Origin of the sequence: Methylobacterium sp. NEAU K, from assembly GCF_030700285.1 — a bacterium.
In the GTDB taxonomy this organism is placed as follows: Bacteria; Pseudomonadota; Alphaproteobacteria; order Rhizobiales; family Beijerinckiaceae; genus Methylobacterium.
In genome coordinates, this window is sequence record NZ_JAUYZJ010000007.1 from 113,176 (window position 1) to 202,500 (window position 89,325).

89 protein-coding genes (1 of these 89 only partly in view) are annotated in these 89,325 nt (G+C 69.9%); 32 read left to right on the plus strand and 57 right to left on the minus strand.

The annotated features are described in order from the left end of the window. Positions 1–46 precede the first annotated feature (46 nt). A complete protein-coding gene (locus tag Q8W67_RS07895; protein WP_305543296.1) occupies positions 47–985 on the minus strand; it encodes an ROK family protein in 939 nt (312 codons plus the stop codon). Next, positions 985–2,358 (minus strand): dicarboxylate/amino acid:cation symporter, encoded by a 1,374-nt coding sequence (locus tag Q8W67_RS07900; protein ID WP_305543299.1) that lies wholly within the window; start codon positions 2,356–2,358, stop codon positions 985–987. Before Q8W67_RS07900 ends, Q8W67_RS07895 begins: the two co-directional genes overlap by 1 nt. 246 nt (positions 2,359–2,604) lie before the next feature. Here Q8W67_RS07900 and Q8W67_RS07905 point away from each other — a divergent pair, with 246 nt between their 5' ends. After that, positions 2,605–3,033: a L,D-transpeptidase gene (locus tag Q8W67_RS07905; RefSeq protein ID WP_305543302.1), complete on the plus strand. Its 429-nt coding sequence runs from the start codon at positions 2,605–2,607 to the stop codon at positions 3,031–3,033. A gap of 63 nt (positions 3,034–3,096) precedes the next feature. Here Q8W67_RS07905 and Q8W67_RS07910 read toward each other — a convergent pair whose 3' ends face one another. The 3 genes from Q8W67_RS07910 to Q8W67_RS07920 all read right to left on the minus strand — a co-directional run bounded on the left by Q8W67_RS07910 (position 3,097) and on the right by Q8W67_RS07920 (position 6,088). Then, a complete protein-coding gene (locus Q8W67_RS07910) occupies positions 3,097–4,080 on the minus strand; it encodes a hypothetical protein (protein ID WP_305543305.1) in 984 nt (327 codons plus the stop codon). Positions 4,081–4,400: 320 nt separating this feature from the next. Further along, positions 4,401–4,811 (minus strand): peptide-methionine (R)-S-oxide reductase MsrB, encoded by a 411-nt coding sequence (gene msrB / locus Q8W67_RS07915; RefSeq protein ID WP_305543308.1) that lies wholly within the window; start codon positions 4,809–4,811, stop codon positions 4,401–4,403. A gap of 86 nt (positions 4,812–4,897) precedes the next feature. Next, the gene (locus tag Q8W67_RS07920) at positions 4,898–6,088 is read right to left on the minus strand and encodes a YihY/virulence factor BrkB family protein (RefSeq protein WP_305543310.1); all 1,191 of its coding nucleotides are present in this window, start codon (positions 6,086–6,088) and stop codon (positions 4,898–4,900) included. A 118-nt stretch (positions 6,089–6,206) separates the two neighbouring features. Here Q8W67_RS07920 and Q8W67_RS07925 point away from each other — a divergent pair, with 118 nt between their 5' ends. The 3 genes from Q8W67_RS07925 (at position 6,207) to Q8W67_RS07935 (ending at position 8,480) form a co-directional block, all read left to right on the plus strand. Continuing rightward, a complete protein-coding gene (locus tag Q8W67_RS07925; RefSeq protein ID WP_305543312.1) occupies positions 6,207–7,280 on the plus strand; it encodes a UV damage endonuclease UvsE in 1,074 nt (357 codons plus the stop codon). A gap of 45 nt (positions 7,281–7,325) precedes the next feature. Further along, positions 7,326–7,877 (plus strand): alpha/beta hydrolase, encoded by a 552-nt coding sequence (locus tag Q8W67_RS07930; protein ID WP_305543314.1) that lies wholly within the window; start codon positions 7,326–7,328, stop codon positions 7,875–7,877. Between the two features lie 375 nt (positions 7,878–8,252). Further along, complete coding sequence (locus Q8W67_RS07935) at positions 8,253–8,480, plus strand: hypothetical protein (RefSeq protein WP_305543316.1); 228 nt, start codon at positions 8,253–8,255, stop codon at positions 8,478–8,480. A gap of 35 nt (positions 8,481–8,515) precedes the next feature. Here Q8W67_RS07935 and Q8W67_RS07940 read toward each other — a convergent pair whose 3' ends face one another. The 8 genes from Q8W67_RS07940 to Q8W67_RS07975 form a co-directional block, all read right to left on the minus strand. Continuing rightward, positions 8,516–9,544 carry a YcjF family protein gene (locus Q8W67_RS07940; protein WP_305543318.1) on the minus strand — a complete coding sequence of 343 codons (1,029 nt, stop codon included), beginning with the start codon at positions 9,542–9,544 and terminating at the stop codon, positions 8,516–8,518. 273 nt (positions 9,545–9,817) lie between these two features. Then, a complete protein-coding gene (locus Q8W67_RS07945) occupies positions 9,818–11,263 on the minus strand; it encodes a YcjX family protein (RefSeq protein ID WP_305543321.1) in 1,446 nt (481 codons plus the stop codon). Positions 11,264–11,335: 72 nt separating this feature from the next. Further along, positions 11,336–12,484, minus strand: a complete 1,149-nt coding sequence (locus Q8W67_RS07950) for a hypothetical protein (RefSeq protein WP_305543324.1) — start codon at positions 12,482–12,484, stop codon at positions 11,336–11,338. Between the two features lie 232 nt (positions 12,485–12,716). After that, entirely contained in the window at positions 12,717–13,505 is a 789-nt protein-coding gene (gene hisN, locus Q8W67_RS07955; RefSeq protein WP_305543327.1) for a histidinol-phosphatase, read from the minus strand. Positions 13,506–13,588: 83 nt separating this feature from the next. Beyond that, complete coding sequence (locus tag Q8W67_RS07960) at positions 13,589–15,628, minus strand: AI-2E family transporter (protein ID WP_305543330.1); 2,040 nt, start codon at positions 15,626–15,628, stop codon at positions 13,589–13,591. A 138-nt stretch (positions 15,629–15,766) separates the two neighbouring features. Beyond that, on the minus strand, positions 15,767–17,221 hold the full coding sequence (locus Q8W67_RS07965; RefSeq protein ID WP_305543333.1) for an MmgE/PrpD family protein: 1,455 nt from the start codon (positions 17,219–17,221) through the stop codon (positions 15,767–15,769). A 380-nt stretch (positions 17,222–17,601) separates the two neighbouring features. After that, positions 17,602–18,894 carry a nicotinate phosphoribosyltransferase gene (locus tag Q8W67_RS07970; RefSeq protein ID WP_305543336.1) on the minus strand — a complete coding sequence of 431 codons (1,293 nt, stop codon included), beginning with the start codon at positions 18,892–18,894 and terminating at the stop codon, positions 17,602–17,604. 130 nt (positions 18,895–19,024) lie between these two features. After that, positions 19,025–19,528: a pyridoxamine 5'-phosphate oxidase family protein gene (locus Q8W67_RS07975; protein WP_305543339.1), complete on the minus strand. Its 504-nt coding sequence runs from the start codon at positions 19,526–19,528 to the stop codon at positions 19,025–19,027. A 242-nt stretch (positions 19,529–19,770) separates the two neighbouring features. Between Q8W67_RS07975 and apbC the strand changes: the two genes are divergently transcribed. Further along, positions 19,771–20,919, plus strand: a complete 1,149-nt coding sequence (gene apbC / locus Q8W67_RS07980) for an iron-sulfur cluster carrier protein ApbC (RefSeq protein WP_305543342.1) — start codon at positions 19,771–19,773, stop codon at positions 20,917–20,919. A 4-nt stretch (positions 20,920–20,923) separates the two neighbouring features. Continuing rightward, the gene (mobA, locus tag Q8W67_RS07985; RefSeq protein WP_305543346.1) at positions 20,924–21,562 is read left to right on the plus strand and encodes a molybdenum cofactor guanylyltransferase MobA; all 639 of its coding nucleotides are present in this window, start codon (positions 20,924–20,926) and stop codon (positions 21,560–21,562) included. 48 nt (positions 21,563–21,610) lie between these two features. Here mobA and Q8W67_RS07990 read toward each other — a convergent pair whose 3' ends face one another. The 6 genes from Q8W67_RS07990 to Q8W67_RS08015 all read right to left on the minus strand — a co-directional run bounded on the left by Q8W67_RS07990 (position 21,611) and on the right by Q8W67_RS08015 (position 26,959). Next, positions 21,611–22,069, minus strand: a complete 459-nt coding sequence (locus Q8W67_RS07990) for a peptidylprolyl isomerase (RefSeq protein ID WP_305543357.1) — start codon at positions 22,067–22,069, stop codon at positions 21,611–21,613. Positions 22,070–22,137: 68 nt separating this feature from the next. After that, positions 22,138–22,641: a hypothetical protein gene (locus tag Q8W67_RS07995; protein ID WP_305543567.1), complete on the minus strand. Its 504-nt coding sequence runs from the start codon at positions 22,639–22,641 to the stop codon at positions 22,138–22,140. Positions 22,642–22,650: 9 nt separating this feature from the next. Continuing rightward, the gene (locus Q8W67_RS08000; protein ID WP_305543360.1) at positions 22,651–23,199 is read right to left on the minus strand and encodes a peptidylprolyl isomerase; all 549 of its coding nucleotides are present in this window, start codon (positions 23,197–23,199) and stop codon (positions 22,651–22,653) included. A 16-nt stretch (positions 23,200–23,215) separates the two neighbouring features. Continuing rightward, positions 23,216–23,719 carry a pantetheine-phosphate adenylyltransferase gene (gene coaD / locus Q8W67_RS08005; RefSeq protein ID WP_305543363.1) on the minus strand — a complete coding sequence of 168 codons (504 nt, stop codon included), beginning with the start codon at positions 23,717–23,719 and terminating at the stop codon, positions 23,216–23,218. 61 nt (positions 23,720–23,780) lie between these two features. Further along, on the minus strand, positions 23,781–26,495 hold the full coding sequence (gene gyrA, locus Q8W67_RS08010; RefSeq protein WP_305543365.1) for a DNA gyrase subunit A: 2,715 nt from the start codon (positions 26,493–26,495) through the stop codon (positions 23,781–23,783). A gap of 176 nt (positions 26,496–26,671) precedes the next feature. Then, entirely contained in the window at positions 26,672–26,959 is a 288-nt protein-coding gene (locus tag Q8W67_RS08015) for a hypothetical protein (RefSeq protein WP_305543368.1), read from the minus strand. A 329-nt stretch (positions 26,960–27,288) separates the two neighbouring features. On the opposite strand from Q8W67_RS08015, the gene Q8W67_RS08020 reads away from it, so the two are divergent. Beyond that, a complete protein-coding gene (locus tag Q8W67_RS08020) occupies positions 27,289–28,155 on the plus strand; it encodes a S49 family peptidase (protein ID WP_305543371.1) in 867 nt (288 codons plus the stop codon). A gap of 13 nt (positions 28,156–28,168) precedes the next feature. Here the strand turns inward: Q8W67_RS08020 and Q8W67_RS08025 are convergent, their stop codons facing one another. Further along, positions 28,169–29,038, minus strand: a complete 870-nt coding sequence (locus tag Q8W67_RS08025; protein ID WP_305543374.1) for an NAD(P)-dependent oxidoreductase — start codon at positions 29,036–29,038, stop codon at positions 28,169–28,171. A 111-nt stretch (positions 29,039–29,149) separates the two neighbouring features. Between Q8W67_RS08025 and Q8W67_RS08030 the strand changes: the two genes are divergently transcribed. Next, positions 29,150–30,175, plus strand: coding sequence for a P1 family peptidase (locus Q8W67_RS08030; protein ID WP_305543376.1), 1,026 nt, complete (start codon positions 29,150–29,152; stop codon positions 30,173–30,175). A 381-nt stretch (positions 30,176–30,556) separates the two neighbouring features. Here Q8W67_RS08030 and Q8W67_RS08035 read toward each other — a convergent pair whose 3' ends face one another. The 9 genes from Q8W67_RS08035 to metC all read right to left on the minus strand — a co-directional run bounded on the left by Q8W67_RS08035 (position 30,557) and on the right by metC (position 41,078). Beyond that, complete coding sequence (locus tag Q8W67_RS08035; RefSeq protein ID WP_305543379.1) at positions 30,557–30,838, minus strand: hypothetical protein; 282 nt, start codon at positions 30,836–30,838, stop codon at positions 30,557–30,559. Then, a complete protein-coding gene (locus Q8W67_RS08040; protein WP_305543382.1) occupies positions 30,835–33,225 on the minus strand; it encodes a response regulator in 2,391 nt (796 codons plus the stop codon). The genes Q8W67_RS08035 and Q8W67_RS08040 overlap by 4 nt, the downstream gene beginning before the upstream one ends. Positions 33,226–33,275: 50 nt before the next feature. Continuing rightward, complete coding sequence (gene rarD / locus Q8W67_RS08045) at positions 33,276–34,175, minus strand: EamA family transporter RarD (protein WP_305543385.1); 900 nt, start codon at positions 34,173–34,175, stop codon at positions 33,276–33,278. A gap of 113 nt (positions 34,176–34,288) precedes the next feature. Then, entirely contained in the window at positions 34,289–35,980 is a 1,692-nt protein-coding gene (locus Q8W67_RS08050) for a methyl-accepting chemotaxis protein (RefSeq protein WP_305543388.1), read from the minus strand. 327 nt (positions 35,981–36,307) lie between these two features. Then, positions 36,308–36,907, minus strand: a complete 600-nt coding sequence (locus Q8W67_RS08055; RefSeq protein ID WP_305543390.1) for a pyridoxamine 5'-phosphate oxidase family protein — start codon at positions 36,905–36,907, stop codon at positions 36,308–36,310. Continuing rightward, the gene (locus tag Q8W67_RS08060; protein ID WP_305543394.1) at positions 36,904–37,239 is read right to left on the minus strand and encodes a lipid-A-disaccharide synthase N-terminal domain-containing protein; all 336 of its coding nucleotides are present in this window, start codon (positions 37,237–37,239) and stop codon (positions 36,904–36,906) included. The genes Q8W67_RS08055 and Q8W67_RS08060 overlap by 4 nt, the downstream gene beginning before the upstream one ends. Further along, complete coding sequence (locus Q8W67_RS08065) at positions 37,233–38,000, minus strand: glycosyltransferase family 2 protein (protein WP_305543397.1); 768 nt, start codon at positions 37,998–38,000, stop codon at positions 37,233–37,235. The genes Q8W67_RS08060 and Q8W67_RS08065 overlap by 7 nt, the downstream gene beginning before the upstream one ends. After that, positions 37,997–39,781 carry a glycosyltransferase family 39 protein gene (locus Q8W67_RS08070; RefSeq protein ID WP_305543400.1) on the minus strand — a complete coding sequence of 595 codons (1,785 nt, stop codon included), beginning with the start codon at positions 39,779–39,781 and terminating at the stop codon, positions 37,997–37,999. The genes Q8W67_RS08065 and Q8W67_RS08070 overlap by 4 nt, the downstream gene beginning before the upstream one ends. Positions 39,782–39,893: 112 nt before the next feature. Then, positions 39,894–41,078, minus strand: a complete 1,185-nt coding sequence (metC, locus tag Q8W67_RS08075; RefSeq protein ID WP_305543403.1) for a cystathionine beta-lyase — start codon at positions 41,076–41,078, stop codon at positions 39,894–39,896. A 370-nt stretch (positions 41,079–41,448) separates the two neighbouring features. Between metC and Q8W67_RS08080 the strand changes: the two genes are divergently transcribed. Beyond that, positions 41,449–41,718 (plus strand): hypothetical protein, encoded by a 270-nt coding sequence (locus tag Q8W67_RS08080; protein WP_305543406.1) that lies wholly within the window; start codon positions 41,449–41,451, stop codon positions 41,716–41,718. Positions 41,719–41,763: 45 nt separating this feature from the next. On the opposite strand, the gene ntrC is transcribed toward Q8W67_RS08080, so the two are convergent. Genes ntrC through dusB form a run of 3 tightly spaced genes read right to left on the minus strand, consistent with a single transcriptional unit; the run spans position 41,764 to position 45,442 of the window. Then, entirely contained in the window at positions 41,764–43,230 is a 1,467-nt protein-coding gene (ntrC, locus tag Q8W67_RS08085; protein ID WP_305543409.1) for a nitrogen regulation protein NR(I), read from the minus strand. Between the two features lie 47 nt (positions 43,231–43,277). Beyond that, positions 43,278–44,420, minus strand: a complete 1,143-nt coding sequence (locus Q8W67_RS08090; RefSeq protein ID WP_305543412.1) for a nitrogen regulation protein NR(II) — start codon at positions 44,418–44,420, stop codon at positions 43,278–43,280. After that, positions 44,417–45,442: a tRNA dihydrouridine synthase DusB gene (gene dusB, locus Q8W67_RS08095; RefSeq protein ID WP_305543415.1), complete on the minus strand. Its 1,026-nt coding sequence runs from the start codon at positions 45,440–45,442 to the stop codon at positions 44,417–44,419. Before dusB ends, Q8W67_RS08090 begins: the two co-directional genes overlap by 4 nt. A 167-nt stretch (positions 45,443–45,609) precedes the next feature. On the opposite strand from dusB, the gene Q8W67_RS08100 reads away from it, so the two are divergent. Further along, positions 45,610–46,941: a bifunctional 2-C-methyl-D-erythritol 4-phosphate cytidylyltransferase/2-C-methyl-D-erythritol 2,4-cyclodiphosphate synthase gene (locus Q8W67_RS08100; protein ID WP_305543418.1), complete on the plus strand. Its 1,332-nt coding sequence runs from the start codon at positions 45,610–45,612 to the stop codon at positions 46,939–46,941. Between the two features lie 169 nt (positions 46,942–47,110). Here Q8W67_RS08100 and Q8W67_RS08105 read toward each other — a convergent pair whose 3' ends face one another. The 5 genes from Q8W67_RS08105 to Q8W67_RS08125 all read right to left on the minus strand — a co-directional run bounded on the left by Q8W67_RS08105 (position 47,111) and on the right by Q8W67_RS08125 (position 51,693). Next, complete coding sequence (locus Q8W67_RS08105; RefSeq protein WP_305543421.1) at positions 47,111–48,601, minus strand: carboxypeptidase M32; 1,491 nt, start codon at positions 48,599–48,601, stop codon at positions 47,111–47,113. Positions 48,602–48,703: 102 nt separating this feature from the next. Beyond that, positions 48,704–50,509, minus strand: a complete 1,806-nt coding sequence (locus tag Q8W67_RS08110) for an ATP-binding cassette domain-containing protein (RefSeq protein WP_305543423.1) — start codon at positions 50,507–50,509, stop codon at positions 48,704–48,706. A gap of 71 nt (positions 50,510–50,580) precedes the next feature. Beyond that, complete coding sequence (locus tag Q8W67_RS08115) at positions 50,581–50,826, minus strand: hypothetical protein (protein WP_305543426.1); 246 nt, start codon at positions 50,824–50,826, stop codon at positions 50,581–50,583. Between the two features lie 80 nt (positions 50,827–50,906). After that, on the minus strand, positions 50,907–51,221 hold the full coding sequence (locus tag Q8W67_RS08120; protein WP_305543429.1) for a polyhydroxyalkanoic acid system family protein: 315 nt from the start codon (positions 51,219–51,221) through the stop codon (positions 50,907–50,909). A 121-nt stretch (positions 51,222–51,342) separates the two neighbouring features. Beyond that, positions 51,343–51,693 carry a septal ring lytic transglycosylase RlpA family protein gene (locus Q8W67_RS08125; RefSeq protein ID WP_305543432.1) on the minus strand — a complete coding sequence of 117 codons (351 nt, stop codon included), beginning with the start codon at positions 51,691–51,693 and terminating at the stop codon, positions 51,343–51,345. Between the two features lie 572 nt (positions 51,694–52,265). On the opposite strand from Q8W67_RS08125, the gene Q8W67_RS08130 reads away from it, so the two are divergent. Then, positions 52,266–53,456 (plus strand): site-specific DNA-methyltransferase, encoded by a 1,191-nt coding sequence (locus Q8W67_RS08130; protein ID WP_305543434.1) that lies wholly within the window; start codon positions 52,266–52,268, stop codon positions 53,454–53,456. Between the two features lie 151 nt (positions 53,457–53,607). Here the strand turns inward: Q8W67_RS08130 and mutY are convergent, their stop codons facing one another. Further along, a complete protein-coding gene (gene mutY, locus Q8W67_RS08135) occupies positions 53,608–54,945 on the minus strand; it encodes an A/G-specific adenine glycosylase (protein ID WP_305543436.1) in 1,338 nt (445 codons plus the stop codon). A gap of 170 nt (positions 54,946–55,115) precedes the next feature. On the opposite strand from mutY, the gene Q8W67_RS08140 reads away from it, so the two are divergent. From Q8W67_RS08140 to Q8W67_RS08180, 9 genes are all read left to right on the plus strand, one after another. Then, on the plus strand, positions 55,116–55,598 hold the full coding sequence (locus Q8W67_RS08140) for a DUF721 domain-containing protein (protein ID WP_305543439.1): 483 nt from the start codon (positions 55,116–55,118) through the stop codon (positions 55,596–55,598). A 104-nt stretch (positions 55,599–55,702) separates the two neighbouring features. Beyond that, complete coding sequence (locus Q8W67_RS08145; RefSeq protein ID WP_305543441.1) at positions 55,703–56,347, plus strand: DsbA family protein; 645 nt, start codon at positions 55,703–55,705, stop codon at positions 56,345–56,347. A gap of 177 nt (positions 56,348–56,524) precedes the next feature. Then, entirely contained in the window at positions 56,525–56,899 is a 375-nt protein-coding gene (locus Q8W67_RS08150) for an AtpZ/AtpI family protein (RefSeq protein ID WP_305543444.1), read from the plus strand. 74 nt (positions 56,900–56,973) lie between these two features. Beyond that, positions 56,974–57,729: a F0F1 ATP synthase subunit A gene (locus Q8W67_RS08155; RefSeq protein ID WP_305543448.1), complete on the plus strand. Its 756-nt coding sequence runs from the start codon at positions 56,974–56,976 to the stop codon at positions 57,727–57,729. 68 nt (positions 57,730–57,797) lie between these two features. Next, entirely contained in the window at positions 57,798–58,025 is a 228-nt protein-coding gene (locus Q8W67_RS08160; protein WP_007566773.1) for a F0F1 ATP synthase subunit C, read from the plus strand. Positions 58,026–58,171: 146 nt separating this feature from the next. Beyond that, entirely contained in the window at positions 58,172–58,750 is a 579-nt protein-coding gene (locus tag Q8W67_RS08165; protein ID WP_305543450.1) for a F0F1 ATP synthase subunit B', read from the plus strand. 118 nt (positions 58,751–58,868) lie between these two features. Next, entirely contained in the window at positions 58,869–59,354 is a 486-nt protein-coding gene (locus Q8W67_RS08170; RefSeq protein ID WP_305543570.1) for an ATP F0F1 synthase subunit B, read from the plus strand. Positions 59,355–60,214: 860 nt separating this feature from the next. Further along, the gene (locus tag Q8W67_RS08175) at positions 60,215–60,598 is read left to right on the plus strand and encodes a hypothetical protein (protein ID WP_305543453.1); all 384 of its coding nucleotides are present in this window, start codon (positions 60,215–60,217) and stop codon (positions 60,596–60,598) included. Between the two features lie 9 nt (positions 60,599–60,607). Further along, entirely contained in the window at positions 60,608–60,736 is a 129-nt protein-coding gene (locus tag Q8W67_RS08180; protein ID WP_305543455.1) for a hypothetical protein, read from the plus strand. Positions 60,737–60,975: 239 nt separating this feature from the next. Here Q8W67_RS08180 and Q8W67_RS08185 read toward each other — a convergent pair whose 3' ends face one another. Together Q8W67_RS08185 and Q8W67_RS08190 are read right to left on the minus strand one after the other, a co-directional pair. Beyond that, entirely contained in the window at positions 60,976–61,293 is a 318-nt protein-coding gene (locus Q8W67_RS08185) for a hypothetical protein (protein WP_305543458.1), read from the minus strand. Between the two features lie 14 nt (positions 61,294–61,307). After that, the gene (locus Q8W67_RS08190; protein WP_305543460.1) at positions 61,308–63,119 is read right to left on the minus strand and encodes a Hint domain-containing protein; all 1,812 of its coding nucleotides are present in this window, start codon (positions 63,117–63,119) and stop codon (positions 61,308–61,310) included. 256 nt (positions 63,120–63,375) lie between these two features. Between Q8W67_RS08190 and Q8W67_RS08195 the strand changes: the two genes are divergently transcribed. Continuing rightward, complete coding sequence (locus Q8W67_RS08195; RefSeq protein ID WP_305543463.1) at positions 63,376–64,656, plus strand: NAD(P)/FAD-dependent oxidoreductase; 1,281 nt, start codon at positions 63,376–63,378, stop codon at positions 64,654–64,656. Between the two features lie 144 nt (positions 64,657–64,800). Here the strand turns inward: Q8W67_RS08195 and Q8W67_RS08200 are convergent, their stop codons facing one another. Both Q8W67_RS08200 and Q8W67_RS08205 read right to left on the minus strand, forming a co-directional pair. Next, complete coding sequence (locus Q8W67_RS08200) at positions 64,801–65,670, minus strand: formate/nitrite transporter family protein (RefSeq protein WP_305543466.1); 870 nt, start codon at positions 65,668–65,670, stop codon at positions 64,801–64,803. Between the two features lie 41 nt (positions 65,671–65,711). Continuing rightward, positions 65,712–66,452 (minus strand): molybdopterin-binding protein, encoded by a 741-nt coding sequence (locus Q8W67_RS08205; RefSeq protein WP_305543468.1) that lies wholly within the window; start codon positions 66,450–66,452, stop codon positions 65,712–65,714. Between the two features lie 169 nt (positions 66,453–66,621). Here Q8W67_RS08205 and sfsA point away from each other — a divergent pair, with 169 nt between their 5' ends. After that, a complete protein-coding gene (gene sfsA, locus Q8W67_RS08210; RefSeq protein ID WP_305543471.1) occupies positions 66,622–67,335 on the plus strand; it encodes a DNA/RNA nuclease SfsA in 714 nt (237 codons plus the stop codon). On the opposite strand, the gene Q8W67_RS08215 is transcribed toward sfsA, so the two are convergent. After that, complete coding sequence (locus tag Q8W67_RS08215) at positions 67,322–68,167, minus strand: FkbM family methyltransferase (protein WP_305543474.1); 846 nt, start codon at positions 68,165–68,167, stop codon at positions 67,322–67,324. The two genes, sfsA and Q8W67_RS08215, sit on opposite strands and share 14 nt — an antisense overlap. Before the next feature lie 207 nt (positions 68,168–68,374). On the opposite strand from Q8W67_RS08215, the gene Q8W67_RS08220 reads away from it, so the two are divergent. Further along, positions 68,375–69,139: an alpha/beta fold hydrolase gene (locus Q8W67_RS08220; protein WP_305543477.1), complete on the plus strand. Its 765-nt coding sequence runs from the start codon at positions 68,375–68,377 to the stop codon at positions 69,137–69,139. A 3-nt stretch (positions 69,140–69,142) separates the two neighbouring features. Here Q8W67_RS08220 and Q8W67_RS08225 read toward each other — a convergent pair whose 3' ends face one another. From Q8W67_RS08225 to Q8W67_RS08275, 11 genes are all read right to left on the minus strand, one after another. Continuing rightward, the gene (locus tag Q8W67_RS08225) at positions 69,143–69,904 is read right to left on the minus strand and encodes an ABC transporter permease (protein WP_305543573.1); all 762 of its coding nucleotides are present in this window, start codon (positions 69,902–69,904) and stop codon (positions 69,143–69,145) included. Positions 69,905–69,918: 14 nt separating this feature from the next. Continuing rightward, complete coding sequence (locus Q8W67_RS08230) at positions 69,919–70,854, minus strand: ABC transporter ATP-binding protein (protein WP_305543576.1); 936 nt, start codon at positions 70,852–70,854, stop codon at positions 69,919–69,921. Between the two features lie 261 nt (positions 70,855–71,115). Then, complete coding sequence (locus tag Q8W67_RS08235; protein ID WP_305543488.1) at positions 71,116–71,370, minus strand: hypothetical protein; 255 nt, start codon at positions 71,368–71,370, stop codon at positions 71,116–71,118. A 287-nt stretch (positions 71,371–71,657) separates the two neighbouring features. After that, positions 71,658–71,969: a hypothetical protein gene (locus Q8W67_RS08240; RefSeq protein ID WP_305543490.1), complete on the minus strand. Its 312-nt coding sequence runs from the start codon at positions 71,967–71,969 to the stop codon at positions 71,658–71,660. Between the two features lie 313 nt (positions 71,970–72,282). Then, complete coding sequence (locus Q8W67_RS08245) at positions 72,283–72,621, minus strand: hypothetical protein (RefSeq protein WP_305543493.1); 339 nt, start codon at positions 72,619–72,621, stop codon at positions 72,283–72,285. Between the two features lie 96 nt (positions 72,622–72,717). Further along, positions 72,718–73,101: an SUF system Fe-S cluster assembly protein gene (locus Q8W67_RS08250; RefSeq protein WP_305543496.1), complete on the minus strand. Its 384-nt coding sequence runs from the start codon at positions 73,099–73,101 to the stop codon at positions 72,718–72,720. A gap of 54 nt (positions 73,102–73,155) precedes the next feature. After that, complete coding sequence (locus Q8W67_RS08255) at positions 73,156–74,400, minus strand: cysteine desulfurase (RefSeq protein WP_305543501.1); 1,245 nt, start codon at positions 74,398–74,400, stop codon at positions 73,156–73,158. Between the two features lie 202 nt (positions 74,401–74,602). Next, entirely contained in the window at positions 74,603–75,925 is a 1,323-nt protein-coding gene (gene sufD, locus Q8W67_RS08260) for a Fe-S cluster assembly protein SufD (RefSeq protein WP_305543503.1), read from the minus strand. Between the two features lie 4 nt (positions 75,926–75,929). Then, a complete protein-coding gene (gene sufC / locus Q8W67_RS08265; RefSeq protein ID WP_305543507.1) occupies positions 75,930–76,682 on the minus strand; it encodes a Fe-S cluster assembly ATPase SufC in 753 nt (250 codons plus the stop codon). A 198-nt stretch (positions 76,683–76,880) separates the two neighbouring features. Continuing rightward, positions 76,881–78,350, minus strand: coding sequence for a Fe-S cluster assembly protein SufB (sufB, locus tag Q8W67_RS08270; RefSeq protein WP_305543511.1), 1,470 nt, complete (start codon positions 78,348–78,350; stop codon positions 76,881–76,883). A gap of 69 nt (positions 78,351–78,419) precedes the next feature. Further along, complete coding sequence (locus Q8W67_RS08275; protein WP_305543513.1) at positions 78,420–79,589, minus strand: cysteine desulfurase family protein; 1,170 nt, start codon at positions 79,587–79,589, stop codon at positions 78,420–78,422. A gap of 271 nt (positions 79,590–79,860) precedes the next feature. On the opposite strand from Q8W67_RS08275, the gene Q8W67_RS08280 reads away from it, so the two are divergent. The 3 genes from Q8W67_RS08280 to Q8W67_RS08290 all read left to right on the plus strand — a co-directional run bounded on the left by Q8W67_RS08280 (position 79,861) and on the right by Q8W67_RS08290 (position 82,341). Then, entirely contained in the window at positions 79,861–80,517 is a 657-nt protein-coding gene (locus Q8W67_RS08280) for an alpha/beta hydrolase (protein WP_305543516.1), read from the plus strand. 86 nt (positions 80,518–80,603) lie between these two features. Beyond that, complete coding sequence (locus tag Q8W67_RS08285) at positions 80,604–80,990, plus strand: response regulator (protein WP_305543519.1); 387 nt, start codon at positions 80,604–80,606, stop codon at positions 80,988–80,990. Between the two features lie 58 nt (positions 80,991–81,048). Continuing rightward, positions 81,049–82,341 (plus strand): O-acetylhomoserine aminocarboxypropyltransferase/cysteine synthase family protein, encoded by a 1,293-nt coding sequence (locus Q8W67_RS08290; protein ID WP_305543522.1) that lies wholly within the window; start codon positions 81,049–81,051, stop codon positions 82,339–82,341. A 163-nt stretch (positions 82,342–82,504) separates the two neighbouring features. On the opposite strand, the gene Q8W67_RS08295 is transcribed toward Q8W67_RS08290, so the two are convergent. From Q8W67_RS08295 to Q8W67_RS08305, 3 genes are all read right to left on the minus strand, one after another. Continuing rightward, the gene (locus tag Q8W67_RS08295; protein ID WP_305543525.1) at positions 82,505–83,674 is read right to left on the minus strand and encodes an acetyl-CoA acetyltransferase; all 1,170 of its coding nucleotides are present in this window, start codon (positions 83,672–83,674) and stop codon (positions 82,505–82,507) included. Positions 83,675–83,749: 75 nt separating this feature from the next. Further along, positions 83,750–85,468, minus strand: a complete 1,719-nt coding sequence (locus Q8W67_RS08300; protein ID WP_305543527.1) for an IlvD/Edd family dehydratase — start codon at positions 85,466–85,468, stop codon at positions 83,750–83,752. A gap of 114 nt (positions 85,469–85,582) precedes the next feature. Continuing rightward, positions 85,583–86,152, minus strand: coding sequence for an NUDIX domain-containing protein (locus tag Q8W67_RS08305; RefSeq protein WP_305543530.1), 570 nt, complete (start codon positions 86,150–86,152; stop codon positions 85,583–85,585). Positions 86,153–86,431: 279 nt separating this feature from the next. On the opposite strand from Q8W67_RS08305, the gene Q8W67_RS08310 reads away from it, so the two are divergent. The 6 genes in view from Q8W67_RS08310 to Q8W67_RS08335 are tightly spaced (each overlapping or abutting the next) and all read left to right on the plus strand, a layout consistent with a single transcriptional unit that may run on beyond the window. Next, positions 86,432–86,797 (plus strand): hypothetical protein, encoded by a 366-nt coding sequence (locus Q8W67_RS08310; RefSeq protein WP_305543533.1) that lies wholly within the window; start codon positions 86,432–86,434, stop codon positions 86,795–86,797. Then, positions 86,794–87,045 (plus strand): monovalent cation/H+ antiporter complex subunit F, encoded by a 252-nt coding sequence (locus Q8W67_RS08315; RefSeq protein ID WP_305543536.1) that lies wholly within the window; start codon positions 86,794–86,796, stop codon positions 87,043–87,045. The genes Q8W67_RS08310 and Q8W67_RS08315 overlap by 4 nt, the downstream gene beginning before the upstream one ends. Continuing rightward, positions 87,042–87,305, plus strand: a complete 264-nt coding sequence (locus Q8W67_RS08320; RefSeq protein WP_305543539.1) for a monovalent cation/H(+) antiporter subunit G — start codon at positions 87,042–87,044, stop codon at positions 87,303–87,305. Before Q8W67_RS08315 ends, Q8W67_RS08320 begins: the two co-directional genes overlap by 4 nt. After that, entirely contained in the window at positions 87,302–88,078 is a 777-nt protein-coding gene (locus Q8W67_RS08325; protein ID WP_305543543.1) for an MnhB domain-containing protein, read from the plus strand. Before Q8W67_RS08320 ends, Q8W67_RS08325 begins: the two co-directional genes overlap by 4 nt. After that, positions 88,075–88,488: a sodium:proton antiporter gene (locus Q8W67_RS08330; protein ID WP_305543545.1), complete on the plus strand. Its 414-nt coding sequence runs from the start codon at positions 88,075–88,077 to the stop codon at positions 88,486–88,488. The genes Q8W67_RS08325 and Q8W67_RS08330 overlap by 4 nt, the downstream gene beginning before the upstream one ends. Continuing rightward, positions 88,485–89,325, plus strand: partial view of a complex I subunit 5 family protein gene (locus Q8W67_RS08335; protein ID WP_305543548.1) — the 5' portion only. It continues 914 nt past the right edge of the window; only the first 841 of its 1,755 coding nucleotides appear in the window; the start codon lies at positions 88,485–88,487; the stop codon falls past the right edge of the window. The genes Q8W67_RS08330 and Q8W67_RS08335 overlap by 4 nt, the downstream gene beginning before the upstream one ends.

The following is an 89,325-nucleotide window of genomic DNA, read 5'->3' on the forward strand; positions in this document are numbered from 1 at the left end:
CCTGCTCCCCCGGCTGCGGCAAGAGCGGCGTCCGTGAGGCGATCCCTCAGTCGGCCCGAGCCTCCCACAGCCACGCCGCGCCGCGCACCCCCGAGGCATCCCCGTGCAGGCTCGCCCGCACCGGCGTATCGAAGGCGTCGGAGAAGACGTGGGGGGCGATCATCGCGGGCAGCCCGGCGATCAGCTCCGGGATCCGCGACAGGCCGCCGCCGATCACGATCACGTCGGGGTCCAGGAGATTGACCACCTGCGCGGCCGCGCGCCCGAGCCGGTCGAGATGCACGGCGAGCGTCTCGCGCGCGCCCGCGTCCCCGTCGCGGGCGGCCGCGACGACCGCCTCGGCGGTGAGGTTCGCGCCGTGCCGCCGGGCGTGGTCTGCGGCGAGGCCGGGACCGGACAGCCAGGTCTCGATGCAGCCCCGACGGCCGCAATAGCAATCCGGGCCGGGCTGCTCGTCGGCACCGGGTGCCGGCAGTGGGCCGTGGCCCCATTCGCCCGCGATGGCATTGCGGCCCGTGAGCACGCGGCCGTCGACGGCGATGCCCGACCCGACGCCGGTCCCCAGGATCACCGCCCAGACCACCCGCGCGCCCGCGCCTGCGCCGTCCACCGCCTCCGAGACCGCTAGGCAATTGGCGTCGTTCTCGATCCGAACCGGCCGCTCCAGCCGATGCGCGAGATCGATCCCGAACGGGCGGCCGTTGAGCCAGTGGGAGTTGGCGTTGCGCACCGAGCCGGTCGCCGGCGACAAGCTGCCCGGCATGCCGATGCCGACACTGCAGGGGGCACCGGCCTCCGCCTCGAGCCGCGCCACCAGGGCGGCCACCGCCTCGAGCGTCGCCCGGTAGTCGCCGCGCGGCGCGGGCATCCGGGCCTCGGCCAGGGTCGCACCGTCCGGATCGAGCACGATCCCGGCGATCTTGGTGCCGCCGAGATCGATCCCGAGGCGCGCCCGCGCGGGTGCCGGTCCCGGCTGTTGGCCCATCACTCCGCCGCGGCGACCTTGCGCTCGGTCCCCATCGGCTGCGGCGCCTCGTCGGTGATGTGGGTGCCGATGGCGAGGGGGTGGGCCATGACCTCGTTGAGCTTGGCCATGTCGAGCTCACCCTCCCAGCGGCTGACCACCACGCAGGCGACGCCGTTGCCCACGAGGTTGGTGAGCGCGCGGCACTCCGACATGAACTTGTCGATCCCGAGCACAAGGGTCATGGCGGCGACTGGCACCGGGCTGTTCGGGATCGCAGAAAGCGTGGCCGCCAGGGTGATGAAGCCCGCGCCGGTGACGCCCGAGGCGCCCTTCGAGGTCAGCATCGCCACGAGGATGATCGTCGCGTACTGCGTGAAGCTCAGGTCGGCGCCCACCGCCTGCGCCAGGAACAGCGTAGCCAGCGTCATGTAGATGTTGGTGCCGTCGAGGTTGAACGAGTAGCCGGTCGGAACCACCAAGCCGACCACGGAGTCCGAGGCGCCGAGCCGACGCATCTTGGTCATGAGCTGCGGCAGCACCGTCTCGGACGAGGAGGTGCCGACGACGATCAGCAACTCGTCCTTGATGTAGGCGAGAAATCGCAGGATCGAGAAGCCGGCGATCTTGGCGATGGTCCCGAGCACCACCAGGATGAACAGGATCGCCGTGACGTAGAAGGTGCCGACCAACCACGCGAGGTCGTAGACCTTCTGGATCCCGTACTCGCCGATCGTGAAGGCCATCGCCCCGAACGCGCCGACGGGCGCGAGCTTCACGACGATGCCGATGATCCTGAAGAAGATCTGCCCGGCGGTGTCGATCACGTGGTTCACGGCCGCCGCCCGCTCGCCCAGGCCGGTCACCACCACGCCGGTGAGGATCGAGATCAGCAGCACCTGAAGCAGGTCGCCGGTGGCGAAGGGATCGAAGAAGCTCTTGGGGATGATCGCCAGGATGTGGGCGACGGTGGAATCGGCGGCCGCCTTGCTGGCGTAGCTCGCGACCTTGCTGGCATCGAGCTTCGACGGGTCGGCGTTGAAGCCGGCGCCGGGCCTGATCACCTCGCCGACCAGCACGCCGAACAGCAGCGCCACGGTGGAGACCACCTCGAAGTAGACGAGCGCCTTCAGGCCGACCCGGCCGACCTTCTTGAGGTCACCGATCGACGCGATGCCGTGCACGATGGTGCAGAAGATGATCGGCGCGATCATCATCTTGATCAGGCCGATGAAGGCGTCGCCGAGCCATTTCATGGCCTTGCCGGTGGCCGGATCGTACCACCCGAGCAGCACGCCCAGCGCGATGGCGATCAGCACCTGGATGTAGAGCACCTTGTACCAGGGCTCGCGGGTGGCTCCGGCCGGAACCGTCGCGTGGGTTGCGTGTGCCATGTCCATCCCGTGCACGCGTTTCGCGCACCCTCCCAGTGTGCCGGCACGCTAACGATAATCGTCCCTCGCCTCAACGGCGCCTCGGTAGTCCACGGCGAAGCGAGCGTGACAAAAACCTGTCGATCCCGGGCGGAGAGACTTCTCTTGGCGGATATTTGCCCGCATTCCGATAAACACGGCTCTTCCGGGCATCCGCCGGAATTCGCCGTCCGCCGATCGGCGGTCAGGGCAGTTCAGGAGGCCGGCGTGACCTCATTCAACCCTGTCGGTACTGTAATCCTGGGCGGGCTTTTAGCCTGCGCGCCCGCCGTCCCGGCCGCCGCCGGCGTCGTCGCGCAGATCGACCAGTCCCGTCAGCGCATGCGGGTCTTCGTCGATGGATATCACGCCTACGACTGGCCGGTCTCTACCGCCCGCCGCGGATACGTCACACCGAGGGGCAGATTCCGGGTGGGGCTGATGGCGCCGATGTGGCGCTCGCGAAAGTATCACGGCGCGCCGATGCCGCACGCGATGTTCTTCCGCGGCGGCTACGCGATCCACGGCACCTACGCGACCGGGACTCTCGGGCGCCGTGCGAGCCATGGCTGCGTTCGCCTCTCCCCGGCCCACGCCGCCGCCTTGTTCGGCCTGGCCCGCAGCCGCGGGGGCGCCACGGTGGTCATCCGCGACTGAAAGCCCGACAAAAAAGGCCGCGGCGGCACCCTGCCCCCGCGGCCTCTTCTGTGACTGGATCGATCAGTTCTGCTGCTGCGTCCGGCGCGGGCGCACGGTCCAGCGCTCGAACATGCTCGACGGGTCGTCGCCCTTGGCGTCCTTGGCCTCGGAGGCGGGCTCCGGCTGCTGATGGATCGCCGCGCCGAGTGCCTGGGACAGGCTCTCGATCACGTCGTCGATGCGGGCGTCGCCATGCGCGGTCTCGCCCGCTCCGGCCTGTGCGGTGCCGGCTTCGTACGCCGTCGGAGCCGCGTGGTGAACGGGCTCCGGAGCAGCTGGCTCCGGCTCGGCGTGAAGCTCCGGCGCGGGCTCCGCGGGGGCCTCGGCGACCGGCGCGGCCTGGGGCGGCTCGACGGGCTCCGGCGCGGGAGGCGGCGCTGCAACCGGGGCCGCGGGGGGCGTCACGATGCGGCGCATGGCGTTCACCGCGCCGTCATCCGGCTCGCTCGTCCGCGCGCTGCTGCCGTAGCGGCCGAAGCCGAACCGGGGTTCGATCAGGTCGAGGACCGCGTCGAGCGCCGCGTTGCTCAGCGACACCTCTTCGGCGGCCGGCACGCCCTGGATGGCGAGGAGGTGCCGCTCGTAGGCCGGCTCGCCGCTGACCTCACGCCCGAACCAGGTCGGAGCGTGGAAGGCGGCCGCGTCACCGTCGCTATCGAAGAGGATGCTGATCAGGTCGAGGCTGCCGGGCGTGACGTAGCGGTCGATTGCGACTTCGCGGCCGCCGACGTTCAGGGTGGTCCGGTCGTAGGCGGCCTTGCCCGGGCAGACATCCAGCAGCGCGTCGCCGTGGGCGCGCGGCACGTCGGTGCGCTCCTCGGCCGGGATGCCGTCGGGCCCCTTGTTCACCAGCACGAGCTGGCAGACCTGGCCGTCGACGCGCACGTAGGAGGCGCGACCGCCCTGCGGGGCGAAATGCCCCTCGGTGATCCGGGCGCCGCCCCGCTCCTTGCGGATCAGGCGAACCAGGGAAGGGGCGACCAGAAATCGGCGAATGGTGCTCATGAACTCAAAACCCCTCCCGCTTTGTCGGCGGTGCGCCGATCCGGCGGACAGCCCTCAGAGCCGCCGGCCCGATGGATCGGGCAGGTCGAGCCGGCGACGACGGCGTATTAACTGGACCGCAACGCCGTATTGGCTCGCACATCACCGGATCCACCGCCAATACCGGACGGCGACAACATGAGACGGTTAAGCGCTAAGCAAAAACTCGACGAAATCAAGACCGGAATGGGGTTGTAATTCGTCAGAAACCCCTCCTGTCCCCGATATCCCGCCTTTGGGCACGATTTTCGCAATCCAGGTTAAACCTGGACGGTGCCGCCTCACTCCGCCGGTTCGAAGTTCATCGCGGCGCCGTTCATGCAATATCGCAGGCCCGTCGGAGCCGGACCGTCGTCGAAGACGTGGCCGAGATGGCCCTTGCAGCGGGCGCAATGCACCTCGGTCCGGACCATCCAATGGCTACGATCCACCGTGGTCTCGACGGCGCCTTCGATCGGCTCGAAGAAGCTCGGCCAGCCGGTGCCGGACTCGAACTTGGTGCCCTGCTCGAACAACGGCTGTCCGCAGCCGGCGCAGGTGAAGGTGCCGGCCCGCTTCTCGGCGAGCAGGCAGCTCGTTCCGGCGCGTTCGGTGCCGTGCTCACGCAGAACCCGATACTGCTCCGGCGTGAGCGCCGCGCGCCACTCGGCCTCGCTGCGGGCCTCGGGGCTGGTTGTCGCGCTATCGGCCATGAGGATCTCCCTTTTCGCGGGGGGATATAGGCATCGCACCCGTTCGACGGCAGTCCCGGGGCTTCGAAAACGCCGGCATCCGGGCACTAGGCCGCCGCGCCCACCGTGTCGGCCATCCGCGCCTGGCGATGTCCCATCGGCAGCGGGGCGCCGGTGGTGGTATCGCGGGCCGTCTGGTGCTCAAGCTCCGCGTTGATCTCGCCGCCGAGCAGCACGATCGTCGAGGAGATCCAGATCCAGGTCATGAATCCGATCACCGCGCCGAGCGAGCCGTAGGTCTCGTTGTAGGTGCCGAAATTGGAGACGTACCAGGAGAACAGCAGCGACGCGATCAGCCAGAGCAGGCCCGCGATCACGCTGCCGACGCCGACCCAGCGCCAGCGGGCATGCTCCCGGCTCGGGCCGAAGCGGTAGAGCACCGAGAGGCCCGCGAGCAGAACTAGCAGCACCGCAGGCCAGCGCAGGGCCGCCAGCAGCCACGCGCCCGAGCCGAGGCCGAGGAAATTCAGCACCACCGGCACCACCACGATCGCGTTGAGCGCGATGATGATGAACACCAGGGCGCCCACCGTGAAGGTGAGCGAGCGGAGGTTCAGCCAGAGGAAGTTGCGCTTCTCCTCCTCCTCGTAGACGACGTTCAGCGCATCGAACATCGCCTTCATGGCGGCGTTGGCGCTCCAGAGCGAGAGCAGCAGGCTGGTGAAGAACGTGAGGCTGAGCGACCCGCTGCCTTTGGCCGCGATGCGCTTGACTTGGTCGCCGATCAGCTCGACCGCCCCCGAGGGCAGCACGGCGTGCAGCTGCGCGAGGTGATCGTTGATGACGTTGACGTCCGCGAACAGGCCGTAGCAGCTCACGAGCGCTGCGATGGCCGGGAACAGCGACAGCAGGGTGTAGAAGGTCACACCGGCGGCCACCGCCAGAACCCGGTCCTTGTTGAATTCCAGATAGACCCGGACCGCGATGTCCTTCCAGCCGGCCTGCGTCATCTCGGCGGGGCTGTCGGCGGCGCGTCCGCGCTCGGGCTGCGTCGCCGCCGTGAGCTGGGCGGCCCGGCCGGTGATCGAGCGCGCGCCGGCGTTGACGGCTTGGCGCGCCGGCTCCGCGGCGGTGGTCGGTTCTGGATCGACCGGCGGGCCGTTTCGCGCAGGCAGGGCCGGTAAACCCCGTCGCCCGGGCGCGACCGCGAGCGCCACCAGCGCCGAGCCGAGCATCAGGATCCACAGGGTCGAGCCGCTGCCCGGCTGTCCGCTCGGATTGGTGGGCGACGCAGGCATGTCTTCGAAGAGGCCGTCCGCGCGGAACTGCCGCGCTCGAAGCTCAAACGTCGGCGAACCGCGGCCGTTCCGCGTCCTGACGCAGGCACGTGCGGCGCCGACGCGCGTTCTGCATCCCATGCGCGATCAGCCCCGCCTCGGATTCTGCTGCAAGTTCGTCCTCGACGAGCCCCCCGGCGGCTATGCCACCCTGAAGGCGGCGCGCGATGCGACGCTCCACCTGAATCTGACCAGCGTGACGATGGCCCATCTCGCCAAGCTGGATCCCGGCGCCCGGCGGGCGAAGCTCTCCGCCATCGTCGCCCACAACCTCCACGCGCTGGCCCGCCAGATCGCCTGGGTCGGCGCGCGGCCTCCGATCGAGCGCATGCTGCGCATGGCGAGCAATGTCCTGCCCGGCTACACCCACCCGATCGCGAAGGGCCTCTATGCCGAGCCCGAAATGGCTGCCCTAGTCGAGCGCGGGCTGGCGGAGGCGGGGGCGCTGGCGCGCCGGCTCGGCGTGCGCCTGAGCTTCCACCCGGGCCCGTTCTGCCTCCTGGCGAGCCGCAATCCGGCGGCCATCGAGAACGGCCTGGCGGAGCTCGATTACCACGCCGAGATCTTCGACCGCATGGGCTATGGCGGCGGCTGGCACCCGCTCGGCGCCCACATAAACATCCATGTCGGGGCGGGCGACCCCGGGGTCGACGGCTTCCGCGAGGCCCTGCCCCGTGCGAGCCGCGTGGCGCGCGATCTCGTCACCGTGGAGAACGACGAGAACGCCTTCGGCCTCGAGGCGGTGCTCCGGCTCGCCGACCTCGTGCCGGTGGTGCTCGATCTGCACCACCACTGGGTCCAGAGCGGTGGTGTCTATATCGAGCCGGACGATTCCCGCATCGCCCGGGTGCGGGAGTCCTGGCGCGGGGTGCGGCCGGTGGCCCATATCAGCGTCTCGCGCGAGGCCGTCTCCTCCGACTGCGACCCCGATGTGCTGCCCGACTTCCCGGCCCTGCGTGCCGCCGGCCACGCGGTCCGGGACCTTGCCGCGCATTCCGACAGGATGTGGAACCGGGCGGTGAACGACCTCGTGGCCCGCCACCTCGCCTGGGCCGATTTCGAGATCGAGGCGAAGGCGAAGAACCACGCCTCGACGCAGATCGCCGATTACATCACGGCCCTCGAGCGGGCGCCCCCGATCGCCGCGGCGTGACGAGACGGTCTCGACGCCTCCCGCGCGCGGCGCTAGTCAGCCGGCATGAAGACGGCCGATTGCGACATCCTCATCGTCCCGGGGCTCGGGGGCTCCGAGGAGGACCACTGGCAGGCCCGCTGGGCGGGACGCCTCGCCACGGCCCGGGTGGTCGTGCAGGACGAATGGCATGCGCCGAGCCCGGAGGCCTGGTGCGGGCGGATCGCCGAGGCGGTGGCGGCGGCGACCCGGCCGGTGATCCTGATTGCCCACAGCCTGGGCGTCGTGGCCTGCGTCGAGGCGGTGCCGCGCCTGCCCGCCGGTGTTGTCCGCGGCGCCCTGTTCGTGGCTTTCCCGGACGTCGAACAGGCCCCCGGGCTCCCGGACGCGGTGCGTGCCTTCGCGCCGGTGCCGCGGGAACCTCTGCCCTTCCCATCGCTCCTGGTCGCAAGCCGCACCGATCCCTATTGCCGCTACGATCGCGCGGACGACTTCGCCCATAGCTGGGGTGCCCTGACGGTCGATGCCGGCGAATCGGGCCACATCAACGTGGCGAGCGGGCACGGGCCGTGGCCGGAGGGGCTGATGCGGCTCGCCGGGTTCATGAAGGGGCTGTAGGGCGCCGCGCAGGCCGGATTCGTCGCCTCTCGTCCGCACTTGTGCGGCCGTCATGGCCGCAGAGAATCGCGACGCGTCCGCTTTTTCGCCGCTCGACCCGCGTGGTCGGGCCCCTCTCTACGCGCGTCGACGCGCCGGCGACCGGCCTACGTGCTCGCCGACGCCGTGGATGCCTCCCGCGACTTGGACGCCCGGCAGCGTGCCGGGATCGCGGCTGCCCTGCGGGATGCCGGCGCCGGCGGCGTCGCCGGTGAGGACGCGGCGGCGGCGTTCAGCCCTGGGACTCGGCCACTCCGTTAACGCGCCGTTTACCCTCGCGCCTTCCAGTGGCGTCTCGGGCGGTCCTTCGCCCTGAAGGCGCCCCTGGAGAGCACCGTGACGCGTAAAGAGCTTCTGGAACGACTCGACGCGGTCCAGGCCGCCCTCGGGCCCCGGGCCCACATCAACTTCAACAGCTCGTTGTTCAACGACGCCGCGCTCCTGAAGCGCATCGAGGCGTTCGAGGCGAAGGTCGGTGAGCCCGAGAAGCCGAAGGTCGCCGACTACACCGGCAACATGTTCTCGCGCATCGCCAACCGCCGCACGGCCACCGCCGCCAAGTAGCGGCACTCCTGTAGCCGCAACGGCGTAGCACCGCCCTATTTCGACTCGGGTTCCGCTGAGCGCAGCAACTCGCCCGCCACGTCGGCAAGCCGGGGCGGCGCCTCGCGCACGAAAGGCAGCGGGCGGCAGACATTGAGGGCGGCCAGCCCGAATCGGGCTGTCATCAGTCCGTTGAGCACGCCTTCCCCCAGCTTGGCCGAGACGCGGGCGGCGATCCCGAGCCCCAGAACCTGCTGCATCACGCTCTCGCCCACCGCCATCCCGCCGGTGACGGTGAGATGCGCCACGGCCGAGCGCGCCAGCCGCAGGAAGCCGAGCAAGCCGGGGCGTCCTCCGTAGATCGCGGCGATCCGGCGCAGCAGCCGGACGGCAGCGAAGACCACGAAGGCGACATCCACGATCGCGCGCGGGCTGAGCGCCGTCACCGCCGAGACCTGCTTGGCCGTCGTCGCGATGGCGTTGCGCGCCTGGCGGTCGAGGCCCGCCAGCAACTCGCGCTCGGCGAGCCCCATCCGGTCGTCCACGTCGAGGATCGCGTCGGCGGCGGCGTCGATCCGGGCGCGGCCCGGTGCCAGGGATTCCCGGTCCGCGTAGAAGGCCGACAGCGCCTGCACCACCGCCTGTGCGCCGGTGTGATCGCGGCTGCTCAAGGCATCCACCGCGGATTGGCGCAGCCGCTCGATCTTCCGCTCACACCGCAGGCCGGCCAGCTCGCGGGCGACGATCGCCAGGAGCGCCAGCGCGGCGATGCCCAGCAGGGCGAGCGCGATCCAGCCGAGCCACGGCGCGGCCTGGAACAGGTCGGCGATCATCCGCTCGATCGAGAGCCCGATCCCGAGGGAAACCAGTCCGCCGGCGGCCGACAGGAACAGCGGCCCCCACGGCGAGCGCCGTCGCGGCGCCACCGGCACCGCGACGCCATCGGCCGCATCGACGATCTCGAAGGGGTCTTCCACGATCCGGGCTTGCGGCGGCCGGGCGGCGAGCGGCGTGGTGGTCACGCTCGCGGCCGGCGGCGGCTCGGGCGTGATGCGGAAGGCGCGGGGCTTCTGACCTGAGGACATGGCTCACCGTTCCTCGTGAACGCGACCGCATCATCTCGCCCCCCTCTGCGGGGTGGGACGGCGTGCGAAAGGGGGTGACAGGGGTGGGGGTGGAGCTGGAGGCACCACGGAGCGTGATCCGGCAACAGGCCCCCCTCCCGTTCCTTCCCGGCAGGGGGAGAGCGCGTTGAGGTCCGCGATAGGGGACTGAACGAGCCCGCAGAAGAGGGAGGGAGAACCGGTGCCCGTCAGGGCGCCCGATCACGGGAGCGTCTTCGGAACCCACGACACCCATCACGCCAGCCTGTCGCCGATCAAAAACTGCATCGCCCGGTCGAGACGGATCTGCGGCAGGTGCCCGGGGCGCCCGAGGCCGTCCGGCCGGATCAGCGGCGGGCGGAAGCGGGGGAAGCGCAGCGAGCCCGGCGCGACTGCGCCCTCCAGGACCGCCTCAGCTCGGGCCGGCAATTCGCCCGGGAACACCGCGGCCTCGCTGTTGCCATCGAAGATCTCGTCGCCCACCGTTTCTCCCGGTTCCGGCGTGCCGGCCACCGCGCGCAGGATCTCGTCGCCGTCGTGGACCGTGGTCTCGCGGGTGGCGCGCACGGAGGCCAGCGCGACGGTTCCTACCCGGGCGCCCGCGGCCTCGGTCCGCCGCATGGCGCGGGACACCAAGAGGCGCAGCAACGCGTCCAGCCGGTCATGGCTGGTCTGGTGGAGATGGTCGGCCTTGGTGGCGGCGAACAGGACCCGGTCGGCCCGGGGCGCGAACAGCCGCGACAGGACCGTGTTGCGCCCGATGTTGAGGCTGAGCAGCACCGCGTCCAGCGCCTCCTCCAGCTCCGCCAGGGCCGTGGCGCCGGCATCGACGGCGGCGAGTACGTCCACCAGCACGATCTGCCGGTCGACCCGCTGGAAATGGTCCCGGAAGAACGGCGTCACGACCTTGGCCTTGTAGGCCTCGAAGCGCCGCTCCATCAGCCCGGCGAGGCTGTCGGGCGCGATGGGTCCGGTCAGCCCGTCGAGGGGTGCGAAAGTGAGCGCGGGCGAGCCCGCGAGGTCGCCCGGCATGAGGAAGCGGCCCGGGGGCGTCGTGGCGACCGATTCCGGGCCGGCGCGCAGGCCCGCCAGATACGCCTTGAACGCGTCGCTGGCGCGTTCGGCGGCAACCTCGTCCAGGGGGCCGTTGGGGTCGAAGCCCTTGAGCGCCTCGAGCCACGGCGCCGCCACGGCGGCGCGTCCGGGCCGGCGGGTGCCGTTGATCGTGGCCCGCGACCAGGCGGTGTAGCCGGTCTCGATCAGCGCGAGGTCGAGCAGCCACTCGCCGGGATAGTCGACCACGTCGAGCATCAGGGTCGCGGGGCCGGTTCGCCACCCGGCGGCGCGCTCGTAGGCGATCTCCAGGCGGAACTGGCTGATCCGGTCGGTGGAGCGCGGCCAGCGGCGCGCCTCGGTGAGGGTCGCGAAATGCTCCTCGAAGGGAAACCGTGGCACGTCGTCGTCCGGCTGCGGCACGAGGCGGGCGCGGCGCAGGCGGCCCTCCTGCGCGGGCGCGAAGGCCGGCAGGGCGTGCGTCTCCACGAGGTGGTGGATCAGCGCCGTGGTGAATACGGTCTTGCCCGAACGCGCGAGCCCGGTGACGCCGAGCCGGAGGGTCGGCTGGATCAGCAGGTCGTGCGAGGCTTCGGCGAAGGCTTTGACGGCCGAGCCGGCGCGTGCGGCAAGGTCGGTCAGGGGCACGGGCGGGCTCGTCGTGAGGAAAAGAGGCCGCGCACAGGTGGCGCGGGCGGGGCGGAACCGCAAGGCTTGCCGTTAATGCGGGGCCTCCCCGGCGGTGGGGGTGACCGGCTTGAGGCGGGTGATCGCCCCGGCCACGAGCTCCGGGCCGGCCCGGAGCGTGCCGAGTTCCACCGCCGACATCGCCAGCATCACCGGCGCGAGATTCGGGCGTGGCGCCCCGTCCGGCCCGAACAGGTCGAGGTCGTCGCCGGGCTTCAGCCCGACGCTGGCGCTGATCCGGGCGGCATAGGCCTGGATCCGTCCCTCGTCGCCGGCGCAGAGCGGGGCCGGCAGGCGCAGGTCGAGCAGGGGCAGCCCGACCGCGATGGACGGCAGCAGCGCGGATTCGGCGACAAGACGATCGGGGCTCGGCACCTTGCGGTCGAGGAGCGCCATCGGGTCGGCGAGGCCACGGGCTGCCCGTTTCGGGACGTGCCGCGCCGTCTCCCCGGATGGCGCGATCCCGGTGGCGATATCGGGAACCGGCTCGAGCGACGCCACGCGCGGCACGCGGATCTGGCCCAGGCGGGCGCCGGGCCGGGCCGCCATCCGGGCGAGCGGTGACCACGGCTGCACCCGCAGGGCGCCGACCCGGCCCCGCGGCGCGCCGCCGGGTCGGTGGGAGGCCAGGAATCGGGCGCGCAACGTCCGGCCGATACCCCGCGGTGCCAGGGTGGCCGAGACGGCGGCCGTCGCGACCGACCGTCCCGCGCGGACCGGCGCAGCCGCGATCCGGCACTCGGCCGGGGCCCAGCGGCGCACGATGGCGAGGGCGGTGCGCCGGCCATAATCCCGGACATAGCGGCGCAGCAGGCTCGCCGCAGCGTCCGCTCCGTCGGCCATCGTGGCGAAGGCGGTATGGCCCTCGGCATCGGCGCCGATCTCTCCGGGCCAGCGGGCCGATTTGATGCACCAGCCGTTGTTGAGCCGGACGCAGCGGGCGACATAGGGCGCGTCGTCGGCCAGCCGGGCCGTCAGTGCCAGGGTCCGCGGCAGCAGGTTCTCGCCGGCCTGTTCGTGCCAGTTGGAGACCGAGCGGGTGGCGGGGTCGAAGCGCGGGGACGCCGCTTCGGCCGGCGCGACCGCCTCGGTCGCCGCAGGCGCAGGACGCAGGAGAGCGACCGCGCCGTCCTCGGCGCGCGGCACCAGGCTTGCCAGCAGCATGAGCGCGGTCAGCAGCACGCAGGCGAGCCCTTGCCACCGCCTGATGCGCGCGTTCCCTCTTCCCTCCGCGCCGGAGAGTACCCTGCGATGCTGTGGGGGACAGGGTGGCGCCGCGTCCGGAATGGCGGCGACGCTTGAAGGCGACTGAATCGTCGCGCCGCCCCCCTTTCGGGACTCCGTCCCGTCCCGGCCCCTGCCGACGCGGCGGCCCCCCTTCGCCGCTGAACGGAGAGGGTTTTACGCCCGGCCCTCACGGGTTCAGCACCCTGAGCGCCGCCTCGTGCAGGCGGGGATCGCCCGCCGCCACGATGCGCCCGCCCCCAGCGGCCGGACCGCCGTCCCATGCCGTGACCCGGCCGCCCGCGCCCTCGATGATCGGGATCAGCGCGACGATGTCGTAGGGCTTCAGGCCCGCCTCGACCACGAGGTCGATCTGCCCCGCCGCCAGCATGCAGTAGGCGTAGCAATCGGCGCCGTAGCGGGACATGCGCACCTGACCCTCCAGGGCCCGGAAGCGCTCTGCCTCCTCGCCGGCCGCGAACAGCCGCGGGTCGGTCGAGGCTAGGATCGCCTGGGCCAGATCCGCGCAGCGGCGGCCGCGCAGGGTGCGGGTCCCCGCGGGCCCCCGCAGGCGGGCGCTGCGCCCGTCGCCGGTGAAGCGCTCGCCGAGATAGGGTTGATGCATCAGGCCGCGCACCGGCACGCCGTTACGGGTCAGCCCGATCAGCGTGCCCCAGGTCGGCAGGCCCGCGATGAAGGCGCGCGTGCCGTCGATCGGGTCGAGCACCCAGACGCACTCGGCGTCGACCCGCTCGGAGCCAAACTCCTCGCCCAGGAGCCCGTGGCTCGGGAATGTCTGGCCGATCATCGCGCGGAGCACGATCTCGGCCGCCCGGTCGGCCTCGGTGACCGGGTCGAACGGCGCGCCTCCGCCAGCCTTGTCGTCGAGGCCGAACTGGGCGCGAAAGAACGGCAGGATCGCCTTGCCGGACGCGTCCGCGAGGTCATCCATGAACCGTCCGAGTTCGACGACGCTCATCGGCTCACTTCCCTGATCGCCCGGATCCCCTCCGGTGCGCGACGAAACCGGGGCCGCCCCCCACCCGTCAAGCCCCCCTCGGCTCATGCCTCCGCCCGCTCCGGCTCGCGGGCTGCCCCCTGGGCAACCGGGACACGGCCCGGTGCGACCTCCGCCTGCGCGGCGGCCAGCACCGCCTCGACGGCCTCGCGCAGCGAGCCGACCTGCCCGTCGGCCTCCATGGCGCCCCCCGCCGTGCGGGCGGCCCGATCGGGCCTGTCGTCCTGTGTCAGCCAAAGGCCGAGGACGACGGGCACGCCGGGCATCCGCCCCTTCAGCCGCCGGATGAGCCGACGCAGGTGTGTCGGCTCGCCGCCGAGTGCCAGGGAGACGAGGCAGGCCATCCGCGCCGGGCCCGGCTCGAACCGACCGATCCGCGCCGAGGCCGCCTCGGAGAACGGGACCGTGCGGACGCCGATGCCGCGCTTCTCCAGGATCTGCGCCAGGATCGCCGCGGCGGCCTCGTCGAGGAAGCCGCGCCCGGACACGCACAGCACCGCGCCCTGGCGCGTCCAGCCCTCCGGCAGGGCGTCCGGGGGCGGGCCCATCGGCGGGGGGCTGCAGGCGCCCTCGCCGCCCTCCCCCACGGCCTCCGTAACGGCGTCGCTCCGGTCGGAGAGGTCGGCGATCAGCTCGCCCAGGACGGTGCGCATCGCGCCCTTCTGGCGGGCTGTGAGCACACCCCGGTCGGCGTCGCGGGCGGCGAGTTCGAGGGCCTTGAGGACGACCTCGTCGTAGTAGGACGAGAGCGAGCAATGCTGCAGGATCAGCTCGGCGTGGCCCATCACCTCCTCGGCGTCGCCCGCCAGGATGCGCTGGTAGAAGTTCTGCACCGGCGTGAGGGCGGGCCGGTCGCCGAACAGCACGTCGAGGAATTCCAGGTGCTCCATGTGGCGTCCCAGCACCACGAGGCAGACGGTGAGCGGCGTCGACAGCAGCAGGCCGACGGGTCCCCACAGCCAGGTCCAGAACAGCGCCGAGACCAGCACCGCGAAGGGCGAGAGCCCGGTGGACTGGCCGTAGACGATCGGCTCGAACACCTGGCCGGTGAGCGGCTCCAGAACGATGAACAGGATCGCCACCGCGATCATCATGTTCCAGCCGGGATCGACCGCTGCGGCGAGCGCCATCGGCAGGATCGCCGAGAGGAACGCGCCGAGATAGGGCACGAACCGCATCAGCGCCGAGAAGATCGCCCAGAGCACCGGGTTGGGCACGCCAATGACGTAGAGGCCGATGCCGATCACGATGCCGAAGGCGGTGTTGAGGGCGAGCTGAACCACGAAGTAGCGGCTCAGCCGGCGTGCCGCGTCGTCGATCGCCACGGTGGTGCGGTGCAGGTCGCTCGAGCCCGCGAGCCGGATCATGCGGTCGCGCAGGTCCTCGCGCTGCATCAGCACGAACAGCAGCACCACGAAGACGATGCCCACCGTGGCCAGAGGCTGAAGGACCGGCCACAGAACGGTGCCGAGCGTCTCCAGCGGCCCCGGCGGGGTCGACGCCACCTCGACCACGATGGGTCTCTGCGCGGGCTTGTCCGGCTCGAGCCCCGGCGCCGGCCCGGGCGGTTGCGGCGAGGGCGGCGTCGTCCGCGCCTCGCCCTGTTCCGGCTCCTTGCCGCCGGCATGGAGCGCCCGGCCGATATTGGCCACGTAGTCGGTGACGTGGCCCACCGGAGATTCGCGCAGGCCCTCGATCTTGCGCTCGACGGTGGCGCGATAGCGCGGGATATCGCCCGCGAGATCGGCCGCCTGGATGCCGATCAGGGTCGCCATGGCGGCGACGATCCCGAGGGTCATCAGGACGCTCACGCCCACCGCGACCAGCCGCGGCAGGCGCAGCCGGCGCAGGCGGTTCACCAGCGGCGTCAGCACGAAGGTCAGGAGCAGCGCGATCGCGATCGGGATGAAGATCTCGCGGCCGAAGTAGAGAACCGCGATGATGGTGGCGCCGACCACGATCGGCGACGCCATCGCGGCGCGCGGGGTCTCGGCCGCAACCACGCGCGTCGCACGCGGCGAAACCGGCGGCCTAGCAGACTGTGCCGCCGCCGGTTGTCCCCCGACCGGGGTGTTCGTGCCCATTCCGTGATCCGCGCCCCGAACGCCACGCGCGGGCGCCGCCGGGGGTCGCGGAGGGCCTCGCGGACGGGGAACGGCACGGGGCCGGAAAACGATCCCGCAGACCCGGCCGCCGAAGCGTCCGGGAAGCGCGGGGACGCGTCAGGCCCCCTGCACGCCGGCCCGTGCTACTTCGCCCGCGTCCTTCAGCTCGGGCAGTGACCAGCACATCTGCAGCACGCGGCGGGCCTGCGCGTCCGGAAGCACGCCCGCGGCGAGATCGGAGAATTTCGCCTCCAGCTGCCTGTCGGACATCGGCGTCTCGACGCTGCCGATCGCGTGCGCGATGAAGCGGTGGAAGGTCCGCCCGTCATTCAGGGTCACGGTCATGTCGACTTGCGCGGCGTCGATGCCGGGGGTGACCACCGGCACCACTTTCTGGCGAAGGGCCACCACGCGCGGATCGTTCACCGCCCGGTCGCTGAACTGCTTCTCGCCGCCCGCCCCCTCGACGAAGGCCACCGCGGCGGCGTGATAGATGCTGAACTTGCCCTCCAGGCCGGTCTTCGGCGCGGTCTTGCCGGTCAGTTCCAGCACCAGAGGGTGAACCTTGAGGTCGACCCGGGCGATGTCCTCCGGCCTGACCTGGTCCTGGTCGCGGATCTGCACGCCCGCGTCGATCGTCGGATGCATGACGATGCCGCAGGCGAAGGGCTTGTAGGTGTTGAGCAGGGCCTCGTAGCGGCTGCCGAGGCCGTCGGTGATCTCGGACCAGTCCTGCTTGGTCGAGATGGTGTTGGCCCAGCCGCGCTTGGCTTCGATCATGCCGTCCGACGAAGTGTAGCCCTTGCCCGCCAGGATCGCGGCGAACAGGCCGTTCGCCGCCGCCCGGCCCGGGTTGAAGCTCTTGTTCATCGAGCCGAAGGATTCGCGCAGGCCGACCGGCTGCGAGGCCGCGAGACCGAACGCGTAGACCATCTGCTGCTCGGTGAGCCCCATCAGCTTGCCGGCCGCAGCGGCGGCGCCAAACGGCCCGCAGGTGCCGGTGATGTGCCAGCCGGCATCGTAGTGGTTCGGATAGACCGCATTGCCGATCCGGCACTCGGTCTCGATCCCGACCACCAGGGCATCGAGGAAGTCCTTTCCGGAGACCGGCTTCATCTCGGCATAGGCCAGGATCGCCGAGGCGACGGGGCCGGCCGGGTGGATGATCGTCTTCAGATGAGTGTCGTCGAAATCGAAGATGTGGCTCGATACGCCGTTCAGGAAGGCGGCGTTCATGATGTCGAACCGCTCGGCCCGGCCGAACAGCCCGGCTTGCGGCGGACCCGAGAAGGGCTGCAGCGCCGAGACCGCGACGTCCACGGTCTCGTGGTGCGATCCGCCGATGGCCACCCCCACCCAGTTGAGCAGGCTGCGCACGCCCTCGCGGCGGACGTTCTCGGGCAGGGTGTCGTAGGACGAGGCCAGGATCCACTCCGCCAGGATCCGCGTCGCCGGCGGTGGCGGCGCTTTCGCGGCGGGCTTGGGCGCGTCGGCGGAATGCGCACCGTCCAGGGCGGGAGCCGCCAGGGCTAGGCCCGCGGCGCCGATGAGCGCACGGCGGTTCAGGGTCATGGCGTCCTCTCGTCTGGGCCTCCGCGCAAAGCGGAGTATTCTGGTCGACACCATACCCGCTGTGGTCGCTGTGCGTCAGCCGCCGGGTTTCACACCATGCGGGCTGAAACCCGCACGCACCAGGACTTGGGCCTTCGGGCCTGGCTCCCTTCGGCCCGGCGCGCCCGTCTCCCTAGCGGAAAGGAGAGCGTGCCTCGTTCACCGAGGTGCGAACATCGCAGTCCGTTCGGGAGTGGGTTGGGGTGAGGGACAGGATTCCAGCGGTGAGGTCATCCCCTTCGTCCGTCCGGACCGGATAAGGAACCCGCGGCCGGATCCGAAACCGCGTCTGTCCCGGTCCCTGGGGCATCCGTCCGCAAGATGGAGCCGGTGTGCCGATATCAAACCAGCACGGGCACCATCTCCTGCTCATCCACACCGAACACCCGCCGATAGCGGGCGATCTCGTCCGCCGGTCCCTGAGCCTTGGTGGGGTTGTCGGAGAGTTTGACGGTGGGGCGCCCGTTCGCCTCCGTCACCTTGCAGACGATCGAGACCGGATCCAGCTTGCCATCGGGCAGAAGGCCGCGGAAATCGTTGGTGAGCAGGGTGCCCCAGCCGTAGCCGATGCGCATGCGCCCGTGGAACCGTGCGTGGATGCGCTCGATCGCCTCGATGTCCAGCCCGTCGGAGAAGATCGCGAGCTTCTCCCGCGGATCGTGTCCGCGATCCTGCCAGAAGCGGATCGCCTCCTCGCCGCCCTCGATCGGGTCCTTCGAGTCAATGCGGATCCCGGTCCAGTCGCTCACCCAGTCGGGGGCGTTCGCCAGGAAGCCGGTCGTGCCGTAGGTGTCGGGCAGGATCACCCGGAGGTTGCCGCCGTAATCCTCCTGCCAGTCGGCCAGCACCGCGTAGGGGGCGGCGGCGAGCGCGGCGTCGTTCTCGGCGAGCGCCGCGTAGACCATCGGCAGCTCGTGGGCGTTCGTGCCCACGGGTTCGACCTCCTGCCGGGCGGCGATCAGGCAGTTCGAGGTGCCCAGAAACGCGCTCCCCAGCCCCTCCGCCATCGCCTGGACGCACCAGTCCTGCCAGAGGAAGCCGTGGCGCCGGCGCGTGCCGAAATCCGCCACCGACAGGTCCGGCAGCTTCTGCAGCCGCTGGATCTTTTCCCAGACCCGGGTCATCGCCCGGGCGTACAGCACCTGCAGGTCCAGCTTGCCGAGGCCGCGCAGCACGGCGCGGGCCCGCAGCTCGTTGAGGATCGCCAGCGCCGGGACCTCCCACATCGTGGTCTCGACCCAGGGACCGTGGAAGGTCAGCTCGTACTGCCCGTCATGGACATCGAGTTCGTATTCGGGGAGCTGGAAGCCTTCGAACCAGGCGACGAATTCGGGGCCCAGGATCCGTCCCTGCCCGCGGAACACGTTGCCGCGCAGCCACGTCACCTCGCCCTTGCTCAGCCGGAGGCTGCGGGCATGGTCGAGCTGCTCGCGTAGGAGTCCCGCATCGACCTCGTCGGCGATGCGGATACGGCGGGTGCGGTTGGTGATCCCGAAGGTGGCGCGGATCTCCGGATGCCGGCGCAGGATCGTCTGCGCCATCAGCAGCTTGTAGAAATCCGTGTCGAGCAGCGACCGTGTGATCGGGTCGATGCGGAAGCTGTGATCGTAGACCCGCTTCGCCAGATCGAGCATCTTCTTGCAACTCTACCGCGCGTTCCGCCGGCGCAGAGCGCATGCCGATCGGTCCTGCGTCAAGACAAAGGGCGGCCCGCCGATCCGGCGCGCCGCCCTCGCTCCCTTCGCGGACAGGTTCCGACGAGGATCAGGCGAGATCGACCTTCTTGGTGTCGGTCTTGGGGCTCTCGCCGGTGAGAGAGGCCTTCACGTAGCCGTAGAGGTGCAGCATCGTGCTGTTGGGGCTGTCCCAGTACTCGCCCTTCTCCGGATGAACGCGGATCAGCGCGACCTCTGGATCGTTCTTGCCATTGGGGAACCAGGTCTTGAGGCTCTCGTTCCACTTGGCGTCGATCTTGGACTGGTCACGCACGATCTCGGCCTTGCCTGCCACCGAGACGTAGGTCTGGCTCGACGTGTCGGAATAGGCCAAGTTGACCTGATTGTCCTTGCTGATCTCGGCGGTCTTGGGCGAGTGCAGCTTGGTGAAGAACCACAGGTCGCCGTTCTCGTCGGCATCGTTGTTCCACATCGGGCGGCTGTTGAGCGTGCCGTCGGAATCGACGGTGGTCATCATGGCGATCTTCACGTCCTTGATCAGCTCGAACAGCTTCTTCGCGCCCTCGTGGTCGCGGTGGTTGCCCTGATGCATCGTCGAAGATCTCCTGGCTTTTCATTCGCGGGCGGCGCGCCTGCCTGGCGTGCCCGACCCGAAAGAGTCTCGACACAACGGACGAGGGCTGCGTTGGTTCAGCCCCGGACGGTCACGCCCGCCGGTCAGACTGGCGTTTGCCGTGCGCGGGGCTACAAGGGGCTCAAATCTCGGGGCTGCGACCGTCGGCGAATACGGCCGGATATGCCTGTCCCGGGTCGCCCCATCAGGAGTCGAGAACCGTGGCCATCACTCGCGACGACGTGCTGAAGGCGTTGGCAAGCGTCACCGTCGACGCCGCCGGCACCACCCTGCCCGGCTCGGGCCGGCTCTCCCAGGTCGTGGTCGATCCCAACAACCGGGTGATGTTCTCGATCCTGGTCGATCCCAGCGAAGCCGAGCGGTTCGAGCCGGTCCGGCGTCAGGCGGAGGGCCGGGTCCTACAGATGGCGGGCGTCTCGGGTGTGTTCGCGAGCCTCACCTCGGAGCGCGGCCCCGGCATGCCGGCCCAGAGCGATGCCGCGCCCCGCCCCGTGACGCCGCCGCCGGTGGCCCCGCCACGGCCCGGTGCGCCCCCGAACCAGGGCCCGCAGATCGCGGGCGTGCGCCACATCGTGGCGGTCGCCTCCGGCAAGGGCGGCGTCGGCAAGTCTACCACCGCCTGCAACCTCGCCCTTGCCCTCCAGGCGCAGGGCCTGAAGGTCGGCCTGCTCGATGCCGACATCTACGGGCCGTCCGTGCCGAAGCTGTTCGGCCTGTCGGGCAAGCCGAATGTGGTCGACAACAAGGCCATGGAGCCGATGGTCGGCTACGGCCTGAAGGTCATGTCGATCGGCTTCCTGATCGAGCCCGAGACGGCGATGATCTGGCGCGGGCCGATGGTGCAGTCGGCCATCACCCAGATGCTGCGCGACGTGATCTGGGGCGAACTCGACGTGCTCGTGGTCGACATGCCGCCCGGCACCGGCGACGCGCAACTGACCATGGCGCAGGCGACGCCGCTGTCGGGCGCCGTCATCGTCTCGACACCCCAGGACCTCGCGCTGATCGATGCCCGCCGGGGCGTGACCATGTTCAAGAAGGTCGCGGTCCCGATCCTCGGGGTGATCGAGAACATGGCGACCTTCGTCTGCCCGAATTGCGGCCACGCCTCGCACATCTTCGGGCATGGCGGCGCCCGGATCGAGGCGCAGCGCCTCGGCGTGCCGTTCCTCGGCGAGGTGCCGCTCGACATGACCATCCGGGAGACCTCGGATTCCGGTCGGCCCGTGGTGGCGACCGATCCCGATGGGCCGCACGCCCGGATCTATCGCGAGATCGCCGCCAAGCTCTGGGCGAACCTGTCCGGCGCGCCGGCCGGACGCACCGCGCCGAAGATCGTCATCGAGTGAGGCCATGCCGTCGCCGGCCACGCCCCCACGGGTTCTGGGCCTGATCCTGGCCGGCGGCTTGGCGCGGCGGATGGGCGGGGGCGACAAGCCCCTGCTCAGGCTCGGCGGACGTACGCTGCTCGATCGGATCGCAGAGAGGCTCGCGCCGCAATGCGGCGCGGGCTTGGTCCTCAGCGCCAACGGCGACCCCGCGCGGTTCGCGGATTTCCCGGGGCCTGTCCTGCCGGATCCCGTGCCGGGCCTTCCGGGGCCGCTCGCGGGGATCCTCGCGGGGCTCGATTTCGCCGCCGGGCACCGTCCGGACGTCACCCACGTGTTGAGCGTGTCGGGGGACGCCCCGTTCCTGCCGGGCGATCTCGCCGTTCGGCTCGTCCGGACGCTCGACGGCGCCACGGTCGCCGTGGCTGCCTCGGGTGGGCGCGAGCACTATACGGTGGCGCTCTGGCCGGTCGTGTTGAGGACGGACCTTCGCAGCACCCTGGTGGAGCGGGGCGAGCGGCGCGTCGGCGCCTTCATGGCGCGCCACGGGACCCGCGCGGTGGCGTGGCCGACCGACCCCATCGACCCGTTCCTGAACGTCAACACGCCCGAGGATCTGGCGGTGGCGGAAGCCGCGACCAGGGCCGCTTGGACCGGCGCTTGAGGGCCGGCCGCCCGCGCTTGGCGAGCGGCCGGCCCCCTGCGAAAGGCCTCAGGCCGCGCCGACCGTCGCCTTCACGATCTTGTCCGGGGAGCGCGGCGGCTCGCCCTTGTTGATCGTGTCGACCACGTCCATGCCCTCCACGACCTTGCCCCAGACCGTGTATTGCTTGTCGAGGAAGCGCGCGTCGTCGAAGCAGATGAAGAACTGCGAGTTCGCCGAGTGCGGGAAGTTGGTCCGCGCCATCGAGCAGGTGCCGCGCACGTGCGGCTCGGCGTTGAACTCGGCCTTCAGGTCGGGCAGCTCCGAGCCACCCGAACCGGTGCCGGTCGGGTCTCCGGTCTGTGCCATGAAGCCGTCGATCACTCGGTGGAACGGCACGCCGTCGTAGAAGCCCTGGGATGCCAGCGTCTTGATGCGCTCGACATGGCCCGGGGCGAGGTCGGGGCGCAGCGCGATCACCACGCGTCCCTTGGTGGTCTCCAGTACGATGGTCTCGTTGTCGGCCATGTGTTCGTCCTTCCTGTTGATGGAACTGTAGCGGCCCGCGCCGCGTCCGGCGAGCGCCCGTGTGGGAATCAGGCCGGCGGGCGGTAGACCAGGCGCAGGGCCACGGGTCGGCCGGCGATCGCCCGGCCGAGGCCCGGGGTGATGCGGGCCGGGGTGCAGTCGGCCAGCGCGTCGAGGGTCGCGTTCACCAGGCTCCGGCGCTGCCCCTGTGCGAACCCGGCCGTGTAGGTGATCCGCGGCGTCCCGATCAGGCTGCCGTCGCGCCGGAGCGACAGCCGCACAGTGATCTCGACGTCGTCGGAGCCGGCGCGCGGCCGGCCGAGACCGGTGGGCGGATGCCAGCAGGCCGCCAGCACCGGATAGAGTTCGGCGAGGGTGTCGGCGGGCGTCGTCGGGGCCTGCGTCACCGGCACCGCGACGGTCCCCCGCAGGGTCTGCGGCAAGCTCAGCGGGTAGCCGGGACCGCCCCCGTACCCATAGTCGTAGCCGCCGTAGAAGTGGCCGCCGTCATAGGCGCCCGCCGCCGCCGGGGCGAGGGCGAGCACCACAAAGGCGGCCTGCCGGCCCCACATCGGCAAGCGTTACTTTGCCTTCTCGGCCAGCGTCATGCGGACGATCTTGTCGGGATCCTGTACCGCGCCGCCGGGGGCGCCGGGGGCGGCCTTCTTGATCTTGTCGAGGGCGTCCAGCCCGTCGGTGACGACGCCCACGATGGTGTACTGGCCGTTCAGGAACGGTGCGTCGCCGAGGCAGATGAAGAACTGCGAATTGGCCGAGTTCGGATCCGACGAGCGCGCCATCCCCACCGTGCCGCGGCGGAACTCGGCCGATCGCGAGAACTCCGCCGGGATGTTCGGCATGCTGGAACCGCCCGTGCCGTTGCCCTTCGGATCCCCGGTCTGAGCCATGAAGCCGTCGATCACCCGGTGGAACTTCAGGCCGTCGTAGAAGCCCTGGCTCACCAGCGTCTTGATCTGCTTGACATGCTTCGGGGCGAGATCCGGCCGCAGCTCGATGGTGATGCGCCCGTCCTTCGTCTCCAGATAGACGGTGTTGGCGTCGGCGGCCCGGGCCGCGGTGACGGATCCGAACGTGAGGGCGAGCGCGAGGAGGGCGTGGCGTCGGTTCATCGGTGTCCTTCCAGTATCAGGCTGTGGCGGCGAAGCGCTGCCGGAGGCGGGCGGCCACCGCCGCGGGCACGAAGGGCGAAACATCCCCGCCCATGCCCGCGATCTGGCGCACCAGCGTCGCGGTGATCGGCCGCGCCTGCGTCGAGGCGGGCAGAAACACGGTCTGCACCTCGGGCGCCATGGCGCCGTTCATTCCGGCGAGCTGCATCTCGTAGTCGAGATCCGTACCGTCGCGCAGACCGCGGATGAAGATCGAGGCGCCGCAGCGCCGGGCCGCCGAGACCGCGAGGTCGTCGAAGGTGGCGATCGCCAAGGTCGCCCCCTCGGACCGGGCCACCGGCCCGCAGGTCTCGGTGAGCAGAGCGGCGCGCTCCTCGGCGGAGAACAGCGGCGCCTTGCCGGGATGTACGCCGATGGCGATCACGAGGTGGTCCACCAGCCGGCAGGCTTGGCGGACCACGTCGAGATGGCCGTTCGTGACCGGATCGAACGAGCCGGCGTAGAGGGCGGTGCGGGTCATCGAGGCCCGCCCTAGAGCATTTTCACGCCGGACGGAACCTCGCGGCCTGATGGACCGGGCGTCACACCTCCTCGGCGCCGCCCTCCTCCTCACCCTCGATGTGCTCCACCGAGACGACCTTCTCGTCCTTGGCGGTGTTGAACACGGTGACACCCTGAGAGGCGCGGCCGACGATCCGGATGTCGTCCACCGGCACGCGGATCAGCTGGCCGCCGTCTGTGACCAGCATGATCTGGTCCGACGCCTCAACGGGGAAGGAGGCGACGAGGCTGCCGTTGCGGGCGTTCACCCGCATGGCCGTGATGCCCTTTCCGCCGCGGCCCGAAGTCCGGTACTCGAACGACGAGGAGCGCTTGCCGAAGCCCCGCTCCGACAGGGTGAGCACGTATTGCTCGGCCGCACCCATCTCGGTGTAGCGCTCGGTCGAGATCGACGCGGCCTCGGCCCCGTCCTCGGCCTCCGCCTCGGCGCCCTCCTCGGCCTCGCCGGTCACGGCGCGGCGCATCTTCAGGTAGCCGGCCCGCTCCTCCGCGGTGGCGTCGAACGCGTTGAGGATCGTCATCGAGATGACGCGGTCGTCCTTGCCCAGCAGGATGCCGCGCACGCCGGTTGAGTCCCGGCCCTTGAACACCCGGACGTCCTCCACGGGGAATCGGATGCACTGGCCCATCGCGGTGGTCAGCAGCACGTTCTGGTCCGGCCGGCAGATCTCGACATGGACGATGTGGTCGCCCGGATCGAGCTTCATGGCGATCTTGCCGTTGCGGTTCACCTGGACGAAGTCCGACAGCTTGTTGCGCCGGACATTGCCGCTCGCGGTGGCGAACATCACGTCCAGCGTCTCCCAGGACGCCTCGTCCTCGGGCAGCGGCATGATCGTGGTGATGCGCTCGGAGGTGTCCTGCAGCTGCAGGATGTTCACCAGCGCCTTTCCGCGGGCGTTCGGGGCGGCCATCGGCAGGCGCCAGACCTTCTCCTTGTAGGCCTGGCCCTGGCTGGAGAAGAACAGAACCGGCGTATGGGTGTTGGCCACGAACAGCCGCGTCACGAAATCCTCGTCGCGGGTCGACATGCCGGAGCGTCCTTTCCCACCCCGGCGCTGGGCCCGGTAGGTCGAGAGCGGCACGCGCTTGACGTAGCCGGCGTGCGACACGGTCACCACCATGTCCTCGCGGGCGATCAGGTCCTCGTCGTCGACGCTCGAATCGTAATCGACGATCTCGGTCCGGCGCGGGGTGGCGAATTGCTGCCGGACCTCGATCAGCTCGTCCTTGACGATCGTCTGGATCCGGGCGCGCGAGCGCAGGATGTCGAGGTAGTCGGCGATCTCGTCGGCCAGCGTCTTCAGCTCGTCGCCGACCTCGTCGCGGCCCAGAGCCGTGAGGCGCTGCAGGCGCAGGTCGAGGATGGCGCGGGCCTGGGTCTCGGACAGGCGATAGGTGCCGTCCTCGGCGACCCGGTGGCGCGGGTCGTCGACGAGCGCGATCAGCGGCGCGATGTCGTGGGCCGGCCAGTCGCGGCCCATCAGGGCCTCGCGGGCCGAGTTCGGGTCCGGCGAGGTGCGGATCAGCCGGATCACCTCGTCGATGTTGGCGACCGCGATGGCCAGCCCGCACAACACGTGCGCGCGCTCCCGGGCCTTGCCCAGCAGGAACTTGGTGCGCCGGGAGACGACCTCCTCGCGGAAGTCCACGAAGGCCTGGAGCAGGTCCTTCAGGTTCATCAGCTCCGGCCGGCCGCCGTTGAGGGCGACCATGTTGCAGCCGAAGGAGGATTGCAGCGGCGTGAACCGGTAGAGCTGGTTGAGCACCACCTCGGCCATGGCGTCGCGCTTGATCTCGACCACGATGCGCATGCCGCTGCGGTCGGATTCGTCGCGCAGGTCCGAGATGCCCTCGACCCGCTTCTCCTTCACCAGCTCGGCGATCTTCTCGACCAGCGTCGCCTTGTTCACCTGATACGGGATCTCGGTGAAGATCAGCGCCTCGCGCTCCTTGCGCAACTCCTCGACATGCGACTTGGCGCGCATGATCACCGAGCCGCGCCCCGTCGCGTAGGCCTGCCGGGTGCCGGCGCGGCCGAGGATCATGCCGCCGGTGGGGAAGTCCGGGCCTGGGACGATCTCGGTGAGCTGCTCGATGGTCAGCCCGGGTTCGTCGATCAGCGCCACGCAGGCGTCGATCAGCTCGCCCAGATTGTGCGGCGGGATGTTGGTCGCCATGCCGACCGCGATGCCGCCGGCGCCGTTGACCAGCAGGTTCGGGAACCGGGCCGGGAGGACTTTGGGCTCCTCCCGCGATTCATCGTAGTTCGGCTGGAAGTCGACGGTGTTCTTGTCGATGTCGGAGAGCAGCGCGGTCGCGGGCTTGGCCAAGCGCGATTCGGTGTAGCGCATAGCCGCCGGCGGATCGCCGTCGACCGAGCCGAAATTGCCCTGCCCGTCGATGAGCATCAGGCGCATGGAGAAGTCCTGCGCCATCCGCACCAAGGCGTCATAGATCGATTGGTCGCCGTGCGGGTGGTAGAGACCGATCACGTCGCCGACGATGCGCGCCGACTTGACGTATTTGCGTTCCGGCAGGTGGCCGGATTCGAAGGCCGAGTACAGGATTCGGCGGTGGACCGGCTTCAGGCCGTCGCGCGCGTCGGGAAGCGCCCGGCTCACGATCACGCTCATCGCGTAATCGAGGTAGGAGCGGCGCATCTCGTCGGTGATGGAGACGGGGCGAATGTCGCTGGCGGGCGGGGCGGCGCCAGTCGGATCGGTCTCGGCCAAGGGGTTATCCGTGATCAGGCCCGGAGGGCGGTGCTGGCGGCTGCCCGGGTGGCGCGCGATGCGCCGAAGCAGCCTCGCGGAACAGCAGTGATATCAGGTGGTTAAATAAGGTTTTCCGCGCCCGCACGCAAGGCCGCGCCCCGAGCCGATGCGGCCGGGACGCGGGTTGGTCTCGATCAGTAGAACGTGACGTGCCGGTGGCCGAGAGGCCGGCGATTCCAGACATGGTGACGGTGCCAATGGTGACGGCGATGCCAGAAATGGCGACGGTGATGCCAATGGCGCCGCCAATGGTGGTGCCGGTGCCAGTGGCGACGGTAGTGCCAGCGGGCCAGCTGCACCGTCGGGGCGGGCGCTGCCGCTTCTGCGGCGGCCGGGACCGGCAGGGGCGCCGCCTGCGCGGGGGCGCTCGCAAATCCCCCGATCAGCGCGGCAAGCAGGACCAGGATAGGCCAGGGTCGCATCGTTTCTCTCCCATGCACGCGCCCGGACGGATCCCGCCGATCCGGGCCGGCGCGACCGTCGCGCCGTCGGCAGGAACCGCCAAGGTCGGCAATCGGTTCGATCCGTCCTGGTACTGTTCCGGTCGAATCGCGCGGCCGATCGTCCTGCATTCGCAAAGATGGTGAATGCCGCTGCCGGCCATTCCGTCGAAACCGTATGACGCCGCAGGCGGCTGCGTCCGCCGGGACCTGCTGTCCCAGATCTCTTGCGTGCGCCTCCGGAAAGCCCAGTTTCGGGGGAGCACCACTCGCCTTCCCTGTCCTTCCGAAGAATCCCCGCACGAGTCACCATGCCGTTCGCGCTTCCCGATACCCTCCGGGCCATCCTGCCGCGCCGCTTCCGCGACCGCCGCCCGCGCGTCGCCGTCGTCCGGCTTTCCGGCACCATCGGGGCGGTCTCGCCGATCCGCCCGGGCCTCTCGATCGGCGGGGTCGCGGGCAGCCTGGAGCGGGCGTTCGCGATGCCCGGGATCAAGGCGGTGGCGATAGTCATCAACTCGCCGGGCGGCTCACCGGCGCAATCGCACCTGATCCACCGCCGCATCCGGGCGCTGGCCGAGGAGAAGCACCTGCCCGTGGTCGCCTTCGTGGAGGATGTGGCGGCATCCGGTGGCTACATGATCGCCTGCGCGGCCGACGAGATCGTCGCCGACCCGACCTCGATCGTCGGATCGATCGGGGTGGTCTCGGCCGGCTTCGGCTTTCACGGATTGCTGGAGAAGCTCGGCGTCGAGCGCCGTGTGCACACCCAGGGCGAGGCGAAATCGATGCTCGACCCGTTCCGGCCCGAGGATCCAGCCGACGTGGAGCGCCTGAAGCGCCTGCAGGCCGACGTCCAGGACCTGTTCACGGACCTCGTCACCACCCGCCGCCCGACCCTGTCCCAGGCGGAGGACCTGTTCACCGGTGCGGTCTGGACGGGGCGGCAGGCGCTCGCGCTCGGCTTGGTCGACGCGCTCGGCGACGTCCGCACGACGATGCGCGCGCGCTTCGGCGAGCAGGTCGACCTGCGGCTCATCGCCGAGGCGCGGGGCGGGCTTCTGTCCCGCCTGCTGCGCCGCGGCGCCCCGGGCGGCATCGCGGCCGGGATCGGGCTGGCCGAGGGCGCGATGGCGGCCATCGAGGAGCGCGCGGCCTTCGCCCGCTACGGACTCTGACGCGCGCCCCGTCTCACTCCCGACCGGCGCGGCGCGCCGAGACCCGGGCCAGGGCGGCGAGATCCTTCTCGCCGTCACCGTGGCTGATCGCCTCGATCAGGCCGTCGCGCAGGACGCTCGCGAACGGCATCGGCACACCCGCGCCCTCCGCCGCCTGGAGCGCAAGCCGCACGTCCTTGGCGCCGAGCTTGAGGCCGAAGCCCGGCGGCTCGTAGCGGTTCTGGGCGATCGAGGCGCCGTAGCCCTTGTAGACCGGCGAGGCGAACAGCGTGTTGGTCATCAGGTCGAGAAAGTCGGCGCCCGCGACCCCGTGGCCCTCCGTGAGGGCGCAGGCCTCGCCCATGGCTTCGATCGCCGAGATCAGCATGAAGTTGCCGGCGAGCTTGACCGCGTTGGCGCGCTCCGGCTCTCGCCCGAAGCGCCACGTCTTGGCTCCCATCGAATCGAACAGCGGCGCCGCGCGGTCGAGCAGGGCGGGCTCGCCGGCCGCCACGATGTTGAGCTTGCCCGCCTCGGCGACGTCCGGCCGCCCGAAGACCGGGGCGGAGACGTAAGGAACGCCCGCCTGGCCGTGCAATGCGGCGAGTTGCTTGGCGAGCGCCACCGAGATCGTGCTCATGCCGATATGCAGGCCGGGGTGCTCGGCCCGGTCGAGCAGGCCGCCCGAGACGATCACCGCCTCCAGGGCCGCGTCGTCGGCCAGCATGGTGATCACCGCCTCACCGGCAAACGCCTCCGCGGCGCTCGCCACCGGGGTCACGCCATCGATGCCCCGAGCACCCTCCGGCGAGCGGTTCCAGGCCCTGACCCGGTGCCCCGCCCGCGCGAGGCTGGCGGCCATGCCCCGGCCCATTCGCCCCATCCCGATGAATCCGACGTCCATGCCGTGCTCCTCGACGCGCTGTGTCGCCGGTCCAAACTGGCCGCGCCCGGCCAAGCGTCAACGGTGACCGCCCTGATTTGCGCCGAGCGCCAAGCGTGGCAAGCTCGACCCATGCTGCGAAACCGCATCACCGACATTCCCGGCCTTCGGGTCGGCCACGCGCGCGATTTGAAGATCGCCAGCGGCGTCACCGCGATCCTGTTCGATGCACCCGTGGTCGCCTCCGTCGACGTGCGCGGCGGCGGCCCGGGCACCCGCGAGACCGACCTGCTCGATCCTGAGCGCACGGTGGAGCGGATCGACGCGCTCGTGCTTTCGGGCGGCTCGGCCTTCGGGCTCGACGCGGCAGCGGGGGTGACGGCCTGGCTCGCCGAGGCCGGGCGCGGCTTTCTCGTGGGTACCATGCGGGTGCCGATCGTGCCCGGGGCGATCCTGTTCGATCTCCTCAACGGCGGCGACAAGGCGTGGGGCCGCTACCCGCCCTATCGCGAGCTGGGTTTCGAGGCCGCCGCCGCCGCGGCCGAAGAGTTCGACCTGGGTTCCGTGGGTGCGGGCACGGGTGCGCGCACCGGAACCCTGAAGGGCGGGATCGGCTCGGCCGCGGCCGCCGTGCCGGGCACCGGCTTCCGGGTCGGGGCGCTCGCGGCCGTCAACGCCTTCGGCTGCGCCACAATCGGCGGCGGCCCGCATTTCTGGGCCGCGCCCTTCGAGGAGGGCGCCGAGTTCGGCGGGCTGGGTTCACCGGGCCGGGTGTCCGCCGACGCCCTCGCGTTCCCGGCCCGGGCTTTGCCGGGCGCGGCCACGACCCTGGCGGTGGTGGCGACCGATGCCGCGCTCACCAAGGCGCAGTGCCGGCGCCTCGCGGTCGCGGCGCAGGACGGTCTGGCCCGCGCCCTCGTGCCGGCACACACGCCCCTCGACGGTGACCTCGTCTTCGCGGTGGCGACCGGCGCCGTGCCCCTGGCCGACTCGGTGACGGACCTCGCGCGCCTCGGCGACACCGCCGCACGGGTGCTGGCGCGGAGCGTGGCGATCGGGGTTTTCTCCGCCGCCAGCCTGCCGGGTTTGCCGCCGTCGCAGCCGCTCTCCGTGATGGGCCTGCCGCCGTCCTGGCGCGATCGCTTTGGAGGGGGCTGAGATCGGCGCCGGCTTTCGAGGAACCGCCCTGGAGGGCACCGTCAGGCTGGCCGTAGGCGAAAGGATCGTCCCAAGAAGGCCAGTGATTTCTCAGAGCCATTCCGCCATCCGTGATGCGGATGGCGCCTGTGTAGACCGCCGCGCCTTTCCGGGGCGCCGCAGGCGAGCCCGAAATCCAGAGCCGCCGACGGTGCAAGGCGTCGATATGTCGGCGTATCTAGATCCCTGGCTCCGCTTGGCGGCCCCGGGATGACGGGGTGGATGAGCGGGCATCCAGGGCAACACGCAGTCGCCGTACGGGGCGTGCCCCCGGAGCGCGTCCCTGCGCTCGCGATGACGACGCGCGGGACGACAGGCCGAGCTAGTGAGCCTGAAACCGTATCACACCTCTCCGCGGGCATCCTCGATCAGCTGCGCCAGCCCGGCATCGACCTCATCGGCGAGCATCTTGCGCTCGGCTTCCGTGAGGTCCTTGGCCCAGAGGCCGCCGCCAAAACCCTCGGTGCAGCGCGCCCGCTCGGAGGCGATGTAGGCCTCGGTCTCGGCCGGGCGGGTGCGCATGGCGTGGACGAGCCCGAACCACGCTGCCCGTTCGACCACCGCCAAGCGGGCGCGCAGGCGAATCGCCACGGCCTTGTCCGGATCGATCCCATCGTCGCTCATGGTCTGTCTCCCACGTCGTTCTCGGCAAGCCGTTCGATCAAGCCCTGCAGCCGTCCCGGGACCGGCTCGGCGGCCGAGCGGGCGTAGAGCACGCGCAGCTGCCGCCCGATCTCGGCCAGGCTCATGGATCCCTTGGCGATCACCCGGTCCGCCTGCGCGCCGAGGCTCGCCTTCTCGGCGGTGGTGATCTCCTTCGCGGTAAGTACCACCACCGGCACATCGCCGTCCGGCCGGGCGCGCAGCGCCCGCAGGAAGCCGAACCCATCCATCTCCGGCATCATCAGGTCGAGCAGAATCAGGCTCGGCCGCGCCAGACTGATGCGCTCCAGGGCGATGCGGCCGTTCTCCGCCTCGTCGACGGTCCAGCCCTCGCGGCCGAGCGAGCGGCGCAGGCGCTCGCGCGCGTCCGGATCGTCGTCGACCACCAGAACGCGAGCCTCCCCGGGGTCCTCCGGGCGGTAGCGCTCCATCAGGCCCTTGAGCCGGTCCCAGTCGATCGGCTTGACGAAGTAGTCGGTGGCGCCGAGCGCCTGGCCGAGACCCTGCTCGGCCACCACCGAGGTCATGATCACCGGCGTCCCGGCCAGATCGGGATCGTTGCGCACGGCGTGCAGCACCGCCCAGCCGTCCATGCGCGGCATCTCGACGTCGAGCAGGATCGCCCGCGGCCTGAGGGCCCGGGCCAGGGTGAGCCCGGCGCGTCCGTCATTGGCGGTGCGGACATGAAAACCCTCGCGCTCGAGGAAGCGCTGGAGCAGCTCGCGGGCGGCCGGATCGTCATCCACGAGCAGCACGGTCTCGTGCTGCTCGTGCGGCTCGACCGACGCCGCGGCCTCGGGGGCCTCCGGCTGCTCGTCCTCGGGCTTGAGCATCGCGGGCAGGCGGATCGTGAAGGTCGCGCCCTCCCCCTGGGTGCTGGCGACGGTGATGTCGCCGCCCATGGTCCGGCAGAAGGCGCGCGTGATGGCAAGCCCGAGGCCGGTGCCGCCGAACTGGCGCGTGGTCGAATCGTCCGCCTGCACGAACCGCTCGAACAGGCGCCCGATCTGCTCCTCGGTGAGGCCGATGCCGGTATCGCTCACGGCGAAGGACAGCCAGTCCGCCTCCGCCTCCCGGTGGCGGCGGACCGTCAGGGTGATCGTGCCGGTCTCGGTGAACTTCGCGGCATTGCCGATCAGGTTGACGAGGCACTGGCGGATCTTGGTCTGGTCCTGGTGCATGGACCCCAGTTCGGCGCCTTCTGCCTCCCCGGCGTCGATGACGAAGCGGTTGCCCTTTTTCTCCACCAGGGAACCGGTCGCGTCGCCGACATCTCGGAGCAGGTCCGAGACCGAGAAGGTCTCGGCCGAGGCGGTCATGCGCCCGGCCTCGATCTTCGAGATGTCGAGCACGTCGTTGATCAGCGACAGCAGGTGCCGGGCCGCCGCCTCGATCTTGCGCAGGTCCGGCAGCAGGGCGGCTTGGCCGATATCCTCGAGCTCCTCGCCGAGCATCTCCGAATAGCCGATCACCGCCGAGAGCGGCGTGCGCAGCTCGTGGCTCATGTTGGCGATGAACTGGCTCTTGGCCCGGTTGGCCGCCTCCGCCGCCTGCCGGGCGCGCTCCACCGCTTCCTCGGCCTCCTTGCGCTCGGTGACGTCGACGCAGGTGCCGACCCATTCACGCAGCGTCCCGTCCTCGGCGAGCACGGGCACGCCGCGCACCTCCATGGCCCGCCACGCCCCGTCGTACCGGCGCAGGCGGTACTCGACCTCGTAGGGTTTGCGCTCCTCGACGCAGGCCGCCCAGGCATCGGCCGCATGGGCCCGGTCGTCGGGATGGACCGCGTCGACCCAGCCCCAGCCCTGGTAGGCTTCCTCGCTCTGGCCGGTATAGGTGCTCCAGCGGATCTGCGGCGGCATCAGCTCGCCGGCCGCATTGGTGTTCCAGATCACCGCCGCGGAGGCGTCGACCAGCGCCCGGAAGCGCTGCTCGGAATGGCGCAGGCGCTCCTCGATGCCGCGGCGGCGCGAGACGTCGGTGTTGGTGCCGTACCAGCGCAGGATCCGCCCCGAGGCATCCCGGTGCGGCATCGCCTTCGATAGGAACCAGCGATAGATGCCGTCCCGGCCACGCAGCGGGAACGTGTCCTCCCAGGATTGCCCCAATGCGATCGCCGCCCGGAAGCGCTCGGTCGCCGCCTCCACGTGATCAGGGTGGTGGACCTTGCGCCAACCCCAGCCGTGCATCTCCTCCAAGGTGGTGCCGGTGTAATCGTACCAGCGCCGGTTGTACCAGACGATGGTCCCGTCGGCCTCGGCGATCCAGGCGAGCTGCGGCAGCGTCTCGGCGAGGTTCCTGTAGTCGGCGTCGGTGACGACGTCCTTGCCGCCCTCGGTTTCGCTCATCGGCCAGCCGGTGCCCCGTCGCCCGCCTCCCGGCGGCGCATCGGGATGCCTTATACACGCATCGCGCCCGTATCCGACCGCACCTCAACCACAGGCTCGGCCGGCCGCCGGCCGCGCAGGGCATCGACGGTGTAGAGGGCGAGCGCCACCCAGATCATGGCGAACATCGCGGCCCGGTGCGGCTCCACGCGCTCGCCGTAGGCCAGCACGCTCAGGCCGAGCAGGCAGGTCGGGGCGACGTATTGCAGCAAGCCGAGGGTGGTGAGCCGCAGGCGTACGGCGGCGGCGGCGAACCAGATCAGCGGAAGCGCCGTGGTGACGCCCGTGAGCATCAGGAGGGCGAGGTTCGCGGGCCCGGCCGGCAGGAACGGCTCGGGCGAGAGGACGAGCCACCCGATCGCCGCCGGCAGGAGCAGCAGCGTCTCGGCCAGGAAGCCCACAAGGGCGTCGACCCCGGCGATCTTCCGCGCGAGCCCGTAGAGCGCGAAGCTCACCGCGAGGGACAGCGACATGACCGGCAACTCGCCCGCCCAGGCCACCGCGACCGCGACGCCCGCCGCGGCGATTCCGACCGCCACGGCCTGCATCGGCCGCAGCCGCTCGCCGAGCACCACCCGCCCGAGCGCCACGCTGACCAGAGGATTGATGTAGTAGCCGAGGCTCGCGTCGAGCAGATGCCCGCGGTTCACGGCGTTGAGGTAGAGCAGCCAGTTCACGCCGATCATCGCGGCCGAGAGGACCAGCAGGGCATGGCGCCGGTGCAGGGGCAGCGGCAGGCGCAGGCGCTTGCGCCAGGCCAGCCCCAGGGCGAGCACGGCCGCGAACAGGCTCGACCAGACGATCCGCTCGGCCAGGATGTGGTTCGGGCTGAAGGCGGCGAGCATCCGGAAATGCACCGGGACCAGCAGGCCCCAGCTCAGGTAGGCGGCGAGCGCGTAGACGAGGCCCACGATGTCCTCCCGGTCGACCCGGATGGGCGGACCGGGCGGGGTCCTTTAGGACGGGTGGCGCGCGCCCGTCAGGGGGGACGGCGCAGGGCTGCCATCCCGGATGGCCCCGGTGGTCATGCGGCCCGGATCGTCGCGAGGAAGCGGTCGACCTCGCCGCTGAGCTGCTCGGACTGGCGCGCCAGCTCGGTCGCCGATTCCAGGACCTGGCCCGCGGCCGCGCCGGTCTCCTCGGCGGCCGTCGCCACTCCGACGATGTTGGCGGTGACCTCGCTCGTGCCGGTGGAGGCCTGGGCGACGTTGCGCACAATCTCCTGGGTGGCCGCGCCCTGCTCCTCGACCGCCGCGGCGATCGTGGTCGCGACGGATTCGATCTCGCGGATGCGCGCGGTGATCGCGCCGATCACCGCGACGGCCTGACCGGTTGAGGCCTGGATCTGGCCGATCTGATCCGCAACCTCATCGGTCGCCCGGGCGGTCTGGTTGGCCAGCTCCTTGACCTCGGCGGCCACGACCGCGAAGCCGCGGCCAGCTTCGCCGGCGCGTGCCGCCTCGATGGTGGCGTTGAGCGCCAACAGGTTGGTCTGGGCGGCGATGTTGGTGATCAGGCCGACCACGTCGCCGACCTTGGCGGCGGCGGCGCTGAGGTCCTGCACGAGGGCCGCGGTCCGGTCGGCCTCCGAGACGGCGCTCTGCGCGAGCCGGGCCGACCCGTCGACCTGCCGGCCGATCTCGCGGACGGAGGAGCCGAGTTCCTCGGCGGCGCTCGCCACGGTGTTGACGTTGGAGGCGGCCTCCTCGGCGGCGGCCGCCACGGTGGTGGACTGGCTGGCGGTCTGGGTCGCGGTGGCGGTCATGGTCTGGGCCGTCGCCTGCAGCTCCGTGGCGGAGGAGGAGACCACCCCGATGATGCGGCCGACGGTGCCCTGGAAGCGGTCGGCGAGTTCCAGCATGGTCCGGCGGCGCGACTGCGCGGCCGCCCCGTCGGCGAGCCGCTGGACCTCGGCCTGCTCGGCGGCCTTCTGGGCGACCATCGCCTTGATGCCTTCCACGGCCTTGCCGATCGTGCCGATCTCGTCGCCGCGCCGGGCCTCGGCGATGTCGGCATCGATCTCCCCGGCTGCCATGCGCCTCAGCACGTCCGCCAGCCGGCGGATCGGCCGCGTGACGCCGAAAACCACGACCAGGATGCCGCCGAGGATGCCCGCGGCGATGCCGGCGAGCGACGTGGTCAGCAGCATGGTGCGTGTCTCATTGGTCTCGACGGTCATCGCGTCGGACCGCTTCTGGACCGCAGCATCGATGTCGTCCACGAGCGCACGGACGCTCGCGCTAAGGTCATTCTGAAGGGGGTCTGCCGTCAGGTGTGCCAGCGACAGGGCCTCGGCACCCAAGCCCTTGTCGGCGAGGTCACGCATGTCGCCGACGATCCTGACATAGGCGTCGAGTTGCGCCGCGACTCGGTCGATGCGCTCACGAAAGGCTGGCGACTCCCGGCGAGCGCCGTCGAGCAGCTTCGCGGCCTCCGGCACAAATGTGTCGAGGGTGCTTCCGACGCGCCTCCCGTCGGCCGTGCCGGCTTCGGCCAGGGCGCGGAAGGCGACGTAGCCGAGCTGGCTGACGACACGGTTCAGGCGCGCCATCTTCACGACCGCCCGGGCCTCCTGCTCAAGCAGGACCGTATACGAAGCGTCAATGTCCGAGATTTTATTGGATGTGTATAAAGCGCAACCAACGAATATTGTGCTGATGAGAGCAATGACCGTTACAAGCTTCGATGGAATACTCGCATGAGAGATGAATTTCATGGCCGCACCTGCGTATCGCGATAGACGTCGCGTCCGCATAGCCTATGTTAATTTATCATCGCGCCTGCAAGAGGTAAAATTGTGCGGTTTATGAGTCAATAAAATCTATCGATAAAGTAAGTTTATTGATATATTAGCGCAAAATCATGTAAAAAATTCAAGTTTGCCGTGTATCGGCGGACATTGATCTATTAGAAGTGGTTTGTTGACGATATTCACGTTTTCTGTGCGCCTGTCCGCAATCGGGGCACGACCGCGGCCGACGGCGGACCTCCATGACCGAGCATCGCGCGGCGGATCCGGTCCGCGATGCTGTACCCGATCGGGTCAGGGCGCGATCCAGCCTCCGGACCAGCCGGCCTCCGCGCGCCGCCATGCGGCCCGGCGGTGGCCGCGGCGATCGAGATAGAGGAGGTCGAGCCGCTCGGCCCGAACCATCACGGCGGCGAAGTGCGGGCGGCCCAGGGTGGCGGCCGAGGTCTCGTCCGGCAGCATGTAGGCGCCCCCAGCGGGAAGCGCCGTACCGGGGGCGGGCTCGGCCGCGTAGCAGACCCGGCTCATCGGACGAGAGCCGGTCCAGGCGGCCTCGGCCACGGCATCGTCGGTATGAAGCGTGGCGCGTCCCTCGACGCGGATCTGGACCTTTGCGGCTTCGTCGTAGGCGGCAAGGGCGCAGGCCGGGTTCGCGTGGAGATCCGCCGCTTTGCCCGAGCGGCGGTCGCAGTGGAAGCGGAGTGTGCCGGCGGCGCGGTCGGCGGCGCGCAGCACCACGGTGCGCAGCCGGGGTCCGTCCGGGCCGACCGTCGCCAGCGCCGGCAGATGGAACCCGCTTCGGCCGTGTCCGGCGCCGTCCGCCAGGAGACGCCACAGCTCGGCGAACGTGCCGTCGAGGTCGTCGTAGAAGGCCGGCAGCGGCGCGCGGCTCATGGGGTGCCGCTCCGCCGACGCCGGTGCTCGCGGAAGATCAGCGCGAGGTTGCGCAGGTAGATGCCGGTGGAGAGGCCCTGGCCGATGATGATCACCGGCTCGCGGCGCACGAACCCGTAGACCAGGGTCATCAGCCCGCCCAGGATCGACAGGAACCAGAACGAGAGCGGCATCACGCTCCGGCCCGCCCGCTCGCTGGCGATCCATTGCAGGATGAAGCGCGAGCCGAACACCACCTGGGCGACGATGCCGAACACCAACCAGAAGTCGAGCCGGGTGACGAACACGTCGTAGAAATAGGCCGGCAGGTCGTGGGCGAGCTGGATCAGCATCCGACATCCTGGTCTGCCGGCGCCGCGGTTCGCGCCGCGATTTCCGCGGGCTGTGGGTCGGCGCGCTTGCGCCGGATCAGCCACCAGACGCCGGCCAGGTCGAGGAGGCCGACCCAGAGGCGGTCGAACAGGCCGTAATTCGAGACGCCCGTGAGCCGCGGCCGGTCGATCACGTCGCGATGGACCACCGCGAAGCCTTCACGGACCACGAGGGCCGGCATGAACCGGTGCAGGGCGTCGAAATAGGGCAGCCGGAGGTAGACCGCGCGGCGGAATACCTTGAGGCCGCAGCCGGTGTCGCGGGTGGCGTCCTTGAGGATGCGCCCCCGCACGCCGTTCGCGATCCGCGACTGGAGCATCTTGAAGCGCCCGTCCTTGCGCCCGCGCCGCTGCCCCTGGGCGAGGCCGGCCCGCTCGCCGGCCGCCTCCAGGGCGGTCAGCAGGGCCGGTATGAAGGCCGGATCGTTCTGACCGTCGCCGTCCAGCGTCGCGATGACCGGCCCGCGGGCCGCCAGAACGCCGCTGCGCACCGCCGCCGACTGGCCGCCGCTCCGGGCGTGTCGCAGCACCCGCAGCCAGGGGCGGCCGGACCGGGCCGCCGCCAGGGCGGCTTGCGTTCCATCCGTGGAGCCGTCGTCGACGTAGATCAACTCGAAGTCGAGCCCCGCGCAGGCGGACGCGATCTCGGCCACCAGGGGCGCGATGTTGCCGGCCTCGTTCTTCACCGGCACGACGACGCTGAGATGCGGGGTGCCGGTCACGGGATCACCGCATAGGCCGTGACGAAGACGCGCCGGCCGGTATTGAGGTTGAAGCCCTCGACCTCAGCCAGGGGCGCGGGCGCTGGGCGCCCCACCGGCCAGGCCGCGTTGAAGGCGTCGCGGTCGCGGGCTTCGACGAAGAGCAGCCGGCAGCCGCCGCCCGCCAGGAAGTCCCGGGCGGCGGGGCCGTCCGCCGGCAGCGCGAGGCCGGTGCCGATCAGGAAGACGAGGCTCGGCTCGCGGTAGCCCAGGCTCGCGACCTGCGGGTCCGGACAGGCCATGCGGTCACGCAGGGCGGCGAGCCGCGGCGAGACCTTGAGGGCCGGCAGCGACAGCTGCGCCACGCCGAGCACCGCCGGCCCGAGCAGGGCGGAGGCGAGCACGCCGAGCACCAGCGAACGCTCGGCTCTCCCCTGAGCGAACGCCATCCAGGCGAGCGCCGAGACCCCGCAGGCGGCCGCGAGCAGGGGCAGCGCGGCCCAGGGAATTGTGTGGTTGTCGAGGCGCCAGCCGGCGAGGCAGAGGCCGAGGGTGAGTGCCACCGGGATCGCCGGCACCAGCAGAGCCGTCAGGCGCGCCCCTCGCCGCCGCGGATCCAGCGCCCCGCGCGACAGCGCCAGGGCGGTGAGGATCGCGAGCCACGGCATCAGTGGCAACACGTAGTGCGGCAGCTTGGTGGGCACCGCCTCGAAGATCAACCAAGCCGGCAGCACCGCAGCGATCAGGAAGGCCATGGCGGCGCTGCGCCGCTCCCGCCACGCGAGCGGCAGGCTCATCGCGGCGAACGCCGCCCCCGGCCAGAAGATGGCGAAGAAGGCGAGCGCGTAGGCCCCGGGCGGCCCCCAGTGCCGCTCGGCCGCGCCGCCGACCTTCCCCAGCATGTCGTGTCCGACCGCCTCCGCGTAGAAGGCGCCCCCGCTCTTCCAGGCGATCGCCGCGAACCACGGCGCCACGAGCAGGAGCGTCAGGGCGAGGCCGGCCCAGGGCTTCAGGGCGAGCAGCCAGCGGCCGGACCGCGCCACCACGGACAGGATCAGCGCCGGCAGCACGACGAACAGCGGTACCATCGGCCCCTTGACCAGGATTCCCAGCGCAATCCCGAGCCAGAAGGCGAGGAAGGCGGATCGGCCGGGGGCGGAGGGTACCCCCAGCACCCCGCCAAGCGGGGAGAGGGGATGCGCCGGCAGCCCTTCGCGCGCATGGGAATTCGGCCGCCACAGCCACGCGCGGGCGAGCGCCCCCAGGCTCGCGGTGGCGCAGGCGGCGAGCAGCGCGTCGGTCTTGGCGAGATGCGCCTCGGCCGAGAGCATCAGGCAGGCGCCGTAGAGTGCGGCGGCGAGCAGCGCGAATCGTTGGGGCAGGAACGCCAGCGCGGCCCAATAGGCGAGCAGTACCGAGGCGGTGGCCCCGACCAGCGAGGGGATGCGGTAGAGGCCGATCCGCGTGCGCGCGCCCGGCACGCCGAGCGCCTCGCCGGCTGCCACCGCGGCGGCCTGCGCCCAGTAGATGCCGACCGGCTTCTTGTGCCGCGCCTCACCCTGGAAGCGGATGTCCACGAGGTCGCCGCTCTCCAGCATCTGCTTCGAGGACTGGGCGAAGCGCGGCTCGTCCCGGTCCATCGGCTGCAGCGAGACCTGGCCCGGCAGGAACAGGAGCAGGCAGAGCGCCAGCAGGGCCGCCGCGACGCGCGCGTGGCTGAGGCTCAGCACGTCGAGCCCGCGGCCGATCCGGTCGATGGTGGCGAGGCGCGGGACGCCGCCGGCGGAGAGGCTCGTGCTCATGCCCGGCCGGTCAATCAGGATCGGGCCGGAAGGTCAAATACGTGGCTCGATCGACGACAAACGGTCGGCGTCGGCTCCGCACCCGTCTTCGCTAGTGTTCGGCCGTGCGCCCTCAGCACGCCGCCCGCAGGCGCGCAAACCCGGCGTCCAGATCGGCCTTGAGATCGGCGGCATCTTCCAGACCGATGTGGAAGCGCAGGGCCGGGCCGCCCGGCGACCATTTCGTGGCGGTCCTGTACCCGGCGCAGTCGAACGGGATCACGAGGCTCTCGAAGCCGCCCCAGGAAAAGCCCATCCCGAACAGCTCGAGCCCGTCCAGCATGGCGGCGACAGCGGCCTCGGGCACGGGCTTGAGGATCACCCCGAACAACCCGGAGGCGCCGGCGAAGTCGCGCTTCCAGATCGCGTGGCCCGGATCCTCCGGCAGGCCGGGATGGAGCACCCGCAGCACCTCCGGCCGCGCCTGGAGCCAGCGGGCCATCTCGAGTCCGGCCCGGCCGTGCTCGCGCAGGCGCAGGTTCATGGTGCGCATCCCCCGCAGGGCCAGAAAGATGTCCTCCGCACCCGCGCACATGGCGAAATGGTCGAAGGTGCGCCGCAAAGCCGGGAAGTGCTCGGCATTGGCGGAGGTCAGGCCGATCAGCAGGTCCGAACCGCCGCTCAGGTACTTGGTCCCGGCCTCGACGGCGATGTCGACCCCGCGCTCGTGGGGCGGGAACAGCAACGGCGTCGCCCAGGTGTTGTCCATGATCACGGTGCCGCCGCGCGCGTGGACGACCTCCGCGATGGCCGGAACGTCCTGCATTTCAAAACTTTGCGAGCCTGGCGCCTCGACCAGCACCGCGCGGGTGTTCGGTCGCATCAGCGCGGCGATGCCGGCCCCGACGATCGGATCGTAATACGTGACCTCGACGCCGAAGCGGGCCAGCACGCCGTCGCAGAACTGGCGGGTGGGGCGGTAGGCGGAATCGGTGACGAGGAGGTGGTCGCCCGCCGAGACCGCGGACATCAGGGCGACGGTGAGCGCTGCCAGGCCCGAGGGCGTCACCACCGTGCCGGCGGCACCGGCGAGCTCCGTCCAGGCCTCTGTCAGCGCGTCCATCGTGGGTGTCGCCGAGGTCCCGTAATTGTAGCGCCCGCGCCGATGCTTGATCGCGTCGTAGGTCGGGTAGAGCACGGTCGAGCCGCGATAGATCGGCGTGTTGACGAAGCCGTGCTGTGCGCCCGGATCGCGGCCCGCATGGACCAGGCGCGTCGCGGGCGCGAAAGTCTTCTTGGATTCGGGCGGCAGGGACATCGGGGCTCGGAGATCGCGTTGCGCTGCGGCGCACGAAAGCTCCCCCCGCCCGGCGAAATCAAGCCGGATGTTCCGCGCCGGGGATCCGCGACGGATCATTGCCCGGGATCAGGACTTCCCCGGTGGAATGGAGGCGGCGGCCGCGGCGTAGGCCTGCTTCCAGGCGGCGCGGTCCTCGCAGCCCTCGGAACAGGGACATTCGCTCGCGGGCTCACCATACAGGCGCGCGTTTCGGCCCTGGATGGACCGGCTGTCGCGCGCGGTGGCCTCGGCGATGGTCAATATCGCCCCCCGAAAACTTGGGGTGGGGCTTCGTTAACGGGGCGTGCCGTAATCTGTTGCCGTCTCAAGTCGCGTTCCGGGTCGTCGCGTGCGTATCCTGTGTTCTATCCTCGGCGGCGTCATCGTGCTGGTTTCGACGGCGATCGTCGTCTTCGTCAGCGCCGACCGTCTCGCGCATCTGGCGCCGGCACCTGTGGTGCGCGCCGCGCAGGTCGAGCCCTCCGCCACCGGGTCGCTTCCGGCACCGGTCAAGGCCGCGCCGGCGCCGAAGCCGGCTGCGCCGAGCATCCCGAACGGCTTCGACACGGAGCGGCTCCACGCGCTGATGCGCGGCGACCCGATCCTGTCCGGCCGCTGAGCCCCGCAAGCGAGCGAGGCTTTCCGAGGGACCGGCCGCCCGGCTCTACCGGGCGGTGCGGAACACCTGGAGATCCAGGTCGCGGACCTTCTTGCGCAGCGTGTTGCGGTTGACCCCGAGGAGTTCCGCCGCGCGGATCTGGTTGCCCCGGGTGGCGGCCAGAGCCGCGCCGATGAGCGGGCCTTCGATCTCCCGCAGGATCCGGTGGTAGAGCCCGGGCGGCGGCAGCGTGTCCCGGTAGCCGGAGAAATAATCCGAGAGGTGGCGCTCCACCGCGCTGGAGAGCGTCTCGGATTCCCCCCCGCCCTTGCGGGCGGCGCCGTTGCCCGCGCTGGAGGCCGGGGCGGCCAGCGGCAAGGTGTCGAGTTCGGCCTCGATCACCGGGCCGGTGATCGTCTCCTGCGGGTAGAGCGCCGCGAGCCGCCGGACCAGGTTCTCCAGCTCGCGCACGTTGCCGGGCCAGCGGTAGCGCTTCATCCGCTCCATGGCGTCGCCGTCGAGCATCTTTCGCGTGAGACCCTCGCGCTCGACCTGCACGAAGAAGTGGCGGACGAGGTCCGGCACGTCCTCGGACCGTTCCCGGAGCGCCGGCAGCCGCAGGGGCACCACGTTCAGCCGGAAGAACAGGTCTTCGCGAAAGATTCCCTGCTGGATCGAGATGCGCAGGTCCTTGTTGGTCGCCGCGATGATGCGGACGTTGGTCTTGATCGGGACCCGGCCGCCCACCGTGGTGTACTCGCCCTGCTGGAGGACGCGCAGCAGCCGGGTCTGGGCCTCCATCGGCATGTCGCCGATCTCGTCGAGGAACAGCGTGCCGCCTTCAGCCTGCTCGAACCGGCCGGCCGAGCGCTGGAGCGCCCCCGTGAAGGCGCCCTTCTCGTGGCCGAACAGCTCGGACTCGATCAGGTCCCTCGGGATCGCCGCCATGTTCACCGGCACGAACGGGCCGGTGCGGCGGCGGCCGTAATCGTGCAGCGCCCGGGCGACCAGCTCCTTGCCGGTGCCGGACTCGCCGGTGATCATCACGGTCAGGTCGGTGGGCATCAGCCGGGCGAGCGCCCGGTAGATCTCCTGCATGGCGGGCGAGCGCCCGACCAGCGGTATGTCCTCGTTCTCGGGCGGGCCGCCGGGCGCGGGCGCGCCGCGCGGACGTGACAGCGCGCGGCCCACGATGGCGATGAGCTCCTTCAGGTCGAAGGGCTTGGGCAGGTACTCGTAGGCGCCCCGCTCCGAGGCGCGGATCGCCGTCATGAATGTGTTCTGCGCGCTCATGACGATGATCGGCAGCTCCGGCCGCACCCGCTTGATGCGCGGCAGGAGGTCGAACACGTTCTCGTCGGGCATCACCACGTCGGTGATGACGAGGTCGCCCTCCCCTTGGGCGACCCAGCGCCAGAGGGTGGCGCAATTGCCCGTCGAGCGGACCTCGTAACCCGCCCGGGACAGTGCCTGGTTCAGCACGGTGCGGATGGCGGCGTCGTCGTCGGCGACTATGATGTGGCCGTTCGGCATGACTCTCTACTCAGACCTCCGACGGGGGGCCGACTCGCGGATCGACATCACGGGTCGACCGCCGATTCGCGCCCGTCGCGGGCACTCGACATCGGCAGAAGGATGCGGAACGCCGTGCGGCGGGGGGCGGGATCGCACTCGACGATGCCTCCGTGGTCGCCGACGATCTTGGCCACCAATGCAAGTCCGAGGCCGGATCCCTGCGCCTTGGTGGTCACGAACGGATCGAACAGGTCGGGCAGCAGGTCGGCCGAGATGCCCGGCCCGTTGTCGCGCACCGCCACCTCGATCGGCAGGCTGACCCGCTCGCGCGAGCCCGGCACCTGGAGGCGCAGGCCGGTGCGGAAGGCTGTGGACAGCGTGATCTCGCCCTCGACGGCATCCGGGCCGATCGCCTCGGCGGCGTTCTTCACGAGGTTCAGGATCACCTGGATCAGCTGGTCGCGGTTGCCGAGGACCGGCGGCAGCGACGGGTCGTAGGTCTCGATGAAGCGGATGTGCCGGGCGAAGCCCGACTGCGCCGAGCGCTTCACCTGGTCGAGCACGCCGTGGACGTTGACGGCACCGCGATCGGACGGGCGCTCGTCACCGAACAGCTCCATGCGCTCGACGATGCGCACGATCCGGTCGGATTCGTCGCAGATCAGGCGGGTGAGCATCCGGTCCTCCTCGGCGCCGGTGCTCTCCAGGAGCTGCGCGGCGCCGCGGATGCCGGCGAGGGGGTTCTTGATCTCGTGGGCCAGCATCGCGCCGAGCGCCACCATGGAGCGCGCGGCGCCGCGATGGGTGAGCTGGCGGTTCATCTTGTCGGCGATGGTCCGTTCCTGGAGCATCATCACCACGGCGTCGCCGTCGTCGCCCAGCGGCGTTGCGAACACGTCGACGCTGCGCTCCAGCCCCAGGCGGGGCTGCGTCAGCTCCACCCGATACTCGCTCACGCTGGCGCGTCGGCGCCGCACCTCGGCCACCAGGGCGATGATCGGCGACGCGAACGGGATGATGTCCCGCAGGCGGCGGCGCTGCATCAGGCGGGCGGAATAGTCGAAGAACGCCTCCGCAGCGTGGTTGCAGTGGAGGATCTGTTCGTCGCCGCCGATGGTCAGGACCGGCAGCGGCAGCGCGTTGAGCACGGCCTCCGCGGCCGAGTCGCGCAGGCTGCCCGGATGCTCCGGAAACGCGTCTTCGCTCACGCGGCCTCCCGAACCGTGTCGGCCTGGCCCGTGAAGGCCCGGGTCAGCAGGGCCGAAGCCGTCTCCGGATCGGTGGTGGTGAGGAGCGCCGACCGCTCGGCCGCGTCCAGAGCCCCGCCGGTCTCGGCATAGGCGGCGAGGTGCTTGCGGGCGTGGCGCACGCCCATGTCCCGGCCGTAGAGCGACAGGAGGCCCGCATAATGCTCGGCGGCCATCCCGGCCTGCTCGGCCCGGGACGGCGCGGGGGCCGGGCGGCCGGCCAGCGCCGCCGCGACCTGCCCGACGAGCCAGGGCCGCCCGGTGGCAGCCCGCCCGATCATCACGCCCGCCGCCCCGGAGGCCGCCAGGCAGGCGCGGGCGCTGTCGAGATCGGTCACGTCGCCGTTGGCGATGACCGGGATCGACACCGCCTCGACCACGGTGCGGATCGCGGCCCAATCGGCGACCCCCTTGTAGAATTGCTGCCGGGTCCGCCCGTGCACGGTCACGGCGTTCAGCCCGAGTCGCTCGGCGCGGACCGCGAGATCGGCGGCGTTGCGCGTCGCATCGTCCCAGCCGAGCCGCATCTTGACGGTCACGGGTACGGACACGGCCCCGCGCACGGCTGCGAGCAGACGCTCGGCGTGGTCGAGATCGCGCATCAGCGCCGAGCCCGAGGCGATCCCGGTCACGAGCTTGGCCGGGCAGCCCATGTTCACGTCGATCACATGGGCGCCGTTTGCCTCCGCCAGACGCGCGGCTTCGGCCATGGGGGCGGCCTCGCAGCCGGCGAGCTGCACCACGTGCAGGTCGACGCCGGACCCCTCCGCCCGCAGGATCGCCTCGCCGGAGCCGCGGGCGAGTTCGCGCGCCGCCACCATCTCGGAGACCACCGCGTCGGCGCCGCAGCGGCGGGCGATCCGCCGCATATGCAGGTCGGTCACGCCGGATAGGGGCGCGAGCAGGCAGAGCGGAGCGGGAGCCGTTGCTCTGCCGGCCGGACGTTCTCGGCGCAGCGCGCCCAAATAATGATCAGTCACCATTCTGCACAACAATGAGGCAAGGCCGGCCCGCTGGCAAGCGGGGCCGCGCGTTGATTTCAGCCCCTCCCCCGCTTAAACGACGGGCACCGTCTGCGGCAGAGGTGTCGACGGGACGGCTGGCCCGCGCGCCGACCGCCGCTCCACAGGAATCCACGAGTTTTTCGCCCATGTCCGCCATCGGCACGCCAGCCATCGGACCCGCGAGCGCGGGGGCCGGCGTCGCCGCGGTGGTGGTGGCGGCCGGACGCGGCATACGCATTGGCGGCGGCACGCCCAAACAGTACCGCCGGGTCGGCGGACAGGCGGTGCTGACCCGTACGCTGGCGGCACTGGCCGCGCAGGACATGATCGCGCGGATCCAGCCGGTGATCGCCGCAGACGCGGCCGAGTTCTTCCGTGCCTGCCTGGAGGAACTCGCCCCGGAGATGCGCGATAAGATCGCCGCGCCGGTCGAGGGCGGGGCGACGCGCCAGCTCTCCGTGCGGGCTGGGCTTGAGGCTCTGGCGTCCGCCGAGGCGCCGGAGATCGTACTGGTGCACGACGCCGCCCGTCCTTTCGTCGACGCGGCGCTGATCGCCCGGGCGATCGAAGCGGGTCGCGACCACGGCGCGGCCGTCCCCGGCGTGCCGGTGACCGACACGGTCAAGCGCGTCGCCGAGATCGCGCCCGGTATCGGCCGGGTGCACGAGACGCCGCCCCGAGAGCACCTGCGCGCGGTGCAGACCCCCCAGGCCTTCGCTTTCGCCCCCCTGCTCGGCGCCCACCGCGATGCGGCCGCACAGGGGCTCGACGGCTTCACCGACGACGGCGCCCTGGCCGAGTGGGCGGGCTTGCCGGTGGTCGTCTTCGCGGGCGATATCGCCAACCGCAAGATAACCCAGCCCGCCGACCTGATCGAGGCCGACAGGGCCTTCGCGCCCGAGACCACCGAAACGCCAGCGCCCGGAGCCCGCGCCATGACCGCCTACGTCACCCGCCTCGGCACCGGCTTCGACGTGCACGCTTTTACGACCGGCGACCATATCTGGCTCGGGGGCGTGAAGATCCCGGCCGATCGCGGCGTCCTCGCCCATTCCGACGGTGACGTGGCGCTGCACGCGCTCACCGACGCGCTGCTCGGCGCCATCGCCGACGGCGACATCGGCACCCATTTCCCGCCCTCCGACGAGCGCTGGCGCGGGGCGTCCTCGGACCAGTTCCTGGCCCATGCCTGCAGCCTGGTCCGGGCGCGCGGCGGCCGCATCGACCACCTCGACATCACCGTGCTGGCCGAGGCGCCGCGCATCGGCCAGCACCGGGAGGCGATCCGGGCGCGCATCGCCGAGATCGCGGGGGTGCCCCTCACCGCCATCTCGATCAAGGCGACGACCACGGAGAAGCTCGGCTTCGTCGGCCGGGCCGAGGGACTGGCCGCCCAGGCGGCGGCCACGATCCGCCTGCCCGAGGAGGACGGCCCCGCCCTCGACGCGCAGGCCGAGACCGCGATGCGCCAGGGCTGAAGCGGGCCCGGCGCGGCCTGCTCATCGCCGCGCCCGATACCGGCTCACACGGATTCCGCCTTCACCCTGGACGCGCGGAAGGGTGGTGTCCTGACGTCGCTGGGCGGTCTTCAAGGCTTCGCGACGGCTTTGCGCGCGCGGGCCGGCATCCCCGTCGGCGGATGGCCCGTCAGGCCCCGAGATACCGCGCCTCCAGATGCGCCCGGAACGCGTCCATGCCGAGCGCTGCGCCGGTGGCGCGGGTGAGCAGGTCGTCGGTTCCGAGCAGGCTTCCGACCTCGTGGACGTTGGCGCGCAGCCAATCGCGCAGCGGCGCGAAGTCGCCCTGCGCAAGGCAACCCGGGAGTGCCGGTTCGGCCGCCCGCGCCGCCCGGAACAGCTGCGCTGCCGCCAGGGCGCCCAGCGTGTAGGTCGGGAAGTAGCCGAAGGCCCCGCTCGGCCAGTGGATGTCCTGGAGGCAGCCGAGCCGGTCGTTCGGCACGACGAGGCCGAGCAACTCCTGCATACCGTCGTTGAAGGCGCCCGGAAGGTCGGCCACCGCGAGGTCGCCTGCGATCATCGCGGTCTCCAGGCGGTAGCGGAGCAGGATGTGCGCCGGGTAGGTCGCCTCGTCCGCGTCCACCCGGATGAAGCCCGGCCGGACCCGGGTGTTGAGGGCGTGCAGGTTCTCCGGAGACCATTCCGGCCCGGAGCGCCCGAACGCCTCCCGCAGCAGCGGCGCCAGGTAGGCGAAGAATTCGTGGCTTCGGCAGGCCTGCATCTCGACGATGAGCGACTGGCTCTCGTGGAGGCTCATGCCCCGTGCGGCGCCCACCGGCTGGTGGCGCCACGGTGCGGGCCGGCCCTGCTCGTAGAGGGCGTGGCCGCTCTCGTGCAGCACCCCCATCAGGGCGCGTCCGAAATCCGCCTCGTCGTACCGGGTGGTGATGCGCACGTCGTCGGTGGCCCCTCCGCAGAACGGGTGCAGGCTGATATCGAGCCGGCCGCGGCTGAAATCGAACCCGAGGGCCGCCATCAGCCTCAGGCCGAGGTCGCGCTGCACAGCCACGTCGAACGGACCGGCGAGCGGCAGCGGTTCCGGACGGGCGCCCTGGAATTCACGGGCGCGGGCGATCAGATCCGGAAGCCAGCCCGTCAGATCCGAGAACAGCGGGTCGATCACCGCCCGGCGCATGCCGGGATCGTAGCTGTCGAGGAGCGCATCGTACGGGTCGAGACCGAGCGCCGCGCCCTTGGCCTGCCCGATCTCGCGCTGGAGTCTCAGCACCTCGGCGAGATGCGGCGCCAGCCGGGCGAAGTCCGAGTCCCGCCGCGCCTCGCGCCAGACCATCTCCGACCGGGACACGGCCCGCGAGCTGGCCTCGACCAGGTCGCGCGGCACCGCCCCGGCATGGGCCTGTACCCGGCGCATCTCCCGCAGGTTGGCGGCCGGCCACGGGTCGAGCCCGCCGGCCGCCTCGGCGGCGTCGAGCTCGCCGGCGGTCTCGGGCGCCGTCAGGATCTCGTGCGCCATCCCGCGCAGGATCGCGAGCTGGTCGCCCCGTGCCTCCGCGGCCCCGTCGGGCATCAGCGTCTGCGCGTCCCAGCCAAGGATCCCGGCCGCTCCCTCAAGGGCCGCGAGGCGGGCGAAGCGCTGTTCGAGTGTCCGATACGCGGTCATGTGATCATCCGTCCCGACATGTTTGCGATGCGCGCGGCCTTGCAAAACCGTGGTGCGCGGACGCTCGGCAAGACCGAAGCGACCTGCCGCGCCCGGCTGACGTCATCCCGCCTGCAGCATCTCCAGCTCCAGCCACCGGTCCTCCGCCTGCGACAGCTCGGTCTCGGCCTGGGCCAGCATGGCGGTGGCCTTGTCGAAGCGGGCGGGATCGCGGGCGTAGAGGTCGGAATCCTCCAGGATCGTCTTCAGCTGGCGGATCGCCGCCTCCAGCTTCTCGATGCGGGCCGGGAGCGTCTTCAACTCGTGCTGGTCCTTGAAGCCGAGCTTGGGCTTGCCGGCCGGCTGCAGGGTGGCCGCAGCGGCGGACCGTGCACGCGGCTCCTTCGCCTTCGGGGCGATCGTGCGCGCCTCGACCCCCTGCCCGCGCTGGACCAGCATGTCGCTGTAGCCGCCGGCATACTCGACCCAGCGGCCCTCGCCTTCAGAAACGAGCACGCTGCCGACCACGCGGTCGAGGAAGTCACGGTCGTGGCTGACCAGGATCAGCGTCCCCTGGTAGTCGCCGAGCATCTCTTGGAGCAGGTCGAGGGTCTCTAGGTCGAGATCGTTGGTCGGCTCGTCGAGCACCAGGAGGTTGGACGGCTGCGCCAGCGCGCGGGCGATCAGCAGCCGGTTACGCTCACCGCCGGAGAGCACCGAGACCGGTGTCCGCGCCTGCTCGGGAGTGAACAGGAAGTCCTTCAGGTAGCCGATCACGTGGCGGCTCTGGCCGTTCACCGTGACGCTGTCGCCGCGGCCGCCGGTGAGCACGTCGGTGACGGTCATCCCGGGCTCCAGCGTGGCCCGAGCCTGGTCGAGCACCACCGGCATCAGGTTGGTGCCGAGCACGATCTGGCCCGAATCGGGGGCGAGCCGGCCCATCAGCAGGTTGATCAGCGTGCTCTTGCCGGCGCCGTTGGCCCCGACGATGCCGAGCCGGTCGCCGCGCATCACCCGCAGGGACAGCCCGTCGACGATCTTGCGCGCGCCATAGGCCTTGGCGATGCCGCGCGCCTCGACCACAAGGCTGCCCGATGATTCCGCGTCGGAGGCCTGCATGCTGACGCTGCCCACCGGGCGGCGGACCTCGCGGCGGTTCTGTCTCAGTTCGTGCAGGTTGCCGAGGCGGCGGACGTTTCGCTTACGGCGGGCGGTGACGCCGTAGCGCAGCCAGTGCTCCTCGGCGGCGATCTTGCGGTCGAGCTTGTGCTGGTCGCGCTCCTCTTCTTCGAAGAACGCGTCGCGCCAGGCTTCGAAGCCGGAGAATCCCTGCTCGATCCTTCGCGTCTCTCCACGGTCCAGCCAGATCGTGGCGCGCGACAACGCGGAGAGAAAGCGCCGGTCGTGGCTGATCAGCACCATCGCGGCGCGGGTGCCCTTCAGCTCCGCTTCGAGCCACTCGATCGCCGGCAGGTCGAGGTGATTGGTGGGCTCGTCGAGCAGCAGCACGTCGGGCTCAGGGGCGAGCGCCTGCGCCAGAGCGGTGCGCCGCCCCTCGCCGCCCGAGAGCTTGCCCGGGTCCTCGTCGCCGGTCAGGCCCAGGCTCTCCAGCAGATAGCGGGCGCGATGGACGGATTCGCCCGGCGGGAGTCCGGCCTCGACGAAGTCGAGGGTGGTGGCGAAGCCCGAGAAGTCGGGCTCCTGCGCCAGATAACGGATCGTGGTGCCGGGCTGGACGAACAGGCGCCCCTTGTCGGGCTCGACCAAGCCGGCGGCGATCTTCATCAGCGTCGACTTGCCCGAGCCGTTCCGCCCGACCAGGCAAGCCCGCTCGCCGGGCGAGATGGTGAGGTCCGCGCAGGTGATCAGCGGCGTGCCGCCGAAGGTCAGCGCGACGTCCTGGAGGGTAAGAAGCGGGGGAGCGGCCATGGCGGGCTTATGGCAGCGCCGGGCTCCCGGTTCAAACGGCGCCGCCCCGTCGGGCGGGGCGGTGCCCGCGCTCAGGCGATCGGGTTGGCTGGCCCGGTGGGCGGGCTGATCTCCGGAGGCCCGGGATCGTTCACCGGTATCTCGGGCGGCTGGATGCCCGGCGCCTCGGACGGGGTCTGCCCGGGGATCTCCGGACCCGGAGGCTGCGTCGGTGCCTGCGGCGGATCGTAGGGCGTGTCCGGGGCGGGCATCGGCTGCGGCACTTCTGTGGGCGATCCGGGAACCTGGCCCGGGTCCGCGAGCGTGAAGTCTGGCACGGTTGTCCTCCGTCTGGCCTGTGGCGCTGTCCTGCACCGTTCGGGCGGCAACGGGGCCCTGCCGCTCTGGTTCCGGACGGCTACTTCTTGGTCAGCAGGAGATTGCCCTCCTTGCTCGCCACCTTCTGGATCTTCTCGGCGAAGAGGGCGAGCAGGAACGGCAGCTTCACCTCCAGGCGCACGCTCTCGGCGCCCACGTCGATGGTGCCGCCGATCTTCTGCGCCAGCGCCGAGACGCCGAAATCGAGCCGGTCCCCGGTCCAGGCGAGCTGGTCGACGGTGATGCCGCTCCTGGCCAGGAACGCCCGCGCCTGCTCGGTGCCGTGCTCGAGGCGACGCTTGGCCTCCTCGCGGCCGAGGTCGTGCGGGATGTCGACGATGAGAGGCTTGGGCATGGGGCGGCTGGATCCGGACTGACCCGGCAGCAGATGGGGCCTCCCGATGCCGCAGGCAACATCGGGAGGCCGCACGACTGCCGGAGCCGTCCGCGCCTGCAGTGCCGTCAGTGCCGGAGGGTCAGTTCAGGACCTGGAGCGAAACGTAGGTGGTGCCGCCCATTCCGAGGGCGCGGGCCGAGCCGCGCGACAGATCGATGATGCGGCCGCGCACGAAGGGGCCACGGTCGTTGATGCGCACGACCACCGAGCGGCCGGTCCGACGGTTCTCGACGCGGACCCGGGTTCCGAACGGCAGGCTACGATGGGCGGCGGTCAGTCCGTTGGGGTTGAAATGCTCGCCGTTCGCGGTGCGATGGCCGCTCCCATACCAGGAGGCCGCGCCGCTCTGGGCAAAAGCCGGGAGGGTCGTTCCGACGAGGGTCGATAGCATTCCAACGGTGACCACGAACTTTCCGAAACCAGACGACATTCTTTGCGCATTCCCTGAGTTGTTTGCGGGGTGGCGCCAGTCGTTTCGGAAGTCGGCCGGAATATGGCAGGCGTTTCGACAGTGATCACGTCACATTTCGGCCAATTTTCATCTGGACATGCAGATTACATGTGGTTTTATTTCAGTTTATTTCGGGATCAACGCCGAATGACGTAAGCGGCAGTCGCGCGAGGTAATCGCCAAGTCCTGACGCCGAAGCGCATGTCGGTCTTAGGATCGGCTTAATGTCCTAAGCCCTGCGTCGGGCGTGACCCTGTGTCCCGCTGAGGGGGAAGCAGACATCAGCAAGCCCATACCTGTCGTATGTCGCGAAGCGGCAAGCAACGGGCCCTTCACCCGGTTCGGCCGCTAGCAAAATTGCGTCTTGCCGCCATGCGCCGAGCGTCGACACGCGGGAATATCGGGGTTTTATCTGCGGGATGATCGGCCAGGCCGGCGGTAGGCAAAAACTGCAGCCCCAGAACGGGACGCACGCCGGCAAATTTCGACAACGTGACCTTTACCGTATCCGACGCATGGTCTGCCGGTCAGTCGCGTAACCGGTGTTTGCCATGGCTTCCCCGCGTACCGTGGCTGCCGACGCCGTCGCCCGGAAACAGGTCTCGCGTGCCGGGCGGCTCGCGTCGGCGCCACGGATGGGTCTCGTACCCGCCCAGCGTCCCCTGCCCCTCGACCAAGTGCTGGTCGGGGATTGCATCGCGGCCATGAACGCGCTGCCGGCGTCCAGCGTCGACTGCGTGTTCGCCGACCCGCCCTATAACCTTCAGCTCGGCGACGCCGCCCTGCTGCGTCCGGACCAGAGCCGCGTCGACGCCGTCGACGACGACTGGGACAAGTTCGCGACCTTCGAGGCCTACGATGCCTTCACCCGGGACTGGCTCGCCGCCTGCCGCCGCGTGATGAAGCCGAACGCAACCCTCTGGGTGATCGGTTCTTACCACAACATCTTCCGGGTCGGGGGCGCGTTGCAGGATCTCGGTTACTGGATCCTCAACGATATCGTCTGGCGCAAAGCCAATCCGATGCCGAACTTCCGCGGCAAGCGCTTCACCAACGCTCACGAGACCCTGATCTGGGCCTCGCGCTCGGCGGACTCGAAGGGCTACACTTTCCATTACGACGCGCTGAAGGGGGGCAACGAAGACCTCCAGATGCGCTCCGACTGGTTCATCCCCCTGTGCACCGGCGAGGAGCGGCTGAAGGATGCGGAGGGCCGCAAGGTCCACCCGACCCAGAAGCCCGAGGCGCTGCTCGCCCGGACCCTGATGGCGGCGACCAATCCGGGCGACGTGGTGCTCGATCCGTTCTTCGGCACCGGCACCACCGGGGCCGTCGCCAAGCGCCTCGGCCGCCGGTTCATCGGCATCGAGCGCGAGGCCATCTACGCGGAGGCCGCACGTGAGCGGATCGCCGCCGTCCAGCCCCTGTCGAAGGCCGCCCTCATGGTGGCGCCGACCAAGCGCGCCGAGCCGCGGGTACCGTTCCTCTCGGTGATCGAGGCCGGGCATATCCGCCCGGGCGAGATCGTCACCGACGAGCGCCGCCGTTTCCGCGCCACGGTGCGCCCGGACGGCCAGCTCGACAACGGCCTCGTGATCGGCTCGATCCACAAGATCGGCGCGCTGGTCCAGGGGCTCCCGGCCTGCAACGGCTGGACGTTCTGGCACGTCGAACGGGGTGGCCGACCGGTGGTGATCGACAGCTACCGGGCCGGGCTGCGGCAGGCGATGGCCAACGGCTGAGGGGACCGCCGTTCACGGTTCAGCTGAGACCACGCTGGTTTATACGGTCGCCGGTTGAAGGACTCGCGGCGGATATGGGGTCCGGGCCCCGCTTTACGGCCCCGGACTGACGGCGCATCCCGGATGCCGTCAGGGTAAGGCCGTCAGGAAATCAACCTCTCCTGGCGGGCCCCCGGCGCGTCGGCGGCCGGGCGCGGACCGGGGCCGTCGACAGTTCGGGTTCCGCGTCCAGGAGGTCGTCCGCCTCGGGCGGCGGACCGGGCGCCGGCTTCGGCCGCGGCTTCGGCACCGCCCGCACGCTCGGGCGCCAATCCGGATCCGGCATCGACAGCGGCGCCTCGATCGCCGCGAGCAGCGGCATCGGCGGCGGTTCCTTCTTCGGGCGCCCGCGCGGCTTCTTTTCCGGGTCCGGCTTCGGGTCGAAGGCGTGGGCCAGCACCTTCCGCATCAGGCCGGGCAAAGGCTCGTCGTCGAGCGCGGCGCGCGGGGTGAAGCGCATGCCGTCCGGGATCGGTGTCGAGAGCGCGACGCGGGCCGAGAACACGGTCAACTCCAGCGGGAAATGCGTGAAGCCGTGGCGCACGAGGCCCGGAAGGCGCTTCCAGCGGGCGTCGAGGGGCGCATCCAGCAGGGCGGCGGCGGCGTCGTAGTCCGGTTCCCAGGCGCTACCGGGCGGCTCGGCCATGTTGCCGAGCAGGCCCTCCGCCGGCCGGGTCCGCAGCAGCACCGCCTCGTCGCCGCTGCGGATCGCCACGAAGGCCGCGCCGCGGCGCAGGGCGCCCTTGGCGACCCTGATCTTGCGCGGGAACGTCTCCTGCGTGCCGAGCGCCCTGGCGCGGCAGGGCAGCATCCAGGGACAGAGGGCGCAGGCGGGGCGCTTGGGGGTGCAGATCGTCGCGCCGAGGTCCATGAGCGCCTGTGCGAAGTCGCCTGGCCTGTCGTGCGGCACCAGGGCCTGCGTCAGCCTTCGGATCTCCGGGCGGCTGCCGGGCAGCGGCGCCTCGACCGCGAAGGTGCGGCTCATCACCCGCTCGACATTGCCGTCCACCGCGGCCTCCGCCCGCTGGAACGCGATCGCGGCGATCGCCCCGGCCGTGTAGGCGCCGATGCCCGGGAGCTTGCGCAGGCCCTCGGCCGTGTCCGGAAAGACGCCCGCGGCCGCGACCGCCTTCGCGCAAGCGTGGAGGTTGCGCGCCCGGGAGTAGTAGCCGAGGCCGGCCCAGGCCGACATCACCGCCTCCTCGGGGGCAGCCGCGAGCGCCGCCACGTCGGGGAAGCGGGTCAGGAAGCGCTCGAAATACGGCCGGACCGCCGCGATCGTGGTCTGCTGCAGCATCACCTCGGACAGCCAGACCCGGTAGGGATCGGGCACTTCGCCCGCGCCCGCGCGCCACGGCAGGACCCGGCGATGCCGGTCGTACCAGGCGAGCAGGTCGTCGGCGCGCGGTCCGGGACCGGACCGGGAATCCGTGGCTGTGCGGGTCGGCATGGGCCAGGCTGCATAGCCGGAGGAAACGTCCGATCATAGGGCGGCGAAACGCGAGGCGCGTGCTCCCTTCGTTGACCGACCTGCGCTACGCTGAATGCCCTGCGCCGAATTGATCACCCGTTCGGCGGTGAAAACGATGCCCGATCCACCGAGGCGAGGCCCGAACCACCATGGCGCGCGTCAAACCGCTGGCCGAGCTGATCGAGACCTGCATCGGGCCGGCCTTCGCGGCGCAGGGCTTCGCCTCCACCGACATCCTGGCGGCTTGGCCGGAGATCGTGGGCGAGCGGCTGGCGCGCTACTGCCGGCCCTCGAAGCTCGAATGGCCGAAGCGCCGTCGCAAGGACGCCGACACGCCGGAATCCGGGACGCTGGTGGTCCGCGTCGAGGGTGTATTCGCCATCGAACTCCAGCATCTCGCACCGGTGGTGATCCAGCGCATCAATGCGCACTACGGTTGGGCCTGCGTATCCCGGATCGTGCTGCAGCAGGACCGGGTTGGCCGTGGCGGCGGGTCGGCGCCGCGCCTCGGCGTCGACCCATCCCGGGCCACCGAGGTTAAGCGGGCGGTGGCCACCATCGACGATGACGGGCTGCGCGCGGCCCTGGACCGGCTCGGGATCGCCGCCGTGGCGACGCGGCCGGAGCGCTGAGCCGCGCGTTCCAGCATAGGCGCCTTCGTCATCTTGCCAGGACAGTCTCGCGCAGGTACCCGAGCCGGGACGCCAAGACCGAATGAAGCCGGCGGAGCCTGCCCATGACCACGCGACGCGATGCCCTCAAGTTCTCAGGTCTCGCGCTCGGCGCCGGCCTGGCGCTGCCCTACCTGCCGCGCCCGGCCTCGGCCCAGAACGCCGATGCCGCCGCCTTGATGCAGCCCGGCCCGCTCGGCGACGTCTGGCTCGGCCCGGCGGACGCCAAGTGCACCATCATCGAGTACGCCTCGATGACCTGCTCGCACTGCGCCGCCTTCCATCGCACGACGTGGCCGGTGCTCCGGGAGCGCTACATCGATACCGGCAAGGTCCGCTTCACCCTGCGCGAGTTTCCGCTCGACCCGCTGGCCACCGCGGCCTTCATGCTGGCGCGCTGCCAGGGTGATGCCAAGTACTATCCGATCACCGACCTGCTGTTCGATCAGCAGCCGGCCTGGGCCTTCACCCAGAAGCCGGTCGATGCGCTGGAGCAGATGCTGCGCCAAGCCGGCTACACAAAGGAAAGCTTCGAGGCGTGCCTGAAGGACCAGAAGGTCTACGGCGCGGTCAACGCCGTGAAGCAGCGCGGGCTCGACGTCATGAAGGTGGATTCGACCCCGACCTTCTTCATCAACGGCGAGCGCTATACCGGGGAGATGACGATCGACGGCATGGAGAAGGTGATCAAGCCGATCCTGGGCGCCTGATCACCCGACCGGGGCCGCGCGCCGACCTGCGGGCCCTGGCCGAAAAACAATTTGGAAATCAAAGACTTAATATGCATCCGGGTCGCCTTGACACTCAAGATAGGCGAAACTATGGTGCGCCGCGCTTGAAGGGGCGTCCAGCCGGTTCCCGATCCACCCGCCCTGTGAGTTTCAGCCGTGAACGGCGACGACGCGCGGGATGGGAAAGGGGCCGAGGGCACGCCGACGGACAGCGAACTCTCCGCGAGGCTCAGACGTCTCGAGACGCAGATCGAACGGAAGCGGCCGCAGGCCGCTCCCGATCCTTCCTCGCGGCCTCGGGGTACCGGGCCGTCCTCGCTCGGTCAGGCCATGACGATCTCCACGGAGTTTGTCGCGGGCGTGATCGCCGGGGGCATTCTCGGCTGGATCGTCGATCATGTCTTCGGGACGAAACCCTGGGGCCTGATCGTCCTCCTGATGCTGGGGTTCGTGGCGGGGATCTACAACGTGATGCGGGTGTCAGGTTTTGCCGGCGCGCGTCCCGGACGGCGCGACCGGCAGGAGCCATAAGGCGCGCCGGTCGACAGGGGTTTTAGGCAGCCGACACCGTCGGTGCGCCGGTTTCAAGAGGGGCGGAAGCGGGAATGGCGGTCACGATCGACCCGATCGAGCAGTTCGAGCTGAAGCCGCTCGTGTCGCTTGGCCATATCGGCCATCAGCAACTCGCGTTCACGCAATCCGCCCTCTACATGTTCGCCGCCGTCGGCGTGATCGCCCTGATCACGATCGTGGCGACGGCCTCGCGCTCGGTCGTACCGGGCCGCATGCAGTCCCTGGCCGAGATCTTCTACGAGTTCATGGCGGACACGCTGCACCAGGCCACAGGCGACGGCGGCAAGCGGTTCATGCCGCTGGTGTTCTCGCTGTTCATGTTCGTGCTGGTGCTGAACCTGTTCGGGATGATCCCCTACGCGTTCGCGGTGACGAGCCACCTGATCGTCACCTTCGGGCTGGCCGCGCTGGTGATTTCCGTCGTGGTCATTTACGGCGTGATGAAGCACGGCTCCCACTTCTTCGGGTTGTTCGTCCCGTCGGGCGTGCCGAAGCCGCTTCTGGCGATCCTGGTGCCGATCGAGATCATCTCGTTCATCTCGCGCCCGATCAGCCTGTCGGTGCGTCTGTTCGCCAACATGCTGGCCGGCCACATCGCGATGAAGATCTTCGCGTTCTTCGTGGTTCAGCTTCTTCTCGCGGGTGCCTGGAGCGTGCTATCGCCGCTCCCGCTGTTCCTGACGATCGCGCTGACCGCTCTCGAGTTCCTCGTTGCGGCGCTTCAGGCCTACGTCTTCGCGACGCTGACGGCGATCTACCTCAACGATGCCCTTCACCCCGGCCACTAGATCTGGCCGGCTCCACCCGCCGCGAACGTCACCGCACGTTTCGATCTAAAGAGACCTCAGGAGTTATCATGGATCCCGTCGCTGCGAAGTACATCGGCGCCGGCCTCGCCTGCCTTGGCATGGCGGGTGCGGGCATCGGCCTCGGCAACCTGTTCGGTCAGTTCCTCGCCGGCGCCCTTCGCAACCCGTCCGCGGCCGACGGCCAGCGCGCCACCCTGCTCCTGGGCTTCGCCCTCACCGAGGCGCTGGGCATCTTCTCGCTGCTGATCGCCCTGCTGCTGCTCTTCGCCGTCTGATCGGCGTGCCCGGAGGCCGCGGAGACGCGGCCTTCTCCGGGCGTTCGCCGCCCGAGAAACGGGTGGGCGCTCCGTCGACGGAGCGTCCGCCTTCTTCCGTCACCGCACCGCGGTGATCCTGCGAACGGTGTCAGTGTAGCGGTCCCATGGCGCAGTCGAATCCCACCACCACGCCGCCTCCGGGCGCCGACACCCAGATCGTGCCGGGCCACACCGAGCACACGGAAGCGCATAGCGGCGCCTTCCCGCCCTTCGAGAGCTCCGGGTTCCTGGCGCAGCTGATCTGGCTCGCCCTGGCCTTCGGGCTGCTCTACTATCTGATGGATAAGGTCGCGCTGCCGCGGATCCAGGCGATCCTGCACGCGCGCGCCGAGCGCCTGCGCGCCGACCTCGATCAGGCCCAGGCGATGAAGTCCGAGGCGGATGCCGCCGGGATCGCCTACGAGACCGCGCTGCGCGATGCCCAAGGCAAGGCCCGCGACATCGCCCAGGCCACCCGGAACGACCTGGCCGCCGAGGCCGATGCCAAGCGCAAGGCGCTGGAATCGGAGCTCAACACCAAGCTGTCCTCCGCCGAGGCCACGATCCGTACCCGCACCGAGGCCGCGATGGGCAATGTCCGCAGCATCGCGGGCGAGGCCGCGTCTGCGATCGTCGAGCGTCTGACGGGACAGGCGCCGGATCAGGCGACCCTCGAGCGCGCCCTCGACGCAACCGCACATTAGAGCCGCTCCCGGTCGCAAGGCGATCGGACGCAGCTCCAGTGACTTCATCTCACGCGCCCGCCTACGCCGAACCGGCATCCGTTTCGGCGGCGGGCGCTCTGCCCGGGAATCAACGATGCTGCTCGAAGCCGAATTCTGGGTCGCCGTCGCGTTCGTCATCTTCATGGGCATTGCCTGGAAGGCCGGCGGCTTCTCGGCGATGACCAAGGGCCTCGACGGCCGCGCCAACCGCGTCCGTCACGAACTCGACGAGGCCAAGCGTCTGCGGGAAGAGGCGGCCGCCGTGCTCGCCGATTACAAGCGCCGCCGGGTCGAGGCCGAGAAGGAAGCCGAGTCGATCATCGCCAGCGCCCGCGAGGAGGCCAAGCGCGCCGCCGAGGAGGGCCATCGCAAGCTCGACGACTTCCTGGCGCGCCGCACCAAGGCGGCCGAGACCAAGATCGCCCAGGCCGAGGTCCAGGCCGAGGCCCAGGTCCGCGCCGCCGCCGCTGAGGCTGCCGTGAAGGTCTCGGAGACCATCCTGCGGGAGCGGATGCAGGGAGACGCCGCTCAGGGTCTGATCCGCGCGAGCCTCGGAGAGGTCAGGACCCGCATGCGGTCGTAGAATCCCAGCCGCAACGAGCGTGTCCCGGAAGCCGCCGTCAGGCGGCTTCTTTCGTTTCGGGACCCGCTTTGGGTGAAGCGTCATGAATGGCGTCGGGCCCCGCCTCTTCTGAGCGGCCGCGTTCGGCCGGTCCCGGACATGCGAACACCGAGGGAGAGCGCACAGGCGAACAATCGCCCGACGCGGTGCCGGTGCGCGGTGCCGCCTGCCTGGCTGGCTCTCGCGCATGAGGCGCGGCCCTTTTCCGGGCGCCTGGAACGTCGGTTGACGGCGATCCGGGCTTGGCGGGGATGAACTGCGCGGCGGCATGCTTGATGAGCGACGTCGTCGTGCGCGGACGCTTCGCGTCTTCTCGCGCTGGATCCCGGGGCGTTTACCACGGGCGCTCCGTGCGGGCGGGAACGCGACGGCGCAGAGACGACACCGTTCCACGGCGCCAATTTCTTTTCAGGCCGGTCCACCCGCGCAGCCGATCCCGCCGACAGGGTCGCCCCGTTTTCCGGGCGCCGCCTTTCGGAACTCCGCGGGTCGGCCGTCGCGCCAAGGCTCCCCACGACCCGGCTCGCCGGTGCCGGCACAGCGGGCGCGCCAAGTCGATGCGCCTCTCGCCCTTCCGGTGCAGGCCGATTGCGCAGCCGCTGCGCGGCGAGAGCTGCCCGGCGGCACGGTTGGCGCGAAGCCCGCGCGAGGGCACATCCGAAGCCCGACCTTGTCGACGCCCTTGCCTCGAGCCCGGGCAGCTGAGCTCGGAGATAAAATTGACCTGTGATTAAATTTGATAGGTTGGAGTTCATGTATTGAATTATCGGGCAGTTGATCTTCTTGATTGGCGTAGATGGCCGTCATTCGAGGTAACTGCAATGAAATACGTAAGTATATATTGCTGTGCCATGATCGGATTGGGTCTGTGTAGTCCCGCACTGGCCGGTAACGGCAACGCACTCGCCGGTGGCTGGAACGGCGAACTGTCCGGGCGCGGCCTAAGTGTCGGCACAGCCGGCATATCGGCCAGCGGCGGCAACGCCGCCGCCACCCCCCCATCGAGCCGTGGGCAAAGCAGGGCCGAGTCCTCCACCGGAGGAAGCGGACATTCCATCGGCTCCCACTTCGATTTCGACGCCGGGGCAAGCCGAGATGTCGGCGGCGCGCCCGCGCCCGAGGTCAACGCGGGCCTCGGCCTGATCCTGGCAGGCGCCACCGTCGTCTTCCTGCGTCGCAGGCGCGTCGCTCGGACGACAGCCTGAGGTTTTGCGATGGCCGGCGTCTTCGCGCGATGGGATGCGCGCATCGGCAGTCGCGTGCGCGCACTGGCCTCGCGCTTGTCCGCCGGCCCCACGTTGATCGCGTTCGTCGACCCGTCGCCGCACGGCCGCGCCGCCTAACCCCGGCGACCCCCCGTTCTACGCGGACCGGGGCTGGACGCTCGTCGGTCGTCTCCCCGCGTTGAAACTGAGCGTGCTGCACCTCCTGTGGCGGGCCGGCAGCGTCCTGTGGATGGACGGGGGCTGTGGTGCGAGCCGATCGGGCCGTCAAGGCGATCCTGCCGGCCGGGTGCGATGCCGGCCCGGAAGCCGCGCTGACTGCAATCTCAACCCTACCCCGGAGACTCGGTTCGGCGCCGTTACGGCGCAGCCGCGGGCCCCAACACGTAGGGCGAACCGGGCAGATGCTTTCCGTCGCCCTCGCGCCGCACGCTGATCGCGTAGCTCTCGCGCCGCGAGAGCAGGCCGGCCGGCACATCCAGCGCGAAGCCGCATCGGCCCGTCCCGACACCCGCGATCGCCAGATCCTCGCGCGGCAGGTCAGCCCTGCACCGCCCCAGCACCCGTCGTTCGATCGCGATCAGAACGGCCACGGGCACGTTCGGCGCGTCCGTCTCCCACGCCCAGCCGATGATCCGCTGGTGGTCGAGCACGTCGATGCTGCCGCGCAGGCTCATGGCGAGACCGCGCGTCAGGCGACCTGCGCCCGGCACCACCGGCCCGTTGCATCCACCCGCATCCCGCCGATCACAGCTCCGTCTACCGAGCGGCGCACCGCCACGAAGTGGGGCATGCCCGGCGCCAGCGGCTCGTCCAGTCCGACGTCGAAGCCGTGCCGGCCTCCGCCGACCCCGGCCGCCGCGAGGTCGGGCCGGTATACCTCCGCCAGAGTCGTCGCCGCGACTGCCCCGTCCACGACGACGTCGAGGCAGACCGGCCCATTGCGATGCCGCGCGTCCTGCGCCCAGCCCGCCACGCGCAGGTCGCCGCCGCGGATCTCGCACAGGTCGAGGTGGCCCAGCAGGTCGCCGAAACCCGGGCTGTCCACCGACAGGCCTGCACGCACGATCAGGCGGCGGCTCAAGGCCTGCAGCTCCGGGCCGTCCTCGGCCCGCGCGGCGAAGGGTGCCGCCGTCGCACCCGCGTCTGCCTCGCCCTTCCCGCTGTCGAACTGCCGCCGCAGGCCGGGCAGTGGCAGGAAGCTCTCGGCCGGCGTGCGCTCGGCCAGCAACATGTCGTGGGTGTCGAGTTCGACGTGCCAGTAGGTCAAATCCGCCACCGGCTCGCCGCGGGTGATGGTCCGCCCGTTGACGAGGTGGCCGGCGGCCACGAACAGGCCGTCCAGGTAGAGCGCGTGGTCGGGCGAGACCCAAAGGTCGCGCGCCGGCATGCCATCGGCCAGGGCGCCCGCCCTGATCCGCACCGGCCGGTCGGCCCGCGGGACGGTCAGCCCGGGGTAGCGGCGGGTTCCGATCCAACGGACCGGCCGCAGATGTCCGGAAGCGGTCACCGCCACGTCGCCGATCCGCAGATCCTCCACGAGCACCTCGCCGCGTTCGGTGAGGATGCGGGTGCCCGTGCAATAGCAGGGCGCCGGCTGTGCCGGCGTCGTCGATCCGGATGGTGCCGTCGCGTTCGACTTCGACCCGGCCGCCGCAGTGGTGGAACCCGGCGCGGCGACCGTCGCACCATACAGGCCCGGGTCGCGCCCGTCCGGAGAGGAGACCCTGCCTTGCGGGACAGCGACCGCATTCGGTGCGTTGGAATACACCCTGATGTAGTCGATACTCGACGTGAAAGGATTGCCGGAAGCGGGCGCTGTGCTCTGCACGGCCAGATTGGCCAAAAGGTACATCGGGCTGTGCAAGTCCGACGGCGTGGCCTGCGACCCGGCGAGCTGACCGTCGACGTAGAAGCTGATCTTGTCCGCCTGCCAGTTCACGCCGTACGTGTGATACCCGGACGGGTTGGGCATCTCACTGTAGACTTGGCGATTGACCTGCCACGGTATGCCGTTCTGTGGGTCGGTGGTGTGTATCGTGCTGTACACACCCTTGTCGTTGTTGCCGTAATGCTCGACGACATCCAGTTCCTGGTGGCCGCCGGCGTTGTTCGGGTCCGGAGTCTGCTGGTTGGGGAGCAGCCAGAACGCATCCCAGGCATTCGGGTCGTTCGAGAAGTCGGCGCAAATCTCGAAGTAGCCGTAGGTCTGCGAGAAGTTCCCCTGTGTGGTGAGCAGGCCCGATTCCCAGCTGCCGGGGAAACCCGACGCGGTCCTGTCGGGAACGGCCGTGATCGACAAGGCACCGTTCTGGAGGCTGAAGGGATCATAGCCCGAGGAAGGGTCGACGAAGGAGGAGCGCCCGAAGCCGATGTCGGAATTGGCATCGTAGCGCCACTCGGATCGAATGTCGGCGTAGGTGGTACCGGCGCCTGTCTGCGAGATGCTGCGCGCGTTGAATTCGTCGTCGAAGGTCAGACGGTAACCGGTCAGATCAACCATCAATGGCACCCCGTTCCAGGCTAATATTCCTTCAGAATATTCGTTTGGCCGTGAATTACGTGGTTTCTACTCAATTTCTAAATGGTTAACAAACCGCTCCTGGCGGCACGCATGCCCGGGCGGTCGGAGCCGCCTCGAGCGGAGCGCGTGACGTGGGCCGTCCGCCGGCGCCCGTCGCATCCATCACGCTGAGACACGATGGTGCGAACGTCGTCGTCCGCGATGCGTTCACCGGGAGCTGAAATCCGGAGACGGCATGACGGGCAGGACGCAGATCGCGATCATCGGCGGCGGCGTCGCCGGCATCGAGGTCGCGACCAGTCTCGGCCGGGGCGGCAAGGCCGACGTGACCCTGGCCGATCGCAGCCTCTCCCACGTCTGGAAGCCGATGCTGCACACCTTCGCGGCCGGCACAGCCCGGGCCGACCGGCAGAAGATCGACTTCTTCGCGCAGGCGCGCCGCAACGGCTTTCGCTTTCAGCCCGGCTCCCTGATCGGGATCGATCGGTCGGCCCGGTGTGTGCGGCTCGCCGTCGAGGCCGCGCAGGGGCGGCCCGAGATCGAAATCGCCTACGATCTCCTCGTGCTCGCCATCGGCAGCCGGGCCAACGACTTCGGCACCCCGGGCGTCGCCGAGCACTGCCTGACCATCGACGACCTCACCGAGGCCGAGCGGTTTCACAGGCAGTTGCGGCGCCACCTCCTGGCCCGGCTCGACAGCGCCGGGATGCTGACGATCGCCATCGTGGGCGGCGGCGCCACCGGCGTCGAACTCGCGGCCGAGCTGAAGCACGCTATCGACCTGCTCGCCGCCTACGGCTCCCCCGATCTGCCGCAGCGTCTCCGCCTGACCCTGATCGAGAGCGGGCCGCGCCTGCTGCCGGCATTCCCGGAGCGGGTGTCCCGGGCGGCCGCCCGCACTCTGTCGGATCTCGCCGTGGAGGTTCGCACCGGCGCCACGGTGACCGGCGCGGACGCATCCGGCTTCAGCCTCAAGGACGGCACGCGCATCGCGGCGGGGCTGAAGGTCTGGGCAGCCGGCGTGAAGGCACCGGATGTGCTCGCGACTGTCGATGGTCTGGAGCGCTCGCGGACGGGCCAGCTCGTGGTCGGCCCCGACCTACGCACGACCCGAGACCCGGCGATCCTCGCCCTCGGAGACTGTGCCAGTCAACTCGATGGCAAGACCGGCAAGCCGGTTCCCGCCACAGCCCAGGCCGCCCGGCAGCAGGCCCAACACCTCGCGCGGCACCTCGGCCGCGCGCTGGACCGCGGCGACACGGCCACGGTGGCGCTGCCGCCGTTCCACTATGTCGAGAAGGGCGCGATCGTATCGCTCGCCGACTTCAACGGCTGGGGCACCCTCGGGCGCTACACCTTCGGCGGCGGCCGCCTCAACGGCCTCTCGGCGCGGCTCACCCACGACCTCCTGTACCGCCAGCATCAGATCGGCCTGTACGGCCCCTTGCGCGGGACCGTGACGTGGCTCCTCGACGATCTCGACCACATGATCAGCCCGCCGGTGCGGCTCGACTAAGAGTCCCTCACAAAACGCCCGCTGCGCCGTCGCGATCAGCGGGAGGCCTCCCGCTGATCGGGCGTTTCGTGAGGCGCTCTCAAGCAGGATGCGGGAAAGCGGAGTCCGGTCTCCGGAGACATCGTGGCTTGACGCCGGTCCGCGTCAGTCGGTGCGCTCGCCCTCGACCTCCTTGGTCTCCTCGACCTGCGGCGCCACCTGGCCGTAATTCAACACCGCCACCAGGGCGACGCCGCCGATCGTGTTGCCGAGCAGCGTGGGCAGGAAGAACCGCAGCCCGTAATCCTGCAGCGAGGCGGCGCCCGTGATCAGCAGGTAGAAGGCCTCGACGGAGCCGGCGACGATGTGGGCGAGCCCGCAAAGCGAGACCAGCCAGGTCATCAGCAGGATCACGAAGGGGGCGGCACTGCCGGTGGCGGGCAGGAACCAGACCATCAGGGCGATCATCCAGCCGGCGAAAACTCCCTTCACGAAGGTGGACCAGAATCCGTGCGCGATCGCGTCGTGGCTGATCTCCGCGAAGGCCTTGAGCACCGGCGGTTCGAAGGCGCCTGAATGGGCCGTCACGGTGGCGATCGCCAGCGTCCCCAGGATGTTGCCCGACAGGACGATGAGCCAGAGCCGCACCACCCGGAGCGCCGTCTTCACCGAGCGGTCGTGCAGCAGTGGCAGGATCGGCGTGATGGTGTTCTCGGTGAACAGCTGCTGGCGCCCCAGAACGACCACCAGGAAGCCGACCGCGTAGCCCATCGTGATGACGATCTTCACCCAATCGGCCTCGGGCAGGTGGCTCTTCAGCACCCCCGGCACGATCATCGACAGCGCGATGCTCAGGCCCGCCGCGAAGGCCGAGATGAAGAGGGAGGTGCCTTCGCGCCGCAACTCCTCGTCGCCTTCGAGCCGGATCACCTCGTGCAGCACGTAGGCGTTCGGCCGGCCGATCTCGGAGACCTCCTCCAGCAACTCGTCGCGCTGCGCCGCCTTGTCGGCCCGCTGGTTTCGATCCCGAATCATCCGCTCAGCTCCGCGACGCAACCCGACCGGACGATGGCACCTCAGGCCGAGAGCCGCGCCACCAGCGCCTCGACGGCTTCGCGCGCTTCCGCCAGAGCCAGCGCATCCCGGCTGCGGACGACGATCCGATTGCGAAAACCCTCTGGCGTCATCGCCGGGTAGGAGCCGATCGACACGGCCGGCCGCGCCCTGGCGATCTCGCCGAGGTCGCCGGCGTAGGTCCCTTCGGGCAAGCCTGCGGCCTCAATGGTCTCGGAGATCATCGCGGCGCCCCCCTGCAGGGTCGGCGCGATGGCGTCGAGCATGGCCTGCATCACGCTCGGCACGCCGGCCATCACGTGGACATTGCCGATGCGGAAGCCCGGCGCCTTCGATACCGCGTTGGGGATCAGGTCGGCCCCGAACGGGATCCGGGCCATGCGCAGGCGCGCGGCGTTCAGATCCTCGGGCTTGTGCCGCTCCAGCAGCATCGCCCGCGCCCGCTCGTCGATGTCGATGCCGACCCCGAAGGCCTCCGCCACGCAATCGGCGGTGATGTCGTCGTGGGTCGGGCCGATGCCGCCGGTGGTGAACAGGTAGGTGTAGCGCGTGCGCAGGGCGTTCACGGCCTCGATGATCATGGCGGCCTCGTCCGGCACGATGCGGACCTCGCGCAGATCGATCCCCGCGGCGGTGAGGAAATCGGCGATGGTGCCGATGTTCTTGTCCTTGGTACGGCCCGATAGGATTTCGTCGCCGATGACGAGGATCGCGGCAGTGACGGGATCGGAAGATTGGTCCATGGGGCTCTATCGTCGGACGGGCGCGCGAAGGCGGGATCGCGTGACGCGTTGCCGGCCGCGCTTTCTGGATCTGCATCGTTGGCCGAAGCGATGGCCGCGCCGGTCGACGATGCTCCGATAAATAGCGCGGCTGCCCGCCGGGACCACACGAACCGAGAGGCAGTCTCCGATGCTCTTCGCCGCGCCGCTCGCGCCGGGACGGCTGGTGCAGCGCTACAAGCGCTTCCTCGCCGACATCGACACGGCCGACGGCCGCGTCACCGCGCATTGCCCCAATCCCGGCGCGATGCTCGGCCTCAACACGCCGGGCCGGCCCGTGCTGCTCTCCCGTTCAGCCAATCCTGCGCGCAAGCTGCCGCTGACCTGGGAACTGGTCGAGGCCGACCTGCCGGGCGGCCCGCAATGGGTTGGCATCAACACCCTGCGCCCCAACGCCCTGGTCGCCGAGGCCTTCCGGGCCGGCGCGATCGCGCCGCTCGCCGGCCACGACGTGTTGCGGCCGGAAGTGCGCTACGCCCAGGCCAGCCGGGTCGATTTCCTCGCGAGTGGCGCGACCGACGGCCCCTGTCACGTCGAGGTCAAGAACTGCCACATGATGCGCCGAGCCGGCCTCGCGGAATTCCCCGATTGCGTGGCCGCCCGCAGCGCCCGGCACATGCGCGACCTCGCCCAGGTGGTCGCGGAGGGCGGCCGCGCCCTGGTGATCATCGTGGTGCAGATGCGGGCGGAGGCGTTCGACGTCGCCCGGGACATCGATCCGGCCTTCGACCGGGCGTTCCGGGAGGCGCGTAGGGCCGGCGTCGAGGTTCGCGCCTACCGTTGCGACGTGAGCCCCGCTGGTGTCGCCATTGCGGACGAGATCCCGGTGGTCACGCCCCCCTGACGGGCGCAGGACGCTCGAACATCAGGTTCAGCCGGGACCGCGAAATCTCGTGATAGCCGTAGCCCTCAAGGTGCTTCGGCAGGTTGATCTGCCACTGCCCGGTGCCGTTCTCGATCAGCAGCATGCGCGGGAGCAGCGCTTCCGGAGCCTCTCGCAGGAACGGCTCCAGGATCAGGTCCTCGGCGCCCTCCACGTCGAGCTTGATGGCGTCGACCCGGGTGAGACCCTCGGCCCGAAGGAGTTCGAGGAGCGTCACCGCCGGCACGGTGATCCGCGCACCCTCGTTGGTGCCGACGATCCGAAGGCTCGACTCGCCGCGGTTGCGCGGATCGATGAACAGCGTCAGCTCGCCGGCCTTGTCGGCCACCGCACAGGCGACCGCCTTGACCGTGTGGAACGGGTTCTGGGCGATGTTGTAGGTCAGGCGGTCGAACACGTCGGGCTGCGGCTCGACGGCGACGATCCGGGCGGCCGGTCCCGAGAAGGCTGCCACGCACAGGGCGTAGGCGCCGATATTCGCCCCGATATCGAGGAACACGCAATCCTTCGGCAGGCGCTCCTGCAGCATCGCCCGCTCTTGCGGGTCGAAGAACTGCGGCGTGAACAGCACCTTCTTCTCGCAATTGTTGTTGTAGGGGTGAAGCCGCATCCGTGCGCCGTAACGGGTCACGTCGAGGGGCTTCCCGCCCAGCCGCGAGATCGCGATGCGGCGCAGGAACAGCGCAAGGCGCCGGCCGTACCAGGACTCGGCCGGGATCCGATTCGTACGGCGGGTGATCGCCGCGACGAGGCCGGCCGGTTCGTAGGTGCCGTAGGGCTGCGTGTCCGTCATAACCGCGGCGGTTTGCCAGCCTGCGCCCCTCTCGGCAAGCGGATCGCTGCGCGTGATGGCGTGGTCGAGAGCGCTCGCCGCCGACGAGGAGGCCGGTTCGGCGCAAGCGAACGCATCATATCGAAGACGGAGAGCCGCGCCCGATTGCAACGCGATCAGGAACGGCACTAAGCGGAGGCCGAGCTATCACGGCACGGGTTGCACGGCATGGATTCCTTCGATTCGGACGGCGTGCGGATCGCCTATATCGACGTCCCCCCGGCGGAGGGCGCCGGCAAGCCGATCCTGCTGATCCACGGCTTCGCCTCCAACCATGCGGTCAACTGGGTCAACACCCAATGGGTGAAGGCCCTGACCCAGGCCAGCTACCGGGTGGTCGCCCTCGACAATCGCGGCCACGGCGAGAGCGAGAAACTCTACAACCCGGCCGCCTACAGCTCAGAGGCGATGGCCGGCGACGCGGTGCGGCTGCTCGATCATCTCGGGATCGAGCGCGCGCACGTGATGGGGTATTCCATGGGTGGACGGATCACCGCCCATATCGCCCTGGACCATGCCGACCGGGTCCGGTCGGCGCTGATCGGCGGCCTCGGCATGCACCTCGTGGAGGGCAAGGGGCTGCCGTCCGGGATCGCCGAGGCGCTGGAGGCGCCCCCCGGCACCCCTGCCCCGAACCCGACGGCCGCCGCGTTCCGCATCTTCGCCGAGCAGACGCGGAGCGACCTGCGTGCGCTCGCCGCCTGCATGCGCGGCTCACGCCAGACCCTCAGCCGGGCGGAACTCGCGCAGATCGAGGTGCCGGTTTTGGTCTCGGTCGGCACCCTCGACACGGTGGCGGGCTCCGGTCCCGCCCTCGCCGCCCTGATCCCGGATGCCCGGGCGCTGGAGATCGAGGGCAAGGACCACTCCACGGCGGTGGGGGCCCGGCCGCACCGGGACGGCGTGCTGGCCTTCCTCGCCGCGCAGCCCTGAGCTTCAGCTCTTCAGCCGATAGCCCGTCCGGAAGATGTAGGTGACGAGGCCGAGGCAGATCACCAGGAACAGCGCGGTCATCCCGAGGCTGATCGCGATGCTCACGTCGGCGCGCCCGAAGAAGGCCCAGCGGAACGCGCTGATAAGGTAGACGACCGGGTTGAGCAGGCTAACCGCGTGCCAGATCGGCGGCAGCATGTCGATGGCGTAGAAGCTGCCGCCCAGGAAGGTCAGCGGCGTGACCACGAGGAGCGGCACGAGCTGCAGCTTCTCGAACCCGTCAGCCCAGAGTCCGATGACGAAGCCGAACAGGCTGAACGTGATCGCGGTGAGCAGCAGGAAGCCGACCATCCAGAACGGATGATCGATGCGCAGCGGCACGAACAGCGCCGAGGTCGCCAGGATGATCAGGCCGATCAGGATCGACTTGGAGGCCGCCGCGCCGACGAAGCCCAGAACCACCTCCAGCGGCGAGATCGGAGCCGAGAGAATCTCGTAGATCGTGCCGGCGAAGCGCGGGAAGTAGATCCCGAACGAGGCGTTCGAGATGCTCTGGGTCAGCAGCGACAGCATGATCAGGCCGGGCACGATGAACAGGCCGTAGGGCACGCCGTCCACCGCCGAGACGCGCGAGCCGATCGCGGCCCCGAACACGACGAAATAGAGCGTCGTCGAGATCACGGGGGCCAGGATGCTTTGCCCGGCGGTGCGCCAGAAGCGACCCATCTCGAACCGGTAGATGGCGCGGACCGCCGGCCAGTTCATGCTGAATGCCGCGCTCATGCCCGTGCTCCTTCCTCGCGCACGAGGCCGACGAAGATGTCCTCCAAGGAGCTCTGCTCGGTGTGGAGGTCGCTGAACCGGATCCCCGCCGCAGCCAGCCCGGTGAGGAGCCCGGTGATGCCCGTGCGCTCGGCTCTGGTGTCGTAGGTGTAGACCAACTCGCGGCCGTCACCGACGAGCGCCAGCTCGTAATCGGCGAGATCGGTCGGCACGGCGTCGATCGGCTGCTGCAGTTGCAGGGTGAGCTGCTTGCGTCCGAGCTTGCGCATCAGCGCGGCCTTCTCCTCCACCAGGATGATCTCGCCCCGGCGGATCACGCCGATCCGGTCGGCCATCTCCTCGGCCTCCTCGATGTAGTGGGTGGTGAGGATGACGGTGACGCCCTGTTGGCGCAGGTCGCGCACGAGGCGCCACATGTCCTGGCGCAGCTCCACGTCGACGCCCGCTGTGGGCTCGTCGAGGAACAGCACCCGAGGTTCGTGCGACAGGGCCTTGGCGATCAGGACCCGGCGCTTCATCCCGCCCGACAGGGTCATCAGGCGGCTGTCGCGCTTGTCCCAGAGCGAGAGAGCCCGCAGGATCCGCTCGATATGCGCGGGATCGGGCCGCAGCCCGAACAGCCCGCGCGAGAAGCTCACGGTATTCAGCACCGTCTCGAAGGCGTCGGTGGTCAGTTCTTGCGGTACGAGGCCGATGGCGCGGCGGGCCGCGCGGTAATCCACGGCGATGTCGTGGCCGGCGACCGACACCGTCCCCGAACTCGGCGTGACGATGCCGCATACGATGTTGATCAGCGTCGATTTGCCCGCACCGTTCGGACCCAGCAGCGCGAAGATCTCGCCCCGCTGAATGGCGAGGTCGATGTCCCGCAGGGCGGTGAAGCCGGACTTGTAGGTCTTCGACAGTTTCGAGATGGAGATGATCGGCATCAGGGCCTGGAGCGAGTTCGGGGCATCTTGCGCCGGAGACCATCGTCCCGGCTCCGGAGCGCGCTGCGGTCACGTAGGGACGTCGGCACGCTTGAACGCTGTGTCATCGAAGCCTGTTTGCCGGACGGGTGGGCCCCGCTTCTCCGCAGCGGGCTCAATCGGTGCGGCGGGTCGCCTCGGAAACCGGCGCCCCTATAGCATGCCGCCGCCATGGCGCTCACGGATCCCATGTGCGCGGGCGCACGGCGGGGGTGGGCTTGGCTTCTACGCGTCCGCGCAGCGTTCCAGCATCGCCAGACATTGTTTGCGTAGGCTCGGATCGCGGATGCGCGCGAACGCGGCCAGAATGGCCGAGCACTCGGCCGCGGTGGGGCCGTCGGGCGTCGGGGACGACGTGCGCGGGCGGCGGAAGATCGAAAGAGGAAGCTGCAGTGTTGCGGCAATCTGATGAAGCAGCTGCTCCCGCTCGGTAAAGCGAGAGACGTCTTCGGTGGGCTCGAAACCTCCGGCGTCAGTCATGGTGCCTTCCAGACCAATCCTCAACCGAGCGCGAAAGCGCGGGCCATGGCAGGCCTGCACGTCACGGGGCGGATCCGGCGCGACCATTCATAACTTTTGGCCGTACTGCAACCTACCGTTAGGTTTCTCGGCCGTCACAAAAGCAGCCGATCGAAACTCCGATCGCACATCTGCGGTGACGAAAGCACCCCGCCGAAATCCGGCTTCGAACGATCCGGATTGATGGTCCGCTGTGCCAGCGAGTACCGCGGCACAATTGGCGGTGGCGCGAACCGGGAGATCAGCCGTCACGCCGCTCTGCGGAGCGTGATCAGCGCGACGAGGCCGATCAGTGTCGCGGCCCCGAGAAACCTGCGCCATGGGTTGACGCCGCGAACGAGCTCGTCGACCGCCCACCAGCCGAGGGCGAGATCGGCGCCGATGTCGAGCCAGGACGCCGCCGGCTCGACGCCGCGGGCGAGCCATGCTGCGAGCGTCAGCGCGAGAAACAGCCACAGCGGCAGGTTCGGCCATTGCGCGATGGTGATGGCGCCGGTGCTGCGGTCGCGAAAGAGCCAGTCGTACAGATGCCGGATGGAGCCGGCCCGCGGCTGGGTCATGCGCTTGAGCCTTTCGTGTCGCCCCGCCGCCGTGCGGCGCCGCACCGCCGCGGGGCCGGGTCGCGCCTAAGACGGATTAAGTCTGACAGGGCGGTCTTAACCGATCGTCAACCTTACCAAAGGGAAACCGCGGGACAATTGCTAACAGATCCTGAAACGACTCGCGGAAAAGTCGTTAATCAGGCGATAATCCGGCGTCCAAGAAACGACCAAGCCCTTGAAGAACAAGGAACGACCATGAGCGCCCGTCTCGAAGACCTGAAGTTCATGCTGACGCTCAGCCTCGTCACGCTGCTCGGCAGCGGCCTCGACCTCATCCTGCGCTGATCGGCGTGGTCAGGCCGGGCCTCGACCGCCGGTCGCCGCGCGCGATGGCGCGTCCGAGGGCGGAGCGGGCAGCGGAATCATGCCCCTGAGCCCCGTCTCGCCGGTGCGGGACGACCGGTATGTCGATGATCCGCGGCGCAGCCTGGCCCCATCGGCTCGCCGAAGCCGATCCAGAGGCCGGGAGCGGCATCTGCCCGGAGCGGAGGAAGCTGCGCAGTTCAGCGGCTTTTGCCCGATGCTCCGTCCGCATCACCACCGCGGCGACCACCAGGCCGATCAGTCCGGCCGCTTCGAGGAACGCCGCGACCACGTAACCCGGACCCATCCAATTCCACCATACGCACCGACAGAGGCCGTTCCGCCGACGGCCCCTCGATCCTCTGCGCGGTCGTGGTTAGCGAGACCTTAACGGCTACGTAGATTACCACATGTCCAGGGCGACCCGGGCCTCATCTGACATGCGGCTCTGGTCCCACGGCGGATCAAACACCATCGTCACGGCGCAGGACTGCACGCCCGGCACGGCGCTCACGGCATTCTCGACCCAGCCCGGCATCTCTCCCGCCACGGGACAACCCGGGGCCGTGAGGGTCATGTCGATGGCGACCTTCCGGTCGTCGCCGATGTCGACCTTGTAGATCAGTCCGAGCTCGTAGATGTCGGCCGGAATCTCGGGATCGTAGACGCTCTTCAGGGCGGCGACGATGTCGTCGGTCAGGCGATCCAGCTCGGCCGGCGGGATCGCCGAGGTGGCCGCGACCGCGGGGGCGTTGGTGCCGCCGGTGATTGTCGTGTCGGTGCTCATCGCTTCACTCTCCCCCGGGCCCGTGCGGACGAGGCCGGATTCATTCGCGGGCAATCAGGTGAACAGCATTTCCGCCCTGCCGAGCGCCTCGGCAAGGGCATCGATCTCTGCCGTGGTGGTGTAGAGACCGAACGAGGCCCGGCACGTTGAAGTGACGCCGAAGCGGGTCAACAGCGGCATGGCGCAATGCGTCCCCGCCCGTACCGCCACCCCCTGCCGGTCGATGACCGTGGCGATGTCGTGTGCGTGCGCCCCCTTCATCTCGAAGCTGACGACGCCGCCCTTGCCCTTTGCCGTGCCGATGATGCGCAGGGCGTTCATCGCCCCGAGCCGCTCATGGGCGTAGCGGGTCAGCAGCGCCTCATGCGCCGCAATGTTCTCGCGGCCGAGCCCCATCATGTACTCGAGCGCCGCGCCGAGCCCCACCGCCTCGACGATGGCGGGGGTGCCCGCCTCGAAGCGATGCGGCGGGTCGTTGTAGGTGACGGCGTCCTCGCTGACCGTCCGGATCATCTCGCCGCCGCCCTGGTAGGGCGGCAGCCGCTCCAGCCACTCCTTCTTGCCGTAGAGCACGCCGATTCCGGTCGGGCCGTAGACCTTGTGGCCGGTGAAGATGAAGAAGTCGCAGTCCAGCGCCCGCACGTCCACCGGCTGGTGGACGGCGCTCTGCGCACCGTCGAGGAGCACCGGCACGCCGTGCGCGTGGGCGATGCGGATGATCTCCTCGGCCGGGGTCACCGTGCCGAGCACGTTCGACATGTGGGTGATCGCCACCATCTTGGTGCGCGGCGTGAACAGCTTCTCGTAGTCTTCGACGAGGAAGTTGCCGTCGTCGTCGACCGGCGCCCACTTTATCACAGCCCCGCGCCGCTCCCGCAGAAAGTGCCAGGGCACGATGTTGGAGTGATGCTCCATGATCGACAGAATGATCTCGTCGCCCTCGCCGATCAGGCCGGCCCAGCCCATGGAGCTGGCCACGAGGTTGTAGGCCTCGGTGGCGTTGCGGGTGAACACGATCTCGTCGGTGGATGCGGCGTTGAGGAACTGGCGCGTTGTCTCGCGCGCGCCCTCGAACCCCTCCGTGGCGGCATTCGCCATGAAGTGCAGGCCGCGGTGGACGTTGGCGTAGCCGGTCTCCATGCAGGAGACCATCGCGTCGATCACCGCACGGGGTTTCTGCGCCGAGGCGGCGTTGTCGAGATAGACCAGCGGCTTGCCGTAGACCTTCTGCGACAGGATCGGGAAATCCGCGCGGATCGCCTCGACATCGTAGCCGGTGGTGCGGACGGGTGCGTTCATCGGATCACGCTCGCGGATCTCCCTCCCCCCTCTGCGGGGGAGGGTGGCCCCTGCCTCAGCAGGGGTCGGGAGAGGGGGACGACGGTGCAGGCTGGGCGCAGAGCCCGTCGCGCCTGCGCCGCGCATTTCTGAAGCGGGGTTCCCCTATCCCGCCTCACTTCGTTCGGCCCCCTCCCCCGCATTGGGCGGAGGGCCAGGGGTGTCAGCCCCGCGCCGCGAGCCACGCCTCGATCTCGCCGATGAGCGCCGCGCGGGCGCCCTCGTGCGTCACGGACTCGATCGCCTCGCCCACGAAGGCCTGGACCAGCAGGCTTTCCGCCACGGAGCGCGGCAGGCCGCGTGCCATGAGATAGAAAAGCAGATCGTCGTCCGGGGCGCCACAGGTCGCGCCGTGGCCGCAGGCGACGTCGTCGGCGAAGATCTCAAGCTCCGGCTTGTTCATCATCTGCCCATCGTCGCTCAGGAGCAGGCAGTCCGACTTCATCTTGCCGTCAGTCTGCTGCGCGGCCTGCCGGACGATGATCTTGCCCTGGAACACCCCGGTTGCGTCGCCGTCGATCACCGTCTTGAACATCTCTCGGCCGACACCGCCCACGGCCGCGTGATCGGCCAGCAGGGTCGAATCCGCGAGCTGGCCGTCGCCCAGCATCGTCGCGCCGTTGACCACGGCCTTCACGTTCTCGCCGGCCACGTGCATGTAGATCTGGTGGCGCGACAGGACGGCCCCGGTGACGAGGTTGACCGTTTCCAGCTGCGCCTCGTCATCGAGGCGCACGCTGATCGTCGAGAGCGCGATGGCCGCCTTGCCCTCGCGGTTGAGCCGGGCATGGCGGAAGGCGGCCTGCTTGCCGACCCGAACATCCAGAGCGTCGTTCGGCTGGTAGGCGACGCCGTCGGGTCCCTCGTGGCTCTCGAGCACGGTCAGCTCCGCGCCCGCTCCGAGATCGATCAGCACGCGGGTCGCCGTCGAGAAGCTTTCGGAGCCGCTGCCGACGAAACGCAGGTGCAGGGGCCGCTCGATCTTGGCGCCCGGCGCCACCGAGACCAGCGCACCGTCGGCCAGGAACGCGGTGTTGAGCTGGTAGACCGGGTTCTCCCGGGCCTGCTCGACCGGCGCCAGCAACCGCAACCGGGTATCGCCCTTGCCCATCGCGTCGTTGAGCGGCGTGACAGTGACGCCGGCCGGCAGGCCGTCGAGGTCGGACAGAGCTCGGATCAGGTGCCCGTTGACGAAGGTCAGGTGCGCGGCATCGAGGCCGGCAAAACCCTTGGCGGACGCCACGGCGGCCTGTGCGACCTCCGGCGACGGCGCCTCGGCCGGCGGCGCGGCTTCCTTTACGGCGGCACGCAGGTCGGTGTACTTGAATGCCTCGACCCGGCGGCTCGGGAGGCCGGTCGCCTCGAAGAAGCGGAACGCCTCCTCGCGGCTGATCGCTTCTTCCGTGGCGAAGCCCTTGCGGGCGGCCTCGAACAGGTTCGACAGCCCTGTCTCGGCGCTGGTGCGCAGGTTCTGGATGTCGGCCATAGGCTTACGCAGCCTCGCTGGTGCGGTACTCGGCGTAGCCTGAGGCCTCGAGTTCGAGCGCCAGCTCCTTGCCGCCGGTCTTCACGATCTGGCCCTTCGACATGACGTGCACGGTGTCGGGCACGATGTAGTTGAGCAGCCGCTGGTAGTGGGTAATCACCAGGAACGAGCGGCCCTGGGCGCGCAGCGCGTTGACGCCCTCGGAGACGATGCGCAGCGCGTCGATGTCGAGGCCGGAATCGGTCTCGTCGAGCACGCAGAACTTCGGCTCCAGCAGCGCCATCTGCAGGATCTCCATGCGTTTCTTCTCGCCGCCAGAGAAGCCGACGTTGAGCGCGCGCTTGAGCATCTCCTTGTTGATCTCGAGCTTGTCCGCCGCCGCATTCACCTTCCGGATGAAGTCGGGCGTCGAGATTTCCGACTCGCCGCGCGCCTTGCGCTGCGCGTTGAGGCAGGCCTTGAGGAAGGTCATCGTGCCGACGCCGGGGATCTCCAGCGGATACTGGAAGGCCAGGAAGATGCCGGCCGCAGCGCGCTCGTCGGCGGCCATCTCCAGCACGTTATGCCCGTCGAGCAGGATCTCGCCGTCGAGGACCTCGTAATCCTCCTTGCCCGCGATGACGTAGGAGAGGGTCGACTTGCCCGACCCGTTCGGCCCCATGATCGCCGCGACCTCGCCGTCGTTCACGGTCAGGTTGAGGCCGTTGAGGATCCGGTTGTCCTCGATCTGCACGACGAGGTTCTTGATTTCCAGCATGTCAGTCCAAGTCCTATCGAACGGCGGGCCGGGATCGTGCACCGACCGCGTGCCGTCATTTCCTGTATCGCCGTCACCGAGACGGCCATTCTGAAGGCCTGCACGCCCTGGCCCGAGCGTGAAAGCCTTCGCCCGATCCGGTCCGTGATCACGGCGATCCCGCCGCGATCGTCGCGCGGTTTTCGTTCCGCGAAAGTCCTAGCCCACCGAGCCTTCCAGGCTGATCGAGATCAGCTTCTGGGCCTCCACGGCAAACTCCATCGGCAGCTGCTGCAGCACGTCCCGGACGAAGCCGTTGACGATGAGCGCGGTCGCCTCCTCCTCGGAGAGGCCGCGTTGCTGGCAGTAGAACTTCTGGTCCTCGGAGATCTTCGAGGTGGTGGCCTCGTGCTCGAACACCGCCGAGGCGTTCTTCGACTCGATGTAGGGCACGGTGTGGGCCCCGCACTGGTCGCCGATCAGAAGCGAGTCGCAGTTGGTGAAGTTGCGTGCGCCCTTGGCCTTCTTATGGGCCGAGACGAGGCCGCGATACGTGTTCTGCGAGCGGCCGGCCGAAATGCCCTTCGAGATGATCCGGCTGGTGGTGTTCTTGCCGAGGTGGATCATCTTGGTGCCGGAATCGACCTGCTGCATGCCGTTCGATACCGCGATCGAGTAGAACTCGCCGCGGGACTCGTCGCCGCGCAGGATGCAGGACGGGTATTTCCAGGTGATCGCCGAGCCGGTCTCGACCTGGGTCCAGGAGATCTTCGAGCGGGCGCCGCGGCAATCGCCGCGCTTCGTCACGAAGTTGTAGATCCCACCCTTGCCGTCGTTGTCGCCCGGGTACCAGTTCTGCACCGTCGAGTACTTGATTTCGGCGTCATCCAGGGCGACCAGCTCGACCACCGCGGCGTGGAGCTGGTTGTCGTCGCGCTTCGGGGCGGTGCAGCCCTCCAGGTACGAGACGTAGCTGCCCTTGTCGGCGATGATCAGCGTGCGCTCGAACTGGCCGGTATCGCGCTCGTTGATGCGGAAATAGGTCGACAGCTCCATCGGGCAGCGCACGCCCGGCGGGATGTAGACGAACGAACCGTCGGAGAAGACCGCCGAGTTCAGGGTCGCGAAGAAATTGTCGGTCACCGGCACGACCGAACCGAGGTACTTCTTCACCAGCTCCGGATGCTCGCGCACGGCCTCGGAGATCGGCATGAAGATCACGCCGGCCTTCTCCAGTTCCTTCTTGAACGTGGTGGCCACCGAGACGGAATCGAACACGGCGTCGACCGCCACCCGGCGCTCCGGCGCGATGCCCTCCAGCACCTCGACCTCGCGCAGCGGGATACCGAGCTTCTCGTAGGTCTTCAGGATCTCGGGATCGATCTCGTCGAGCGACATCGCCGCCGGGCGCTTGGGCGCGGCGTAGTAATAGATGTCGTTATAGTTGACCTTGTCGTACGAGACGCGCGCCCACTCGGGCTCCTTCATGGTCAGCCAGCGCCGGTAGGCGTCGAGGCGCCATTCCAGCAGCCACGCGGGCTCGTCCTTCTTCGCCGAGATGAAGCGCACGACATCCTCGGAGATGCCCTTGGCGGACTTCTCCATCTCGATGGTGGTCTCGAACCCGTACTTGTACTGGTCGAGGTCGATCGAGCGGACCCGGTCGATGGTTTCCTGCACGGCAGGCATCAGCGTCTCCTGGCAAGCCCGGTTTCAAGGACCGGGAAGCGTCTTTCGGAAAGCGTGGGTCGCGGCCGATCAGGCCGCGTGCCCTCGCCGCTTATATAGGGACTGCAACATCCGTTCGAAGGCGTCGAGGAAGCATGACGCATCCTCGTCCACCGTGTTCCAGCCGAGGCTGACGCGCAGCGCCCCCTTGGCGAGGTCCGGAGCGACGCCCATGGCCGACAGGGTCGCCGAGCGCGAGACCTTGCCCGACGAGCAGGCCGAACCCGACGAGACCGCCACGCCGGCGAGATCGAGGGCTATCAGCGCCGAGGGCGCGTCGAGGCCCGGAACCGCGAAGCTGAGCGTATTGGGCAGGCGCGGCGCACCGGCCGCGAACACCACGGCATCGGGCGCGAGGAGCAGTACGCCCGCCTCGATCCGGTCGCGAAGTCCGGCGAGGCGCGCGCCCTCCTGGCGGAGCGCCTCGCCGGCGATCCGCGCCGCCTCGCCCATGCCGACGATCGCCGGAAGGCATTCGGTGCCGCAGCGCTGCCGCCGCTCCTGCCCGCCCCCGCGCACGAAAGCGCCGTCGAGGGCGACGTCGTCGGCCAGGACCAGCGCGCCGACGCCCTTGGGCGCCGCGAACTTGTGGCCCGACAGGGTGATCACGTCGAGCCCGAGATCCGCCATGTCGAGGGGGATCTTCCCGGCCGCCTGCACGGCATCGCTGTGCACCAGAGCCGGGCCGTGGGCCCGCGCCAGGGCGACGATGTCGGCGAGCGGCTGGACCACGCCGGTCTCGTTGTTGGCGGCGTGGACCGAGACGAGCACGGACTCGCCGGCGAGCGCGGTGAGACGGGCTTCAAGTACGGCGAGGTCGATCACACCGTCCGGGGTGACCGGAAGTTGCTCCACCGCCGCCTCGGGAAATCGGTGTCCGGCGGCGACGCAGGGATGCTCCGTCGCCGTGTGGAGGAGACGGGTCGGCCGCGTCTGCCCGCGGCGACCGAGCGCACCGGACAGCACCGCGTTCGCGGCCTCCGTGCCCCCGCTCGTGAACACTACCTGCGAAGGGCGGGCGCCCACCAGGGCGGCCACCCGGCCGCGGGCGGCCTCCAGGGCGGCGCGGGCGGCCCGGCCCTCCGCGTGGATCGACGACGGATTGCCCGGCAGCATCAGCGCGCGCACGACCGCGTCCGCGACGGTCGGTCGGACCGGTGCGGTGGCGTTGTGGTCGAGATAGGCGCGAGCCCGGTTCATGCTGATCCGTCTTGTCCTCTGCTGCGGCGCGTCACAATTCCTTACCCGAGCACCGGCTCGCCGTGCTAAGGCGCGCCGACACAAGAGGTCTCGCCAACCGAAGGGCCGGTGCGGGCAGCTGGCATGGCGTGCCGAGCCACCTATATTAGAACGATTCTAATCGCCTAGAATTGTTCTAAGAGCTTTGTATGGGGTGCGTGCGGTGAGTCAAGGCTGCCTTTCCACCGTCCCTGATCGCGCGGCGGGCGACCGCTGAAACGAGAGACGAACGATGCCCGAAGTCATCTTCACCGGCCCGGCCGGCCGCCTGGAGGGCCGTTATCAGGCCCCCAAGAAGCGCGGCGCGCCGATCGCCATCGTGCTGCACCCGCACCCTCAGTTCGGCGGCACGATGAACAATCAAATCGTGTACAATCTTTTCTACACCTTCGCCAATCGCGGCTTCGCAGCCCTGCGTTTCAATTTCCGAGGGGTCGGCCGCAGCCAGGGCTCGTTCGATCACGGCTCGGGCGAGCTCTCCGACGCGGCCGCCGCCCTCGACTGGGTGCAGTCGGTGAATCCCGAGGCCAAGTCCTGCTGGATCGCCGGCGTGTCCTTCGGCTCGTGGATCGGCATGCAGCTGCTGATGCGCCGCCCCGAGATCGAGGGCTTCATCTCGATCGCCGCGATGGCGAACCGCTTCGACTTCACCTTCCTGGCGCCGTGTCCGTCCTCCGGCCTGTTCGTGCACGGCTCCGAGGACCGGGTCGCGCCCGCCCGTGAGGTCATGCCGGTGATCGAGAAGGTGAAGACGCAGAAGGGCGTCATCATCGAGCACCAGATGGTCGAGGGGGCGAACCACTTCTTCGACGGTAAAGTCGAGGAGCTTACGCAGACGGTGGATACTTATCTCGACAAGCGTCTCGGCAAGCGCGAGGAGGCCGCCTGAGGCGGCCGGCCCCGCGCCTTGACGGGGGGAGGCTCGGGGAATACGGCGCGGGCTTCGAACGTCGCGACAGAACCTCCGCAGGGCTGATGACAGAAAGCTCGTCCGACCAACCCGTCGTCCTTCTGGTGGAAGATGACGGCCTTCTGCTGATGGAGGCCTCCGATACCCTGGCGGATGCCGGCTTCACGGTGCTGGAGGCAACCCACGCCGACAAGGCGCTAAAGGTCCTGGAAAACCGCGACGATGTCGGCGTCCTGATGACCGATGTCGACATGCCGCAGGGCTCGATGGATGGGTTCGCCCTCGCCCGGCTCGTCGCGCACCGCTGGCCGGCCATCCCGGTTCTGGTCGTGTCCGGCATGGGCACGCCGGGGCCCAACGACATGCCGGAGGGGGCCCGGTTCATCCCGAAGCCCTACGAGCCGACGACCCTGGTCCGGACCCTGCAGGCCTTCATACGCCGCGCAGCTTGAGGCATCAGTCCGCTCGGGCTCATCGACGGTCCGGGCGCCGAACACCCGATCGAGAGCCATGACGGACACCAGCCGAAAGCACCGCTTCGCCACGCGGGCCATCCATGCAGGCGCCGCGCCGGACCCCGCCACAGGCGCGCGGGTCCAGCCGATCTACTTCACCAACGGATTCGTGTTCGACTCCACCGAGCAGGCGGCCGACATCTTCGCGGGTCGGCGGACCGGCTTCTCATACTCCCGCGGCTCGAACCCGACGGTTGCCGCGCTGGAGCGCCGCATCGCCGACCTCGAAGGCGCCAAGGCGGCCGTCGCCGTGTCCTCCGGGCAGTCGGCGATGCTGCTCGTATTGATGACCCTGATGAAGAGCGGCGATGCATACGTGGCCTCGCCGCGCCTGTTCGGCGGCTCCCTCGGGCTGATGCGCCGCCTCGACGGACGCTACGACCTGAAGCCGCGTTTCGCCCGCGGCATGACCCCGGAGGATTTCGAGGCGGCGATCACGCCGGATTGCCGGGCGATCATCTGCGAGTCGATCGTGAATCCCTGCGCGTCGGTGATGGACCTCGAGGGTATCGCTGCCGTGGCACGCCGTCACGGACTGCCGCTGGTGGTGGATAACACGCTGGCGTCGCCGGCCCTGATCCGGCCGATCGCGTACGGCGCGGACATCGTCGTGCACTCGACCTCGAAGTTCCTGGGCGGCTCTGGCCAGACCATCGGGGGCGTGATCTGCGATGCCGGCGCCTTCGACTGGTCCCGGACGAAGGGCTACAACCTGATCACCGAGCCCTGGCCGGACTATGACGGGCTCGTCCTCACCGAGGCCTTCCCGGCGACGCCGTTCGCGGCGGCCTGCCGGTTCTTCGGCCTGCGCGATCTGGGCCCTGGCCTTTCACCCATGAACGCCTTCCTGACGCTCACCGGCATCGAGACGTTGCCGCTGCGCATGGAGCGGCACTGCGCCAATGCCCGCGCGGTCGCGGCCTTCCTCAAGGACCACCCGGCGGTGGCCTGGGTGAGCTATCCCGGCCTGCCGGGCCAGCCCGGGGAAGAGCTGGCCCGGCGCTACACGCCGAACGGGCCGGGCTCGATCTTCACCTTTGCGCTCAAGGGCGGCGAGCCGGCGGCGCTCAAATTCATCGCAGGGCTGGAGCTGATCTCGCACTTGGTGAACATCGGCGAGATCAAGTCTCTGGCGATCCATCCGTCCTCGACCACGCACCGACAGCTGCCGGAGCACGAGAAGGCCGCCGCGCAGGTCGGGCCCGAGACGGTCCGTCTTTCGATCGGGCTCGAGAACGAGGCCGACCTAATCGCCGACCTCGCCCAGGCGCTGGCAAAGCTGGATTAGGTCCAGCGCGCCGAGTTTCCGGGGCCCTCAGGCCGCCGGCAAGCGTCTTTGTCCTCGCACCGCCGCACGGCCCCGGCATGACAGGGGAACTGGCATCTCGGCCAGGTCTCTTATTGGAGAACCGGACCGGGATTTCGGCGCATCTTGGAGAAACAAGATCGCCTCAGCGTCGCCGCTCCAGGATCGACACGTAGTTGGCGACCGCCGCGCCGCCCATGTTGAAGATCCCCGCGAGTTCCGCGCCGGGAACCTGCATCTCGCCGGCCTCGCCCATGAGCTGGAGGCAGGCCATCACGTGCATCGAGACACCGGTGGCGCCGACGGGGTGGCCCTTCGCCTTCAGGCCGCCCGACGGGTTGATCGGCAGGCGACCGCCCTTCTCGGCCAAGCCCTCGCGCACGACGCGATGACCCTCGCCCGGGGCTGCGAGTCCCATCGCCTCGTACTCGATCAGCTCGGCGATGGTGAAGCAGTCGTGGGTCTCCACGAAAGAGAGGTCGTCGTTGCCGATCCCAGCCTGGGCGCGCGCCTTCTCCCAGGCGAGCCGTGCGCCCTTGAATTCCGTCGGGTCGCGCCGGGACAGGGGCAGGATGTCGTTGACATGCGCCCTGGCGCGGAAGCCGATTGCCCGCTCCAACGTCTCGGCGGTCTCCGCATCCGCCACCACGAGGGCCGCGGCCCCGTCCGAGATCAGCGAGCAATCGGTGCGTCGCAGGGGCGCCGAGACGTAAGGGTTCTTCTCCGAAACCCGGTTGCAGAAGTCGAAGCCGAGATCCTTGCGCAGCTGCGCGTAGGGATTGCCGACGCCGTTGCGGTGGTTCTTGGCGGCGATCCGGGCCAGTTCCTCGCTGCGGTCGCCGTAGCGCTGGAAGTAGCCCGCCGCGATCCGCCCGAACACGCCCGCGAACCCGCCCTCGATCTCCGCCTCCTCCTTCCGGTAGGAGGCGCCGAGCAGGATGTCGCCGGTCTCGGCCACGCTCTTGGCGGTCATCTTCTCGGCGCCGATCACCAGGGCGACCCGGCCGCGGCCGCTGTCCACGAAGTCGAGGGCTGCGTAGAGCGCCGCCGAGCCGGTGGCGCAGGCGTTCTCCAGGTGCGTCGCCGGCGCGTGCGCGAGGCCTGGGCTGTTCACGGCGACCAGCGACCCCTCGAAGCCCTGCTTCGAGAAGCCGGTGTTCATCGAGCCCACATAGATCCCGTCCACCTGAGATTCCTCGACGCCGGCATGCGCCAGCGCCTCGCCCGAGACCCGGGCGATGAGACCCTCGACGTCCGGCTCTTCGAGTTTCCCGAACGGGGTGTGGGCCCAGCCCACGATGCAGGCGCGCGTCATCTCGGAATCCTCCCTTTTCTTGCCCGGACGATGGGCCGGGCGCGCCCAGCGATCAAGCCGCGCCGGTCCGTCGCCTCAGCCCTGCGCCGCCGCGCTCATCAGGAAGTCGAAATCACAGCCCTCCGGCGCCTGGGTGACGGTGCGCCGGTAGAGCGCCTTGTAGCCCCGGGCCGGTACCGGCGGCGGCCGATGGTCGGCGAGGCGGCGGGCGATCTCGTCGGCTTCCACGAGGAGGTCGATCCGCTTGTCCCGGATCGACAGCCGGATGCGGTCGCCGTCCCGCACGGCCGCGAGCGGTCCGCCGATGGCGGCCTCGGGGGCGATATGCAGCACGATAGACCCGAAGGCCGTGCCCGACATGCGCGCGTCCGAGATCCGGACCATGTCCTTGACCCCCGCCCGGGCGAGCTTCTTGGGGATCGGCAGATAGCCCGCCTCCGGCATGCCGGCGGCATGGGGGCCGGCATTCTGCAGCACCAGCACGTCCCCCGGCGCCACGTCGAGATCCGGGTCGTCGATCCGCCGGCTCAGGTCCTCAAGGCCGGTGAACACCACCGCCCGCCCCTCGGATTCGAACAGCTCGGGCGTCGCCGCCGCACGCTTGAAGATCGCGCCCTCGGGGGCGAGATTGCCCCCGAGCGCCACCAGCCCGCCCACCGGCGAGACTGGGTTGTCGAAGGCGCGGATCACCGACCGGTCGACCCAGCTCTCCGGCTCGTCGAGGCGCTCGGCCAGCGTCCGGCCCTCCACGTCCACGGTGTCGAGGTGCAGGAGGGGCCGCAATTCGCGCAGCAGCGCACCCATGCCGCCGGCTGCATGGAAATCCTCCATGTAGCCCTCGCCCACCGGCTTCAGGTCGACCAGCACCGGCGTCTCGTCCGAGATGGCGTTGAAGCGGTCGTAGGGGATGCGGATGCCCAGCCGGCCCGCGATGGCGGTGAGGTGCACGATGGCGTTGGTGGATCCGGAGAGCGCCATCAGGACGCGGACCGCGTTCTCCACCGATTTCCGGGTGATGACCTGAGATGGCGCGATCTTGGACTGGATCAGCCGCACCGCGGCGCGGCCGGTCTCCTCGGCGGCCACGAGCCGATCGGAATGCACCGCCGGGATCGCGGCTGTGCCCGGTAGCGACATGCCGAGCGCCTCGGCGATGCACGCCATGGTCGAGGCCGTGCCCATCACCGCGCAGGTGCCGGCGGTTACGGTGAGCCGCCCCTCGACCTCGGCGATCTCCTGGGCGTCGACGGTGCCGGCCCGGTACTTGGCCCAGAAGCCCCGGCAATCCGTGCAGGCGCCGAGCCGCTGGCCCCTGTGGCGGCCCGTGGACATCGGGCCGGTTACCAGCTGTATCGCCGGCAGCCCGGCCGAGGCCGCGCCCATGAGCTGGGCCGGCACGGTCTTGTCGCAGCCGCCGATCAAAACCACCGCGTCCATCGGCTGGGCCTGGATCATCTCCTCCGTGTCCATGGCCATGAGGTTGCGGTACATCATGCTCGTCGGGTTGAGGAAAACCTCGCCGAGTGAGACGGTCGGGAACGGCCGCGGCAGGGCGCCGGCCGCCAGCACGCCCCGCGAGACCGCCTCGACCAGCTCCGGCATGCTGCGGTGGCAGTTGTTGAAGCCGGACGGCGTCATCGCGATGCCGACCACGGGCTTGTCGAGGAGCGTCCGCGAGAGGCCCATGGACCGGGCGAAGGAGCGGCGCAGATAGCGGGCGAAATCGCGGTCGCCGTAATTGGTCAGGCCCCGGTCGAGACCGTGCGGCTCGGCGTTCCTGGCGTCATCGCTCATAGCTTCGATCCCTGGCACATGGGCTTGCTCAGCGCAGGTGGAACGCGATCCAGGCGACTGCGAGGAGGATCGCGCCGGTGAGCAACCAATGGGTGAATACGCGATAGCGGATTCTCACGCCCCGAAAAGCTCCGGATGCCGCGCGCGCAGCGCCAGGACCAGCGTCAGCGTCTTCAGGTCGGTGAGTTCGGCCCGGTCGGCCATGCCGGCGAGTTGGGCGAGCGGCATCTCGACGATGCGGATGTTCTCGTGCTCGCCCGCGGCGCCGCCGCCCTCCTCGGCAAGGTCCCCCCAGCCGTAGGGCGCGAGAAAGAGGTGCAGCTTCTCGGTGGTCAGGCTGGCGCAGGAATAGGTGGCGCCGACGAATTCGAGATCGCGCAGGCGCAGGCCGACCTCCTCCAGGACTTCACGGAGGGCGTTCTCCTCCGGGCTGCCGTCATCGATGAGGCCGGCCGGCGCCTCGAGCTGGACCTGCTCGCCTGCGGCGAACAGAGGCGGAACTCGCAACTCGCGCACCAGCGTGGCGACCCGCCGGTCGGGATCGTAGGGCAGGACGCCCACCGAATTGCCGTGGTCCTCGATCTCGCGCGCCACCACGGCCCCGTCGGCGAGTCGGACCTGCGCGATCCCGAACCGGCTCCAGCCTTCGTGGATGAAGCGGATCGCCAGGATCTCGGCTTTCATGGTCGCTCCCGGACTGCTGACATCTTCCTCGATACGGAAAACCCTACACGATCACGTGTCTCCGGGTTCCGGGAACGCGGATGCGCCGGATCACGTTTGGGACGGAGCAGGCGCAAGGCCACGCTTCCGCGGCGCGCCCTCCGGTCGGGATCGATGCGGGCAGGACGGATCAGCACCGGAGCGAGGCGATCGACGCGCGACGCCGTCGCGATCTGGATCGGGCTGGCGCTGACCTAACTGGTCTTCGCCGGATCGGCGAGCCTCAACGAGGGTTTGACCATGATCGCGTGCGCCAGCCTCGGCACCGCGTGGTGGTGGGCTTCGGCACGGCGCGGCACGGTGCGATTCCACTTCGGCCGCGCACCGCTCCGGCCGCTGGGACCCGCGATCCTCGGACTGCCCCGACAGACCGCCCGGGTCGCCATCCATCTGGCCAAGGCCCTGATCGAACGTTCCGACGGCGGGACGACGTGGGAGCGGACCGGTTCCGACGTGGCTTGGGCCAGACCGACCGGAGAATCGGCTCCGGCTGCGCGGGCCGTCGGCCTGCTCGCCGCATCCCTGGCGCCGGACAGCTACGTGCTGACCCTCGACCGCGCGCACGGCACGGTGACGATGCACGCCCTGGAGGACGATGCGCCGTGACTGTCTGGACGCTCGCGATCCTGGCGCTCCTGCCGCCCTTCGCGCGCTCGGCCGCGCTCGCCTGGCGCGGCCGGCCGGGCCAGCGCTTCGCCGCCTGTCAGCTCGCCGGCAGCGTCGCGGTTCTGATCCTGACGCTGCTCACCTTCGCCACGGACCAGCCCTCGATCACCGACCTGGCGCTGACCCTGGTCCTGCTCAACCTGCCCGGTACGGTTCTGCTCGCTGTGTTCCTGGAGCGCTGGATATGACCCTCGCGATCGACCTGCTCCTCGGCCTCGCCGTGGCGGCGACGTGGCTCGCGGCGGTGGCCCTGTGGCGCCTGCCCCGGGCCCTCGACCGACTGCACGCACTCGCCTTCCTCAACGTCGCTGCGGCCGTCCCGGTGACGCTCACGGCCTTCCTGGCCGATGGCCTCTCCGGTCGCTCCCTGAAGATCCTGCTGATGATGGTCCTGTTCCTCGTCGCGCTCATGGCGGTGCGCGCCCAGCAGCCGGGCGAGGATTCGTGACCCCGCGCCTCCGCATCGGGCTTCTGGCTCTGGCCGGCCTCGCGCTCCTGCCCGGCACCGCCGCGGTGACCGCCGGTTTGCCCGCCTTCGGCGCAACGATCGCGGAATACGGCGCGCGCATCAACGCGATCGCCCCGGGCGAGCGGCACGTGGCCAACATGGTGAGTGCGATCAACTTCGATCTGCGCGGCCTCGACACCCTCGGCGAGGAGTTCATGCTGCTCGCCGCCATCACCGGGACCGTCGTTCTCCTGCGCGGCCGCCGTGGCGAAGGCATCACCGAGCGCGCCATGCGCCGTCCCGGCCGGGCCGTGATTCCACGCTCGGACGCCGTGGTGCTCGCCTGCCGGATCGCCGGACCGCTCACCGCCCTGTTCGGCCTCTACGTGGTGGTGCACGCCACCGTGACGCCCGGCGGCGGCTTCCAGGGGGGCGTCATCCTCGCGACCGCGACCCTGCTGATCTATCTCGGCGAAGGCTATGCCGGTTGGCGCGACGCCGTGCGCAGCCACTGGCTCGACGCCATGGAAGGCGGTGGCGCACTGCTCTTTACCTTCTGTGGGCTCGTGCCGATGCTGTTCGGCGCCGCGTTCATGCAGAACATCCTGCCCCTCGGCACGTTCCGCGACCTGTTCTCCGGCGGCCTGATGCTCGTCGAGAACCTCGGCGTGGGGATGGCGGTCGCCGGCGGCTTCACCCAGCTCTTCCTCGAATTCATGGAGGAGACGCGCGAGGCGGACCAGCCCGACGAGCCAGGAGAGGAAACCGCGTGACAGTCCTGCCCTACGCGGTCGCCGCGTGGCTGTTCGGTGCCGGCCTCTACGGCATCGCGACGAGCCGCAACTTCATCCACCTCGTCGGCTGCCTCGGGATCTGCCAGTCGGCGACCTACGTTCTGCTGCTCGGCCTCGGCTACCGCTGGGGCGGCATCGCGCCGATCTTCTACAACCACCCGCCCGGCACGCCGGCGGTCGATCCGGTGATGCAGGCTCTGGTGCTCACCGATATCGTGGTCGGGGCGACGCTGACCGCGCTGCTCCTCGTCCTCACCATCCAGGTCCACAAGCGCGGCGGCAGTCTGGACCCCGAGACGCTTCGGCCGATGCGTGGGACGGGCACGTCGGTCACCGCCCAAGGTTCGCAGGACAGGACCGGCGCCGGATCGGAGCGGAGCGCGTCGTGACGCACTTTCCCGTCGCCCTGCTGCCGCTGCCCGTCGCGATCCCGCTGGTCGTGTGCGCGTCGATGCTGGCTACCGCGCACCTGCTGCCGGGCCGAATGCCGGACATCCTCGCGACCGTCACGGCCCTGGCGGTCGCGCTGCTGAGCGGCGTGATCGCGAGCCAAGCCACCGAGGGACCGCTCGTCTACTGGTTCGGCGGCTGGGAGCCGCGCGACGGCGTCCATCTCGGGATCGGCTTCTCGGTGGATGCGGCCAGCGGCTGGATCGCGGCCTTCATCGGCCTGCTCTACGCGGTCACCTTCGTATTCGCCTGGGGCTTCTTCGCCCGCACACACGGGCACTTCCAGATCCTCATGCTGCTGTTCCTGGCCGCGATGGTCGGGTTCTGCTTCACCCGCGACATGTTCAACCTGTTCGTGTGGTTCGAGGTCATGAGCGTGGCCGTCTTCGCGCTCACCGCCTATCACCTCGAGGAATCCGCTCTCGCGGGAGCGATCAACTTCACCGTGGTCAACAGCCTCGCCGGGTTCCTGATGCTCGGCGGCATCGGGCTGATCTACGCGCAGTCCGGGACCCTCGATTTCGAGGGCATCGCCGCCGCCGTCGCGCGGGGCGGCCGCGACCCGGTGGTGGCCGGAGCCTTCTGCCTCGTGGCGGCCGCCCTGATGATCAAGGGCGCGATCGTCCCGTTCCAATTCTGGCTGGCCGACGCACACACGGTGGCGCCCAGCCCGGTCTCGGCGATCTTCTCCGGCGCGATGGTGTCCCTCGGGCTTTTCGGCCTCGCCAAGGTGAGCGCCCTGGTGTTCGGCGGGTCCGATCAGGTCCACCGCGCCG

Bases quoted from the DNA above. Each gene is read 5' to 3' on its own strand.
- Q8W67_RS07895 (WP_305543296.1), bottom strand. From the start codon at position 985: ATGGGCCAACAGCCGGGACCGGCACCCGCGCGGGCGCGCCTCGGGATC.
- Q8W67_RS07900 (WP_305543299.1), bottom strand. From the start codon at position 2,358: ATGGCACACGCAACCCACGCGACGGTTCCGGCCGGAGCCACCCGCGAG.
- Q8W67_RS07910 (WP_305543305.1), bottom strand. From the start codon at position 4,080: ATGAGCACCATTCGCCGATTTCTGGTCGCCCCTTCCCTGGTTCGCCTG.
- msrB (WP_305543308.1), bottom strand. From the start codon at position 4,811: ATGGCCGATAGCGCGACAACCAGCCCCGAGGCCCGCAGCGAGGCCGAG.
- Q8W67_RS07920 (WP_305543310.1), bottom strand. From the start codon at position 6,088: ATGCCTGCGTCGCCCACCAATCCGAGCGGACAGCCGGGCAGCGGCTCG.
- Q8W67_RS07925 (WP_305543312.1), top strand. From the start codon at position 6,207: ATGCGCGATCAGCCCCGCCTCGGATTCTGCTGCAAGTTCGTCCTCGAC.
- Q8W67_RS07930 (WP_305543314.1), top strand. From the start codon at position 7,326: ATGAAGACGGCCGATTGCGACATCCTCATCGTCCCGGGGCTCGGGGGC.
- Q8W67_RS07940 (WP_305543318.1), bottom strand. From the start codon at position 9,544: ATGTCCTCAGGTCAGAAGCCCCGCGCCTTCCGCATCACGCCCGAGCCG.
- hisN (WP_305543327.1), bottom strand. From the start codon at position 13,505: ATGAGCGTCGTCGAACTCGGACGGTTCATGGATGACCTCGCGGACGCG.
- Q8W67_RS07960 (WP_305543330.1), bottom strand. From the start codon at position 15,628: ATGGGCACGAACACCCCGGTCGGGGGACAACCGGCGGCGGCACAGTCT.
- Q8W67_RS07965 (WP_305543333.1), bottom strand. From the start codon at position 17,221: ATGACCCTGAACCGCCGTGCGCTCATCGGCGCCGCGGGCCTAGCCCTG.
- Q8W67_RS07970 (WP_305543336.1), bottom strand. From the start codon at position 18,894: ATGCTCGATCTGGCGAAGCGGGTCTACGATCACAGCTTCCGCATCGAC.
- Q8W67_RS07975 (WP_305543339.1), bottom strand. From the start codon at position 19,528: ATGCATCAGGGCAACCACCGCGACCACGAGGGCGCGAAGAAGCTGTTC.
- mobA (WP_305543346.1), top strand. From the start codon at position 20,924: ATGCCGTCGCCGGCCACGCCCCCACGGGTTCTGGGCCTGATCCTGGCC.
- Q8W67_RS07990 (WP_305543357.1), bottom strand. From the start codon at position 22,069: ATGGCCGACAACGAGACCATCGTACTGGAGACCACCAAGGGACGCGTG.
- Q8W67_RS07995 (WP_305543567.1), bottom strand. From the start codon at position 22,641: ATGTGGGGCCGGCAGGCCGCCTTTGTGGTGCTCGCCCTCGCCCCGGCG.
- Q8W67_RS08000 (WP_305543360.1), bottom strand. From the start codon at position 23,199: ATGAACCGACGCCACGCCCTCCTCGCGCTCGCCCTCACGTTCGGATCC.
- coaD (WP_305543363.1), bottom strand. From the start codon at position 23,719: ATGACCCGCACCGCCCTCTACGCCGGCTCGTTCGATCCGGTCACGAAC.
- Q8W67_RS08015 (WP_305543368.1), bottom strand. From the start codon at position 26,959: ATGCGACCCTGGCCTATCCTGGTCCTGCTTGCCGCGCTGATCGGGGGA.
- Q8W67_RS08020 (WP_305543371.1), top strand. From the start codon at position 27,289: ATGCCGTTCGCGCTTCCCGATACCCTCCGGGCCATCCTGCCGCGCCGC.
- Q8W67_RS08025 (WP_305543374.1), bottom strand. From the start codon at position 29,038: ATGGACGTCGGATTCATCGGGATGGGGCGAATGGGCCGGGGCATGGCC.
- Q8W67_RS08030 (WP_305543376.1), top strand. From the start codon at position 29,150: ATGCTGCGAAACCGCATCACCGACATTCCCGGCCTTCGGGTCGGCCAC.
- Q8W67_RS08035 (WP_305543379.1), bottom strand. From the start codon at position 30,838: ATGAGCGACGATGGGATCGATCCGGACAAGGCCGTGGCGATTCGCCTG.
- Q8W67_RS08040 (WP_305543382.1), bottom strand. From the start codon at position 33,225: ATGAGCGAAACCGAGGGCGGCAAGGACGTCGTCACCGACGCCGACTAC.
- Q8W67_RS08050 (WP_305543388.1), bottom strand. From the start codon at position 35,980: ATGAAATTCATCTCTCATGCGAGTATTCCATCGAAGCTTGTAACGGTC.
- Q8W67_RS08055 (WP_305543390.1), bottom strand. From the start codon at position 36,907: ATGAGCCGCGCGCCGCTGCCGGCCTTCTACGACGACCTCGACGGCACG.
- Q8W67_RS08060 (WP_305543394.1), bottom strand. From the start codon at position 37,239: ATGCTGATCCAGCTCGCCCACGACCTGCCGGCCTATTTCTACGACGTG.
- Q8W67_RS08070 (WP_305543400.1), bottom strand. From the start codon at position 39,781: ATGAGCACGAGCCTCTCCGCCGGCGGCGTCCCGCGCCTCGCCACCATC.
- metC (WP_305543403.1), bottom strand. From the start codon at position 41,078: ATGTCCCTGCCGCCCGAATCCAAGAAGACTTTCGCGCCCGCGACGCGC.
- ntrC (WP_305543409.1), bottom strand. From the start codon at position 43,230: ATGCCGAACGGCCACATCATAGTCGCCGACGACGACGCCGCCATCCGC.
- dusB (WP_305543415.1), bottom strand. From the start codon at position 45,442: ATGGTGACTGATCATTATTTGGGCGCGCTGCGCCGAGAACGTCCGGCC.
- Q8W67_RS08100 (WP_305543418.1), top strand. From the start codon at position 45,610: ATGTCCGCCATCGGCACGCCAGCCATCGGACCCGCGAGCGCGGGGGCC.
- Q8W67_RS08105 (WP_305543421.1), bottom strand. From the start codon at position 48,601: ATGACCGCGTATCGGACACTCGAACAGCGCTTCGCCCGCCTCGCGGCC.
- Q8W67_RS08110 (WP_305543423.1), bottom strand. From the start codon at position 50,509: ATGGCCGCTCCCCCGCTTCTTACCCTCCAGGACGTCGCGCTGACCTTC.
- Q8W67_RS08120 (WP_305543429.1), bottom strand. From the start codon at position 51,221: ATGCCCAAGCCTCTCATCGTCGACATCCCGCACGACCTCGGCCGCGAG.
- Q8W67_RS08125 (WP_305543432.1), bottom strand. From the start codon at position 51,693: ATGTCGTCTGGTTTCGGAAAGTTCGTGGTCACCGTTGGAATGCTATCG.
- Q8W67_RS08130 (WP_305543434.1), top strand. From the start codon at position 52,266: ATGGCTTCCCCGCGTACCGTGGCTGCCGACGCCGTCGCCCGGAAACAG.
- mutY (WP_305543436.1), bottom strand. From the start codon at position 54,945: ATGCCGACCCGCACAGCCACGGATTCCCGGTCCGGTCCCGGACCGCGC.
- Q8W67_RS08140 (WP_305543439.1), top strand. From the start codon at position 55,116: ATGGCGCGCGTCAAACCGCTGGCCGAGCTGATCGAGACCTGCATCGGG.
- Q8W67_RS08145 (WP_305543441.1), top strand. From the start codon at position 55,703: ATGACCACGCGACGCGATGCCCTCAAGTTCTCAGGTCTCGCGCTCGGC.
- Q8W67_RS08155 (WP_305543448.1), top strand. From the start codon at position 56,974: ATGGCGGTCACGATCGACCCGATCGAGCAGTTCGAGCTGAAGCCGCTC.
- Q8W67_RS08160 (WP_007566773.1), top strand. From the start codon at position 57,798: ATGGATCCCGTCGCTGCGAAGTACATCGGCGCCGGCCTCGCCTGCCTT.
- Q8W67_RS08165 (WP_305543450.1), top strand. From the start codon at position 58,172: ATGGCGCAGTCGAATCCCACCACCACGCCGCCTCCGGGCGCCGACACC.
- Q8W67_RS08175 (WP_305543453.1), top strand. From the start codon at position 60,215: ATGAAATACGTAAGTATATATTGCTGTGCCATGATCGGATTGGGTCTG.
- Q8W67_RS08180 (WP_305543455.1), top strand. From the start codon at position 60,608: ATGGCCGGCGTCTTCGCGCGATGGGATGCGCGCATCGGCAGTCGCGTG.
- Q8W67_RS08185 (WP_305543458.1), bottom strand. From the start codon at position 61,293: ATGAGCCTGCGCGGCAGCATCGACGTGCTCGACCACCAGCGGATCATC.
- Q8W67_RS08190 (WP_305543460.1), bottom strand. From the start codon at position 63,119: ATGGTTGATCTGACCGGTTACCGTCTGACCTTCGACGACGAATTCAAC.
- Q8W67_RS08195 (WP_305543463.1), top strand. From the start codon at position 63,376: ATGACGGGCAGGACGCAGATCGCGATCATCGGCGGCGGCGTCGCCGGC.
- Q8W67_RS08200 (WP_305543466.1), bottom strand. From the start codon at position 65,670: ATGATTCGGGATCGAAACCAGCGGGCCGACAAGGCGGCGCAGCGCGAC.
- Q8W67_RS08205 (WP_305543468.1), bottom strand. From the start codon at position 66,452: ATGGACCAATCTTCCGATCCCGTCACTGCCGCGATCCTCGTCATCGGC.
- sfsA (WP_305543471.1), top strand. From the start codon at position 66,622: ATGCTCTTCGCCGCGCCGCTCGCGCCGGGACGGCTGGTGCAGCGCTAC.
- Q8W67_RS08215 (WP_305543474.1), bottom strand. From the start codon at position 68,167: ATGACGGACACGCAGCCCTACGGCACCTACGAACCGGCCGGCCTCGTC.
- Q8W67_RS08220 (WP_305543477.1), top strand. From the start codon at position 68,375: ATGGATTCCTTCGATTCGGACGGCGTGCGGATCGCCTATATCGACGTC.
- Q8W67_RS08225 (WP_305543573.1), bottom strand. From the start codon at position 69,904: ATGAACTGGCCGGCGGTCCGCGCCATCTACCGGTTCGAGATGGGTCGC.
- Q8W67_RS08235 (WP_305543488.1), bottom strand. From the start codon at position 71,370: ATGACTGACGCCGGAGGTTTCGAGCCCACCGAAGACGTCTCTCGCTTT.
- Q8W67_RS08240 (WP_305543490.1), bottom strand. From the start codon at position 71,969: ATGACCCAGCCGCGGGCCGGCTCCATCCGGCATCTGTACGACTGGCTC.
- Q8W67_RS08245 (WP_305543493.1), bottom strand. From the start codon at position 72,621: ATGGGTCCGGGTTACGTGGTCGCGGCGTTCCTCGAAGCGGCCGGACTG.
- Q8W67_RS08250 (WP_305543496.1), bottom strand. From the start codon at position 73,101: ATGAGCACCGACACGACAATCACCGGCGGCACCAACGCCCCCGCGGTC.
- Q8W67_RS08255 (WP_305543501.1), bottom strand. From the start codon at position 74,400: ATGAACGCACCCGTCCGCACCACCGGCTACGATGTCGAGGCGATCCGC.
- sufD (WP_305543503.1), bottom strand. From the start codon at position 75,925: ATGGCCGACATCCAGAACCTGCGCACCAGCGCCGAGACAGGGCTGTCG.
- sufC (WP_305543507.1), bottom strand. From the start codon at position 76,682: ATGCTGGAAATCAAGAACCTCGTCGTGCAGATCGAGGACAACCGGATC.
- sufB (WP_305543511.1), bottom strand. From the start codon at position 78,350: ATGCCTGCCGTGCAGGAAACCATCGACCGGGTCCGCTCGATCGACCTC.
- Q8W67_RS08275 (WP_305543513.1), bottom strand. From the start codon at position 79,589: ATGAACCGGGCTCGCGCCTATCTCGACCACAACGCCACCGCACCGGTC.
- Q8W67_RS08280 (WP_305543516.1), top strand. From the start codon at position 79,861: ATGCCCGAAGTCATCTTCACCGGCCCGGCCGGCCGCCTGGAGGGCCGT.
- Q8W67_RS08285 (WP_305543519.1), top strand. From the start codon at position 80,604: ATGACAGAAAGCTCGTCCGACCAACCCGTCGTCCTTCTGGTGGAAGAT.
- Q8W67_RS08290 (WP_305543522.1), top strand. From the start codon at position 81,049: ATGACGGACACCAGCCGAAAGCACCGCTTCGCCACGCGGGCCATCCAT.
- Q8W67_RS08295 (WP_305543525.1), bottom strand. From the start codon at position 83,674: ATGACGCGCGCCTGCATCGTGGGCTGGGCCCACACCCCGTTCGGGAAA.
- Q8W67_RS08300 (WP_305543527.1), bottom strand. From the start codon at position 85,468: ATGAGCGATGACGCCAGGAACGCCGAGCCGCACGGTCTCGACCGGGGC.
- Q8W67_RS08305 (WP_305543530.1), bottom strand. From the start codon at position 86,152: ATGAAAGCCGAGATCCTGGCGATCCGCTTCATCCACGAAGGCTGGAGC.
- Q8W67_RS08310 (WP_305543533.1), top strand. From the start codon at position 86,432: ATGATCGCGTGCGCCAGCCTCGGCACCGCGTGGTGGTGGGCTTCGGCA.
- Q8W67_RS08320 (WP_305543539.1), top strand. From the start codon at position 87,042: ATGACCCTCGCGATCGACCTGCTCCTCGGCCTCGCCGTGGCGGCGACG.